Origin of the sequence: Frigoribacterium sp. VKM Ac-2530 (assembly GCF_015350835.1) — a bacterium.
Classification (GTDB): Bacteria; Actinomycetota; Actinomycetes; order Actinomycetales; family Microbacteriaceae; genus Frigoribacterium.
In genome coordinates, this window is sequence record NZ_JADKSE010000002.1 from 851026 (window position 1) to 964528 (window position 113503).

Consider the following 113503-nt stretch of genomic DNA (forward strand, 5'->3'; position numbering starts at 1 on the left):
GCTTGTCGTGCTTGCCGACCGCGTCGGAGAACGAGACGCCGGTCTCGACGTCGTCGCGCACCTCCTGCATGACCTTCTGCAGCGTCTTGTTGTCGACCTGGTCGGCGAGGATCGTCAGGGTGCGCAGCAGCGACAGGCCGGACGCGATCATGGTCGCCATCTGGCGCGACATGACCGCGATCTCCTTCATCTTGACGCCGCCGCCGCCGAGGCCGCCGATCGAGATCTCGCGCTGCAGGCCGGTGCCGTCGCTCGCGGCGGCGATCGAGATGGGCTGCACGCCCATGGTGCGCAGGCGGGTGACGACGGCGCCCTCGCTGGACGCGTCGACCTTGCCCTTGACGACCTTGCCGGCCGAGTCGCGGCCCTTGTAGGCGTAGGCGGTGCTGGTGGCCATCAGTTGCTCCCGATCGAGAAGGCGTCGCCGAAGTCGATGCCGGCGTCGAGGCCGACCGTCTCGGACTTGTTGATCACACGGGTGACGAGGCGGTCGAAGCCCTCGGCGTCGTGCACCTTCTCCATCGCCGCCTTGTGGGTGACGGCCCCGGTGTTGACGAGGTCGGCCAGCTTCTGGTCCATCGTGTGCATGCCGAGGTCGCGCCCCGCCTGCATCGACGACGAGATCTGGTACGTCTTGCCCTCGCGGACGAGGTTGCCGATGGCCGGGGTCATCATCATGATCTCGGTCGCGACGACACGGCCCTTGCCGCTCGCCTTCGGCAGCAGGGTCTGGCAGACGACGCCCTGCAGCGTCGACGCGAGCTGGGTGCGCACCTGGTCCTGCTGGTGCGGCGGGAACACGTCGATGACACGGTCGATCGTCTGCGCGGCGCTCTGCGTGTGCAGGGTCGCGAACACGAGGTGGCCGGTCTCGGCGGCGGTCAGCGCGACCGAGATGGTCTCGAGGTCGCGGAGCTCGCCGATGAGGATGACGTCGGGGTCCTGGCGCAGCACGTGCTTGAGCGCGTTCGCGAAGCTGTGCGTGTCGTGGCCGACCTCGCGCTGGTTGACGATCGCCTTCTTGTGCTGGTGCATGAACTCGATCGGGTCCTCGACCGTCACGATGTGGTCGGCGCGCGTGCGGTTGACCAGGTCGATCAGGGCGGCGAGGGTCGTCGACTTGCCCGAGCCGGTGGGGCCCGTCACGAGCACGAGACCGCGGGGCAGCTTCGCGAAGCGGCTGACGACCTCGGGCACGCCCAGGTCGGCGAGCTGCTTGATCTCGGTCGGGATGAGGCGGAAAGCCGCCCCCATCACGCCGCGCTGCTGGTAGAAGTTCACGCGGAAGCGCGACTCGTCCGACAGCGAGTAGGCGAAGTCGAGCTCGAGCCGCTCGTCGAACTGCTCCTTCATGGCCGGGGTCAGCAGGCTCGTCAGGGCGGTCGAGACCGTCGGGGCGTCCCAGGGCTCGCCTCCGGCGAAGGCGGGCTGCAGGCCGCCGTCGACGCGGAGGGTGGGGGCAGCGTCGACCGTGACGTGCAGGTCGGAGGCGCCCTGCAGCACCACCTCGCAGAGCGCCGAGATCAGCGCGGGGTGCGCGACGGTGCGGGCGTGCTCGTGCAGCTCGATGCCGGGTCGGGACTCGACCTGCTCGGCGGGGGGCACCTCCTCGGCGGCGTGCTGGGCGCTGGACGGCGCGAACGACGGCACGCGCAGCAGGCCGCCGTCGCCGAGCTGGGGCGAGGCCGGGGCAGGTGCGGGCGCGGGCGCCGCTGTGGCCGCGGAGTGCGACGCCGCGGGCAGGACGGGCGAGGTCGGGGCGGCCGACGAGACGTCGGGCGACGAGGGGGCCACGACGACCTCGGGAACCGAGGAGGCGCCGGCCGGGCCGTCGAGGTCGGCCTCGTCCGCGAGGTACGCCGGCATGAAGGCTGCGCGGCGGCCCGTGCCGGGCTCGGCGACGGCGGGGCTCGTCGGGGCGGCCGGGGTCTCGAAGTCGTCGAAGCGCGGGTCGCTCCACGGGGTGCGGGCGGCCATGCCGCCGCCCTCGAGGGCGCTCGCGAGCCGCGCGGCGCGACGACTGGTCGGCGCGGGGGTGGGGCTCCAGCCGAGCACCGCCTCCCCACCCGCGTCGTCCATCGTGTAGACGGGGCCGCGGTCGTCCTCGTCGATGTGCGGCGCCAGCGTGGTGGGCGCCTTCGGCAGCTCCCACGCGTTCGCGGGGGTCTGCGTGCTCAGGTCGTTGCCGGGCGTGCCCGGGGTCCAGCCGTCGGCCGGGTCGACCTGGTCGGGGATCTCGAAGACGTTGTCGCTCATGCGGGCGTTCCCTCGGGTGCGGTGCGGCGGGCGGTGCGGACGGGGGCGGTGCGGCGGGCGGTGCGGACGGGCACGGTGCGGGGCGCGCTCACGCCACGACCCGCAGGATCTCTTCGACGCTGGTCAGGCCGAGCTTCGCCTTGGCCCAGCCGTCGTGGCGGAGGCTGACCATGCCCTGCTCGGTGGCGACGCGGGCGATCTCGGCGCTCGACGCCCGGGCGACGGCGAGGCGCTCGATCTCCTCCGAGACGCTCATCACCTCGTGCAGGGCGATGCGGCCGCGGTAGCCGGTGTTCGAGCACTGCGCGCAGCCGACGGGCTGGTAGACGAGCGGCGCGGGCTCGTCGAGGCGCACCGGGAACCGCAGGTGCTCGAGCTGGCGGGGCGTGTACGAGGTCGGCGTCTTGCAGCGGTCGCAGAGACGGCGCGCGAGTCGCTGGGCGACGACGCAGTCGATCGCGCTGCCGACGAGGAACGGCTCGATGCCCATCTCGGTGAGGCGGGTGATCGCGCTCGGGGCGTCGTTCGTGTGCAGCGTGCTGAGCACGAGGTGGCCGGTCAGCGACGCCTCGATGGCGATCTGCGCGGTCTCGTGGTCGCGGATCTCGCCGAGCAGGACGACGTCGGGGTCGGACCGGAGGATGCTCCGCAGCGCGCCGGCGAACGTGAGGCCCGCCTTGGGGTTCACCTGCACCTGGTTGATGCCGTCCATCCGGTACTCGACCGGGTCCTCGACGGTGATGACGTTGATCTCGGGACGCGCGACCGCGTTGAGGGTCGTGTAGAGCGTCGTCGACTTGCCCGAGCCCGTGGGGCCGGTGACGAGGATCATGCCGTAGGGCTTCGAGTACGACGCGGCGTAGACGTCGAAGTTGCGCTCGAGCAGGTTCAGGTCGCGGAGGCTCATCGACGTGTTCGAGTTGTCGAGGATCCGCATGACGACCTTCTCGCCCCACACGGTCGGCAAGGTCGCGACGCGCAGGTCGATCTGGCGGCCGCCGTGGCGGACCGACATGCGGCCGTCCTGCGGGCGTCGACGCTCGGCGATGTCGATCTCGCTCATGATCTTGAGGCGCGAGATGACGCCGTTCTGGATGGCCTTGGGGGCCGGCTGCATCTCGTGCAGCACCCCGTCGATGCGGTAGCGGATGCGCACGTCGTGCTCGGCCGGCTCGATGTGGATGTCGGAGGCGTGGTCGGTGATGGCCTGGCTGACGAGCAGGTTGACGAAGCGCACGATGGGCACGTCGTCGTCGGGGCCGGAGGAGGCGATGTCGGCCTGGGCGGCCTCGACCGCGCTGGTCTCCTCCTCGAGCGTCGAGGTCAGGTCGTTGAGCTCGTCGTCGGCACGGAGGTAGCGGTCGAGCGCGGCCTGCAGGTCGGCGCGGTCGGCGAGCACCGGCTCGACGCCGATGCGCAGCGCGGCGCGCACGTCGTCGATGGCGAAGACGTCGCCCGGGTCGGCCATCGCGAGCAGGAGGAGGCCGTCGCGCACCGCGATCGGCAGCACGCTGTGCCGGCGACAGACGGCGGCGGGCACCATCGTCACGGCGGCGCGGTCGACGGGGTAGTCGACGAGCTCGACGAAGTCGACGCCGTTGGCCTGGGCCCGGGCGCGGGCGACCTGCGCAGGGGTCACGGTGCCGGACTCGAGCAGCTCCCTGATGGACGCCTCCTCGTCGGCGCCCCGGCGCCCCACGCGGTCGAGGTGCTCCATGGGCAGCAGCCCGTGCAGGATCAGGATCTCGGTCATCGAAGCCACGGGTGCATCTCCTCGGTACGCGCGCCCGGCATGTCGGGGTCCTGGCGGCAGGTCCTCGGGAGTCGTCCCGAGCAGTCGCCACGCTACGGCGGGGCCGCTTCCCCGACACGTCCCAGTGAGGGTGCCCCCCGTCTGCGTCACAGCCCTCCGCGCCCGAGCTCGCGGCCGACTCCACGGCGGCGGCCGGGGAGGCACGAGGAGGCGCGGCGACCGCCCAGAACGGGGGTCGCGGTCGCCCAGAACAGGGGGTGGCACGCCGCCGGACCCGACTGGTCTAGTGGACGACGGCGGTCCCGGGCCCGACGACACGTGTGGCCCGGTTTCACGGATGACGACCGCCGAACCCCCGAGGAGCCACGCACGATGCACGGTCACGAGATGACGTTCGAGCCTGCCCGGACCGCGCCAGCGGACCCGCAGGACCCCCAGACAGGCAACGCCCCCGGCCTCGAGACGACGGGCATCACCGTGCCGTCGTTCGGCTGGACCGGCGTGGCCATCGCCCTCCACCGCCTCCAGCAGCAGCCGGCCGCGTCGATCGTGGTCGTCCGCCAGGCCGACCACCTCCCCCTCGTCGTCGACGTGGAGACGAACGCCTACTGGTGGGACACCCCCCTGACCGCGTTCCCCGCCGAGCCCGTCGACATCGACGTGGTGGTCGAGGCCAAGGACCCCGCCGTCGAGGCGTCGCGCCCGCCCGGCACCGACCTCGACGCGCTGCTCTGGCTGATCGGCAACCACTCGTTCCTCGGCGAGCTCGCCTGGTGGCTGCAGCGCGACGACCGCTACAAGCTGGTCCGCTGGCCCAACTTCACGATGCTGGCGCACACCCCGGAGCAGATGCGGATGACCGCGATGCTCGGCTACACGTTCCTCCCGGTCGGCGAGCTGGCAAACGCCAGCGAGTCGGACCCCTCCGAGGCCCGGCGCCTCGTGAACGCGTTCAGCCTGATGCGCCTGCTGCGCGCGGAGTCGCCCGAGCCGGCCGCGGTCGCCGGAGCCGGCTCGAGCTCGAGCTCGGCCTCGGCCTCGGTCGACCCTGAGTACGTCAGGGTCGCCCCCCAGCCCCGCCGCGGCGGCCTGTTCAGCCGCCTGCGCGACCGGCTCGGCCTCTGATGGCCGAGCACGTCATCCTCTTCGGCGGCCCGATGGGCGCCGGCAAGACGACCGCGATCGAGACGCTCAGCGAGACCGAGGTCGTCCGCACCGAGGCCGCGAACACCGACCGCGCCACGGCCGACAAGGACACCACGACGGTCGCCCTCGACTACGGCGAGATCACGCTCGGCGAGACCGACAAGGTGCGCCTCTACGGCATCCCCGGCCAGCAGCGGTTCGACTTCATGTGGACGATCTTGAAGGAGCGCGCCAAGGGCATGGTGCTGCTCGTCAACAACGACGCCGCCGACCCGGTCGGCGAGATGCTGACGTTCCTCGACGAGTTCCGCGACCTCTACGACCGCGGCGGCGTCGTCGTCGCGGCGACGCGCTCCGACGTCTCGGCCACCCCGACGGTGGCCGACTACTCGGCGGCGCTGACCGAGCGCCGCCCCGACCTGGTCGTGCCGGTGTTCACGGTCGACCCCCGAGAGGAAGACCAGATGCGCACCGTCCTCATGACGCTCGTCGCCAACATCGAGATGCGCGAGATGTTCTCTGCACCCGCTGCCGCTGCCTCCGCCGCGCCCTCGCAGCCCGCCGTGGCGGTGGCCGAGTGAGCGTCGCGCCCCACCTCGACCCCGTCGTCGTCGACCTCGGCCGCCGGGCCCTGCTCGACATGGGCGAGGTGAGCCGCTCGCTCGTCTACGGCTCGTTCCTCACCGACGACGGCTTCGAGGTCGTCCACGTGCCCGACGGCAAGGTCGACGCGAACCGCTTCGCCAGCATGGCCAGCTCCATCCAGGCGCTCAGCGAGGCCGTCGCCCGGGAGGTGCGGATCGGCTCGAGCGAGTACGTCATCATCGCGTCCGAGAAGGGCCACGTGATCCAGCTGCGCGTCCCCGGGCACCCCGTCGTGCTCGGCGCGCTGTTCGACGACGACGAGACGCTCGGCAAGGCCCTCTCGGTCGCGCGCCGCTGCGCCCTGCAGCTGGCCGCCTCCTTGGCCGACCGCCCGGCCGTGCAGCCCGACGCGGCCGCCCACGAGCCGGACGCCGCCGTCGAGCACGCAGACGCGCACGCACGTGCCGACGCCCACGGCGTCCCGGCGCTCTGACCCTGGCCAGGCACGCAGCCCTGCCCCTCCGACCGCTCCGGCCGCACCTCCGCGGCCGGCTGCCGAGCGGTGCCCGCCCGACGCCGGCACCGCTGCCCGCACCACCCCTGACCCGACCAGGTCAGGGCCGGACAGCTCACACCCGAACTGCCCTGACCCGAACAGGAAGCACTGACACCATGGCGAACATCTCCGAGTCCCTCGAGACCCTCCTCACCGTCGACGGCGCGATGGCGGCCGCCGTCGTCGACAGCGCCTCCGGCATGCTGCTCGGCGGCGCCGGCACCGGCATCGACCTGGAGCTGGCCGCGGCCGGCAACACCGAGGTCGTCCGCGCGAAGCTCAAGACCGCCAAGTCGCTGGGCCTCGCCGACTCGATCGAGGACATCCTCATCACCCTCTCGAGCCAGATCCACATCATCCGGCCCCTCGCCAGCAACCGCGAGGTCTTCATCTACTTCGTGCTCGACCGCTCGAAGGCGAACCTCGCCCTCGCTCGCATGAAGTCCAAGGAGGTCGAGGGCCAGCTGGCCTTCTGACCCGCGCCGCGGCTCCCTGCGCCGCAGCACCCCGACGGGGCGTCGACCACTGAGGTCGGCGCCTCGTCGTCGTGCGCGGGTGCGGGCGGACGCGGGCGGCTCAGTCGAGGAGGCGCTGGTACAGCACGTGCTCGCGCCACTCCCCCGCGATGCGGAGGTAGCCCGCCGCCGTGCCGTACTGCTCGAAGCCCGAGGCGGCGAGCACGGCACGCGACCCCGCGTTGTGCGGCAGGGCGCTCGCCTCGAGGCGGTGCAGCCGGAGGACGGTCGCCGCGAGGTCGACGACGACCGCCAGCGCCGCCTTCGCCAGGCCATGCCCCGTCCGCTCCCGGTCGACCCAGTAGCCGACGGCCGCCTTCTGCAGGGGACCGCGGACGATCTGGTTGAGGGCGATCGTGCCGACGACGCGGTCGCCCTCCATCAGGTGGAACGGCTGCTGCTCCCCGGCGGCGGCCGACGCGATGCGCGCCGTGAGCATCGCCCGCTGGCCGGCGGGCTCGAAGAACGACGGCGCCCGCTCCGGGTCCCACGGCGCGAGGTGCTCGCGGTTGCGCCGGTGCGCCTCGGCGAGGGCCGCCGCGTCGTCGACCCGCGCCTCCCGCAGGAGGACGGTGTCGGTGAGGGCCTGCTCGAACTGCACCCTCTGACCCTAGGCCGCGCCCGTGTCGGGCGTCGCGGAGGGTGACGCGGAGGGTGACGCAGGCGTCGTGGGACGACGTGGGCGAGGGCCCACGCCTGCGGCGTCCCTTCTCGCCGACGCCGCCTCGGGGCGAGGGACGAGCAGCCGGGGAGGCGGCGGCCGAGGGCGCTAGGAGGCGAGCGACGCGTCGACGGGGACGACCGCCTCCTGCGCCTGGTCGCCCTGTGCCGGCCGGCTGATCTCGGCCCAGACGTCGTCGAGCGAGACGCCGACGACCTGGGCGATCGCGGCGATGGTCGGGAACGACGGGGTCGCGACCCGGCCGGACTCGATCTTGCGCAGCGTCTCGGGCGAGACGCCGGCGTCGAGGGCCGTGCGGAGCATCGACCGCTCGCCGCGTGCCTGCCGCAGCAGGGCCCCGAGGCGGCGGCCGCGAGCGACCTCGGCGGGGCTCAGCGGCAGACGGACCATGCGCAGAGCCTAGCCCGAGGAGGCGCTGGCCGGGATAGCATTACCGGGACAGTTGTCCCGCCGCTCGCCGGCAGACCCGAGGAGACGCCCCGTGATCGAGATCTTCAGCCCCGCAGAGCTGGGCCGTGCCCGCGACTCCGGAGCGCTGGTCGGGCACATCCTGCACACCGTGTCGCAGCGCGTCGCGGTCGGCACGAACCTGCTCGAGATCGACGAGTGGACGCGCGAGATGATCGTCGAGGCCGGCGCCGAGTCCTGCTACGTCGACTACGCGCCGTCGTTCGGCCGCGGGCCGTTCGGGCACTGGATCTGCACGGCCGTCAACGACGCGGTGCTGCACGGCCTCCCCCACGACTACGCCCTGCGCGACGGCGACCTGCTCACCCTCGACCTCGCCGTCGTGCTGAACGGCATCGCCGCCGACTCGGCGCTGAGCTTCGTCGTCGGCACCTCGCGCCCCGCGGGCAGCACCGAGCTGATCGAGACGACCGAGCGCGCCCTGGCCGCCGCGATCGCCGCCGCCGTGCCCGGAGCGAAGATGGGCGACGTCTCGTACGCCATCGGCTCGGTGCTGACCGGGGCCGGCTACCCCGTGAACGTCCAGTTCGGCGGCCACGGCATCGGCTCGACCATGCACCAGGACCCGCACGTCGCCAACATCGGCCGCCCCGGCCGCGGCTACAAGCTGCGCCCGGGCCTGCTGCTCGCCCTCGAGCCGTGGGTCATGGCCGACACCGATGAGCTCGTCACCGACGACGACGGCTGGACGCTCCGCAGCGCGACCGGCTGCCTCACGGCGCACAGCGAGCACACGGTCGCGATCACCGAGGACGGCGCGGAGATCCTGACCGTCCGCGGCTAGCTCGAGCGGCTCGTCACGATCGAGGTGACGCGTCGGGGAGGTGCGGCGGTCGCCGACACCCCCGACGCGTCATCTCGTTCGGCGGTCAGTACTCGCGGAGGTACGCGGCGCGGCGACCCGCGACCGTGAACCCGGCACGCTCGTAGAGCCCGACGGCGCCCGTGGGGCTCGTCGAGTCGACGTCGAGCACGCACAGTTCGAAGCCCTGGTCGGCCTGCCGGGCGAGGGCCGTCGCGAGCAGCGACTGCGCGAGGTGCCGGCCACGCCAGGCCCGCCGGACGCCTACGTAGTCGACGTGGGCGCTGCGGCCGCCGTGGGCCGGCCACTGCTCGGGCTCGACGGTGGTGAGCACGAAGGCGACCACCTCCTCCTCGCCGTCGTCGCCCGCAGCGACCGCCACGAACGAGAGGTCGGGACGGAACGTGGGCGCCCCGACGAGCATGCGCCACACCTCGGGCGAGCTCGCCTGGCTGCCCCAGTGGTCGACGAAGGCCTCGTTGCGCGCCAGTCGCGTCGCCTCCTCGCGGTGCGTCGAGTACTCCTCGAGCCGCACCGCGGGGTCGAGGGACACGGCCTCGACCGGGCGGGTCAAGTCGCGGCTGAGCGTGCTCCACCACCGGGCGGGGCCGAAGCCCTGGCGCTGCAGCAGGGCCGCGTGGCTCTCCGCCTCCTGCTCGACGCCCGCCGCCAGCACGGCCGGCAGGACGTCGTCCGCACCGGACAGGTGCTGCTCTCCGCGCAGCCGCTGCCATTCGACGAGGTCGCGCCCGAGGCCCTGCCCGCGCCGACGCGGGTCGACGCCGCCGTCGACGGACACGCGCACGACCGACTCGCGGACGGGCCAGAGGAAGCTCAGGCCCCAGGCCACCAGCTGGCCGTCCCCCTCGTCGGCCACGAGGGAGTCGCGCTCGAGGTCGATGCCGGGCATCTCGAGCAGCTGGCGCATCGACGACAGCGACGTCACGTGGAGCGGGTGGTCGAGCGACGCCACGCGCCCGTCGAGCGCGTGCAGCGCCTCGAGGTCGGCGACGGTCGCCGGGCGCCAGCGCAGGCCGTCACGGTCACGAGGGAGGCGCGCGTCCGGCCTCGGGACCCGGGCGCTGACGGGCAGGTCGACCGCCTCGAGCCGGACGCCCGCCGCGGCCTCGCCCCGAGCGACCGTGGACTCGGCGGTCTCGGCGGACGGGGACGGCTGTGCGAGGTGCTCGGTGCTCATCGCTCCATACTGCCCGGTCTCGGAGGCCGCCCGCGAGCCTGCAGGGCCGACCCGCGCCTCCTCGCGGTCGCCCGGGAACGACGACGGGCCCCGTCCCTCGCGTGGTGCGAGGGCCGGGGCCCGTCGTGGTGCCTGGTGGCTCGGCGGGTCGTCAGACCCGCGTCGCCGTCGAGACGATCCCGATCAGTTGTAGGTGCCGGGGGTGAAGTCGTCCGACGAGAACGAGTCGAAGTCCACGAAGCTGAGGTCAGCCTCGGTGAACGACGCGTCGTCCGTGAACACGCGGTTGGGGTACCGCTCGGCCTTCGCTTCTTCCGTCGCCTCGACCGAGACGTCGCGGTAGCGCGACAGACCGGTTCCGGCGGGGATCAGCTTGCCGATGATCACGTTCTCCTTCAGACCGACCAGGGGGTCGCTCTTGCCCTCCATCGCGGCCTGCGTGAGCACGCGGGTCGTCTCCTGGAAGGAGGCGGCCGACAGCCACGACTCGGTCGCGAGCGAGGCCTTGGTGATGCCCATGACCTCCTGGCGGGCGGACGCGGTCCGCTTGCCCTCGGTCAGCGCCGCACGGTTGATCTCGTTGTACTTCGACCGGTCGACGAGCTCACCGGGGAGCAGGTCGGTGTCGGCGTGGTCGACGACGGTGACCTTGCGGAGCATCTGACGGACGATGACCTCGATGTGCTTGTCGTGGATCGGCACGCCCTGCGAACGGTAGACGTCCTGGACGCCCCCGACGAGGTGCTGCTGCACCGCACGGACGCCCTTGACTCGCAGGACCTCCTTCGGGTCGACCGCACCGGCGATGATCTGCGCACCGAGCTCGACGTGCTGACCGTCCTCGACGAGGAGGGTCGAGCGCTTGAGCACGGGGTAGATGACCGGCTCGTCGCCGTTGTCGAGGTTGAGGATGACCCGTCGGGCCTTGTCCGTGTCCTCGATCGTGATGCGACCGGCACCGTCGGCGATCGGGGACGCACCCTTGGGGGTACGTGCCTCGAACAGCTCCGTCACGCGGGGCAGGCCCTGCGTGATGTCGTCGGCCGAGGCCGAACCGCCGGTGTGGAAGGTGCGCATCGTCAGCTGCGTGCCGGGCTCGCCGATCGACTGGGCCGCGATGATGCCGACGGCCTCGCCGATGTCGACCAGGTTGCCGGTCGCGAGCGAACGGCCGTAGCACTGCGCGCAGACGCCGACCGCGGCCTCGCAGGTGAGCACGGAACGGACCTTGATGGTCTCGACCCCTGCCGCCACGAGCTCGTCGATCAGCACGTCTCCGACGTCGGCGCCGGCCTCGGCCAGCACGGTGCCCTTCGCGTCGACGGCCGCGGCCGCCAGCGAACGGGCGAACACGGTGTTCTCGACGGTCGCGTCGCGCACCATGACGCCGTCGGCGTCGGGTGCGGCGATGGGCATCTCGAGACCGCGCGAGGTGCCGCAGTCGTCCTCACGGATGATGACGTCCTGCGAGACGTCGACGAGTCGACGGGTCAGGTACCCCGAGTCGGCCGTACGGAGGGCCGTGTCGGCCAGTCCCTTGCGGGCACCGTGCGTCGCGATGAAGTACTCGGCCACCGACAGGCCCTCGCGGTACGACGAGATGATCGGGCGGGGGATGATGTCGCCCTTCGGGTTGTTCACGAGGCCTCGCATGCCGGCGATGTTGCGCACCTGCAGCCAGTTACCACGAGCACCCGAGGTGACCATGCGGTTGATCGTGTTGTCGACCGGGAAGTTCGCCCGCATCTCGGCGGCGACCTCGTTCGTGGCCTCCGTCCAGATCTTGATCAGGTCCGCACGACGCTCGGCGTCGCTGATGAGGCCCTTGTCGAACTCCGACTGGACCGCTGCGGCCTGCTTCTCGTAGCCCGCCACGATCTCCGGCTTGCGCGGAGGCGTGAGGACGTCGGAGAGGGCGACCGTGACGCCGGAGCGCGAGGCCCAGTAGAAGCCCGCGTCCTTGATGTTGTCCAGGGCAGCCGCGACGGCGACCTTGGGGTAGCGCTCGGCGAGGTCGTTGACGATCGTCGAGAGCATGCCCTTGTCGGTCACCTGCTGCACGAACGGGTAGTCCGCCGGCAGGTTCTCGTTGAAGAGCGCGCGACCGAGGGTCGTGTCGAGCAGGATGTCCTGTCCGACCTCGTAGCCCTCGGGAGCCTCGCCCTCGGCGAAGTGCACGCCGTTCATGCGGATCTTGGCCATCGCGTTCAGGTCGAGCGTGCCCTGGTCCTTGGCGAGGATCGCCTCGGACACGGACGAGAACGCACGGCCCTCGCCGACCGCGCCCTCGGTGACCGTCGTCAGGTAGTGCAGGCCGATGATCATGTCCTGTGCGGGCAGGGTCACCGGTCGGCCGTCGGACGGCTTCAGGATGTTGTTCGACGCGAGCATCAGGATGCGCGCCTCGGCCTGGGCCTCGACGGACAGCGGCAGGTGCACGGCCATCTGGTCGCCGTCGAAGTCGGCGTTGAACGCCGCGCAGACGAGCGGGTGCAGCTGGATGGCCTTGCCCTCGACCAGCTGGGGCTCGAAGGCCTGGATGCCGAGACGGTGCAGCGTGGGCGCGCGGTTCAGCAGCACGGGGCGCTCGCGGATGATCTCCTCGAGGACGTCCCACACCTGCGGGCGCGAACGCTCGACCATGCGCTTGGCGCTCTTGATGTTCTGAGCGTGCGACAGGTCGATCAGTCGCTTGATCACGAACGGCTTGAACAGCTCGAGCGCCATCTGCTTGGGCAGACCGCACTGGTGCAGCTTGAGCGTCGGGCCGACGATGATGACCGAACGGCCGGAGTAGTCGACGCGCTTGCCGAGCAGGTTCTGGCGGAACCGACCCTGCTTTCCCTTGAGCATGTCGCTCAGGGACTTCAGGGCGCGGTTGCCGGTGCCCGTGACGGGACGGCCGCGGCGACCGTTGTCGAAGAGCGCGTCCACCGCCTCCTGCAGCATCCGCTTCTCGTTGTTGACGATGATCTCGGGGGCACCGAGGTCGAGCAGTCGACGGAGGCGGTTGTTGCGGTTGATGACGCGACGGTAGAGGTCGTTCAGGTCGGACGTCGCGAAGCGACCACCGTCGAGCTGCACCATCGGGCGCAGCTCGGGCGGGATCACCGGCACGACGTCGAGCACCATCGCGGCGGGCGAGTTGCCCGTGGCGAGGAAGGAGCTGACGACGCGCAGGCGCTTGATCGCACGGATCTTCTTCTGGCCCTTGCCCTCCGAGATCTGCAGGTGCAGGTTCTCGGCCTCGGTGGTCAGGTCGAAGCCCTCGAGGCGCTTCTTGATGGCCTCGGCGCCCATGTGGGCCTCGAAGTACATGCCGAAGCGGTCCTGGAGCTCGTGGAAGACGGCGTCCTCGGGCTTGAGGTCGCCCACCTTCAGCGTGCGGAAGTCCTCCCACACGCGCTCGAGGCGGTTGATGTCCTCGTCGAAGGCCTTGCGGGTCTGGCCCATCTCCTTCTCGGCGACGTCCTTCGCGCGGCGCTTCTGGTCGCTCTTCGCACCTTCTTCTTCAAGAGCGGCGAGGTCGACCTCGAGCTTCTGCAGACGGTCGGCGATGCGCGTGTCGCGCTGCGTCTCGAGCTGCTTGATCTCGAGGCGGAGCTCGTTCTCGAGACCGGGCATGTCGGCGTGACGGCCCTCGTCGTCGATCGAGATCACCATGTAGGCGGCGAAGTAGATGACCTTCTCGAGGTCCTTCGGCGCCATGTCGAGCAGGTAGCCGAGGCGCGACGGGACACCCTTGAAGTACCAGATGTGCGTGACGGGGGCGGCGAGCTCGATGTGGCCCATGCGCTCACGGCGCACCGACGACTTCGTGACCTCGACGCCGCAGCGCTCGCAGACGATGCCCTTGAAGCGGACGCGCTTGTACTTGCCGCACGCGCACTCCCAGTCACGCGACGGCCCGAAGATCTGCTCTCCGAAGAGGCCGTCCTTCTCGGGCTTCAGCGTGCGGTAGTTGATGGTCTCCGGCTTCTTGACCTCACCGTGCGACCAGGCACGGATGTTCTCGGCCGTGGCGAGGCCGATCCGCAGCTCATCGAAAGTTGTTGCTTCGATCAAAATTCAGTCCCTTGTCAGATGTATCGACGTGTCGTTGTGGGAAGGGGGCTTAGATCTCGTCGACGTTCGACGACTCGAAGCGGGAGGAGATGTTGATGCCGAGCTCTTCCGCAGCACGGAAGACCTCGTCGTCCGTGTCGCGCAGGCTGACCGTCTGGCCGTCGGCCGAGAGGACCTCGACGTTCAGGCACAGCGACTGCATCTCCTTGATGAGGACCTTGAAGCTCTCGGGGATGCCGGGCTCCTGGATGTTCTCGCCCTTGACGATCGCCTCGTAGACCTTGACGCGGCCGAGGATGTCGTCGGACTTGATCGTCAGGAGCTCCTGCAGCGCGTACGCGGCGCCGTAGGCCTCGAGGGCCCACACCTCCATCTCTCCGAAGCGCTGTCCGCCGAACTGGGCCTTGCCGCCCAGGGGCTGCTGCGTGATCATCGAGTAGGGGCCCGTCGAACGAGCGTGGATCTTGTCGTCGACGAGGTGGTGCAGCTTCAGGATGTACATGTAGCCGACCGAGATCGGGTTCGGGAAGGGCTCTCCCGAGCGACCGTCGAACAGCATCGTCTTGCCCGAGGAGCCGATCAGGCGGTCGCCGTCACGCGTGGGCAGCGTCGAGTCGAGGAGACCCTCGATCTCGCGCTCGGCGGCACCGTCGAACACCGGGGTGGCGACCTTCGTGCCGGGAGCCGCGCTGAGCGCCTCCGGCGGGAGGTTCTTGGCCCACTCCTGGATGCCCTCGACGTTCCAGCCCTGAGCCGCGATCCACCCGAGGTGGATCTCGAGCACCTGGCCGAAGTTCATCCGACCGGGGACGCCCAGCGGGTTCAGGATGATGTCGACCGGCGTGCCGTCCGCGAGGAACGGCATGTCCTCGACGGGGAGGATCGTCGAGATGACGCCCTTGTTGCCGTGGCGGCCGGCGAGCTTGTCGCCCGCGGTGATCTTGCGTCGCTGCGCGATGAACACCACGACGCGCTGGTTGACGCCCGAGCCGAGCTCGTCGTCGCCGTCCTGCGAGTCGAAGACCTTGACGCCGATGACGGTTCCCTGCTCGCCGTGGGGCACCTTCAGGGACGTGTCGCGGACCTCACGGCTCTTCTCGTTGAAGATGGCGCGCAGGAGGCGCTCCTCGGCCGACAGCTCGGTCTCGCCCTTGGGCGTGACCTTGCCGACGAGGATGTCGCCGGGACGGACCTCGGCACCGATGCGGATGATGCCGCGGTCGTCGAGGTCGGCCAGCAGGTCGGGGCTGACGTTGGGGAGGTCACGGGTGATCTCCTCCTTGCCGAGCTTCGTGTCGCGGGCGTCGACCTCGTACTCCTCGATGTGGATCGAGGAGAGCGTGTCGTCCTTCACGAGGTTCTGCGACAGGATCATCGCGTCCTCGTAGTTGTAGCCCTCCCACGGCATGAACGCGACGAGCAGGTTCTTGCCGAGCGCGAGCTCGCCGTTCTCGGTCGCAGGGCCGTCGGCGATGACCTCGCCGACCTCGATGCGCTGACCGGCGTCGACGATCACGCGGTGGTTGTAGCTGGCGCCCTGGTTCGAGCGGTCGAACTTGCGCAGGTAGTAGTCCTGCGTGCCGCCCTCGTCGAGCTGGACGGTGACGACGTCGGCCGAGACCTCGGTGACGACACCTGCGGCGTCGGCAGTGACGACGTCGCCGGCGTCGATGGCCGTGTAGCCCTCCATGCCGGTGCCGACCAGGGGGCTCTCGCTGCGGACCAGCGGGACGGCCTGACGCTGCATGTTGGCGCCCATGAGGGCGCGGTTCGCGTCGTCGTGCTCGAGGAACGGGATGAGCGAGGTCGCGACCGACACCATCTGGCGCGGCGAGACGTCCATGTAGTCGACCTCGTCCTTGGCGACGAGCTCCACCTCGCCGCCCTTCTTGCGGACCAGCACCTTGTCGTCGACGAAGTTGAAGTCGTCGTCGAGCGGGGCGTTGGCCTGGGCGACGACGAACTCGTCCTCTTCGGAGGCGGTGAGGTAGTCGATCGTGGTGCTGACGTTGCCGCCGTTGACACGACGGTAGGGCGTCTCGATGAAGCCGAACGAGTTGATGCGGGCGAACGACGCGAGCGAGCCGATCAGGCCGATGTTCGGGCCTTCCGGGGTCTCGATCGGGCACATGCGGCCGTAGTGCGACGGGTGGACGTCGCGGACCTCGACGCCGGCGCGCTCGCGGCTCAGACCACCGGGGCCGAGCGCGCTGAGGCGACGCTTGTGCGTCAGGCCCGACAGCGGGTTGTTCTGGTCCATGAACTGCGAGAGCTGCGACGTGCCGAAGAACTCCTTGATCGCGGCGACGACGGGGCGCACGTTGATCAGGGTCTGCGGGGTGATCGCCTCGATGTCCTGCGTGGTCATGCGCTCGCGGACGACGCGCTCCATGCGGGACAGGCCGGTGCGGACCTGGTTCTGGATCAGCTCGCCGACCGCGCGGATGCGACGGTTGCCGAAGTGGTCGATGTCGTCGACGTCGAGGCGCAGCTCGACGGACTCGCCGTCGCGGGTGCCGTCGATCGTCTTCTGCTCGGCGTGCAGCGAGACCAGGTACTTGATCGTCGCGACGATGTCGTCGACGGTCAGGACCGAGTCGCCGAGGGGCGCGTCGATGCCGAGCTTGCGGTTGATCTTGTAGCGACCCACCTTCGCCAGGTCGTAGCGCTTCGGGTTGAAGTAGAAGTTGTCGAGGAGCGCACGCGCGGCCTCGGCGGCGACCTGCTCGCCGGGACGGAGCTTGCGGTAGATGTCCTTGAGGGCCTCCTCCTTCGTGAGGATGGCGTCCTTCTCGAGGGTGGCCTCGATGGACGCGAAGCCCTGGAACTTCTCCGTGATCTCTTCGCTGGTCAGGCCGAGGGCCTTGAGGAAGACGGTGACGCTCTGCTTGCGCTTGCGGTCGATGCGGACGCCGACCTGGTCGCGCTTGTCGATCTCGAACTCGAGCCAGGCACCGCGGCTGGGGATGACGCGAGCCGAGTAGATGTCCTTGTCGGACGTCTTGTCGGAGGCGCGCTCGAAGTAGACGCCGGGGCTGCGGACCAGCTGCGACACGACGACGCGCTCGGTGCCGTTGATGATGAACGTGCCGCGCTCGGTCATGAGGGGGAAGTCGCCCATGAAGACCGTCTGGGTCTTGATCTCACCGGTGAGGTGGTTCATGAACTCGGCGTTGACGTAGAGAGGGGCGGCGTAGGTCTTGCCGCGCTCCTTGCACTCGTCGATGGAGTACTTCGGGTCCTCGAGCTCGGGAGCCGTGAAGCTGAGCTGCATCGTCTCGCCGAGGTCTTCGATCGGGGAGATCTCCTCGAAGATCTCCTCCAGGCCGGAGTGCAGCGCGAGGTCGGTGCGACCCTGCTCGGTCGCCTCGGCGAGGCGGGTCTTCCAGATGTCGTTGCCGACGAGCCAGTCGAAGCTCTCGGTCTGCAGCGCCAGGAGGTCGGGGACCGTGAGCGTGTCGGTGATCTTGGCGAACGAGAGGCGCGATGCGCCACGGCCGTTCTTGGGCGAGTTGGTGGATGCGGTGTTCGCAGCAGCCAAGGAAGTTACCTCCGTGGACCCCGTCGGGTCATCACTGTCGGACAGTATGAGTGGGTGGTGAACGGCCCTCCCGGGAACCGTCGGCCGCGCGGCAGGGTCGCTGGACCGTGCCGGAGGCCGAGACCGAGGACGCCCCCGCCGCGATATTCGGGGGACTGTCTCGGATGTGCGTCGTCGACCGAGATATGACGACGGGACGCACGAGGGAGCGCAAAGGTCAATACTATGCAGCCGGGACACGCCTGGCAAGCCCTGTCGTTGACCTCGGGGCTGACCTCGGGTATAACGCAGGCGATCCCGCGGAATTCCGCCCGCGCCTCCTCGGTGGGAGGATCGGGACATGGCCGCACCCCACGACGACCCGCCCGCCGAGGTCTCGATCGGAGCGGGCCTGGCCCGCGTCGACGAGGACCGGCACCGGCCCGGCTCGTTCACCCTCGTCGTCGACGGCACCCCGCAGTCGCACGTCGACCTCGACGACCCCACGCACCTCGCCTTCGAGTACGTCCGCCGCATCGGGCACGCGATCGACCTGCTGCCCGAGGGGCCCCTGACGGCCCTGCACCTCGGCGGCGGCGCGCTCACGCTGCCCCGGTACGTCGAGGCGACGAGGCCTGGCTCGCGCCAGCAGGTGATCGAGCTCGAGGCCGACCTGATCGCGCTGGTGCGCGAGCGGCTGCCGTTCCCGAGGGGCGCCTCCATCCGGCTCCGCTACGGGGACGCCCGCGAGGTGATGGAGAAGCTGCCGGCCGGGCTGCGCGGGTCGGTCGACCTGCTCGTCGTCGACGTGTTCGGCGGGTCGCGCATCCCCGCGCACGTGACGAGCCTCGAGTTCTACACCGCCGCCTCCTCGTTCCTGTCGCCGACCGGCATGCTGATCGTGAACTCGGCCGACGGGGCCGGGCTGGCCTTCGCCCGCGGGCAGGCGTCGACGTTGTCGACCGTGTTCGAGCACGTCGCCGCGGTCGCCGACCCGGCCACCCTCAAGGGCAGGAGGTTCGGCAACGTCGTGCTGATCGGCTCGCCCTCGCCGCTGCCCACCGACCGCATGCCGCGGCTCTACTCGTCGGACCCGCTGCCGGCCAAGGTCGTGCACGGGCGCGAGCTGCGCGACTTCGTGGCCGGGGCGCCGGTCGTCACGGACGCGACCGCGGTGCCGTCGCCGGAGCCGTCGCGGAGCGTGTTCGGGAGTCGCTGACGCCGGCTGCCGGCCGGCGGGGAGCTGCTGGCCTGCGGGGCTACTGGTCGGCGCGCGGGGCAGGGGCGCCGAGCGCGGCACGGAGGCGGGCCTCGGCGTCGGCCGCGGAGGTCGCGCCGGCGGCCTCGACGTTGGCCTCGGTCACGGCCTTGACGACCTCTTCGCGCTGGATCTTCACGCCGCGGGGGGCGTCGATGCCGATGCGCACGCCGTCGCCACGGGAGTCGAGCACGGTGATGACGATGTCGTCACCGATGAGGATCCGCTCCCCGACCTTGCGCGTCAACACCAGCATCCCCCCACCTTAAGGGTGGAGCACCACGACGCGGGCACCGAGTTGCCCCGGAACGCTGGTCGGGAGCGTTCCGAGCAGCAGTTCGGGGCAACTCGTCGCTTCGCGGGGCCGGGCGCGGGCGCGCGGGCGGGCGAGGGGGCGAGGGGGCCGGGGCGCGAGGGCTAGGCGCGCCAGCCGACGGGGACGCCGAGCAGGTGCACCGTGCCGGGCGTCGACGTGTCGTCCTCGCCGACGACGGCGACCGCCGCCACCGGCTGCACGGCCCGGACGGCCTCCACCCAGCGGGCGGTGTCGTCGTGCTTGCGGCCGACGTCGACGGCGACCCAGACCTGGTCGGCCGCGATCGCCTCGAGGGCGGCGGGCGCGGCGGCGTCCCACGCGAGGGCGGTGACGACGGCCGAGTCCTCGTGCACGCCGGTCGCGCGGGCGAGGATCGCGCCGCGACGGTCGGCGGCGTCGACCGAGCGCAGCCCGAACGACGTGGCCATCTGCGCGGCCACGCGGAACGCGTCGCCCGGACGCCCGACGACGACCACGAGGTCGCCGGCCCCGCGCAGCACGGCCGGTGCGGGGCGGTCGCCCGCGTCGCCCGGGGCGAGCGCCGAGGGGGCGGACGAGGAGGCGGCGGCCGCGGCGAGGAAGGCGGCGGCGGTCGTCAGGGGGCCGGCGGGCACCTCCTCGACGGCGTGCGCCTCGGCCGCCGGGGCCTCGGGGACGGCGATGCCGTTGAAGGTGAAGTCGTCCATGATCTCGGCGAACGCGTCCGTGCGGGTCGAGAGGTCGCCGGCGGCCGCGGCGACGGCGGGCGACGGGACGGAGGCGGCAGCGGCCGCGGCGCGGGCGGCGCGACGCGGGCTGGCCGCGGCGGGCGGCCGCGCGGCGGCGGCACCAGCGCCAGCGGCTGCGGCTGCGGCGGAGGACGCCGGGGAGGCAGGCACCGCGCGGACGACCCGCGGCGCGGTCGTCTCGCGCCCGGACAGCACGTCGTCGAACGGGTCGCGCGGGCCGCCGTCGCCCTGCGGATCGACCGTGCCGTACGCACCGGCCGCACCACGCTGGTCGACTGCACCGCGCTGGTCGACCGCGCCGCCCTGGTCGGCACCGCCGCGCGGGTCGAACCCGTCCGCGGCGTCGGCGTCGGCGAGCAGCGCCGCGATGCCGGCGCGCGAGGCCGGGGGCGTGATCGTGATGCGCGCCGTCGGCACGTCGGTGCGCGGGTCGGGCACCTCGACGGTGACCTCGTAGTGCTTGCGGGCGAAGACGCCCGCGACTCCCCCGACGGTCACCTTCTGCGCCGCGACGATCCGGGCACCCGGGCCGTGCACGGCGCGGACCTCGGCCCGTAGCGCCTCGAGCGACTCGCCGCTCATCATCCTCCGCGTGGGCACGTCAGATCGCCGTGATCGGGTCGGCGGCGCGGACGACGCCCACGGTCTCGATGGTCGAGCCGGCGGCCGTGGCCTCCTGGTACGACAGCACCGGCAGGCCGCCCTGCTGCGCCGAGACGAGGCGGTGGATGGCGGGGCGCAGGGCCGGCGCGCAGACGAGGACGGCGCTGAGGCCCTGGGCCTCGACGGTGGCGACCGACTCGCGCAGCGAGCCCAGCACCTGCTCGACGCGGTGGCCGTCGAGCAGGATCTGCGTGCCCTGGTCGGACGGCCGCAGCCCCTCGAGCATCGACTGCTCGAGGCCCGGGTCGATCATGATGACGCGCAGCACGCCCTGGTCGAGGTGGCGCGCGGTCAGGGCCGGCCCCAGGGAGGCGCGGGCCGCCTCCACCAGGCCCTCGGGGTCGGTCGAGACCTTGGCGCGGAGGGTCAGCCCCTCGCAGATGCGCCCGAGGTCGTTGATCGGGACGCGCTCGGCGAGCAGCCCCTGCAGCACGCGCTGCAGCTCGGCGAGCGAGAGCATGCCGGGCACGAGGTCGTCGATCGCGGAGGCGTTGACCTGCTTGAGGCCCTCGGTCAGCACCCGGACGTCCTCGCGGCTGAGCAGCCGGGCGGCGTTGTCGCCGATGATCGACGACAGGTGCGTGACCAGCACCGAGACGCGGTCGATCACGGTCGCCCCGGTCATCTCGGCGCTGTGCCGCATCTCGGCGGGCACCCACTTGCCGGCGAGGCCGAAGACGGGCTCGACCGTGGCCGTGCCCGGCAGGCCGTCGAGCTGGTCGCCGAGGGCGAGCACGGAGCGGGTCGGGGCGACGCCGCGCCCGGCCTCGACGCCCGCGATGCGGATCGAGTAGGTCGAGGGTGGCAGGTCGACGCTGTCCCGCGTGCGCACCGGCGGCACGACGATCCCCATGTCGACGGCGATCTTGCGGCGCAGCGCCTTGACGCGGCCGAGCAGGTCGTCCGACGACCCGCTGACCATGTCGACGAGGTCGGGTGCGAGCAGGATCTCGAGCGCGTGCACGCGCATCTGCTCGAGCAGGTCCTCGGTGGTGTCGGTGGGCGCAGGAGGCGCGGCGATCGCCTCGAGGGCCGCCTGCGCCTCCTCGGCCTTCGCCCTGGCCGCCAGCCGCTGCGCGATGACGAGCAGGCCGGCGCCGATCAGGAGGAACGGGATGATCGGCATGCCGGGGATGAACCCCATGCCGATCGCGGCGACGCCGGCGATCATGATCGCGATGCGCGACTGCGAGAGCTGCGCCGCCGCCTGCGACCCCATGTCGCTGTCGGCGCCCGAGCGGGTGACGATCATGCCGGTGCTGACCGCCATCAGCAGCGCGGGGATCTGCGTGACGAGGCCGTCGCCGATGGTGAGCAGGCCGTAGTGGTTGAGGGCCTCGCCGATCGCCATGCCGTTCTGGATCGCGCCGATCGCGACGCCGCCGACCAGGTTGATGACGATGATCAGGATGCCGGCGATCGCGTCGCCCTTGACGAACTTCGAGGCGCCGTCCATCGAGCCGTAGAAGTCGGCCTCGGCGCTGACGGCGGCGCGGCGCTCCTTGGCGACCTCGTCGGTGATCAGGCCGGCGTTGAGGTCGGCGTCGATCGCCATCTGCTTGCCGGGCATGGCGTCGAGGGTGAAGCGGGCGCCGACCTCGGCGACGCGCTCGGCGCCCTTCGTCACGACCACGAACTGGATGATGATCAGGATGCAGAAGATGACGGCGCCGATGATGATCGAGCCGCTCACCGCCACGTGGCCGAACGCCTCGATCACGTGGCCGGCGAAGCCCTCGCCCAGCACGAGGCGCGTCGAGGCGACGTTGAGCCCGAGGCGGAACAGCGTCGCGACGAGCAGCAGCGACGGGAACACCGAGAAGTCGAGCGGCTTCTTGACGAACAGGGTCGTGAGCAGGATGACGAGCGCCAGCAGGATGTTGAGGATGATCAGCACGTCGAGCAGCGGCGCCGGCACGGGCACGACGAGCAGCAGCACGATCGCGACGACGCCGACCGGCACGGCGAGCTTGGGGAGTGTCTTCTTCATCAGGCGGTTCCTCCGGTGGCGGCGGGGCGGGGCGAGAGCGAGGGGGCCGGCGAGGCGGCAGGGGCGGCGGGCGCAGGAGGCGCGGCGCGGGCGGCGCGGATCGCGCGCGGCACCGCGTCGGGGGCCAGCGACTCGGGGGCGAGCACGCTCGACACCTCGTCGGCCGTGGTGGGTCGGGGGTTCGCGTGGGCGCGTCCGACGGCGGCGGTCGCGCCGCGCGCCTTCAGCGCCATCACGAAGGTGAGGACGCGGGCGACCGGCGTGTAGAGGTCGACGGGGATCTCCTCGCCGAGGCCGCACGAGGCGTGCAGCGCCCGGGTCAGCGGCACGTCGGCGACCATCGGCACACCGTCGGCCTCGGCCTGCGCGCGGATCCTCGCGGCGACGGCGCCGGCGCCCTTGGCGACGACGCGGGGGGCGGCCTTGCCGGGCTCGTACTTGAGGGCGACGGCGTAGTCGGTCGGGTTGACCATCACGACGTCGGCGTCGACGATCGCGCCCATCATGCGGTTGCGGCTCATCGCGAGCTGGCGCGAGCGGCGCTGCGACTTGACCAGCGGGTCGCCGTCGCTGCTCTTGTGCTCGTCGCGCACCTCCTTCTTGGTCATGCGCGTCTTCTTGCGGTTGCGGCGCATGACGACGAAGACGTCGGCCGCCGCCAGGAGGAGGCCGGCCGCGATGGCGGCCTGGAGCAGGACCGTGGTGCCGGCCGACGCCTCCTCGATGATCGCGGAGACGCTGAGGCCGCCCCCGCTCATGAGGACGGGCAGGAGGCCCTGGACGGCCGTCCAGAGGACGAGTCCGACGACGGCGGTCTTGATCAGGGCCTTCGCGCCGTTCCAGAGCGCCTGGGTGCCGAAGGTGGTCTTGAGGCCGTTCAGCAGGTTGAACTGCTCGTAGTTGCCGGTCATGCGCTTGACGTGCACGCCGCCCTGCACGACCGCGGTCGCGAGCACGGCCACGCCGACGACCGCGAGCATCGGGCCGATCGTGCCGGCCATCGAGCCCACGCCGCCGCCGAGCAGCTGCAGCACGGTGGTGTCGTCGGGGTGGCGGATCACCTGGCCGATCGAGAAGAGCTGGTCGGTGCCGGCCTCGGCGCCGCGCTGGATGGTGCTGGGGATCATGACGGCGGCCGCGCCGACGCCGACCCACGCGCTGAGGTCCTGCGAGCGCGACAGCTGGCCCTTCGAGCGGACCTCCTTCATCCGCTTGTCGGTGGCCGCCTCGGAGCGCTCGCCCGCGTCGTCCGCCATCGCTACCTCACCCCCAGGACCATGTCGGCCGCGTCGCCGGTGAGGCTCTGCACGACTCCGGGCAGGGCGAGGAACACGCCGCCGGCGAGCATCACGGTCATCAGGATCTTGAGCGGGAAGCCCATCGCGTAGGCGTTGAGGGCCGGCGCGACGCGGCTGAGCAGGCCGAGCCCGACGTCGGCGAGGAACAGCACGACGCAGAGGGGGCCGGCGATCTGCAGCGTCGCGAGGAACATCTGCGAGACGCCGTTCGTCATCAGCTCGACGGGTCGCGAGAGGTCCATGCCGAGGCCGAGCGGGAACGCGTCGAACGAGCGGGTCAGCCCGCCGATCAGCACCTGGTAGCCGCCGCTGGCGAACATCAGCGCCAGCGCCGTCATCTGGAACAGGCGGGTGAACTGGGCGCCGTTGATCATCGACTGCGGGTCGAAGGCCTGCGCCAGGGTGAAGCCGCCGAACAGGTCGATCAGGCTTCCCGCCGACTGGATCGCGGCGAAGACGAGGAAGACGAGGAACCCCAGCACCGCGCCGACGACCAGCTCGAGCACGAGCGCCAGCACGAAGCCGCCCGTGTCGAGCGACTCGTAGCCGGGCGCCACGCGCGGCGCCACGGCGAGCGCGAGGCCGACGCCGAGCATCGCCTTCACCCGGCCGGGGAACGCCCGATAGGAGAAGGGAGGCGCGATGACGATGAAGGCGGTCATGCGCACGGCGGCGAGCATGGTCGCCTCGAGCCAGCTGAGGTCGATCGACACTGCGGCCTAGCCCCCGCTCAGGAGCTGGGGGATGCGGTCGAAGACCATGGTCGTGAACGAGACCATCTCGCTGATCATCCAGTGGCCGCAGACGATCAGGGCGATCCCGACCGCGACGGCCTTGGGCACGAACGCGAGGGTCACCTCCTGGATCTGCGTGATCGACTGCAGCAGCGAGATCACGAAGCCGACGACGAGCGAGGTGATCAGCACGGGCGCGGCGAGCTTGCCCGTGATGACGAGGGCCTGCAGGGACAGGTCGAGGACGGCGTTGGAGTCCATCAGGCACTCACCTGGTAGCTCTCGATGAGGCTCGTGATGATGAGCCCCCAGCCGTCGACGAGCACGAACAGCAGGATCTTGAACGGCAGCGAGATCATCACCGGCGGCAGCATCATCATGCCCATCGACATCAGCGCGGCGCTGACGACGAGGTCGATGACGAGGAACGGGATGAAGATGACGAACCCGATGATGAACGCGGCACGGAGCTCGCTGATCATGAACGACGGGATGAGCGTCAGCATCGGCACGTCGGCCTGGCTGGCGGGGTTCGGCTGGTCGGCGGAGCGGGTCATCAGCGCGAGGTCCTCCTCGCGGGTGTGCGCCAGCATGAACTCGCGGAGCGGCGCCGCGCCGGCGTCGATCGCGCCCTGGAAGTCGAGCTGGCCGTTCAGGTAGGGCTGCACGGCGTCGTCGTTGATGTGCCCGAGGATCGGCGCCATGATGAACAGGCTCAGGAACAGGGCGAGGCCCGCGAGCACCTGGTTCGGCGGGATCGACGGCAGCGCGAGCGCGTTCCGCGTCATCGCGAGCACGACGAAGATCTTCGTGAACGACGTCATCATCAGCAGCAGGGCCGGCGCGACGCTGAGCAGCGTGATGCCGAGCAGGGTGACGATGGCCTGGCTGGGGGCGCCGTCGGGGCCGTTGATGTCGATGTTCAGCCCGCCGGTGCCCGTGCCGTCGGTGACGGTCTGGTCGGACTCGGTGAAGTCGGGGGTCTCGCCGGTGCCGGTGCCGGTCGAGCCGTCGGTGCTGCCGGTTCCTCCCGTGCTGCCGGTGCCGGTGCCCGGCTGAGCCGGAGCGGTCGGGGACGTGGGGGCGACTGGCGCGGCGGAGGCCTGCTGGCCGATCAGCATGACGAGCCCGGACGCGACGACCAGGGCGAGAAGGGCGACGACGACCGCGCGGGCGAGGCGGGTGTCGGCGAAGCGGACGGGCGCGGCGCCCACGGCGGGGGCGCCGAGGCGGGCGTGCCGCAGCGGGGCGCCGCGGAGGCCGTCGCGGAGGGTCGGGCGGACGCGCTGCCGCAGCGCGGTGGCGAAGGCCGGCACGAACGCGGGAGCGAAGGAGGCGCGGGTCGCGCGGGACGCGGAGGCTGCGGGCGCGCGGTGCGCGGCGGTCCCGCGGTGCGCGGAGGTCGGGTTCGCCCGGTGCGCGGCGGACGCGCTCATCCGGCTCGACCGGCGCGGACGGCGGCGGCCGCCTGCCGCCAGGTGTCGGGGGCGAGGATCGAGCCCTCGAGCGGCTTCGCGGCGCGGCCGCGGGCGCGCTCGCGCGGGTCGCGCGCGTCGGCGCTGCCGGTGCTGCGCGAGCCGCGCGTCGCGGCGCGACGCTCGGCCCCGCGCGGCCGCAGCATCGCCGCGCCCGCGGGCACGGCGATCGAGTTGCCCGAGGACGCTGCCTCGGCCGCGTCGAGGCGACCGTTCGGGGCGACTCGGGCGGGGTGTGCGGCGAGGACGGAGTCGGCGGCGAGTACGGCGTCGAAGCTCGGGGTCGCGGGGGCCGGCGCGGGGGCGACCGACGCGAGGGGGACGATCGGGGTGACCCGGGCCTCCTGCGGGGCGTCGACGCCGGGCACGGCAGGCGCGACGAGCGACCGGGGCGCCTCGGACGGCTGCGCGGACGAGAGCGCGACGACGGAGGCGGGCGCGTCGGCCGCGGCCAGCACGGTGATCGACGACTCGGTCACGCCCAGCACGAGGCGCTCGCCCTCGACGTCGACCACGACGACGCTGGCCTTGGCGCCGATGCCCTGACGGGCGACGATCGAGACGGGAGCCGAGGCACGGCCCCCGCGGAGCCCGCCCTTCGCGAGGCGCTTCTGCAGCACCCACAGCAGGGCGAGCACGACGCCCAGCGAGAGGGCGACGCGCAGCGCGACGAAGAGCGTGTCCACGATCAGGCGACGCCGTCGGCGACGTCGAGGATGCGGGTGATGCGGATCGCGTAGTCCTGGTCGACGACGACGACCTCGCCGTGCGCGATCAGGCGGCCGTTGAGCAGCACGTCGGCGGGGGCGCCGGCCGAGCGGTCGAGCTCGACGACGGCGCCGGGCTCGAGGCCGAGCACGTCGCGGACCGACATGCGGGTGCGGCCGATCTCGACGGTGAGCGCCATCTCGACGTTGTTGATGCGGCCGAGGTTGCCGGCGCCGAGCGGCGCAGCGGGGACGGAGGAGGCGGGCGAGCTCGACGAGACGAGGCCGACGGTGCCGTCCTCACGGAGCCGCACGGCGAACCAGCCGACCGTCTCGCCCGCGGCGGTCAGGTCGAACACGACGGTGGAGTGGTCGGCGAACAACGCGTCGGCGGACTCGAGCCGGCTGTCGCCGAGCACGCCGGCGCCGAGGACGGAGGTCGCGGCCTCGAGGGCCGGACGGAGCACGTCGACGACCGAGACGAGGGGCGAGTCGGTGCCCGCGGCCGCGGCGACCTGGTCCATGTCGGCGAGCAGCAGCGCGGTGTCGGCCGAGAGCGAGCCGACGAACGAGGTGACGACGGCCGAGGAGGCGGTGCTGCGGCGAGCCTGGGCGGTCGCGGCGTCGACGGGCACGGCCCGCAGCGGCACGGGCGTCGGCAGCTGCGCGACGAGCGCCTCCGCCGCGGCGGTGTGCAGGGTGATGGTCGTGCCGGTCATGAGGTTCCTTCTTCGGTGCCGGTGAGGGAGGTGGAGACGACGATGCCCGCGAGGCGCGAGCCGGCGGAGCCGACGGCGGCGCGGCCGACGACCTGGCCGTCGACCGTGATCGCCAGCGGGCGCGACTGCGGGTGCGGCAGGGGCAGCACGTCGCCGACGGCGAGGTCGAGCACGACGCTCGGCAGCACGGCCGCGGGGGCGAGCCGGAGCGCCACGTCGACCGGCACCGAGGCGAGCTGGCCCCCCAGCAGGCGGCGCACCTCCGCCGGGTCGACCGCGGACTCGGACTCGCCGAGCTGGGGCAGCAGCACCTCGGCGGGGATCGCGACGGTGCCGGCCGCGCTGCGCTCGCCGACCCGGATGTCGAAGGAGGCGACGATCATCAGGTCGGACTTCTGCGCCGCCTGGGCGAACTGCGAGTTGTACTGGAAGCCGCCGACGACGATCTGGGCGACGAGCAGGTTGCCGAAGGAGTAGCGGAGGTCATCGAGGGCGTCCTCCATGAGGCGGCGCACGAGGGCCTGCTCGATCGGCGTGAAGGTGCGCTCGGGCACCTGCGCCGGGCGGGTGCCGCCGAGCATGTGGCTGACCCAGCTGAGGGCCGCGGAGGTGGGGAACTGGATGACGGCCTTGGGGGTCGTGCCCTCGATGCCGCACAGCACCATCGCGGTCGTCGCGGGCAGCGAGGCGGCGAACTCGTCGTAGGTGAGGACCTGCAGCTGCTCGCAGGTGACCTGCGACAGCACGCGGACCTTGGCGGTGAGCTGCGTGCCCCACTGCCGGGCGAACGTCTCGAAGGCGAGCTCGAGGGCCCGCGAGTGCTCACGGGGCAGCGTCGTCGGACGACGGAAGTCGTAGATCTCGACCTGCTTCGGCGGGCGCGGCGCAGCGACGGCCGGGGCCGGTGCGGGCGTGCCCGGGGGCAGGGTCTCGAGGAGCGTCACGACCGGCACTCTCGGCCCGCGCCTCCTCGTCGTTAGGCGCTCGTGGTCAGTGACCCCCGGACTGGGCCCCCTCGGCGTGGGCGTCCTCGGACTCCTTCTCCGACTTCTTCTCGGTCTTCTTCTCGGTCTTCTCGGTCTTCTTCTCCGTGGTCGTCGTGGTCGCGGCGGCGTCCTCGACGGCGGGCGGGCTCTCGGCCGCGGCGTTCCTGCCGGCGGTCACCGCGCCTCCTGCGCCCTCGGCCGCCGCCTGCAGCTGGGGCAGCAGCGCGCTCACGTCGTCGGACTGGTTCGACAGGACGACGATGTCGACCCTCCGGTTCGTGGCGAAGTCGGCCTCGGTGCCGCCGGTCGAGAGGGGGCGCGACGAGCCGAACCCGACGGCCTGGGCGTGCTCGACGGGGAGACCGCCCCGCTCGACCAGGTCGCGCAGCACCTGCGTGGCCCGGGCGGAGGACAGCTCCCAGTTGGTCGCGTAGGGGGCGGTCGAGCTGCGCTGGTCGGCGTGCCCCTCGATCGACACGTCGTGGCCGGCGCCGCGGAGGACGGGCGCGATCGCGTCCATCACACGACGGGCGGTGTCGCTGAGGTCGGCGCTGTTCGTGCCGAAGAACGTCTCCGAGCCGACCAGGCGCACCGTGAGGCCGCGCGCGTCGGTGGAGAACTGCACGTCGGCGGTGAGGCCGGAGCTGGCGAGGCCCGCGGCGATCGCCTCCTTGATGGCGGTCAGGTCGTCGAGCTCGGCCTGCGCCTGCGCGAGCTCCTCGGCGGTGCCGGCCGTGCCGCTCGCCGACGCCTTGCTCACGTCGGTCTCGTCGCCGGTGGAGTAGCCCTGGCCCTCCGCCGTCACGTCGTCGACCGCGACGACGGTGCCCGAGGCCGTGTCGACCTTGCCGACGTCGGTCTGGCCGAAGCCGGTCGCGAGCGAGTTGCGCAGGGCGATGTACTTGTCCTGGTCGACGCTCGACATCGCGAACAGCACGATGAACATGCACATCAGCACGGTGACCATGTCCATGTACGAGGCCAGCCAGCGCTCGTCGGGGTGCTCCTCCTCGGCGTGCCCCTTCTTCTTGCGGCCGCCGCGCGCGCCGCTCACGCTGCGAGGCCCTGGTCGTCGGCGCCGGCCTTCGCCTTGGCGGCCTTGCCGGCCTTGCCTGCGCCGGCCTCGAGCGAGTGCACCGGCACCATGGCCTTGAGGCGCTCGCCGAGGAGGCGCGGCTGGCTCCCGGCCTGGACGGCCAGCACGCCCTCGATCAGCAGCGTCATGCGCGCCTCGTCGAGGTCGGCCAGCTTCTTCAGGCGACCGGCGAACGGCAGCCAGAGGAAGTTCGCGCTGAGCAGGCCCCAGAGGGTCGCCACGAACGCCGCCGCGATCAGCGGGCCGAGCTCGTCGGGCGAGGCGAGGTTCTCGAGCACGTGGGTCAGGCTGACCACCGTGCCGATGATGCCGACGGTCGGGGCGTAGCCGCCCAGGCTGTTGAAGAACTTGCTCGCCGTGCGGTCGGCGGCGAGACGCGACTCCATCTCGTCCTCGAGCAGGATCCGCAGCTCCTCGCCGTCCGTGCCGTCGGCGATGTTCTGCAGGGCGCCCTTCATGAAGGGGTCCTCGACCTTCTCGGCCTCCGCCTCGAGCGAGAGCAGGCCCTCGCTGCGCGCCTTCTCGGCGAGCGCCACGATGTCGTCGATGACCGACTGCGGCGGGATCACCTTGCCCGTGAAGGCGTGCGGGATCTTCTTGAAGCTCAGCATCGCGTCCTTGATCGTCGTGCCGGCGATGCCGACCGCGATCGTGGCGCCGAAGACGAGCAGCATCGGCGCGGGCAGCAACAGGCCCTCGACGTGGACGCCCTCGAGCTTGATCATCCCGAACAGCGCGCCGAACGCGAGCAGGATGCCGATGATCGTCGCCGGATCCATCAGCGGGCTCCGGTCGGTGCGGGCGCGGTGGTGGTGCTGGTGGTCGCGCTGCTCGCGGGGGCCGCGCTGCTGCTCGCGGGGGCCGCGCTGCTGCTCGCGAGGGCCGCGCTGCTGCTCGCGGGGGCCGTGGCCGCGGGGGCCTGCGCGGCCGGGCGGAGGGCGGAGACGAGGCCGCCGCCTCCTTCGCCGCGGGAGCCGCGGACGATGCCGAGCTGCGGGCCGGTCGACGTGCGGCTGCCGAGCGACTGCGTCGCGGGGGCGGCGAGGTCGGGCGTGTCGTAGGCGAGCGAGACGATTCGGGCACGGTAGCGGGCGATCATCTCGATCACCACGGCCATCGGCTCGGTGACGATGTACTTCGCCCCGTCGACCATGATCAGCGTCGTGTCGGGCGTCTCGTGGATGCGCTCGATCAGGTCTGGGTTGACAGCGAATCTGCTGTCGTTGAGTCGCGTGACGACGATCATCGGCCCGTCCTAGGTCTGTGTCTCCCGCCACCGTCCGTGGGGCGGGCGAGCTGCTCGTCCTGAGCTGCTCAGGGGGGACTATCGGCAGGGGTCGGGTCGGCGTTAGGCGCGTGTCGGCGTGGGGTGTCGCCTCTTCGGCTGTCGGCGCGTCGTCGCCGCCCGGAGCGCTAGCCGACGCGAAAACGACAAGGCGACGCGGGGCCCCACGTCGCCTCGTCGCTTTCACGTCGGAACGCGAGTCATCCCGACGACGGATCGGATGAAGTGGCCGAGGCCCTGCGCCTCCTCGACGGCGAGGGCGAGGTGCGCAGGATCGACCTCGCCGCTCTCGAGCAGCAGGGTCCCGAGGCTGCCGCCGTGCAGACAAGTCGTTCTTGTATTCCTCTTCCATGTGTGGAATGTTGGTCGCGCCGCAGGGGCTACCGGAAGGAAGAACATGAAGAAGCTCACGACCATCGCAGTCACCACGGCCCTCGTGATCGGGCTCCTGCCGCTCTCGGCCGGGGCAGCCTCGGCGGCCACGATCCAGCCGCGCCTCGACACGGGCGCCCAGATCTGTGCGACCGCGGCCACAGCTCGGGGCAGGGCGGACTGCTTCGCCAAGATCGCCACGAACCGCAAGCCCACCGCCGCAGAGATCCGGTGCGTCAAGGGCGCTGGCATCTCGGTCGCGGGCGTCATCGCCGGCCAGCGTCTCGCCCGCGAACCAGCCCGAGCACTCATGTACCGGGTCGTCGTCGCGGGCGTGCTCGGCTGCGTCGGCGGACTCATCGCCTGACGTGCGGACGACAGCGAGCATCATCGTTCTCTGCATCTTCGTCGGGGCCGCCCTCGGCGCCCAGGTCGCCCTGGCGGGGCACCCGGTCGCCCGCGGAGCCGTGCTGTTCGTCGCCGCGGCCGTCGCCTCCCTCCTGATCGCCAAGGGCGTCCTCTTCGGCCCGGGGACGAGACGACGAGACGAGCCGTAGACGGGTCGTCTGACCCTCGGCGGAGGGTGTCGCTCACGGGGTGTCCGCCGCGGGTCGACGAGTGGTCAGTTCCTGTCGTTCATGGCGCGTTGACGGACCAGAGCTGACCACTCGAGCGGCCCGGGGCAGGTTCGAGGCGGGAGGGACGAGCGGGACGGGACGCAGGAGGCGGCGGGCGACACATGCGCGCAACACCGGGCTGGCAAGATGCTGCGGTGACCGACACCCCCGCGAACGACGGCACGCGCGACGCCACCCCTGTCGCCCGGCCCTCCTCCCCCACCTCCGCCTCCTCTGCCCCCGCCTCTGCCTCGCCCGCCGGCGCACCCACGGTCGGCTCGACGCCGACAAGCTCGACCGGCTCGACGCCGACCGGCTCGACGCCGACCGGCTCGACGCCCGTCTACTCGACGCCCGAGGCGACCGGGCCGGACGCCGCCCTGTCGCCCGACACGGCGACCCCGCTGGTCGACGACCCGGCCCTGACCGAGACCGCCGCGACCGCCGACGCCAACCGGCACAGCCTGGTCGAGAACGTGATGGGGGTCGTGACGGGAGTCTTCATCGCCTCCTTCGGGCTGTTCCTGCTCAAGGCGAGCGGGGCCGTCTCGGGCGGCACCGCCGGCATCGCGCTGCTGCTCGACTACGCCGGGCCGCTGTCGTTCGGGGCGCTGTTCATGCTGGTGAACGTGCCGTTCTTCGCGCTCGCGGTGTGGAAGAAGGGGATCGCGTTCACCCTGCGGACGGTGCTCACCGTCGCGATGGTGTCGGCGATGTCGTACCTCCACCCCGCCGTGTTCCACATCGAGACCGTGGACCCGGTCTACGGCACGCTCGGCGGCAACCTGCTCGTCGGGGTGGGCCTGCTGATCCTGTTCCGCCACGGGGCGAGTCTCGGCGGCATCAACATCCTCGCGCTCGTGCTGCAGGAGAAGCTCGGCTGGCGAGCGGGCTACGTGCAGATGGCGGTCGACGTCGTCATCATCCTGTTCTCGCTCACCGTCGTCTCGCCCTGGATCGTGCTGCTCTCGGCTGCGGGCGCCGTGGTGCTCAACCTCGTGCTCGCCCTCAACCACAAGCAGGGGCGGTACCTCGGTCGCACGTGACCACTTCGGGGGTGATCTGAGGGTGAACCGCTCTCAGGGTGGACACAGATTCGAGAAAGTCTCTACCTTGGGCGTCGGGCCGACGATCGTCGAGGCCACCCCGCTCTAGAGGAGTCACGACCATGACGTACGACCAGAACACCCCCGCCACCACGGCCCCCGGCACGGCTGGCCGCTACAACGTCCTCGCGATCGTCGGGTTCATCCTGGCGTTCGTCTTCGCCCTCGCCGGCCTCGTCGTCAGCATCATCGCGCTCTCGCAGATCAAGAAGACGGGCGAGCGCGGCCGCGGCCTGGCGCTGGCCGGCGTCATCCTCAGCATCGTCTTCATGGTGGTCGGCGTCATCGCGAGCATCTCGGTCTTCTCGGCTGGCATGGCGCAGGTCGGCACGACCTACTGATCCGAACCGGATCTCCTGCAGGAGGCGCGGTGCCCGTTCGACGGGCACCGCGCCTCCTTCGCGTCTGCGGGTGTCGTCAGGTCGAGGAGGCACCGGCGCGGGCGGAGGCGGAGGTGCGGGCGCGCGATCGCCGGCTCCACAGCGAGCTGGCCAGGACGAGGACGAGGGCCACGAGGAGAACCGCCGCCCCCGTCCCGACGCCGTCGGGCTCGAACAGCACCGCCGGCGCGCCGTTCTCGGTGCCGGGCCACGTCTGCAGGACGCCGGGCAGGTGCACGGCGGTGCCCGTCGTGAGGGTGACGGCCACGGCCCCGAGCAGGACCACCACCATGACGGCCGCCCCTGCCAGCGCGGCACCGACGACCGTGAAGAGACCCCGGAGGGCTGCGGCGACGCCGCGGACGCTGTTGCTGACGAAGGTCATGCGGGGGCTCCTGTCCTGCTCGTGGCGGGCCCTGCCGACGGGGGCGACGCGGGCGTTGCGTCGAGGCTACGGACGCCGCAGCAGGGCCACCTCCGTCACGCGGACGAGATCTACGGCGGCCACGCCGTCCAGAGCAGCACGATCGCGACGACCTGGAGCGCGAGGCCGGCGACGATCGTGACGACCACGCGCCTCCTCGTGGCCGACAGCTGCGGGTCGCCCAGCAGCGGCGCGAGCGGCATCAGCATGCGGAAGCTCGACTGCTGCGGCAGGAACACGGCGACCAGGTAGGCGACCCACCCGATCGTGTAGGTCTGCAGCTCGAGGCCGAGACGCTGCGAGCGGCGCACCAGCCCGAGCACGACGACCGCGAGCAGCAGCACCACGGCCACCACCCCGAGCCAGCCGGCCATCGCCTCGCCGAAGCGGAACCACGGCGTGAAGGGGACGAAGCCGTCCGATCCGATGTAGTCACGCCACCACGACGACTCCGTCGCGAAGTAGCCGTCGCGCTCGCCCGTGACCACGGCCACGACGACCGGCCACGCGAAGCCCGCGGCGGTGACGACCAGGCCGGCCGCCCAGATGCGGAGGTGCTCGGCGAGGGGCGTGCGGCCGTGGTCGTGGTCGAGGTCGAGGTCGAGGTCGAGGTCGTGCTCGTGCTCGTCACGGCGGGTGGCGCGGCGGTCACGGACGAGTCGCACCAGCCAGGTCAGCCCCAGCGCCGCCGAGAGGGCGAGGCTGCCGGGGTGCGCGACCGAGGCGAGCACGCCGAGGACCGTGAACCAGGCCCAGCGCCGCAGCGTCATCGCGAGCAGCGCCCCGAACATCAGCAGCAGGAAGAGCGACTCCGCGTACGGCACCTGCAGCACGAACGACATCGGCGCGACGCAGAAGAAGACCGCACCCCAGAAGGAGGCGCGGGCACCGAACCGCGTCAGCATCAGCCGGTGGAGCACCAGCGTCGCCCCGGCCCCCGCCAGCACCGCGACGACGATCGCCGCGATCAGCCAGTCGCCGCCGACCACCGGCCGCACGACCCGCACGAGCGCCGGGAAGAGCGGCATGAACGCCCACGCGTTCTTGACGACCTGGCCGTCGTCGTCCCGCGGCAGCTCGGCGGGGTAGCCCCGCTCGGAGATCTCGCGGTAGAAGACGGCGTCCCACGACGAGAGGTAGCCGGCGAAGCCCGGGCCGCCGTCGTGCTGCGCCCAGGTCGCCGTCGCCGTGAGGGCGTGCACGACGGCGAGGAACAGCGTCGTGACGAGACGCGAGGCGGCGTAGACGCCGAGCAGGACGAGTGTCGTCGCGAGGCCCGGGCGGGGCACGGCGAACCCTGCGCCGACGGCACGGCTGTCGGTGCCGGGCCTGTCGGTGCCGCCGGTTCGCGGGGCGGACGGCTCCGGCTGCGTGCCGCGCCGCGCCTCCGTCCCCGTCGTCATCGATCTTGTCTACCCGGCGGGCGCTGGGAGGGCAGGCCGCCGTACCCCGCGCGCGCGGCGGAGCGGGGTGGCGCGAGGCGTCCGGACCCTCGGAACCCGCGCACACCCTCGAGCGCGCCGAGGGGTGTGCGCGGGTTCGCGGGGTGCGGACGGGTCCGAGCGTAGGACGGGCGGGTGCGGGCCGGGGACGCAGGAGGCGCGGGCCGGTCTCGAGGACCGGGCCCGCGCCTCCTGCGCCGCTGCGGCTAGCGCTTCAGGTTCGTGAGCTCCTGGAGCACCTCGTCCGAGGTGGTGATGATGCGGGCGTTCGCCTGGAAGCCGCGCTGGGCGACGATGAGGTTCGTGAACTCCTGCGAGAGGTCGACGTTGCTCATCTCGAGCGTGCCGCTCGAGAGCGAGCCGACGCCGGGCGAGCCGGGGACGCCGAGCGCCGCGTTGCCCGAGTTCGCCGTGGCGCGGTAGCCCGACGAGCCGGACTTCTCGAGGCCGCCCGGGTTGGCGAAGGTCGCCAGCGCGATGCGGCCGACGGCGAGCGACTCGCCGTTGCTGAACTGCCCGACGAGGGTGCCGTCCTTCGAGAGGGTGAAGCCCTTGAGCGTGCCGGCCTCGCGACCGTTCTGGTCGGTGACGGCGACGGTGTTCAGCGCCGCGAAGCCGGTGATCTTCGACAGGTCGACGGCGATGCCGCCGACGGTCAGCGAACCGGCGCCGTTCTGCGCGCCGTCGGTGAAGGTGAGGGCGGTGCTGCCGGGAGCGCCGACGCCGTCGGTGCCGGTGACGTTCCAGCCGCCCGCGGTGCGCGTGAACGACAGCGTCAGCGTGCGCTCGGTGCCGAACGCGTCGTAGACCTTCGAGTCGCGCGTCAGGGTCTCGCCGACCGCGGTCTCGGACGGCAGGTTGCCGGCGACGTTCGCCCCGGTCGTGGCGGTGGCCGGCGCCGCGCCGTTCAGGGGCAGCATGATGTCGCCCACCGCGCCTCCGTCGTTGACGACGCCGTTCGTGGCCGAGTAGCCCTGCACGATCTTGCCGTCGGCCGAGACGAGACGGCCGTCGGCGTCGAAGTCGAAGGCTCCGGCACGCGTGTAGACGGTGTCGTTGCCGAGGCGCGTGACGAAGAAGCCGTCGCCCGAGATCATCAGGTCGGTCGCCTTGCCGGTCGCCTGGGCCGAGCCCTGCGCGAAGTTCGTCGAGATGCCCGCGACCTGCACGCCGAGGCCGACCTGCGCGGGGTTCGTGCCGCCGATGCCGGTCTGCGGGCCTCCGGCGCCCTGGGTCATCTGCGACAGGGTGTCCTGGAACTGCGTGGTCGACGACTTGAAGCCGGCCGTGTTGACGTTGGCGATGTTGTTGCCGGTGACGTCGAGCATGGTCTGGTGCGACCGGAGGCCGGAGATGCCGGAGTAGAGGGAGCGGAGCATGGGAGCTGCCTTTCGGACGGAGCTGAGGAGGCGCGTCCTGCGCGGAGAGACCGGTCGCGTCCTGCGTCCGGGGCGGTGCTGAGAAGTGCGGGGGTGCTGTGCGGCGAGCCGCTGCGCGGCCGGCCGCGCGGGAGGAGTCGCTAGGCCTTGGGCGTCGCGGTGATGCCGGAGATGAGATCCAACGCGACCTCCTTCCCGCCGACGGTGACCTTGGGCACGGACTCGGCGAACGAGACGCTCGTCGCGGTGCCGGTGACGGCCTTGCCGTCGGGGCCCGTGTAGCTGACCTCGCGGCCGACCAGGGCGGACGCCGAGGTGCGCATCTGCAGCGAGAAGCCCTCGTTCGCGGTCGTCGTCTGGTTGGTGATCTGCTCCATCATCGCGAGCTGCGTGGTCTGCGCCATCATCGCGTTGGTGTCCATCGGCGACGACGGGTCCTGGTTCTTCAGCTGCGTGACCAGCAGGTTCATGAACATCTCGCCGTCCATGGCGGTCTTCGTCGTGCGCGCCGAGGACGACTGCTGGGCCGCGGCCATGACGGTCGGGTCGACGGTTCCGGAGATCTGGTCGATCGAGGGCATCTGCTGTGTCTTCCTGTGGAGGGCGGAACGGGGGCGAGCTGTGGAGGGGGTCGTGCTGGCGGTGCAGGCGGTGCGGGGCGGCCGCTAGGCCAGCACGTCGATCGAGACGGTCGGCGACGAGGAGGCGCGGTGCAGCCCGCCCGCACCGACGGCGGCCGCGAGGGCGCCGGCCCGGAGGCGATCGGGGTCGGGGTCGTCGCGACGGGCACCGTCCCCGTGGTCGCGCGACCCGGCGGCCTGCGAGGCGTCGCGCTGTGCGGAACCGTCGCGCGCCTCCTGGGCCGACTGCTGCGCCGCCCGCTGGTCGAGCAGCCGCTGCTGGTCGGCGCGGTCGTCGGACGGCTGGTTCTGGCTCGAGAGGTCGACGCTCGCCTGGAGCCCCGCTCCCCCGAGGTCGCGGCGGAGGTCGGGCAGGATCGCCCGCACCGCCTCCCGCCCGGCGTCGGTCGGGGCGAACATCTCGACGTGCATGCCGTGCGCGCCGACGTGCGCCCGGACGGTGACCGGGCCGAGGGCCTCGGGGCTCACGGTGACGGTGACGACGTGCGTCCCGGCACCGGCGGCCGCGAGCGAGAAGAGCGGACGCGCGAGCTGCTGCCCGAGGGGCGCCGGGGCCGCAGGAGGCGCGGCGACGGCGGTCGCGCCCGCTGCGGCTGCCGGAGCGGCCGCGCCGGGCACCGTGACCATCGGCGGGGCGACGGGCACGGCGGAGGCGGAGGTCGTCGTCGTCGTCGCGACGCCCGCGTCGGCGACGAGGGCACGGTCGGCGGCGGTCGCCGAGGCGCCGGCGGCCGAGAGACCGGTGGCCGAGCCGGGGCCGGGGCCGGGGCCGGTCGTCGAGCCTGCACCGGCCGCGGAGGCGGCGCGCACGAAGGCGGACGGGACGGTGGTCGAGGGCGCCGCGGCCGTCGTGGCCGGGGCCGTCGGGACCTTCTCCCCTGCCGACGGCGACGCGGCCGCGACGGGGCCGGGTGTCGCGGGCGACGTGCCCGAGGCTGCCGCCTGCCGCCAGCCGCCGACCGCGGCGCCGGTGGAGCTCGTCACGGCGGTCATGGTCGCAGCAGAGGTCGAGGTCGAGCTCGGAGCCGCGGCCGCAGCGGCCCCGAGGCCCGCGGGCACGTCGCCGCCGTCCGCGGTCGGGGCGGGCACCGTCCCGGGGAGGCTCGGGCTCAGGGCGGTTCCGTCACGGGACGGATCAGTGACCGACACGGCCGGCGCGAGTGCCGCCTCCTGAGGGAGCTGTCCCGGCATCACGGTGCCCGTGGCCGAGTCGGCTGATCCGTCACGAGACGGATCAGGGGTCGAGACCGGCGCCGGGGACAGGGACGGGCCGACAGCAGGGCCGACAGCCTCGCCGACGGGCGGGGAGAGGGGCAAGGTCGCTGATCCGTCAGGTGACGGATCAGCCTCCGGAGAGACGGCCGCCGGAGACGGCGAGGAGCCGAGGGACGCGGCGACCAGGGCCGCCTGCAGGGAGGTCGCTCCCGGCGAGGACGCCCCTGCCTGAGGGAGATCGCCGACGGGATCCGCAGCCCCGTCCTCGACCGGCTGCCCGGCCGCGACCGGACCTGCCGCCGCAGACGGAGCCGCAGCGGCCGGGCCCGCAGCGGCCGCGGGCGCACGCCCGCCGGCTGCCGCGTGAGGCGCAGGGGTCGGAGCGGTCGACGACGGGCGACGCGGGCCCGGCGCGTGGGCCGGAGCCTGGTCGCGCGGCGCGGCCGACGACATCGCCTCGCCGAAGCCCGCGGCCGAACGCCCCGCCGCGGGACGTCCGGCCGACGAGCGCCCGCCCGGCGAGCGGTCGGGACCGGAAGAGGCGTCAGCCCGGTCGGCGGGACCGGGGACGACGGGGGGCAGGGTGCGCAGGACGCTCATCGGGCGGCCCCTCCGCTCATCATGCGCTGGAGCGCGGCGGTCATCAGGTCGGTCGAACCGGAGCCGCCCGCCGCACCGGCGCCGGTCACGCCGAGCGACGACGCGAGCGAGGCCAGCGAGGTCGCGGAGGCGCCCGCAGCGGCGGACGCGGCCGCGGTCCCCGTCGCGGGCACGATGCGGCGGATGGTCGACAGGTCGGAGTCCTTGTACCAGTTGTCGACGATCTGGACGTCCTTGCCGGGACGGGGCGCATGCAGCACCTTGCCGTCGCCGAGGTAGATCACGATGTGGCCCTCGCCCTTGGCGACGAGCAGGTCGCCGGGCTTCGCCTCGGCCAGAGACGGCACCTCGGCGCCCATCCGGGCCTGGTCGGGCACGACACGCGGCATCGAGACGCCGAGCTCCTTGAACACGGTCTGCACGAGGCCGGAGCAGTCCATGCCGCTCGCGCTCTCGCCGCCGAACACGTAGGGCACGCCGAGGTACTTCTTCGCGCCGCTGACGACGTCGGCGCCGGTCGCGCCGCTGCCGGTCGCGACGGAGCCCTTGACGGCCGCCACGGAGGGGGTCGACGCGAGGCCGCCGGCAGCACCTGCCGCGCCGGTCGCGCCGGCACCGCTCGTGCCGGCGAGCGCGTCGGCGAAGGCGCTGGCCGAGGCCGCAGAACTGCCGGACCCGGCGGACGCCGCGGCCGCCGTGCCGAGCACGGACGGCGTGCGTCCGTTCCGCAGCTGGTCGATCTGCGTCCTGATGTCGTCGATCCGGGACAGGACCTCGCTCACGGGGCTCACGGTGCGCCTCCTGGCGTCGGGGTCTGGGTCGGGGTCTGGGTCGGGGTGCCGGCGGGATCGGCAGCAGCAGCAGTCGAGGAGGCGGCGGCCTCGGCCTGGCGCACCCGCCACGACTGGCCGGCGATCTCGTCGAGGGCGGCCTGCTCGGTGCGGAGGTCCTCGGCGGCGGCCTCTACGGTGTGCGCGGCCTCGAGCTTCTCGAGGCCGATCGCGGCCCGACGCGCCGCCCCGAACGCCGTCTGCGCCTCGTCCGCCTCGGCCCGGCGGCGTGCCGCGACCGCGTCGAGCTCGGCGAGCATCGCCCGGCTCGACGCGCGGGAGGCGGCGATCGCGCTGAGCATGGCCGCGTCCGTCACCTGCGCGGGCCCGTCGTCGAGGGTGCGCTTGGCGGCGAGGCGGCGGTCGGCCGCGTCGCGCAGCCGGTCGTTCGCCTCGGCGAGGTGCCCGGCGGCCTGGTCCTGCTGCGCGTGGCGCAGCCGGAGGAGGCCGAGGAGGGAGAAGGCACGGGCCATCAGGCACCTCCGAGTCGAGCGGTCAGCTGGGCGAGTCCGGCCCACGAGGCGGCGGTGTCGGCGCGCTCGTCCATGCCCTGCTGCAGGAACGCGTCGATCGAGCCCTGGTGCTCGACCGCCGCGTCGACGAGCGGGTTCGTGCCCCGCTGGTAGGCGCCGACGTCGAGCAGGTCCTGCGCGGCGCGGCGCGCGGCCATCACCTTGCGGAGGCTCGTGGCGGCGGCGCGCTGCTCGGCGGTGGTCACCTTCGAGGCGACGCGCGAGACCGAGCCGAGCGCGTCGATCGACGGGAAGTGCCCGGTCACGGCCAGCTTGCGGTCGAGCACGACGTGCCCGTCGAGGATGCTGCGGGCCGCGTCGGCGACGGGCTCGTTGTGGTCGTCGCCGTCGACGAGCACCGTGTACAGGCCGGTGACGGAGCCGATCCGGTCGGTCCCGGCTCGCTCAAGCAGCTCGGCGAGCACGGAGAACGTCGACGGCGGGTAGCCCCGGGTGGCGGGCGGCTCGCCGACCGACAGCCCGATCTCGCGCTGGGCCATCGCGACGCGGGTCAGGGAGTCCATCATCAGGACGACGTCGGCGCCCTGGTCGCGGAACGACTCCGCGATGCGGGTCGCGACGAACGCGGCACGGAGGCGCATCAGCGCCGGCTCGTCGCTGGTCGACACCACGACGACGGAGCGGGCGAGGCCCTCGGGCCCGAGGTCGTCCTCGAGGAACTCGCGCACCTCCCTGCCTCGCTCACCGACGAGGGCGATGACGCTGACCTGCGCGTCGGTGCCGCGGGCGATCATCGACAGCAGCGACGACTTGCCGACTCCCGAGCCGGCGAACAGGCCGACGCGCTGCCCGCGCCCGACGGTCGTCAGCGTGTCGAGCACGCGGACGCCGAGCTGCAGGGGGGTGTCGATCCGGGCACGGTGCATCGCCGACGGGGTCTCGTGGTGCAGCGGGACGAGGTCGACGGCGCCGCCGTCGGGGGCACGGAGCGGGCCGCGCCCGTCGATCGGACGGCCGAGTCCGTCGAGCACGCGGCCGAAGAGGCCCGTGCCGGTGGGGACGAGGAGGGGGCGGCCGGTCGAGCGCGCCGGCGTGCCGGCCGTCACGCCGGTGAGGCGGCCGAGCGGCATGCAGCGGAGACCGTCGGGGGTGGTCGCGACGACCTCGGCGAGGGCGGAGGTCGTCGTGCTCGCGACGACGGGGGTCTGCGCGGCGGCCGAGCCGGTGCCGGTCGTGCTCGCGGCGACGGTCGAGGGCGCGCCGGGCACGGGGGCAGGCTCGCCGATCTCGAGCACGTCGCCGACCGCGGCGTCGAGCCCGCGCACCGTGATGCCGAGCCCGACGGCGCTGACGACGCTGCCGACGCGCTGCGGGCGCGCGGCGGCGCGGGCGGCGGCCAGCCGGGTCCGGACGGGTGCGGTGAGGGTCACGAGGCCCCCAGCAGAGCGGTGCGAGCCCGGGCGAGGGCGGTGACGAGCCGGGCGTCGACGAGGCCGGCGGGCAGGTCGACCTCGGCGTCTCCCCGGGCGAGGCGCGCGTCGGCGACGAGCGGCACCGAGGAGGCGGCGACCGCGTCCCCGAGGGCGGCCAGGTCGGCCGGGTGCAGGCGCACTCCGACGACCAGCGAGCGGTCGAGCCCGTCGAGGGCGCGGGCGACGGCGGCGCGGGCCGTGCGGCCCTCACGGGGGCCGGCGGGGTGCGGGGCGGCGGCGGGGTGCGGGGCGGGGGGCTCGGCAGTGGCGGGGTGCTCGCCGGTGCCGAGGTGCTCGTCGGCGGGGTGCTCGCCGGCGGGGCGGCTCTCGGCTCCGACGGCGGGCTCGGACGCCGCGACCTCGTAGCCGACCACGGCCGAGGCGAGGTCGAGGGCGGTCTGGACCAGCGCCTCCTCGGACTCGGCGAGCACCGGTGCGACCCGCTGCCGCAGGGCCTCGGCGGCCGCGTCGAGCGCGGCGAAGGAGGCGGCCAGCGAGCGCTCGAGGCGCGTCACGGAGTCGAGGTGCTCGGCGTCCATCGCGATCCGGCGCGCGGCGAGGTCGGCCTCGGCGGCGCGGAGGCCCGCCGCGTAGCCGGCGGCGTGGCCGCGGGCCTCGGCACGGGCCGCGCGCGCGGCGGCGTCGGGGTCGGCGTGGGGAGAGAGGTGCGACGTGCCGCGGGCGGCGGCGCCGTGTGCGCCGGCGCCGAGGCCGGCGACCGTGCCGAGGCCGGTGCCGCGCATCATGGCGTGACCGGGGTCGAGGGCGGGGACGGTCGTCGTCGAGCCGGACCGCGCCTCCGTGAGCGAGGGGTAGACGACGCGCGAGAACGACTCCGGGGCGGAGATCGTCTCCGAGGCGGAGATCGCGGGATCGAGCATCGACGGGCCGTTCAGAGGGGAGGGCGGTTCGGCCGATCCGTGGCCAGGGGTCGAGCGATCCGTGCTCAAGGGCGACTCTCGGCAGGTCGCGGGGGGCGCGTAAGGCGTTGCCCCGAACGGGGGCAGGGTGCCGCGAGGCGGCTTCTCGTCTGCATTCGGAAAGTACTTGCTTAAGCGGCAAGTACTTCCTAGGGTGGGAGAACATCGACGAGAGGACGAGACCATGACCGACCAGACCAGGCTCCCCACGCCGGACGAGGCCCGCCGGCTGTTGGCCGAGGCCGACTCGACCGGGCGCCACGCCACCGCTCGCGCAGGCTGGCCGGGCGTCGCCGTGCTGCTCTCGCTCGGCTCCGTGCTCTCGCTCGGCACGCTGGCCCTCGGGCTCACGACGGGCACGAACTACTTCGTGGCGATGATCGCGCTGCTGATCTGGATCGCGGTCGTGGTGGCGTTCCAGCTCGCGTTCCTCCGGTCGCACCGGATCGGCTTCGGCCGCCGCTGGGGCCTCTACCTCGGGGCGATCTTCGCGATCTACGTCGTGGCGATGGTCGTCGTCGGCTCGTCCCAGGGCGAGGACGTCGTCGGCACCTGCGTGATGGCCGCCGCGCTGATGGTCGTGTCCGTCGCGGCCGCCACGTACGAGGCTCGGCAGGCGGAGCGATGAGCGACAGCGGCGCGGGCCCGGGCTCGGGCTCGGGCAGGGGGAAGAGCTCGGGCGCGGGGTCGGGTTCGGGCTCGGGCTCGGGCTCGGGCTCGGGCTCGGGCTCGGGGAGCGTCGCCGGTGCGGGGACCGACGGCACGTCCCGCGGTCCGCACCCGCGCCTCCGGCTGTCGGAGACCCTGCACCAGCCGGTGCGGTTCTCGATGGTCGCGGCGCTCGCGGCGGCCGACCAGCTCGACTTCAAGGACCTGCGGGACGCCGTCCAGGTGACCGACTCCGCGCTGAGCAAGCAGATCAGCACGCTCGAGGCCGCGGGGTTCGTGACGGTGTCGAAGGGGTTCGTCGGCAAGCGGCCGCGCACCTCGCTCAAGCTGACGCCGGAGGGGCGCGCCGCCTGGACCGCGCACCTCGCAGTGCTGCGCGAGATCGCCGCCGGCTAGCGCCGCGGCCTCGCGTCGCACCTCGCCTACCGCCTGCCGCCTGCGGCCTGCCGCCTGGCGTCTGCACAGCGAGAGAGATCCTGCTCAGCTCGACCGCGCCTCCTGGGCTCGAGACCCCTGCGTGCCGGATCGCTCTCAAATTCGAGAGTGTTCTCGTCGCGGGCCGAGGAGGCGCGGGCTGAGCAGCGTGGGACGCCGCAGAACCCGACAGAACGCCCTGAGAATGCGCTGCAGCACCCGGACATCCCGGTGTTGCAGCCTCGCCGGTCGGCATTTCCCGACCCGAACCCAGGAGGCGCGGGCGGCGCAGCGCACGACACCGCAGAACCCGACAGAACGAGCCCGGCTCGCGCTCTCGCACCCGGATATCCCCGTATTGCAGCCTCGCCGGTCGGCATTTGCCGACGGGAGGACCGAGCAAGCAAGGGCAGCAGCGGCAGCAGGCGCTACTCGACGAGGGCGTCCTCGTCGGCGCGGTGGATCGTGATCGTGCCGAGCGCCTCGAGCTCGCGGATGGCGCGCACGACCTCGGCCCGCGCCTCCTCGACCTGCGACTTGCGGACGGGGCCCATCGACGTCAGCTCGTCGTCGAGCAGCTCGCGGTTGCGCTCCGAGACGTTGCCGCGGATGACCTCGGTGACGGCGGCGAGCGCCCCCTTCATCGCGGTCGCGAGCACGGCGGCGTCGATCCCGCGGAGCACCTGCTGGATGTCGCGCGACTCGAGCTTGACGATGTCCTCGAAGGTGAGCATCCGCGAGCGGACCTCCTCGGCGAGCTCGGGGTCGCGCTCGTCGAGGCCGTCGAGCAGCGCGCGCTCGGTGGCGCTGTCGCTGCGGTTGATGATCTCGACGAGGGGCTGGATGCCTCCCACGACCTCGACCTGCTCGCGCGGCGCGACGACGGCCCCGGCCCGCACCTTGAGCGTGGTCGCGACGATGCCGACGGCCTCGGGCGTCGCCGTGCCCATCGTGGCGATGGCCTGCGCGACGTCGGTGCGGGCGGCGACGTCGAGGCCGGCGAGCACGGCCGAGGCCTGCTGCGGCCGCAGGTGCGCGAGCACGAGGGCGATGGTCTGCGGCAGCTCGCCGTCGAGCAGGGTGATGACCTGGCCGGGGTCGGCCTCGTCGAGGAACTCGAAGCTCTTGCCCATCGCGTTCGAGGCGAGCCGCTCCATGACGCCGGCGGCGCGCTCCGAGCCGAACGACGCCTCGAGCAGGCCGACGGCGACGTCGTGCCCGCCGCGGCGCTGGTAGCGGCCCGAGCGGGTCAGGTCGTGGAACTCGGCCACGGCCGACTCGGCCACGGCAGGGTCGACGCGGCGCAGCTTGACGATCTCGGCCGTGATCTCCTCGGCCTCCTCCTCGCTGAACTGCTTCATGACGACGGCGGCGTGGGCCTGCTCCATCTGCATGAGGATGACCGCGACCTTCTGCGGCCCCGTCAGCGCCTGGCGCGCGGCAGGCGCACCGAACGGGGCGGGCACCCCGAACGCCTGCGTCGGGGTCAGGTCCGCAGCGGACGCGGTCGCGCTCACGACTGGACCCGCTCGTCCATCAGGCCGCGCAGCAGCTCGGCGGTCTTCTCGGGGTCGCGCTCGGCGAGGGCGTCGATCTCGGCACGGCGGCGCTCGGCCGACACGTACTCGGGCGAGGGCTCGGGCGCCGCGACGGGCAGGGCCACGGTGGCGGCCTCGTCGGCGAGCAGCTGACGGCGGGAGGCGGCGCCCGCGTCGTCGAGGTCGAGCCGCATGGTCGCGTCCCAGGTCTGGGCGGCGTTGCCGGCCGCGAGCTCGCCGAGGTCGACGTCCTCCCGGTCGTGCCGCTTGTTCTTCTTCGCGAAGACGATCAGGCCGACGATGAGCGCGATCACGATCAGCGCCACGATGCCGACGGTGCGGATCGTGCCCCACATCGCCTCGGAGGCGGCGGCCGCGTCGGCCGCGGCGAGCGCCGCCTTCGCGGCCTCGGCGCCCTCGGTGTCGAAGTCGACCAGGGCGACCTCGACGGCGTCGCCGCGCGCCGTGTCGATGCCCGCGGCGTTCCGCACGAGGTCGTTGATGCTCTGCATGTTGACGCCGGAGGCCGCGTTCGCGTCCAGGGCGACCGACACGGTCTGCCGGCTGACGCCTCCTGCGGGCACGCTCATCGTCTCGGTGACCTTGTCGACCGCGTTGTTCTTGGTGGCCGACTCGTTGACGTAGCCGTCGTCGCCGGTCGCGGTGCCGGCCGCGTCGGTGCCCGTGCCGGTGCCGTTCGGCACGGCGATGTTGTCGGGGCCGAGCACGCCGGTCGCGCCGGTGCCGCCCGCTCCCCCGGAGCCCGCGCCGTACTGCTCGGTGGTGCTCGACTCGTTGAGGGCGAGGGGGCCGCTGGTGGGCTGCGCGAACGACTCGGTGACCTTCGTGCCCGAGCTCTGGTCGAGGTCGGCGGCGACGATCACCGACGACTTGCCGGGGCCGACGACCTTGTCGAGCATCGTCTGCACGGCGGTCTGGACCTTCGACTCGTAGTCGCTGGCCTGGTCGCCGGCGCCGCCGACGGCCCCGGTGCCGACCTGCGAGAGCACGGCGCCGGTCGAGTCGGTGACGGCGACGTCGGTCGTCGCCATGCCCTCGACGGAGGCGCTGGTCAGGTTGACGATCGCCTGCACCTGCTTGCTGGTGAGCGTCACGCCGCCCTGCGTCTCGACGAAGACGGACGCGGTGGGGTCCTTCTGCTCGGCCACGAAGACGGACTCCTCGGGGATCGCGAGCTGCACCGTGGCGGTCTTCACGCCGTCCATCGCCGAGATGGTCTTGGCGAGCTCGCCCTCGATGGCGCGCTTGTAGGTGACGTCCTGCTGGAACTCGGACGAGGTGACGCCCATGGTGTCGAGCAGCGAGTAGCCGCCCTGGCCGCCGGTCGAGGGCAGGCCGGCCGCGGCGGCGGTGAGGCGCTCCTGGTAGACATGCTCCTCGGGCACGAGGATCGTGCCGCCGCCCGCGGTCAGCTCGTAGGGCACCCCGTCGGCCTTGAGCTGCTCGACGATGGCGCTCGCGTCGGCGGGCTCGATGCCGCTGAAGAGCGGAGACCAGCTCGGCTTCGTCAGCCAGCTGACGAGGGCGACCGTGCCGAGCACGAGCGCGGCGATCAGGATGACCGCGATGGTCTTCTGGGCGACGGAGAAGCCGCCCATCGTCGCCCGCATCCGGGCGAGGGAGTTCTGCACTGCGGTCGGCATCAGGCCTGCATCCTCATGATCTCGGTGAAGGCGTCGACGCCCTTGTTGCGGACGGCGGCGACGAGCTCGAGCGTCACCTGGGCACGGGTGGCCGCGATGGTCGCGTCGTGGATGTCGGTGAGGTCGCCGGTGACGGCCTTCACGGCGAGCGTCTTCGACTGGCTCTGCAGCTGCTGCAGGCCCTCGACCGCGCCGACCATGCTCGACCCGAAGGCAGCACCGGAGGCGCTGGCCGCGCCGGTCGTCCCGGTGACGGAGGAGGCGCCTCCTGCGTTCCCGACCGCGCCGCCCTGCAGCAGGCCGGACACGTCGGCGTAGCCCGACTGGGCGACCGCCCCGATCGCGGGGACCCCACCGACCGGCATCAGCCGCGGCCGATCTGGAGAGCGGCCTCGTAGGCGGTCTTGGCACGGTCGACCACGGCGGCGTTCGCCTGGTAGCCGCGCTGGGCCATGATCAGGTCGCCCATCTGGGCCCCCAGGTCGATGTCGGGCATGCGCACGTATCCCTCGGCGTCGGCGAGCGGGTGGTCGGGCAGGTAGGTGACTCGGCCGGCCTCGCTGCCGTAGCGGTCGGCCTTGACGAAGACGCCGCTGGTGCCGGCGCCCTCCTGGACCTCGACGTAGCGGGCCTGGAACGCGGTGTCGTCCATCGACTTGACCGTGTTGACGTTGGCGATGTTGTCGGAGACGGCGTCGAGCCACTTGCGGTGCACGGTCAGGCCGGTGCTCGCGATGCCGATCGCGTCGAAGGCGGTCATCCGTTCGTCCTGAACGCGGCGCGGACGCTGGTCAGCTCGCCGTTCATCGCCTGGGTGGCGAACTGGTACCGGAGCACGGTGTCGATGTTCGACAGGGTCTCGGTGTCGAGGTTGACGTTGTTGCCGTCGAGCCGCGTCGGCTCGAGCGAGCGCTGCGTCGTGGCCTGCACGTGGCCGGCCCCCTGCACGGCGCCGCCCTGGGCGACGGACCGGCCGAGCGCCTCCTCGAACTGCACGCGCTTGGCCTGGTAGCCCGGCGTGTTCACGTTGGAGATGTTGGCGGCGATGGTCTTCTGGCGCAGCGAGAGGCCGTCCAGCGCGCTCTGCAGCGCCGCCTGGGTCACGGATTCGATCGGCATGGTGCCCGTCCGGGGGTGTGGTGTGGTCTGGGGGCCGATCCGTGGCCGAGGGGTCGAGCGATCCGTGCTCAGGGCGCTCTATCGGCGCGGGCCGGGGGTGCGTAAGGCCGCTCGGGGCGCGTGCCCCCGGAGTGGGGGCGCGGTGCGTCCGGGCGTCGAGTTGCCCGAGATGGTCGGCTGGGCGTGGGGCAGGCGACCATCTCGGGCAACTCGACGGCACGGCCGGGCGCGGTGCGACACTGGGGGCGTGAGCGACGACGACGCGTGGCCCGACGGGCTGGACGACGCCCGACGCCTGTTCGGCACCGCCGACGGGGTCGAGCCGGCCACCGTCGACGGCGACGTGGACGACGCCGACCGGGTGCGTCACGTGCTGGGCCGCTCGCTCGGCGGCGTCGTGGGGCTCGTCGTGCTCGCGCTGGTCGCGGCGGTCGTCGTCGTGGTCGTGGTCGTGCCGCTCCTCCTGTGGCCGGTCGGCGCGTGGATCGCGTTCCTGCGGCCGCCGCCCCTCGAGCTGCCGTCGCTCTGGTGGTTCCGGTGACCGTCGCGCGGCCGTCCGTCGCCGGGCTCGCCCTCGCGACCTGAGCCCCTCCCCGGCCCGCAGGCCGCCGGCGGTGCACGCGTCCTGTCACCCGACGACGAGACTGGGCACATGACCAAGACGATCGGCATCTTCCTGTTCGACCAGTACGAGGAGCTCGACGCGATCGGCCCCTGGGAGGTGCTCTCGTACTGGACGAAGGGGCACCCCGCCGACGGCTGGGAGGTGATCACGTTCGGCGACGCCCCCGGGCCGGTCACCGCGGCGAAGGGCCTGCGCGTGCTGCCCGACACGACGATCGACGACCTGCCGCCGCTCGACGTGCTGATCTACCCGGGCGGCAAGGGCACCCGCGCCCACCTCGACGACGAGGAACGGCTCGAGTGGGTGCGGCAGCAGGCCGAGACCGTGCCGCTGATGACGAGCGTCTGCACGGGCGCCCTCGTCTACGCCGCCGCCGGCCTGCTCACCGGGCGGGCCGCGACGACGCACTGGGGGTCGACCGTGCTGCTCGGCAGCCTCGACCCGACGATCGACGTGCGCGAGGACGAGCGCTTCGTCGACGACGGCGACGTCATCACGTCCGCGGGCGTCAGCGCCGGGATCGACATGGCGCTGCACCTCGTCATGCGCCTCGGAGGCGCGGCGCGAGCCAAGCAGGTCCGTCGCGGCATCGAGTACGTCCCCCAGCCGCCCGTGTGACGCCCGCGCCCGCGGCCGCACACTCCGGAGGACATCGAGTTGCCCCGAACGGTCGTCTCGGGAGCGCAGAGGTGACCGTCCGGGGCAACTCGTCGCTGCGTGCGGCGGACGGGCGGGCGGGTGAGCACGAGGAGGCGGCGCTCGAGGGTCAGCGACGCTGGTAGCGGTGCTCGGGCCGGCCGGTCGCGCCGTAGCGCAGCTGCATCGCGAGCTGCCCGTCCGCGCTGAGCTGTGCGAGGTAGCGCTGCGCGGTCGCGCGGCTGACGCCGACCTGGTCGGCCACCTCCGAGGCCGAGACCTCGACGGAGGAGGCGACCACCGCCTCCAGCACGGCCTGCTCCGTCGCCGAGCGCGACCGTGAGGAGGCGCGCGCGTCTCCGGAGTGGAGGATGCGCTGGGCACGCTCCACCGCCTCCTGGTCGGTGCCGCCGTCGAGCACGTGCCGGAACCGCAGCCACGACCGCAGCCGGTCGACGAGCAGCTCGGCCGCGAACGGCTTGATCAGGTAGGCCAGGGCTCCGCGGCGCAGCGCCGTGCGGATCGTCTCGCCGTCGGACGCCGCGCTGAGCACGAACGCGTCGACGTCGAGCTCACGGAGGAGGTCGAGCCCGCGGCCGTCGGGCAGGTACAGGTCGAGCAGCACCAGGTCGACGCGCTCGCGGGCGACCACGCGGCGCGCCTCGGCGACGGTCCCGACCGCCGGCAGCGCGCGCAGCTCGGGCTGCGCGTCGACCTGGGCGCGGTGCACCTCGGCCACGAAGAAGTCGTCGTCGACCACGAGCACGGTCAGGGGCGCGGGTGCGGTTGCCGTGACGGGTGCGGGTGCGCTGACGTCGGTCACGGGGTGCTCCTCGGGGTCGGGACGGGCGCGGGCTCCCAGCCCGTGTCGGTGCCGGCCGTGTCGGTGCCGGCCGGGTCGGTGCCTGCCGGGTCGGTGCCGGCCAGACCGGTGCCGGTCGAGGCTGTGCCGCCCGGGTCGATCGCGCCGACGAGACGGGCGCAGAACACGGCGCCGTGCCCGTCGCCGCGCGGCGACGCGAGCCAGACGTCGCCGCCGGAGCGACGGGCGATCTCCCGCGACAGGGGGAGGCCGAAACCGAGGCCGTGCACCTGGTCCGGGTCGGCGACCGGAGCGGCGTCGGGGTCGGCTTCGGGGTCGACGTCGGGGTCGGCGCCCGCGGGCAGCTCGGCCGAGGGCCGCCGGGCGAACAGGCCTCGCTCGTCGTCGACCCCGCGGCCCGAGTCCATCACCGACAGGTGCAGGTCGCGTCCGTCGTCGAGCACCTCGACCTCCACCCACGCCGGCGAGGCGCCGCCCGCCACCGCGGCGCGGACCGCGTTGTCGACGAGGTTGCCGAGCACGGTCGTCACGTCGCCCGGCTCGACCACGGAGCCCGACACGAGCGTCTCGGGGCCGAGCTGCAGCAGCACTCCGCGCTCGGCCGCCTCCACCCCCTTCGCGCCGAGGAACGCCTGCAGGTGCGGCTCGGCCAGCCGGTCGGCGTGCTTCACGGGGTAGCGGAGCGGGCCGTGCTCGAGCACGTCGGCGAGGTACCGCTTCGCCTGGTCGACCCGGCCGATCTCGAGCAGCCCGCTGACCGCGTGCAGCCGGTTCGCGAACTCGTGCCGCTGGGCGCGGAGGGCGGTCGTCATCGCGCCCACCGCGTCGAGCCGGCGGGTCAGGGCCTCGACGGCGGTGCGGTCGCGCAGCACGGCGACGCGTCCGAGGTCGACGGCCTCGCGCCGCACCGGCCGCACGTCAACGAAGAGCACGTGCGGCCCGACGACCAGCGTCGTCGACTCGGGCCGGGCGGGGCCGCGGCCGAGCAGGGCGACGAGCGGCTCGGGCAGATCGAGCTCGCCGAGGAGGCGCCCCACGGCCCCGTCGCCGAGCCCGAGCAGCTGCGCCGCCTGCTCGTTGCACACGCTCACGCGCCCGTCGCGCGCGACCGCGAGCACTCCCTCTCCGACCCCGGCCAGCACGGCCTGCTGGTTCTGGACGAGCGACGCGAGGTCGTCGGGCTGCAGCCCCAGCGTGAGCCGGTCGAGGCGACGCCGGATCAGCACCGACGCGACGACGCCTAGCCCGAGGGCGAGCACGGCGACGGCCGCCACCGGGAGGCTGTCGCGGAGGAGGGTGTCGTAGACCCGCGCCGGGGCGTAGCCGACGCTGACCTCGCCGACGACCGCGGGACGGTCGGCGGCGGCGGCGGCGGCGGCGTCGGAACCGGCAGCAGGGTCGGAGCCGGCCGCGGCGTCGACCTCGTAGATCGGGACCTTCGCGCGGGCGGAGTCGCCGAGGGTGCCGCGCTCCCACGAGACGGTCTCCTCGCCGCGGAGGGCCGCGTCGGGGCTCGTGCTGACCATCTCGCCGATGCGGTCGGGGTCGGGGTGCGCGAGGCGGACCCCGCGGTCGTCGGTGACGACGACGAACAGCGCCCCGGTGCGCTGCTGCGCCGCGACGGCCGTGCGCTGCAGGTCGCCGCCGGCCAGCGCCTCCTCGTCGAGGGCGGTTCCGTCGACGCTCAGCCGCGCGACCTCGGCGCGGACGTCGACGTCGCTCGCGACGCTCTGCGCCACGGCGAGCGCCGTCGACTCGGCCTCGCGCTCGAGGCGCTGCACGGCGATGCCGACGAACACGGCGCTGGTGAGCAGGACGATCGCGGCCACGACGGCGAGCTGCAGCAGGAGCACCTGCGTCGCGAAGCGGGTGCGCCGGCGAGGCCGCGGCGCGGGTGCGGTCGCCGCGGGCGCGAGCGTCGCGGCGGGCGCCGCCCGTGAGCTGTCGTCGGTCACGTCCGCCAGCGTAGGCGGCGACGAAGGAGGTGCGTGAGCAGAACGCGCAGAACGCGGCCAACGTGCGGAACGGCCCCAACGCGCAGAAGCAGGACGCGCCTCCTCGTGCCCGGCTAGCGTGCCCGGACGCGCCACCGCGCCCGACGGACGAAGGAGTCCTGATGCTCGTACTGCTCGGCTATCTGATGGTCCTCACCTTCATGGTGCTGATCATGACCAAGCGGCTCTCGCCGATGCTCGCCCTGATCATGGTCCCGACGATCTTCGGCCTCTTCGCCGGCGCAGGGCTCGGCATCGGCGACATGGTGATCGAGGCGATCGGCGACCTGGCCCCCACGGCCGCGCTGCTCATGTTCGCGATCATGTACTTCGGCCTGATGATCGACGTCGGGCTGTTCGACCCGCTGGTGCGGCTGATCCTGCGGGTGACCGGCAACGACCCGGCGAAGGTCGTGCTCGGCACGGCGCTGCTCGCCGGCGCGGTCTCGCTCGACGGCGACGGCTCGACGACGTTCATCGTGACGACGGCGGCCATGCTGCCCATCTACCTCAAGCTCGGCATGAGCCCGGTGGTGCTGACCTGCGTCGCGGGCCTCGCGAACGGGACGCTGAACATCGTGCCGTGGGGCGGCCCCACCGTGCGCGCCGCCGCAGCCCTCGGCGTGCAGCCGAGCGAGATCTTCGTGCCGCTCGTGCCGTCGCTGGTCGCGGGCCTCGTGCTCGTGTTCGTGTTCTCGTGGCTGCTGGGGCTGAGCGAGCGTCGACGCCTCGGCACGCTCGAGCTCGGCGGGTCGAAGCTGGCCGCCGCGGCGTCGGCGATGTCTCCGCTCTCGCAGGAGCTCGCGAGCGCCTCGCGCGGCGGCGGCCCCGGCGTGCCCGGCGTCGGCGTCTCGATGTTCACCAGCCCGACCGTCGCCCTCGGCGTGCGCGGCGGGCGGGCCGACGGCTCGCGGGCGGACGGGCCGGGCGAGCGCGCGGTCGACAACCCCGGCGGCGGCGCCGGCTCAGGCGCGGGATCGGGCTCGGACGGCAGCGCGAACGGCTCCCTCGGCGGCGGCGTCACGATGGCCGACACGATGCTCGACCCCGACCGCCCCACGCTGCGGCCCCGGATGATCTGGTTCAACCTCGTCCTCACCGTCGCCGTGATGGTGCTGCTCGTCGCCGACCTGTTCCCGCTCGCCTACGTCTTCATGGTCGGGACGGCGGTCGCGCTGCTCGTGAACTTCCCCCGCGTCAAGGAGCAGTCGGCCGAGATCGTCGCCCACGCCCCGAGCATCGTCGGCGTCGTGTCGATGGTCTTCGCGGCCGGCGTGCTGATCGGCGTGCTCAACGGCACCGGCATGGTCGACGCGATGGCCCAGTGGCTGGTCGACGTGATCCCCACATCGATGGGGCCGTACCTGGCCGTCATCACGGGGGTGCTGAGCCTGCCGCTCACGTTCTTCATGAGCAACGACGCCTTCTACTTCGGCATCCTGCCGGTGCTCGCGCAGAGCGGCGCCGCGTTCGGCATCGACCCGGTCGAGATGGCCCGCGCGTCGGTCGTCGGACAGCCCGTGCACCTGCAGAGCCCGCTCGTCCCCGCGATCCTGCTGCTCGTCAGCCTCGCGAACGTCAACCTCGGCGACCACCACAAGAAGGTGCTCTGGCGCGCGGCGATCGTGTCGCTGGTGATGCTCGCCGTGGCGATCGTCGTCGGCGTCATCCCCTGGGGCTGAGGAGGCGCCTCCTCGGCTGGTTCTCGCCCGACCGGACGCCGAGTGGTCAGAATTCGTCCCGCCTTCGGTCACGAGGGACATTTCCTGACCACTCGACAGAGTCAGGCGGCTCAGTCAGTCCACAGCAGCGCAGGTACCTCTATTGCACGAATGCAATAGAGGCATATGCAACCCGATATTGGGGTGCTGCGTCAGCCGGGCGGGGTCAGCCGGTGGCGTCGAGGTAGACGGGGCGCTCGGGCTCGTGCGACGACTCGACGCTGCGGACGGCCCCGAGGTGCGCGAGCACGGCCTTGCGCGCGGCGTCGAGCCGGGCGAGGGCCCCGCGCTGCACGCCGGCGACGGCGACGGCCCGGTCGGCGAGCTCCGCGGGCAGCGGGCCGAGGCCGGCCGGCGGCGTCCAGGTGCCGATCGCACCGAGACCGACACCGGCACCGGACACGCCGGCACCGTCGGCGGTGAGCTGCGGGTCGCGCCCCGCGACTGCCTCGAGCTCGTCGAGGGCGGCGAGCCAGGCGGCGTGGGTGCGGTCGGTCCTAGGCGACACCGAGCTCGCCCCCGAGAGAGGTCGAGGAGGCGTTGGTCGCCCCGTAGCCGGAGGTCGCGGCCCCGAAGGCGGCGACGCCCACGGGCAGCGGCGAGCCCGCGCCGGGCTGCGACGCGGTCGGCGAGGCCGGTGCCGCAGAGGGGAAGGCCGACGCCGCGAACGCCGGCGCGGCCGCGGCCGGTGCAGCGGCCGGAGCAGCGGCACCAGCACCGGTCGACGCGGGCGCACCGGCACCGCCGGCCACCCCGCCGCCGAGCGACGTCGCCGCCTCGTGCCACGCCTGGCGGAGCGGCTCGAGCAGCCCGGTGACCTCGCGGGTCAGGGCCACGTCGCGGTGCACGTTCGCGTTGACCAGCGCCGTCGAGGTGTAGCTGTACAGGGCGAGGAGCCCCTCGCCGCCGTCCCACACGTCGACGCGCAGCGACGAGGTGAGCTCGGCGATGATCGCCTGGGCGTGCAGCAGCTGCTCGGACGCGGTCGCCCACTCCTGGCCGACCTGGGCCTTCTCAGCGCGCGCCAGGTCGAGCAGCAGGCGGTCGTAGAGCATCGTGACGAGCTGCACGGGCGTCGCCGAGAGCACGGCCTGTTCGGCGTACTCCGACCGCTGGCGCTGCACGACGGCGGTGGGCTGGGAGGCGGCGGCGAACGCCGCGAAGGAGGTGGCGTCCATCAGCTGCTCTTGCTCAGGCTCGAGATCTGGCTGCTCAGCCAGCTCTGCTGCGCGGTGAGCGAGCTGAGCGCGACCTCGAGGGCGGTGTAGGTCTTCTGGAGCTGGGTCCGACGCGACGACAGCCGGTCGTCCCAGTTCGCGATCTGGGCGGTGAGGTCCTTCACGACCGACTGCTGGCCGGTGATGATCTTCGTCAGCGTGCCGTCGCGCTTGTCGGACGAGCTCGTCGCGGCGGCCTCGACGCGGCCGGCGATCTCCGAGAGGGTCGCCTGCACCTTCACGGGGTCGGCCGCGAGCGCCGCGGAGAACTTCGCCTCGTCGAACTCGAACACCCCGGTCTTCGTGATCGAGATGCCGATGCTCGAGGGCGAGACGCCGCCGATCGGCGCCGACATCGCGGTGGTCAGCTTCTGCACGACGTCGCGGGTCGTCGAGCTGCCGGTGAAGGTGCCCGACGTGACCGTCACGGCTCCGGAGGCGCTGGTCGAGGTCGACGTCGCGCTCTTCGACGCGATGAGCGAGAGGATCCCGTTCAGCCCCGACACGAGGTCGGAGGCGACCTTCGACGAGGCGGTGCCGTCGCGGGCGACGGTGAGCGTGACGGGGTCGGTGCTCGGCGCCGTGACGGTGACCGAGACGCCGGGCAGCAGGTCGGCGAACGTGTTCGTCGCTCTCGTCACGACCTGCTCGGCGGCGGTGCCGGCCCAGAGGGTGACGGAGGCGTCCCGCGCCTGCTTGACGACGGCGGCGCCGGGGGCGGCGAGCAGGTCGGGGGCGGTGCCGGCGGCGACCTCGTCGGCCGTGCCCTGGTGCACCGTGAAGCCGCCCGCGGCACCGGTCGTCGCCGAGGTGAGCTGGAGGCGGTACGTGACGGCGCCGTCGGCGTCCTTGCCGGACGCGACCTTGACGGCCTTGACGCCCGCCTCCGACGAGTTGACGGCGCGCACGAGGTCGTCGAGCGACGAGGAGGCGCTGGTCACCTCCACCGCCTTGCCGGCGGCCGACGTGAAGGTCAGCGTCGCGGGCGACGTGGGCCAGGCGGTCATCACGGCGGTGACGCCGCTCTTCGCCTGCGCCGTGGAGCCGACCGTGAAGTCGATCGAGCCGGGCAGCGCGGTCGCGGTCGTCGTGGCGGTGACGTCCTTCGAGCTGCTGCTGGCGGTGAAGGCGGCGAGCGAGTCGGCTTTCGCGGTCTTGCCGGCGAGCGTCGCCAGCTCGGCGACCTTCGAGTTGAGGCCCTGGAGCGCGGTGACCAGCGCCTGGTTCGCGGTCGCCTTGTTCTTCAGGATCGTCTGGGGCACCGCCTCCGCCGCCATCAGGCCGTTGATCAGCGTGGTGGTGTCGAGCCCGGAGACGAGGCCGTCGATGCCGAACGAGGCCATCGGGTGCTCCTTCGGGGACGGGGGCGGGCGAGCTGAGGAGGTGCGGAGGAGACCGCGGGATGCAGGAGTCGTGGGGTGGTGCGGTGCTGCGGGCGAGGTCGTCGTCGACGCTCGGGATGACGCTGGGGATGCTGCTCGGGATGACCGAGGGCCGGGACGCAGAGGATCAGCTGCTGCGTCCCGACCACCGGTCGTGAACCGTTCGCTCCCGGAGGAGCCGAGCTCAGGTGGTGTCAGGCCCCCGCTGGGATCGGGGACCGTTCATCCGCCGGTCGGTGACGACTAGCGGAGGAGCGACAGCACGCCCTGGGTGCTCTGGTTCGCCTGTGCGAGCATCGCCTGGCCGGCCTGGCTGAGGACGTTGGATCGCGTGTACTTGACCATCTCCTCCGCCATGTCGACGTCGCGGATGCGCGAGTTCGCCGCCGTCAGGTTCTCCTTCGCGACGTTGGTCGACGCGATGGAGTGCTCGAAGCGGTTCTGCACGGCACCGAGCTCGGAGCGGACCGACGAGACGGCCTTGATCTCAGCGTCGATCTTCTCGATGGCGTCGAGAGCACCAGCTGAGGTCGCGAAGTTCAGGCCCGTGGCCTTCTCTCCGGTGGTGGCGTCGAAGGTCGCGATCTTGTCGGCGATGCCAGCGATGTCAGCCTTGCTCAGGTCGACCGTGATCTGGTCGGAGGAAGCCGTGGAGCCGGCGCCCACCTGGAACGTCAGCTTGCCGGTGCCGGTGGTTCCGCCATCGGTGCTCGTCTTGCCGTCGAGCAGCTTGATGCCGTTGAAGTTCGTCGACTCCGAGATGCGCGAGAGCTCCTTGGTCAGAGCGTTGACCTCGGTCTGGATCGCGCCACGAGCGTCGGCGTTGTTCGAGTCGTTGCCGGCCTGGACGGCGAGGTCGCGGACGCGCTGGAGGATCGAGTGCACCTCGGTGAGGCCACCCTCAGCGGTCTGGACGACGGAGATGCCGTCCTGGGCGTTGCGCGCGGCCACCGTCAGTCCGCCGACCTGCGAGCGCAGGCCCTCGGAGATCGAGAGGCCGGCCGCGTCGTCAGCGGCACGGTTGATGCGGAGGCCCGACGAGAGCTTCTCCAGGCTCTTCGACAGGTCGTTCTGCGTGGCGTTCAGGTTGCGGTAGGTGTTGTTCGCCGCGAGGTTGGTGTTGATCTGCATGCCCATGGTGTTTCCTCTTCCGTGACTGGGTGGTGTTCGTCAGCCCGTCCGTGGGCTGACACCGGCTACTCTCGGCCGGTCGCCGGTGCTCGTTAGCCGAGCGCCGAAGTTTTTCTGGGGGGCCGTCGCGCGGGGCGACGGCGGGCCGTCAGACGGCGGCGCTGAAGCCCTCGACGGCCGGCTCGCGCACGGCGCGGGCGATGCCCACGGCGGCGTTCGTGGCGACCTTCGATAGGTAGGCGCTGCGGCGCGCGTGCGCCGTCTTCGAGACGGGCACGAACTCGGCGGTGTCATCGTCCGCGTAGTGGGCCGCGAGGGCGTCCCTGAGCAGGCGGACCGCCTCCGTGCGCTGCTGCGAGACCGCGCTGTGGGTGATGCCGAGCTCGGCGGCGACCTCGGTGACCGTGCGGTCGCCGAAGTAGACGGCCTCGACGATCAGGCGCATGCGCTCGGGGAGGGCGTCGACGGCGGCGCGCACGTACCGGCTGCGCTCGCTGGCGAGGAGGTGGTCGCCGGGCATCGGCACATCGGCCGCGAGGTGGTCGGCGACCGTGTCGTCGAGGGTGGAGACGGTGCGGGCCGCGTCGGCGAGGGCGCTCGACGCGGTCTGCCGGTCGACGCCGAGGGCGCCGGCGATCTCGTCGACCGAGGGGGCGCGTCCCAGGGAGGCGGTCAGCGCCTCCTGCGTGGACAGCGTCTCCTTGATGCGCTTGCGGGTGCCGCGGCTGGCCCAGTCGCCGGAGCGCATGTCGTCGGCGAAGGCGCCGACGATGCGGGTGCGGGCGTAGGCGCCGAACGGGATGCCGAGGGTGGGGTCGAACGCGTCCGCGGCCTGGACGAGGGCGACGGCGCCGACGCTCGCGAGGTCGTCACGCGACAGGTGGGTGGCGCGGGCGCACACCTCGCTGACGAGGTAGCCCACCAGCGGCAGGTTCTCGACCACCATGGCGTTGCGTTCGGTGCGGTTCATCCGGTGCTCCCAGCAGGACGGGGGCCTGCGCGGGGCAGGCCGGTTCAGGTTCCGGGCGCGCCGATGAGCCCTCTGATCAGGGCTGGTTCGTCGGCGCGCTCAGCAGTGCGTTCGCGGGCAAGCGAGGCGGTCTGGCGTGGCGTGTGGTGCAGGGCTCGGACTCCGTGGACGTCGGGCCAGGGACTTCGGGTCTCCCGGCCCGGCGGATCTCCTCCGCCGTGCAAGAGCAAACCTATCGACGGGCCGAGGGCCGTATAAGGGGTGCGCTGTCCCCAGTGAGGGGGCGCGCACGGCGCGCCTTCGGGGGGTGCCGGGCGTGGGTGGCCCCCGGGCTGGGGCGGCGGCGGCGTAGCGGGCGAGGTGCGTCAGCCGATAAGGGAGGGGCGCAGGCGAGGCGGAGGCGCGTCAGGCGATGAGGGGGACGGCCCGTGGGCCGGGCCTGCGGCTCAGTCGCTCGCCGACGCCGCGGCCGGTGTCGTCGCCGGAGGCGCCGACGGTGCCGCCGCCAGCACCTCGGGCGCCGGGCTCGGATCCTCAGAGCTCGCGTCCGACCGCACGGCCACGATGCCCGCGACGATGAGCACGCCCCCGACGAGCTGCCACGGGGTCAGCGCCTCGTCGAGCAGCACCCACGCCCAGGCCGCGGCGGCGGCGACCTCGAGCAGGCCGACGAACGACGCGAGGCGCGATCCGAGCATCGAGCTCGCGGTGATGCTCGTCGCGTAGGCGACGGCGGTGGCGACGACCCCGATCACCAGCATCGGCACCCACCAGGCGACGACCCCGCCGAGCACCACCACGTCGTCGGCCGACGCTGTGAAGGGCACGAGCCCCGTGAGGCCGAGCAGCCCGAGCAGCGCCGACCCGACGAGCAGGCCCGAGGCGGCCAGCGCCACGGGCGGCAGGTCGCCGGACGGCTGCGCGGCGATGACGAAGTACCCGGCGCAGCAGATCATCGCGAGCACGCCGAAGAGCAGGCCGAGGGGGTCGAGCGCTCCCCCGCCGCTCGGCGACACGACGAGCACGAGCCCGGCCGCGGCGATCGCGGAGCCGATCAGCACGACCCCCGCCGGTCGACGCCGCGACGCGACCCACGCGACGGCGACGAGCAGCAGCGGGGCCATGTACTCGAGCAGGATCGCCGTGCCGACCGGGATGTGCTGGATGGCGGCGAAGTAGAAGACCTGCGTGCCGGCGACCCCGACGACGGCCATGCCGAGCACGCGTCGTCGCGCCCGCCAGATCGGTCGGAGGTCGAGGCGCAGCGCCGCGAGCGCGACGGGGGCGAGCAGCGCGCCCCCGACGAGGGCGCGCAGGGCGACGGCGGCGACGGGGCTCCAGCCGGAGGCGAGCAGCGGCTTGACGAAGGGGCCCGACACCCCGAAGGAGGCGGCGGCCACGACCGCGACGATCAGTCCGGTCGTGAGGTGGCGGCGGTCCACGGCTGCTCGTTTCGTCGGGGGCGACCTGTCGTCAGGGGCGACCGTCGCATCAGGGCCACTGTTTCATCAGGGGCACTGAGTCATCAGGGGCTAAAGGGTGATGAGTCCTGACAGTAGACTGGTCGCGAGTAAGGAGTCAATGTGCTTTTCGCCCCTGACACGGAAGACGTGCTGGAGTTCGACGCGACGATCCTCAACACGGCCGCGCGAGCGACCCGCAGCGGCGTCGACCAGCTCGCCACGACCGACCAGCTGGCCGAGCTGATGACGCGCTTCGGCTTCTCGGGCCGGTTCGACGGCGACGAGGCCGAGCTCGAGGCCGTGCGGCAGGCCCGCACGCGCCTCCGTCGGCTCTGGACCCTCGACCGCGACGCGATGGTCGAGGCCGTGAACGAGCTGCTCGCGCGGCTGCAGGCGGTGCCGCGGCTCGTGCGGCACGGCGACCTCGACTGGCACGTGCACGCCACCCCGCAGGAGGCGCCCCTCGCGGACCGCATCCTCGTCGAGGCCGCCATGGCCCTCGTCGACGTCGTCCGCACCGACGAGACCGGGCGCCTCCGCGAGTGCGCGGCGGACGACTGCGACGGCGTGCTCGTCGACCTCTCGCGGAACGCCTCCAAGCGCTTCTGCAGCGTGCGCTGCAGCAACCGCGTGAACGCGGTCGCGTTCCGCGAGCGGCGCGCCGCCGACCCGCTCGCGTAGCGCGCCGCGAGCTACGCCCGCGGAACCCGCGCACACCCCCCGGCGCGCAGCGGGGCACAGCTAGCGCAGCGGCTGGCAGCTCGGGCACCACCAGGTGCGGCGCCGGCCGGGGTCGTCCGCGACCTCGGCGCGCACGAGCACGGTCGTGCCGCAGCGCAGGCACGGGCGCCCGGCGCGCCCGGCGACCCAGTGCCGCTCGCCGCGGCGGGTGTTCCCCGTGGTCGTCTGGAACATGCCGGGCACGCGCACCGACGCCTGCAGCCCCCGCGCCGCGACCCGCACGAGCGCCGCCACGTCGACCGACCCCACCGGGGTGAACGGCAAGACCCCGCGCAGGAAGCAGACCTCGTTCGCCCACAGGTTGCCGAGCCCGGCCAGCACCCGCTGGTCGAGCAGCACGGCCGCCACCGTGCGGCCCGGGTCGGTCGCCTCGACCCGTCGCCGGGCCTCCGCCGGGTCCCAGTCGTCGCGCAGCGGGTCGGGCCCGAGGTGGCCCACCACGGAGCGCTCGTCGCGGGTGTCGAGCAGCTCGACCACGGGCAGGTCGAGGCCCCACGCGGCGGAGCCGGCCTCGGTCTGCATCCGGACCCGCGCCTCCTTCGCGACGGCCGTCGGCAGATGCCGACCGGGCCCCGTGATCGTCCACGAGCCCTGCATGCGCAGGTGCGTGTGCAGCGTGCGCCCGTTCTCGAAGCGCGTGAGGAGATGCTTGCCGTGGGTGTCGTGGTCGACGACGACCCAGCCCGCCAGGGGCGTGCCCGCGGCGGCGCCCGACCGCAGCTCGCCGCTCGCCAGGCGCTGCCCGTCGAGGGACGCACGGAGGCGCGCGGCCAGTCGGAAGACGCTGTCACCCTCGGGCATGCGGGCAGGCTAGCCGCCGCCTCCGACACGGGCGCTCCGGCACCCTCCCGCGATGCGTCACACCCCTGAACGAGCGCCGCACCCTCGAATTCGGGGGTGCGGCGCTCGTTCAGGGGTGCGAGGCCGCCTCAGGGCCGCGGCTACTCCGCGAGCAGGTCCGCGCGCGACCACGAGTCGACGACGCTCCCCCGCCCGCCGGCGCGGAACGCGAGCACCGCGGCGCCGATGCGCCCGCCGTGCGTGCCGAGCTCGGACAGCCGCACCTCGGGCGCGGCCCGCCAGGCCAGCCCGGCCGCGAGCTCGGCGCGCAGCGGGTCGACGAGGGCGGCGCCCGCGCGGGACACTCCCCCGGCGAGCACGATCACCGCCGGGTCGACGAGCAGCGTGAGCGACGTCAGGCCGAGCGCGAGGGCCCGGACGCCGTCCGCCCAGACCCGGTCGGCGACCGCGTCGGCGCCGGTCCCGACGCCCTCGACGCCCCCGACCCGCGCGACGACGGCCGCCGTGTCGAGCCCGGGCAGTCCGCCGAGGGCCGCGTAGCGCCGGGCGACGCCGGCCCCCGACAGGTAGACCTCGAGGCAGCCGTGCTGACCGCAGGTGCAGGCCTCGCCGCCGGGCACCGCCGGCACGTGGCCGAGCTCGCCCGCCGCCGTCAGGGCCCCGCGGACGGCGTGCCCGCCGCTCGTGATCGACGCGGCCACGCCGGTGCCGACAGCGACGAGCACCGAGTCGGCGACCCCCGCCGAGGCGCCGAACAGGCTCTCGGCCAGGCCGCTCGTCCGGACGTCGTGGTCGATCTCGACGGGCACCCCGAGCTCGGCGGAGAGGATCGGCCCGAGCGGCACGTCCGTCCAGCCGAGCGTGGACGCGAAGAGGACGACGCCGCGCTCGGCGTCGACCATGCCCGGCGTCACGACGCCCACCCCGACGACGTCGTGTCCCGAGGTCCGCGCGGCCGCCCGCAGCTCGTGCAGCAGGCCGATGACGAGGTCGATCGACTCGGCACCCGTCGCTCCCGCCGCGACCGAGAGGGAGAGGACGGTGCGCCCCGAGTCGTCGACCACCGCCCCCTTGAAGGAGGTGCCGCCGATGTCGACCGCGACGACCGCGGACCGGGACGGGGCCGGGTCGGGCAGCGCGCCTCCTGCGTGCTCGACGCCGGCGACGCTGACGGCGCCCGCAGCGCCCGAAGGACTCACGGCACCCGCGACGTCCGCGGCGTCCGGAACGTCCGCGGCGTCCGGGACGTCGGCGACGCCCGGGTCGCCCGCCCCGCGCCCGACGGCCGCGAGGAACTCCGCGACGACGGCAGGGTCGGTCCGCAGCGTCCCGTCCCCGCGGGGCGACGGCGACATCGCCCGCAGGTGCACCGAGGAGGCGCCGGTCGCGGCGAGCAGGGAGCCCACGCCCGCGGCCCGGACCCCGCCGCCGACGAGCACCTCGGGGGCGTCGGGGCTCGCGGCCGACCGCCGCACGAGCTCGGCCAGCACGTCCGCGCCCTCGGCCGCGGTGCCCGGGCCGCCCGCCGTCAGGACGCGGCGCACGCCGAGCGACCGCAGCAGGTCGTACGCGGCGAGCAGGTCGGGCGTCGCGTCGATCGCCTTGTGGAACGTGACGGGCAGCGGCCCGGCCGCGGCGAGCAGCCGGCGCATCGCCGGCACGTCGACCTCGGAGGCGGCGGTCAGGGCCCCGAGGACGACGCCGACCTCGGTCCCGCCCTCCCGACCCGTGGGGTGCTCGGCCGACAGCGAGGCCGCGAGCGCCGCGATCGCCTCGAGGTCGGCGCACATGACGTCGAGCTCGCCGTCGTCGTACGTGAAGTCGCCGCCGCGCGGACGGACGATCACCTGCACCCCGACGTGCCGCACGGCCCGGAGCACCGAGCGGACCAGCCCGGCGCTCGGGGTCGTCCCGCCCTCGAGCAGGTCGGCGCAGAGCTCGATCCGGTCGGCGCCGGACCGGTCGGCCACCAGCGCGCCGTCGAGGTCGTCGACGCAGAGCTCGACGACGACGTCCGTCACGAGGCGTCGACCCCGGCGCCGCGCGCCCCGGCGCCGGCCTCGGTGCCGCGCACCCCGGCGACCCACGCCGCGACGTCCGCCCCGACCCGGATCTCGCCGACGGGCACCCCGCCGCCGAGCACCGGCAGCGCGGTCAGCGACCCGGCCCCGGAGACGTCCACGCCGAGCGCCCCGAGCACCTCGAGCGCGACCAGCGTCGTCGCCCGCGGGCTGCCGTCGACCACCTTCATCGACACGGCCTCGCCGGTCGACGTCGCCATCCCGATCACGCCCTCGGCGCCGCCCTTGGCGAGCAGGCCGGGCACGCGGGTCATCGCGTCGCTGTTGGCGTGGGCGTTCCCGCCTACGTAGAACGGGTGCGCGCGCATCGCGTCGGCGACGCGGCGGGCGTTCGACCCCGCCGACGCCGTGACGAGCGCCCGGAACGACCGCGCCAGCCCCTCGACGGTCGTGCTGAAGAGGGGTGCGCCGCAGCCGTCGACGGCCGTGGCCTCCACGGTCGTGCCGGCCACCGCCTCCAGCGTGCGACGGACGAGCTGCTGCAGCGGGTGCTCAGGGTCCAGGTAGGAGGCGGTGTCCCAGCCCGCGGACACGCACGCCAGCAGCATGGCCGCGTGCTTGCCCGAGCAGTTCATGCGGACGCGCGACCGGGTCTCGCCGTCGCGGATCAGCCGCTCGCGCGTCGCCTCGTCCTCGGGCCAGTCGACCGGGCAGCCGAGCGCCGACTCGTCGAGCCCCGCGCGGGCGAGGATGCGGCGGACGACCTCGACGTGGGCGTCCTCGCCGGTGTGGCTGCCGGCCGCGATGGCGAGCTCCTCGCCGTCGAGGTCGGCCCCGGCCTCGAGGCAGGCGAGCGCCTGCACGGGCTTGGTCGTCGAGCGCGGCAGCACCTGCGTCGCCCCGCTGCCGAGGTCGGCAGCGACGCTGCCCTCGGCGTCGAGCGCGACGAGCCAGCCGAGGTGCCGGCTCTCGACGACGCCCGAGCGGACGACGACGGCGAGCTCGGCGAGCGACGCGGCCGGGGCGGCCGGTGCCGCAGAGCTGGTCGGGGCGGCAGGGGCGGCCGGCGTCGGCAGACCGTCGGCACGGGAGGGGAGGGTGGGGGCCACGGTGTGCTCCTTGGTGACGGGGAGGGGAGGGAGGGTCAGTCGAGCGCGGGCGCCGAGGCCGGCGCCGGCACGGGAGCCGCCGCGCGCCGGGGGCTGCGCCGCGACGGCCGTGCCCGCAGGCGGGCGGCGAGCGTCGACAGCGCCCCGTTGAAGACGAGGTAGACGAGCGTCACGACGAGGAACGTCTGGATCAGGAGGTGGTTGAACGACGACAGCACCTGGCCGCGGTAGAGCAGCTCGGTGAACGCGACGATGTAGCCGAGCGAGGTGTCCTTGACCAGGCTGACCAGCTGGGTCACCAGCGACGGCGTCACGAAGCGGAGCGCCTGCGGCAGCACCACGAGCCGGGTCGTCTGCGCCGACGACAGGCCGAGGCTGAGCCCGGCCTCGCGCTGGCCGCGCGACAGCCCGAGGATCCCGGCGCGGACGATCTCGGCGAACGCGGCCGAGTTCGCCACGGTCAACGGCACGACGAGCTTCCAGATCAGCGGCAGGTCGAGGCCGAGCTGCGGCAGCCCGAACAGCATCAGGTAGATGAGCAGCAGCACCGGCACGGTGCGGGCGACCTCGATGTAGGCGGTCGACAGCCAACGCACCGGCCGACGCGGGCTCAGCCGCCCGAGTGCGAGCAGGAGGCCCAGCGCGCCGCCGAGCACCGCGACGAGGGCGGCGGCCTGGATCGTGCCCCAGAGCCCCACGAGCAGGTACTGCCAGATCGGCCACGAGAGGAACGGCGTCCAGCGGTCGGCGTCGAGCTGCCCGCGCGAGCCGAACTGGACGAGCCCGGCCGCGACGAGCCCCGCGAGGGCGAGCACGACGACGACCGACCAGAGCCGGATGGCGCGTCGCGTCCGCGGGCCGGGCTCGTCGTAGAGCGAGACCGTGGGCGCCTTCCGGACGGAGGCGGCGGCAGCGGCGGAGGCGGCGGCGCCGCTCGCAGGACGGGAGGAGGGGGTGGTCGGCGTGGTCATCGGACGATCGCCGCCTTTCGTTCGAGGCGTCCGGCGCCGAGGCCGATGACGAGGGCGAGGGCCATGTAGACGAGGCCCGCGGCGGTGAAGATCAGGATCGGCTGCGCCTGGACGAGGTTGAGCTTGTTCACGGCGCTGGTCAGCTCGACGACGCCGACGGCCGCGGCGAGCGCCGTGTTCATCGTGAGCGCGATCATCACGTTTCCGATCGGCTGCACGGCCGCCCGCAGCGACTGCGGCAGCACGACGAGCCGGAGCGTCTGGCCGAGGGTCAGCCCGAGGGCCCTGCTCGCCTCGATCTGGCCGTTGCCGACCGTGTTCACGCCGCTGCGCACCGCCTCCGCGACGTAGGCGGCCTCGTAGAGGGCGAGCACGAGCACCGTGGTCGGCGCGAGCGGCATGATCAGCCCGGCGTCGGGCAGGGCGAACACGGCGAGGATCAGCAGCGCCAGCAGCGGCACGTTCACGAAGAACTGCGTGTACGCCCAGGCGGCGCCGCGCAGTACGGGCACCGGGCTGATCCGGGCGGCGGCGACGAGCGTGCCGAGCACGAGGGCCCCGGCGCCGGCGACGAGCGCCATCACGATCGTCGTGCCGAGGGCCGTCAGGAGCGGCCCTGCACTGTCGACGAAGAGGTCCATGGGGTCTTTCGGGCCGAGGGCGGGTGGGGCGGAGAGCGGGGAGGTGCGACGAACGGGCGGAGCGCAGGAGGTGCGGCTGCAGCGAGGCGGCCGGGTGCCGGCCGGCCGTCGGGTCGCCCCCACGGCCGGCCGGCGCACCGGCACCGGTCAGCCGGCTAGGAGCCGGGGACCGAGCCGATCTCGGGGGCGTCGGGGGTGTCCGACTCGACGGCCGCGCCGAGGGTCGCGTCCCAGACCTTCGCCCAGGTGCCGTCGTCCTCGATCTTCACGAGCCAGTCGTTGATGAACGCCTTGAAGTCGGCGTCGTCCTTGGCGAGGCCGATGCCGTAGGCCTCGGTCGTGAAGGGCTGGCCGACGACCTTGATCGAGTCGTCCGACGCGGCGTTCGAGGCGAGCAGCGTGAAGTCCTGCACGTAGGCGTCGCCGCGGCCCTGCTTGAGGGCCTGCATCGCCTGCGGGTCGGTCGCGAACGACACGAGCGTGGCGGTCGGCTGCTCCTCGGGCACGGCGGTGACGGCGGGCGTGTTGGCGCCGACGATGACCTTCTTGCCGCCGAGGTCCTCGATGCCCTTGATCTCGTCGTTGTCGGCCTTCACCGCGACGGCGAGGCCGGACTCCAGGTAGGGGCCCGCGAACGAGATCTGCTCGGCCCGCTCCTCCGTGATCGTGTACGTGTTGAAGACGACGTCGACGGTGCCGTTCTGCAGCAGGGCCTCGCGGGTCTCGGAGGCGGGCGGCACGATCTCGACGTTCGGCTCGCCCAGGATGTAGATGGCGAGCAGCTTGGCGAGGTCGGCGTCGAAGCCCTGCACGTCGTCGGGGTTCGACGGGTCCTGCTGCGAGAGCAGCGGCGCGTCGAGGGCCTCGCCCACGATCAGCTTCCCGCGCTCCTTGATCTTGGCCATCGTCGAGTCGGGCAGGATGTCGGCCGCGTCGGCGACGACCGCGTCCGCGTAGACCTCGTCGAGGGCCGAGGCCGCCGAGGAGGCGCTGGGGTCGGCACCGGGGACGGCCGAGCTGTCGCTCGAGCAGGCCGCGAGGCCGAGCATGGCGACGACGGCGACGGCTGCCGGGACGACCCGACGCAGGCGGAGGGGGGAGGGGGAGGTGCGCAAGGTGGTGCCTCTCTTCGATGGGGCTGCTGTGGGAGGTGGTGCTGCGGGAGGTGGGGAGGGGGAGGAGGTCAGTGGGTGAGGATCTTCGACAGGAACGCCTTCGCCCGGTCGGACTCGGGGTGGTCGAAGAAGGTGGCCGGGTCGGCCTGCTCGACGATGCGGCCGTCGTCCATGAAGACGACGCGGTCGGCGGCGCGACGGGCGAAGCCCATCTCGTGGGTGACGACGATCATCGTCATCCCCTCGGCGGCGAGGGAGACCATCACGTCGAGCACCTCGTTCACCATCTCGGGGTCGAGCGCCGACGTCGGCTCGTCGAAGAGCATCACCTTGGGCCGCATCGCGAGGGCACGGGCGATGGCGGCCCGCTGCTGCTGGCCGCCCGAGAGCTGGGCGGGGAACGCGTCGGCCTTGTCGGCGATGCCGACCCGGGCCAGCAGCTCGAGCCCGTGGGCCTGGGCGTCCTTCTTCGGCTCCCCCCGCACGGTGATCGGCGCGAGGGTCACGTTGTCGAGGATCGTGCGGTGCGCGAAGAGGTTGAACGACTGGAACACCATGCCGACGTCCGAGCGGAGGGCGGCGAGCGCCTTGCCCTCCTCGGGCAGCCGGACGCCGTCGACGAGGATCTCGCCGCTCGTGGTCGTCTCGAGCCGGTTGAGGCAGCGGCAGAGCGTGGACTTGCCCGAGCCGGAGGGGCCCACGACCACGACGACCTCGCGCGGGGCGACGCTGAGCGTGACGTCCTTGAGGACGTGGTGCTCGCCGAAGTGCTTCTGGACGTCGCGCATCGTGATCATGTCGTTCGCGCTGGTGCCTGAGGCGGTGCTGTCCACGCTGGTGCCGCTTTCTCGAGAGGTGCGGCAAGGGGGCCGCGTCGCCGTCCGGTGAGGTCGTCGTCCGTGTGGGACGGGAACCTACTGTGCGATTGTTACACGTAGATTTCGATCAACTTCGTGCAATACTGGAGCAACGCGACCAGCCTGACCAGGTCCGCGACCGATCATCGCGAGGGGCCCATGACGACGACCGAGTCCTTCCGTGCCCCTTCCCGCCACACGCCCCAGGCCGTCGAGGTGCTGCGTCCGCTGAGGACGGGCGCTGCGAGGTCGCGCGCGGACCTCGCCCGGGTGACGGGACTGTCGCCCTCGACCGTCGCCTCCCGCGTGGAGGACCTGATCCGTCTCGGCCACGTCGTCGAGACGGGCGAGGGCGCGTCGCGGGGCGGCCGCCGACCTCGACGGCTGCAGATCCGGGGCGACGCCGGCCTCGTCGGCTGCGTCGACCTCGGCGTCGACCGCGCCTCCTTCGGCCTGGTCGACTTCTCCGGCGCGCTGCTGGCCGAGCGCCACGTGGCCCTGGACGTGGCCGAGGGGCCGACCGCGGTGCTGTCGGCGTCGCTGGCGCACCTCCTCGACATGCTGGGCGAGCTCGGCGAGACGGGCCACGGCCGGCTCAGCGGCCTATCGGTGGGCGTGCCCGGCCCCGTCTCGTCGACGACGGCGCGCATCGTCTCGCCCTCGCGCATGCCCGGCTGGAACGGCGTCTCGGTCGCCGAGGTCGTGCAGCGCGAGATCGACCTGCCCGTCGTGGTCAACAACGATGCGAACCTCATGGCGGCCGGCGAGCTCGTGGCCGAGGGCGACGAGGCCGTGCCCGCCGACCAGGTCTTCGTCAAGGTCGGCTCGGGCATCGGCTGCGGCATCGTCTCGCGCGGCGAGCTCTACACGGGCAGCAACGGCTGGGCGGGCGACATCAGCCACGTCACGGTGCCCGGCGCGACCGCCGTCCCGTGCTCGTGCGGCCGCACCGGCTGCCTCGACGCGCTCGCCTCGGGCAACGCGCTCGTGCGCGAGATGCAGCTGGCCGGCCATGACGTCTCGACCGTCGAGGCGATGATCGACCTGGCCCGCGACGCGCACCCCCTCGCCACCGGCCTGCTGCGCGGAGCCGGGGTGATGACGGGCGGCGTGCTCGCCACCATCGTCAACTTCTTCAACCCCGACCGGCTCGTGCTCGGCGGGGTGCTCGCCGACAGCGACGTCTTCGTCGCCGGAGTCCGCTCCACCCTCTGGGCCGACTGCCTGCCGATGGCGACCGACCAGCTGACCGTCGAGGTGACGCGGCACCAGGGCTCGGGCGGGCTGCGCGGGGCGGGGCGGGTGTTCCTCGACCAGGTGTTCTCGGTGCGCGGCCTGGCCTGAGCGCTGCCGCCGCGCCCAGCCCGCGCCGCGCCGCGCCGCGCACGCCCGCACGCCCGCACCCCTCGAACCCGCGCACACCCCTGCCCGCGCGCGAGGGTGCGCGCGGGTTCGGCGGGTGCGGACGAGTCTCGGCGGCCGATCGGCCGGGACGGAGCGGCCGGGCGGCAGCCGATCGGCCGGGGCACACCCTCCTCCGGGGTGACGACGATGCGCGCTCGCGGGACGAGACTCGGCTCGTGAGCGAGCACGCGACCACCTCCCCCTCGACGAGCACGAGCACGAGCGCCAGCACGAGCACCAGCGCCGGCACCACCGGCACCGCAGCCGTCGGCACCGGCGCCGCCGCGCGCCTCCGTCGGTGGCACCCGCTGGCCCTGCTCGCCCTGCCGGCGGGCGCCTCCTGGGTCGTGGTCCGCGGCCTCTCCGACGGCCACGCGCACTGGGCGGGCAGCGTGGTCGGCGTCGCGCTCACGGTCGCGGGCGTCGCCTGGGCCGAGCAGCGCCTCGGCGTCCGCCGTGCCGCCGCCGTCGCCGTGCTCGGCTCCGTGCTGGCCGTCGTGCCCGCCGTGTTCCTGCTGCGGCTCGGCGAGGCCGTCGGCGAGCAGTTCTCGGAGTTCGCGGAGACCGACCGCGTCTGGTCGCCGACGGTCACGCTCGTCGTGGTCGTCGCCGCCGCCAGCCGGGGACTGGCGCCCGCACGCCGCCAGGGGGTGCGTGCGGCGCTCGTCGCCGTCGTCCTCGCCGCGCTGCTCTTCGGGGGGCACGGCGGCGACCTCGCCAGGGCGGCGGCGCTCCTGGCGGGCCTCGCCCTCGGGCGCCGGCTCGTCCCGCTCTCGACCCGCTCGGCCTGGCACGACGAGACCGCCCGCAGCGCCAGGACCATCGCCGCCACGACGCTCGGCACGGTCGCCCTCGGCTGGGCGATCGCCGCCGTCGGCCTGGACGCGGTCGGCGTCCTCTCCCCGATCGCCGACCTGCTCGACCCTGCGGCGACGATCGCGGCCATCGGCGTGCTGGTCCTCGCCGTGGCCCTGCTGCTGCGGGGCCGGCGCCTCGGCCTCGTCCTCGCCGTCGCGTCGCTCGTGCTCATGACCGGCCTGCTCGCCTGGTACTTCACGGTCATCCCCCTCGCCGACGACTGGTTCACCTGGACCGGCGTGCCCTCCGGCGAGCTCGAGTGGCAGGTCGCCCTGCTGCTCGTCTGGCTGGTCCCCGCGGCGAGCATCGTCGTGCTGCTCACCCGTCGTCAGGCGTTCGGCCGCCGCGCGACCGGGAGCGGCGCCTCCGACGACCGCCAGCGCGTGCTCGAGCAGCTCGCCCGCTCGGACGCCGGTTCGCTCGGCTACATGGGCACCTGGGCAGGCAACAGCCACTGGTTCGCAGCCGACGAGGAGGCGTCCGACGAGGAGGCGACGGTCCGGTCGGGCGCGCACCGCACCTCCTGCGACGGCTCGGTCGCCTACCGAGCCGCCCACGGCGTCGCGCTCACGGTCTCGGACCCCGTCAGCAGTGCCGAGGAGGCGGCCGAGACGATCCGCCGCTTCGCCCGCTGGTGCTCGACCCGGGCCCTCGTGCCCGCGTTCTACAGCGTCCACGAGCGCCATCTCGGCACCTTCGCCGAGCTGGGCTGGAACGTGACGCCGGTCGCCGAGGAGGCGGTGCTCGACCTGGCCGGGTTCACCACCGCCGGCAAGAAGCGCCAGGACCTGCGGACTGCCGTCAACCGCGCCTCGCGCGACGGCGTCGAGGCCGTCTGGGGCACGTGGGCCTCCCTGCCGGGCCGGCTCCGCGCGCAGGTCGAGTCGCTGAGCGACGACTGGGTCGACGCCAAGGCCTTGCCCGAGATGGGCTTCACGTTGGGAGGGCTGGCCGAGCTCGACGACCCCGACGTCCGCGTGCTGCTCGCCGTCGACGGGACCGGCCGTCTGCACGGGGTGACGAGCTGGCTGCCCGTCCGGCGCGGGGGCGCCCTCGTCGGCCGGACCCTGGACGTCATGCGGCGAGGGGCCGACCCGATGCCCGGCGTCGTCGAGTTCCTCATCACGACCGCGGCCCAGACGTTCCGGACGGAGGGGCTCGAGACGCTGAGCCTGTCGGGCACGCCGCTCGCTCCGGCGCGTCCGGACCTGCCGTCGACCCTCGTCAGCCGCGGCGTCGCGCGCGTGATGGCCCTCACCGGCCGGGTCCTCGAGCCGTCCTACGGCTTCAGCTCGCTCGCACGGTTCAAGGCCAAGTTCGACCCGCGACACGAGACCCTCTGGCTGGCCTGCCCGAGCGCGGCAGACCTGGCCCCTATCAGCCGCGCGCTGGCGGCCGCCTACGTGCCCGGGCTGCAGGCTCGCCAGGTCGTCGCCGCGCTGGCCGCCGCCCGCGGCAGGAAGGAGACGGGCCGATGACCGACCTGCTCGCGAACGTGCCCCTGACCTCCTCCTGGCTGCTCGCCGGCATCTGGGCAGTCGCCGCCGTGCTGCTCGTGCTCGTGGCGCGGCCGCCGCGACGCGGGACGACGCCCCCGGGGGCCGGCGCCGCGCGCGGAGCGGACGAGAGCGAGGCCCAGACCGGAGCTGGGGCCGGGGCTGCAGCGCGGCGGGCCGGCCGCCGCCGCTGGTGGCGGCGCATCGTCGCTGCGGCGCTGGTCGGCGCGGCCGCCGGGGCCCTGGCGACGTGGCTCGCCGGGGTGGTGCTCGACGTGGCCGGAGTGCCGCCGACGCCGGTCGACGCGGCCTGGATCACCGCCTCCTTCGCCGCCGTCGCCGTGGCCGTCGTCGCCCTCTGGCGCACCTCGGCCCTGCGCAGGGTGACGGCCGTGCTGGGCGTGGTCGTGTTCCTGCTCGCGGGGGCGCTCGCCGTGAACCGCGACGCGGGGGCGTACCCGACCCTCGCGGCGGCCCTGGGCGTGGACACCGCTCCGGCGCTCGGGGCGGTGCCGGGTGCAGAGGCGTCCGCGTCGTCGAGCACGGCGTTCGACCCGACCCTCTGGTCGACCTGGAAGGCCCCCGCCGACATGCCGTCGAAGGGGCGGTGGGGCAGGGTGCACATCCCCGGAACGCAGTCGGGGTTCCCGGCCAGGGACGCGATCGTCTACCTGCCGCCCGCCGCCCTCGTCGCCGACGCCCCCGCGCTCCCGGTCGTCGTGATGATGTCTGGCCAGCCGGCCAACCCGGAGGCGGTCGTGACGGCGGGCCACCTCGTCTCGACCCTGGACGCCTTCGCGGCCGCGAACCACGGCCTCGCGCCCATCGCCGTCGTGCCCGACCAGCTCAGCGCCGACGACCACAACCCGATGTGCGTCGACGGAGCCCTCGGGAACAGCGCGACGTACGTCACCTCCGACGTCGTGCAGTACGTGTCCTCTCACTTCCACGTGGCCTCCGGCCCCCGGGCCTGGACGGTCGGCGGCTTCTCGCAGGGCGGCACCTGCTCGATCCAGTTCGGGGCGGCGCGGCCCGACCTGTTCGGCTCGATCGTCGACGTGTCGGGCGAGCTCGGGCCGTCGGTCGGCTCGCCCGAGGAGACGATCGACGCGGGCTTCGCGGGCGACCGTGCGGCCTACGACGCCGCCCAGCCGCAGGCGATCATGACCGCGCACGGGCACTACGCCGACACCGCCGCCTTCTTCGCGGTGGGGGCCGACGACCCGACCTTCGCGGCGTTCGAGCAGGCGAACTCCGCCGCGGCCGCCGCGGCGGGCATGACCGTGACCCGGTACACGTCGCCGGGCACCGGGCACGACTGGACGACGGCGACCAACGGGTTCGCCGTCGGCATCGGCGACCTCTACCCGCGCATGGGCCTGGCCGCGACGGCCCAGGTGCCGCAGCTCGGCTGACGGCACCGGCGCCGGGTCTAGCCTCGTGTCGTCCGGGCAGCTGCAGCGCCCGCACCCCCGCACCCGTACCGACACCGACACCGACACCGAGAGGCGGTCCCGACCGTGACCGACAGCCCCGTCTCCGTGGTCGTCGTCGACGACGAGGGACTCGTCCGGTCGGGGATCGCCCTGGTGCTCGACGCCTCCCCCGACATCGCGGTCGCGGCGGCCGTGGCGAGCCCCGAGGCCGTCGAGGCGGTGCGCGAGCACGCGCCCGACGTCGTCCTGCTCGACGTGCGCATGCCGCCGCCCGACGGCCTGGCCGTCCTCGCCTCCTTGACCGGCCTGCCCGTCCCCCCGGTCGTCGCCATGCTCACGACCTTCGACACCGACGACCTGGTACTGGAGGCGCTGCACCGGGGCGCGTCGGGGTTCCTGCTCAAGGACACCGACCCCGAGCAGCTCGCCCGCCACGTGCTGACGCTCGCCTCGGGCGGCGTCGTCCTCGCGCCCGGCCTGCGGCACCGCCGGTTGTTCCGCGACGCGGGCGACGACTCGCAGACCGCGAGGGTCGCGGGGCTCTCCGCCCGCGAGACGGCCGTGCTGCGCTCCCTGGCGCGCGGCTCGTCGAACGCCGAGATCGGCGTCGAGTGCGGTCTCCCCCTCGGCACCGTCAAGGAGGCGGTCAGCTCGATCGTCGCCGCGCTCGGGGTGCACTCGCGGGTGGAGGCCGCGATCGTGGCCGACCGGGCAGGGCTGGTGGACCGCAGGTGAGCGAGAGCGAGAGCGAGGTCGAGGGCGCGGGCGCGGGCGCGGGCCTGGGCGCGGGCGTCGCCGGCGGGGCAGCCGATCCGACCGCCCGCGCCGCCCGCCCCTGGCTGTCGGCGCTCGTCGACGTCGCCGTCGCCCTGGGCGCCGCGGCCGGCTCGTCCGTCGTGCTCGTCGACTCCGACCCGGGCAGCGTCGCGCTCGGCGCCGTGGCCTGCGCGGGCCTGCTCGTGCGGCGTCGGCTGCCCTGGGTCAGCCTGCTGCTGGCGCTCCCCGCCTTCGCGTGGGCCGATGCGTTCGTGCCCGTGATGGTCGCCCTCTTCACGCTCGGGACGATGCCGTCGCAGCGACGCGCGACCGTCGTCGCCGTGGTGGTGTCGGCGCTCGTGCACCTGGTGTCGGTCGACACCTGGGAGTTCCCGGACTTCGTCACCGAGGACGTCGTCGACGCCGCCCTGTACACGGCGGTCCCGGCGTTGCTCGGCGCGTTCCTGCACGCGCGCCGGTCGCTGGCCGACCAGCTCGGCGCCCTCCGCGCCTCCTCCGCCCGAGAGCGCGAGCGCGACGCGCACGACGCCCTCGAGCGCGAGCGCGCCGTCCTCGCCCGGGAGATGCACGACGTGGTCTCGCACCAGGTGAGCCTGATCGCGGTGCAGGCCGGCGCGCTGCAGATGGTCGCCCGCGACGACGAGACCCGCGGGGCCGCCCGCACGATCCGCCGGCTCAGCGTCGCCACCCTCGACGAGCTGCGGTCGATGGTGGAGGTGCTGCGCGCCTCCGGGGGAGACGACCGGGACGCGTCCCCGCAGCCCGCGGTCGTCGACGTCCCCCGGCTGGTCGCCGAGAGCGGCATCGACGCGACCCTCGACCTCGACCTGCCCGACGACCTGTCGAGCGCCCAGCAGCGGGCCCTCTACCGGACCGTGCAGGAGGGGCTGACGAACGCCCGCAAGCACGCGACCGGTGCCCGGGTCGCGATCAGCGCCCGCGTCGAGGCCGGCACCGTCCTGCTCCACATCGACGCGGGCCCGGCGACCGAGCCGCTGCCCGACCTGCCCAGCGCGCGCCTGGGCATGACCGGCCTCGGCGAGCGCGCCGAGCTGCTCGGCGGGACCGTCTCGGGCGTCACCCGCGACGACGGCTCGCACCGTCTCACGCTGCAGTTCCCGCTCTGACCCCGGCGCCGGACGCTCCCGCCGGACGCCCCCGCGGACGGCCGCACCCTCGGGAACCGCGCGCACCCGCGCTCGCGCACGAGGGTCTGCGCGGGGATCGCGGGTGCGCGCGAGCCCGACCGGTACTCGGCGACACCGTGTGGCATCGTGCAGGAGCCTCCGCGCGCGGGTTCCTGCATCGTGCACGAGTCAGGACGATCGGTCCCCCCGCCGCGCGACTCAGGACAGATGTTCCTGAACGGGGAGGGGCGGCGGACGGCCGTCGCCTAACGCCGGACGGCGGGACGCCGATAGTCCCCCGTGCAGAGGACATCACCGCTCCGCTGCACCACCCGACGACCCCCTGACCGAGGAGGCCCCATGGGCGCGAACGAGCTGTCCGCGCTGCTCTGGCGTGAGCGAGAGCTGCTGGAGCTGCTGACCTTCAAGCTGGAGGAGGAGCAGCTGCTGCTCACCGCCGGCCGCACCCGCTGGATCGAGCACGCGACCCGCGAGGTCGAGCAGGTGCTCGAGCGCCTCCGCGAGGCCGGGCTGGCCCGCGCCGTCGAGGTCTCGTCGGTCGCCCAGGAGTGGGGCACGGACGAGGAGGCGCCCCTCCGCGAGATCATCGCCGCGGCTCCCGCAGGCCCCTGGGGCGAGATCTTCACGGCTCACCTGAGGTCGATGACCGACCTCACCGCCCGCATCGCGCAGCTGCGCGACGAGAACGAGCGGTTCCTCCGCGCCGCCGCCCGGGCGACGCAGGAGACCATGGCCACGGCGGCCGACGCGGCCGCCGGCAGCATCTACGACGCCAGCGGCTCGGTCGGGGGCGCCTCGGCGTCGCGCGCCGGTCGTGCCGGCGCGGGCGCCGCCTCCGGCAGCCCGGTCTCCGGCGGCCAGCTCTTCGACGGGCGGCTGTGATGGTCAGCACCTTCGGCAGCCTGCACACCGCCTACACCGGCCTCGTCGCCGCCCGCACCGGCATCGACGTGACCGGCCAGAACATCGCCAACGTCAACACCGAGGGCTACACGCGCCAGCGCGTCGGCCAGAGCTCGGTCGAGGCCCCGGCCCGGATGGGCCGCTTCAGCGCGGGCGTCGTGCCCGGGCAGGGCGTCGCGGTCGACGCGATCGCCCGCCTCGGCAACGCCGTCGTCGACGGCCAGGTGCGCAGCGCCGCGGCCGCCGCCGGCTACCAGTCGGTGCGCGCGGACGCGCTGTCCTCCCTCGAGCAGGGCCTCGGCGAGCCGCGCAGCACGGGCATCACCGCCCAGCTCGGCGCCTTCTGGAACTCGTGGAGCGACGTCGGCAGCCACCCCGACCTGACCGGGCCCGCCTCGGTGCTGCTCGGCCAGGCCAAGACGCTCGCGGCGAGCATCGCCTCCGGCCACCAGGCCGTCGACGACCAGTGGAGCGCCACCCGCGGCACCGCCCAGACCCTCGGCGTCCAGCTCAACGACGCCGCCCGCCAGGTCGCCGACCTCAACGGCCGCATCCGCTCGGCCGTGCAGGACGGCACCAGCGCCAACGAGCTGATCGACGCCCGCGCCCGCCTCACCGAGCAGATCGCCTCGATCGCCGGCGGCACCGTCCGCGACGCCGGCGACGGCACCGTCGACGTCCTGATCGGCGGCAACGCCCTCGTCAGCGGCACCACCGCCCGCAGCGTCGTGGTCAAGGGCGAGTTCGCGATGAGCGCCTCGACCGGCGTGACCGTCGAGTGGGCGCACCGCCCCGGCGACGCCGTGGCCATGGACGGCGGCAGCCTCGCCGGCGCCGTCTCGCTGCTCGGCCCCGCGGCCGGCGGACAGGGCGGCGCCCTCGCCGAGGCCGCCGCGTCGTACGACGCCCTCGCCACGCAGCTCGCGACGCAGGTCAACGCCGTGCACGCCGGCGGCGTCCGCGCCGACGGCCAGCCCGCCGGGCAGTTCTTCGCCCTGGCGCCCGGCGTCTCGGCGGCACGCGGCCTCACGGTCGTGCCGACCGGCGCCTCCTCGATCGCGTCCGGCGGCGGCGCGGGAGCCCTCGACGGCTCCGTCGCCCAGCGCATCGCCCAGATCGGCGTCGGGTCGGGCTCGCCCGACCGCGCCTGGTCGTCGATCGTCGCCGGCATCGGGGCCTCCGCCAAGAGCGAGATGGCGCAGTCGTCGCTCGCCGACCTCGCCGCCTCGTCGGCGAAGAACCGGCAGCTCTCGGGCTCGGGCGTGAGCCTCGACGAGGAGAACGTCTCGCTGCTCAGCTACCAGCACGCCTACCAGGGCGCCGCACGCGTGATGACGGCCATCGACGAGATGCTCGACACGCTGATCAACGGCATGGGCCGGGTCGGGAGGTAGGGACGATGCTGACACGCGTGACGAACCAGATGACGGCGCTGCAGTCGCAGCAGCACCTGCAGGCGGGCTCCGTGCGCCTCGCGCAGGCGCAGGAGCGGGCGACCAGCCTCGACAAGCTCAGCCGCCCCTCCGACGACCCCACCGCGACGGCCGAGGCCCTGCGCGTGAAGAGCCTGCAGTCGGCCCACGCCCAGCACACCCGCAACGTCGCCGACGGCGACGGGTGGCTGAGCACGACCGACTCCGCCCTGATCGCCGCCGACTCGCTGATGGCCAAGGTGCGAGAGCTGACGCTGCAGGGCGCCAACGGCTCGCTGTCCCCGAACGCGAAGGAGGCGGTGGCCGTCGAGCTGGAGGGCCTCAAGGCCGACCTGCTGGGCGTCGCCAACACGAGCATCAACGGCCGCAGCGTCTTCGCCGGCACCTCGGACGCCGGGGTCGCCTTCCGCGCCGACTACAGCTGGACCGGCACCGCCGGCTCCAGCGTCACCCGCCGCATCGGTCCGGAGACGACCGTCGCGGTCGACTCGGACGGCTCCGCCGCGTTCGGCACGGGCGCCTCCTCCGTCTTCGCCCTGATCGACGACATCGCGACCAGCCTCCGCACCGGAGGCGACGTCGCGTCCCACCTGACCACCGTCGACGCCCGTGTGTCCGGCCTGCGCAGCGTGCAGTCCGACATGGGCGCGCGACACGCCCAGCTGCTGAGAGCCGAGGACACCCTGATGGACACGAAGGTCACGCTGGAGGCACAGCGCGCCGGGCTCGAGGACCTCGACCTCGGCCAGGCCGTGCTCGACCTGCAGCTGCAGAACAACTCGTACCAGGCCGCCCTGCAGGTCACCGCGAAGGTGCTCCAGGTCTCGCTGATGGACTTCCTCCGATGAGCGCCGTGACCGCCCCCGTGGCGTTCGTCGCGCCTCCCTTCGGGCTCGAGCCGCTGGTCGACTTCGTCCTCGACGAGGTCGAGGGCGCGACCGGGCTGTTCGCGCTGCGGGCGACGGACACGTCGTCCGAGGTGCGGCTCTACGTGCTCGACGCCGCCGTGCATCTGCCCGACTACTCGCCGGTGCTGACCGACGAGCAGACCACCGGGCTCGACCTGCACGACGCCGCGGAGGCGCTGCTGCTCGTCGTCGCGACCCCCGCGGCCAGCGGCATGACGGTGAACCTGCTCGCGCCGGTCGTCGTGAACACGCGCACCGGCCGGGCCGCGCAGCTCATCCTCGAGGGCCAGGACTGGCCGCTCCGCGCGGAGCTCGCCGCCCGCGCCTGAGCCGTCGCCGTCTCCGTCGCCGTCGCCGGCTGCCGCCGCCAACCGCCGGCCGCACACGACGCACCCCGGAGTGGACGAGACACCCCGTCGTTCCGGGGTGCATCGTCCACTCCGGGGTGTCTGCCGGTCAGACGTCGACGCGGCGCTCGGTGAACATCGCAACGACGTCCTGCAGCACGGTGCCGGTCGGCACGGGGAACAGCTGCACGAGGTCGGGGCGGTCGACGACCGGCTGACGTCGGAACGCGCCGGCGTCGCCCGCGGTCACGACCCGGAAGCCGTTGCCCGTCGTGGCGGACCAGCCCGAGATCTGCGTCCAGGCCGGCCGGTCCCAGAGGCGGCGCATCGCCCAGTCGTCGACCGGCGACGGCTCGGACCGCGGCCCGGGGCGGTCGATCCGGTCGTCGAGCACGTCGGCCGGCAGGATGAGCGGCTCGTCCTCGGCGACGGCCCAGGCAGGTGACAGCCCGGTCCAGGCGAGGAGGCGCCCCACGGCACGGTCGAGCGGCAGCAGTTCCAGGCGCACCGGCCCGTCCTGCGCCGGCCCGGCCGCGGTCGCGACCTCGAGCAGCTCGGCCACGGACGCCCTCGCCTGCACGACCCCGGTCTCGCGATCGGCCCAGTAGCCCCAGGTGCTCGTGCGTCCCGCGTGACGGGCCTCGACGCCGAAGGTGGCGACGGGGGCGCCGATGCACCGGGCGACCGTGGCCCCGTCGGCGGTCAGGGCGCCGAGGGCGGTGGTGAGCCCCGCCGCCCTGAGCTCACGCCCGGCCTCGGACGTCCGCTTGGCCTTGGCCACGAGGCCGCGGTCGCGGATCGACCAGAGGTGCTGCAACGCCTCGTCGCTGACCGACCACCCCGACGTCGGTCGTGGCTGGTGCAGCGGCACCCGCTCGAGCGACTCGAGATCCTGGCCGACCTTCGCGGAGGCGGCGACGTCGAGCTGGGGCATCACGGGGCGCCTCCCGGCGAGAAGTCGAGCCCGCGGACGAGCTCGGAGAAGTGCGGGTGGACGAGCAGCATCTCGTCGATCGAGCAGCTCGCGGTCACGTGCACGTGCGTCGCGCCCGTGGCGAACACCCACTGCTGCACGCACACCCACGCGGAGTCGGAGTCGTAGCCGTACGTGACCAGGCGGCCCGGCACGGCGCTGTCGTGGAGCGGCTCGACGGCCAGGACCTGGGCGTCGCGCTGCAGGCCGAGCGCGGCCGCGACCACGTCCGCCGACGCGGCGGGCACGGGCTCGTCGGAGGGGCGGCGGGTGATCACGACGTTCGGTCGGAAGCTGTCGTCGGGACGTTCCGGCCACGCCAGGACGACCGCCTCGGGCGCGTCGTCGACCACGACCCAGCCGTCGGGCACGGGCACGAGCACGTCGGGCGTGGCGACCACGCGCGACTCGCTCACGAGAGGCCCCGGCTCGCGCGGTACCAGCGAGGCAGCAGGAACCGCGGGACGCCGAACATGAGCAGGCCGACGAAGAGAGCGCCGCCCAGCACGGCGACGGCCAAGCAGGCGAGCGCCAGGGGGACGACGGAGTCGGCAGTCACGCCGAAGAGGACGGCAGCGACGACCGCGACCCCCAGGTACCACCACGCGAGCACCGAGCCGGGGGACAGCCGCCGGGTCCAGGAGCGCCACACGCCGAGCTGTGCCGAGAGGCCGAGCACGACGAACGCTATCCCCACCAGGGTCGCGATGATCATCCGAAGAGGTCCTTCCACACGCCGTGCACGGCTTCTTCCGCCGCGCTCCCTTCGTACCACCCTGAGAGCACGTCCCCGATCGAGTCGCCGGCCAGGCCGCCCCCGATGCCGCCCAGGATGCCGCCGGCGACACCGCCGATCAGCGTCCCGACCCCGGGGAAGAAGAACGTGCCGATGGTCGCGCCGACGGCCGCGCCGGCCCAGGCCCCGCCCGCGCTGGCGGCCACCGTCGTCCCGCCCTCGATCACGGTCGACGTGACGGCGCTCTCGACCCGCTCGGAGGTCGTCCACTCGGGGTGGTCGCGCTGATCGGCCGTCCACTCCTCGTGCCAGGTGGACCCCAGGGTCAGCACGATGCCCAGGGCACCGAGGGCCTTGCCCCCGATGCGGGCGACCTCGGGGAGCGCCCCCCTCGACACGGACGGGTCGAGCACGCCCAGGTTGTGCGGCCGCACCCCAGGGCCGACCTCGAACGGCGCGGGGGCAGGCGGGACGGTCGACAGGAGCGACGAGCCCGGCACCCGCCAGAACGGCCTCCCGTTCTCGAAGCCGTCCGGCAGGGGAACGGTGAGCTGGACGGGCACGGCCTCGGCGGGGACGACGTAGATGCGACGCCAGCGAGCCAGCGCCTCCTCGCTGAGGTTCGTGGCGACACCGAAGGCGGTGCCCGAGGGGCCGTTGCCGGCCGTGAGCTCCAGGAACCGCGCGACGACCGTGTCGGAGTACTTGTCGAGCACGTTCAGCGCGTCGGCGCAGTCCTGGTCGGCGGCGTCGGCGTCGACGTTGAACCGGCGCACGCGCTCGGCGAGGTCGTCCGTGGCGGCCTCGGCGGCGCGGACGTCGGCGTCGTGCCCGGCCGGGTCGTCGGGGTCCTCGACGGGGGCGGGCGTCGCCGCGTGCGCCGCGACGTCCTCGACGAGGGCCGCCCTGCGGGTGGCGAGCCGCTGCAGGTCGCCCGCGTAGGCGTCGAGCGCCGCGGCGGCCGTGCCGGCGTTCTGCTCGATCATCGCCGCGATCGTCGCGGGCTCCTGCATCGCCTGCAGGACCGTCTCGCGCTCGGGGGTCTCGTAGACGTCGCCTCCGCCGAGGCCTGCCCACGAGCGGCTCGCGGCGTCGACGGCCGACACGACGTCCGAGCCGAAGGTCGTGAGCGACGTCGCGGCCGCCTGCAGGGTGCCGGGGTCGGGCAGCTCGCGCAGCTCCTCGAAGGCGGTCATCGCGGCTCGACCGCCCCGTCGCTGCGGGTGCCCATCTCGGCGTCGCCCGCCTCGTACGCCGCGATCGCCGCCTCCGTCGCCTCGACCGCCGCGGACAGGCGCTGCGCGACCGCGGCCAGGTCGAGCTCGAACGGGTCCGTGAGGATGCGCTCGAGCGACGACGTCGTGGACGGTGCCTTGCCGGACGTCGCCGTCGACGCCGACTGCAGCGCCCCCACGAGGCCGACCTCGAGCTGCCCGAACCCCTCTGCCTCCGTCCGTGCCCCGGCCACGGCGGCACGCGCCGTCGCAGGGTCGATCCGCCAACCGTCTATGGGCATGTCCCGCTCCCCCGTGAGTCCTGCACCTGAACGACGGCCCAGTGTACCGAACTGTCTCCGCGACGCCACCGCCGCCCGCACGTTCGTCACGGTCGGGTGACGGACTCGTCACGGTCGTGCAACGATGCGCCGCACGCGTCGCCCGGCCCGCTCCTCCTCGTGTCTGATTGAGGCACGAGGAGGCGCACCACATGACACGAGACCGGCCCCGACCCCGGCCCGCCCGGCGCACGCGCGCCGTGGTCGCCGCCGCCGCCGTGACGACCTCCCTCGCCCTGCTGGTGGCGGGCTGCACCGGGGGCGACGGGGCCTCCACGGGCACGTCGTCCCGCTCGGCGAGCGACGCCGCCGCACCCGTGGAGACGACGCCGGGCCCCGGTCCGGTCGCGCCGACGACGGACACCGCGGCGGTCAGCGTCGCCGACGGGGCCGAGCCGACCGACGTGGTCACCGGCCTCGAGGCCCCCTGGTCGGTCGTGCGGCTCGACACCGGGTCGTCCCTGATCAGCCTCCGCGACAGCGGCCGCGTCGTCGAGCTGACCGGCGACGGGACGCTCCGCGACGTCGCGACCCTCGACGGGGTCGTGCACGAGGGCGAGTCGGGCCTGCTCGGCCTCGCCGTGCTCGCGGGGTCGCCCTCGTACCTCTACGCCTACCTGACGACCGCCGACGACAACCGCATCGTGCGGGCGCCGATCACGGGCGAGCCCGGCGCTTACGGGCTCGGTCCCGTCGAGGACGTCTTCACCGGGATCCCCGCCGCCCGCAACCACGACGGCGGCCGTCTCGCCTTCGGGCCCGACGGCATGCTCTGGGCGACCACCGGCGACGCCTCCGACGACACCGCCTCGCAGGACGAGACGTCGCTGGGCGGCAAGGTGCTGAGGATGTCGCCGACCGGAGCCGTGCCGAGCGACAACCCGATGCCCGGGTCGCCCGTCTGGAGCCTCGGCCACCGCAACCCGCAGGGCATCGCGTGGGACGCGTGGGGCGGCGGCTGGGCCGCCGAGTTCGGCCAGGACACCTGGGACGAGCTGAACTCCCTCGCCCCGGGCGCCAACTACGGCTGGCCCGAGGTCGAGGGGCGGAGCTCAGCGGGGACGTCCGGATCGTCCGGCTCGGTGTCGGGCGCGGCCGGCGAGTTCCTCGACCCCGTGCTGCAGTGGCGCACCGACCAGGCGAGCCCGAGCGGTCTGACGGCGGTCGGCTCGACCCTGTTCATGGCGGGGCTCGGCGGCGAGGTGCTCTTCGAGATCCAGGTGCCCGAGGCCGGCGAGGCGACCTCGACCGAGCGGTTCTCCGGCGGCGACTCGCTCGGGCGCATCCGCGACGTGCTGCCGGGGCCCGACGGCACTCTCTGGCTGCTGACGAACAACACCGACGGCCGCGGCGACGCCCGCCAGGGCGACGACCGCATCGTCAGCGTGCCGCTTCAGCCGGTCGGCTGAGCGGCGCGGGCATCCTGCTCGGCCGCGCCGCACCTCCTGCGGACTGGTCGGTCAGTCGCAGCCGCGTCCGAGGCCGCAGCCGCAAAGTGAGACAGATCCTGCTCGCCCGCGTCGTGCCGCCCGGCTCCCCCGGACTCCGCCTAGCGGATCTCTCTCAAATTTGAGAGGAGCAGCCCCGAATCCGAGAGGACCCGTGCCGAGCGCGCGCCGGACGGCCCGAACGACCACCCTGCGGTTACCCTCGTACTCGATGAGCCAGCACGACTCGAACCCCGGATCCGCGACCGGCAGCACCCGCCCCCGCAGCGTGCCGCCGGGCTCCGACGTGCCCTCGGGCCGCACCTCCCGTCCGGTCCCCGGCGTCGAGCCGATCAGCCTCCGCGTCGCCGTCGACGTGCGCACCGCCGAGGCCCGTCTCGCGGCCCTCGGCCAGAGCCGCAGCACCTCCGCCCTGGGCGAGCGCGCCGACCTGCTGCGCACCCTGGGGCGCCTCGACGAGGCCCTGGCCATCGCCGAGGAGGCGTTCCGCCTCGCCCACTTCACCGGCGACCGAGCCGACTCCACGGCGGCCCGCATCCGTCGTGCGCACGTCCTGCGCGAGCAGGGCAAGCTCGAGCGCGCGCTCGGCGACCTGCACACCAGCCGCATCACCGCCTCCACCGAGGAATGGCGCGTGCTCGAGGCGACCGCCGCCGAGCTCGAGGGCTACACGCTCTTCGACCTGGGCCGCTACGACGAGAGCGACGAGGTCCTCACCGCCGCGCTGACGGCCTACGAGCAGGCCGGCGCCGCCCGCGACCGGCTCGACGCGCTCCGCACCGTGATCGAGGGGCTGATGCGCGCCGCGCACGAGGGTCCCGCGCACGCCCGCGAGACCGGGTCGATCACGCCGATAGGCCGGGCCGCGACGGGGGCCCACGCGGCCGTCGCCTCCCCGCCGGAGGAGGGCGACACGAACCCCTCGGGCCTGCCCCGCGTCGGGGACGGGTCGTCCGCGACCGCGGCCGCCGGGCACGGCGACCAGGGCGAAGGAGGCGCGCGACAGTCCCCGGAGACCACGGACGTCCCGGCTCCCGCCGCCTCGACCGCGCCCGCCCCGGCTGCTCCCGCGGCGTCCGAGTCCGACGCGGCTGACGCGCCGGCCGCGCAGGCCCCGGCGCCGATCGAGCCTGCCCTCGCCGCCGCGATGCGGATCGATCCCGGTGACGCGCCCGCCGCCTCCTCGGCGCCCGTCGCCCCGTCGGAGCCCGTGCTCGACAAGCCGTCGACCCGTGCCGACACCAGCCTCTGGGGCAAGATCTCGAGCCTCGCGGCGAACGCCGCCGGGCACCGCGACCGCGAGGGCGAGCGTGCCGTCGTCGTCGACGCACCCGCGGTCGACGACGACGGCGAGCCCCGGCGCGGCGCCACCGGCGTCACCGGGGTCGTCGACGGGCTGCCGCGCGACGACGAGCCGACCACCTGGCCGTTCCCGTCGCGCTGACCTGCGCGTCGATGCTGCACCGCACCTCCTCGTGACGCCCCGGACCGTGCCGCGATCGTCAGCGCGGCCTGTCTCGGCGCGGTCCGTCTCGGCGCGGACCTCCGCGGAAGCGACGAAACGACGCGGGACATCGCGTCGCCTCGTCGTCATCGCGTTCCTCCGCAGCGGCGCCACGTCCGCGCCTGCCACGGGGAGGCGCTGACCGTGGCCGACCTCGACCGCGTGCGGCGCTGGGCCGACGCCCTGATCGCCCTGCACCTCGACCCAGCCGTGTGGAGCTTCGGCTTCGACGCGGCCAAGACGCGTGCCGGGCTCTGCGACTACGGCAAGAAGCGGATCACCGTCTCCCGGCACCTCGCGGGCAGGTACGAGGACGACGAGATCCACCAGGTGCTGCTGCACGAGGTCGCGCACGCCGTCGCCGGGTCGCGAGCGGGCCACGGTCCGCGCTGGAAGAGCGTCGCCACCGAGCTCGGCTACGTCGGCGGCCGGCTGCACGACGGGGCGATCGCCTCCGAGCTGGCCCCGTGGGTCGGCGTCTGCGCCGCGGGGCACGAGCACTTCCGCTACCGGGAGCCGAAGCGGCCCCTCGCCTGCGGTCGCTGCTCGCGCCGGTACGACCCCGCGCACCTCATCACCTGGACCAAGCGCGCGGTCTGAGGCTCTGAGCCGCGGGGGCCCTCCCTCGCACCCGGCACCCAGCGCTCAGCGCTCGGCGCTCGGCGCTCGGCGCTCGGGTAGATCCCTCTCAAGTTCGAGGGGGATCTGACCGTCGGCGACCTAGGAGACAGCCCCGTGGGACGTCATCTGCCAGATCTCTCTCGCTTTGCTGCCGCTGCCGCTGCCCCTGCCCCGTCGGGGCCGCAAATGCCGACCGCAGAGGTGCGACACGCCCGGGATACGTCCCGACACGTGGCGTGTCGCGCTCACCCGGTCGGCATTTGCCGACCAGACAGCTCAGGAGGCGCGGGCCCAGCCGCGTAACCGGCTACGGTGGTCAGATGACGACTGGGCAGTGGCTCCGCTCCGACACCGGCACGCTCTGGTTCTTCGACTCCGGGGCGCTCGCGCTCGACTTCGCGTACCTCGGCGGGTTCCGAGCGGGCTCGCGCCTCGGCCCTGAGTCGGGTCTCGCGCAGCCGACCGACGGCTCGTCGCCCTGGGACGGCCTCCTGCTGCCCGCCGACCTCGACGACTGGCTCGCCGAGCGGTTCCCCGGCATCGGCGGCGGAGCCTCCGACCGCGAGCTCGCGGACGCCCGCGGCCTGCGCGACGCGACGGCGCGGCTGGCCGTCGCCGCGGTCGACGGAGCCTCGCCCGACCCCGGCGACGTCGACATGCTCAACCTGTTCGCCGCGACGCCCGACGTGCCGCCCGCACTCGCCGGCGGACGCCGTCAAGCGGGTGCGGGGCGGCTGCGGCTGGGTCAGGCGCTGGCCTCGGTCGCCCGCGACGGGGTGCGGCTCTTCGACGAGGTGGGGTTCGGCGGCGGGGACGAGTCGCGCCTCCGGCGCTGTGCGAACCCGCTGTGCGGTCTCGTCTACCGTGACGAGTCGCGGGCCCGCAGCCGCCGCTGGTGCTCGATGCAGCGCTGCGGCAACCGCGCGAAGGTCCGTGCGCATCGGGCGCGTTCGGCTGGACGGTGACGCGCAGCGTCACGCCGAACGCACCGGGTGAGCCTGCGAACCCGGATCGGCTCAGCGGTGACCCGCAGCGTCACGCCGAACGCACCGGGTGAGCCCGCAGCCCGCCTGCACACGGCACCCCCGAACGAGCACCGCACCCTCGAAATCGGGGGTGCGGTGCTCGTCCGGGGGTGCGAGGCGACAGGTGCGCCTACTCGACGACCTGCACGTCCTTCCAGAACGCGACGTAGCCGGTGTAGTCCTTGCCGACACGGTCGAACGACGCGGGGATGGGCGTGGGGTAGCTCCACGCGCGGTCCTGCAGCAGCGTCTCGCCGTCCTTCACGCTGAAGTACTGGGTGTCGCCCTTCCACGGGCAGTGGTACTGCGTGGGGCTCTTCTCGAAGAGCTCGTCGTTCACGCTCGCGGGCGGGAAGTACCAGTTGCCCTCGATCGAGATCAGCTCGTCCTTCGGTGCCTCGGCGACCACGGTGCCGTCGCTCAGAACTGCCTTCATCGTCCACTCCTCTGGTCGGGGGCTCGGTCGGCCCTCGTGCTGACCAGAACGCTACGCCGGCTCGCTCTGTTCCCCGTGCGAGCCGTCCCCGCGCGAGCCGTCCCCGTGCGGGCCGCCCCCGTGCGGGCCGCCCCCGTGCGGAGCACCGCCGCCGGCGCGGGCGCTGCCGGGCCGGTCAGGCGCCTCCGCCACGAGAGGGGCGCGGTGCACCGTCGCGACCGCGGCCGGTGTGCGGGCCGCGACCAGCGCCTCCTCGCGTCCGGTCGCCGCGAGCTCGGCAGCGGACGAGGAGGCGGTCAGCAGGTGGGACTGCGCCCCCCGCAGCGAGACGGCGGCGGCACACGCGACGGCGGCCTCGGGCGACGAGAAGTCGATGCCGGAGGCGGCGAGCGCGTCGACGACGGCCCCCGCGGCGAGGACGTCCTCGACGGCGGACCGGAACCCGTCGTCGTCGAGCGCTCCCGCGGCTACCACGGCCACGACCGCGCGGTCGCCCCGCTCGGCCTGGCGGTCGAGCACTAGGCGGGCGACGTCGGCCGAGGAGGCGGCGGTCGCGTGCAGCACGAGCGCCCCGGCGTCCGAGACGGCGGCGACCGCGGCGAGGACGTCGGCCGTCGAGAGCAGACCGTGCCCGTCGAGGACGTCGACCACGACCACCACGTGCGCCCCGGACGCGATGCGGGCAGCCCCGGCCACGCCCTGGTCGAGGCGGACCTGGTACTTCTGCTGGTGCGGGGCGGACTGCTGAGGTGCGGGCTGCTGCTGCGGTGCGGGCTGCTGCTGCGCGGCCGTGTGCTGCGGTGTCGTCTGCGGGATCGTCACCTCCTCAGGGTAGGTCGCGCCGCCTCCTCGGCTCGGCGGGTTGCGCTGCGTTACGCCGCACCTCCGCACCGCGGCGCCTCCGCACCTCGCGCCTCGGGTTTCGGGTCTCGGCCTCGGCCTCAGGCCTCGGGCCTCGGGCCTCGGGCCTTTCACGATTCAGGAGATCGCGACCCGCGCCTCCTGAACCGTGCACGACCCAGGACAGCGAGTCCCCCCGGTGCGCGACTCAGGAGCGAAGTTCCTGAATGAGGTGAGGAGAGGAGAGAGGAGAGCCGAGCAGGCCCGCCGCGCCCGCCGCCCAGCCCACGGGAGCAGACTCGTCCGCATGCACGTGCAGCTCAAGATCCGACTCGCCTGTCCCGTCGACGCCGCGGCCGACGCCCTGCGCGACCCCGCCGTCATGGTCGCCGTGACGAAGCCGCTGGTGCGCTACCGCTCGCTCGCGCCCGAGGGCTTCCCCGACCGCTGGACCGAGGAGGCGCACCCCGTGACCGCGCACATCCTGGGCCTGCTGCCCCTCGGCGACACGCACGTCGACCTCGACTGGCACGACCGTGACGGCGCCTGGATCCAGCGCGACACCGGGAAGGGCACCGCCGGCCAGTTCTCGCGGATGCGCATCGACCACCGCATGGCCGTGTCGCCGCTCGGCCAGGACGAGACCCTGCTGCGCGACCGCCTGGTGTTCCACGCCGGGCCGATCGGCGTCGCGCTCTGGCCCGGACTTTGGCTCGTCTGGCAGTGGCGCGCGCTCCGGATGCGCGCCCTCGCGCCGGGCTGGCGCGCACCCGAGGCCCACCCGCGGCACGCGGGCTGAGCGCGTCCGGACCGACGCGGGGCGACGTGCGGTCAGGACGAGGAGGCGCCTTCCCGGTCCCCGAGGAGGCGTCCCGACTACCGTCGCCCGCGTGACCGACCCGACCCCCACCTCCTCGTCCCCCACCGCCGCAGGCGACGCCGGCGCTGCCGCGCCGCTCGTGCCCGACACCGACTCGGGCCTCGCGCTGGCCGCGTGGCGCCGGACGATCCACGGGCTGTACCGGCAGGTGCGCGAGGCGACCGACCTCGAGGCGGCGCACGACCTGTGGCGGCGCACCCGCGACGAGCTCTTCACGACGAACCCGGTCACGCCGCTGCTGCCCGAGGACAGGCCGCACTTCACGGGCCTGCCGACGAAGCCGTACGACGCCGCCTGGCGCTTCGAGGTGCCCATCCTGCCCGCGGAGCCGCACCGCATGGTCGTCGAGACGGGCACCGACGGCGACGTGCCCTTCGACCGGGTCGGCCGCGTCGAGGTGCCGGGCGTCGGCTCGCTCGACGTCTGGCGGCTGCGCTCGTACGGGGGCGGCCTGTTCGTGCCGGTCGGGGACGCGCTCGGCGGCAAGCCGGGCGGCACCTACGGAGGCGGTCGGTACCTGATCGACTCCGTCAAGGGCGCGGACCTCGGGCCCGGCTCGGAGCCGGGCACGATCGTGCTCGACTTCAACTTCGCCTACAACCCGAGCTGCGCCTACGACCCCGCGTGGGCCTGCCCGCTCGCGCAGCCCGGCAACCGCGTCGCCGTCGAGATCCCCGTCGGCGAGCGGTACTCCGGGGCGCACTGATCGAGCTGAGGCGGGCCAGACGCGCAGACCGACCTGTCGGCTAGCGTGGCCGCATGACCGCGACGACGCCTCCTGAGCAGCCATCTGCCGCCGCCCCCTCGTCCCCGGAGGCCGTGACGGAGGCGCTCCTCGCGCTCGGCCGTGACGACGCCCACCCCTTCACCGTCGCGGTCGAGAGCGGCCGCGTCGTCGCGACCTGGGTCTACCGCGACGCCCAGGGCGCCCTCGGCCACAGCCGCATGGACTACAAGCTCCGCATCACCCTCCTGCCAGAGACGCACGAGTACAAGCGGTCGGAGATCAAGACGGAGCGGAGCGGCGGCACCGTGAGCGGCACCTGGTCGTTCAACTCGGCGAAGGTGGTCGGCCCGGTCAAGCAGACCCTCGAGGTGCACGGCTGGCAGCGACGCCGGTCCGCCCTCGGCAAGGCGATCAGCGGCCTCTTCTCCTAGGGCGACCCGCCTGCCCGGCCCGTGCCTCCTGCCTGCCGGCCCACGCCTCCTCGCGTGCCCGGCCCGCACCTCCTCGCGTTCTGCGACGAGTGCCGCTACGCTGGGATCACTTGCGAGTCGGCCTGACCGGCTCCCTGCGTCGTAGCACGCCCCTCCTCGCCTCTCGCCCTGGCACACACCCAGGCACCCAGCAGGCGCGCGAAGCTCACTCTGCGGCGAAACGATCGTGCACACCTGCACCGTCGCCACACCTCGAGCCCGGCTACGACAGCCGCTCACCGGCTCTGCACCGCCGTTCTCCGGAACGCCCACGACCACCGTGTCCAGGCGACCAGGACGCGTGGCCCGCAGCCTCGGCCCGGCTCGACACCTGCCCCTGAAAGGCACGCATGTCACTCACCACCGACTCCCCCGTCGTCCCGGCCGCCGACGCGACCGACGCGCCCGCCGTCTCGTTCGCCTCCCTCGGGGTCCCCGCCCCGATCGTCTCCGCCCTCGCGAAGGACGGCAAGGAGAACGCGTTCCCGATCCAGGTGGACACGCTCCCCGACACCCTCGGTGGACGCGACGTCCTCGGCCGCGGCAAGACCGGCTCGGGCAAGACCCTCGCCTTCTCGATCCCGATGGCCGCTCGCCTCGGCGGCAAGCTCGCCGGCGGCAAGCGCCGCCCGGGCCGTCCGCTCGGCCTCGTGCTCGCCCCGACCCGCGAGCTCGCCACGCAGATCGACGCCGTCCTCGCGCCGATGGCGGCCGCGTACGGCATGAACACCACCACGATCTTCGGCGGCGTCTCGCAGAACCGCCAGGTCCAGGCCCTCAAGTCGGGCGTCGACATCGTCATCGCCTGCCCCGGCCGCCTCGAGGACCTGATGAAGCAGGGCTTCATCAAGCTCGACGCCGTCGAGATCACCGTGCTCGACGAGGCCGACCACATGGCCGACCTGGGCTTCCTGCCCGGCGTCACCCGCATCATGAAGGCCACCCCGAACGACGGCCAGCGCCTGCTCTTCAGCGCGACCCTCGACAACGGCGTGGACAAGCTGGTCAAGCAGTTCCTCCACAACGAGGTGCTGCACTCGGTCGACGAGGCGAACTCGCCCGTCGCCGCGATGACCCACCACGTCTTCGAGACGCCCGACCTCGACAGCAAGAACGCCCTCGTGCAGAAGCTCGCCTCGGGCAAGGGCCGCCGCATCCTCTTCATGCGCACCAAGCACCACGCCAAGAAGCTCGCCAAGAAGCTGACCGAGGCCGGCATCCCCTCGGTCGACCTGCACGGCAACCTGTCGCAGCCGCAGCGTGACCGCAACCTCGCCGCGTTCCAGGACGGCTCGGCCCGCGTGCTCGTCGCCACCGACGTCGCCGCCCGCGGCGTGCACGTCGACGACATCGAGCTCGTGATCCACGTCGACCCGCCCACCGAGCACAAGGCGTACCTGCACCGCTCGGGCCGCACCGCCCGCGCCGGAGCCGAGGGCGACGTCGTCACCCTCGTCATCCCCAGCCAGAAGCGCGACGTCGCCCAGCTGATGAAGAAGGCCGACATCAAGCCGACCACCACGGCCGTCACGACCTCCTCCCCCGAGGTCGCGGCGCTCGTCGGCGAGGTCGCCGCGTACGTGAAGCCCCTGCCGAAGTCGGCCGTCCAGCAGCAGCAGGGCGGCAACGGCGGAGGCGGTCGCTCGCAGGGCGCCAACGCCCAGCGCAAGCGCGCCGCCCGCCAGGACAGCACCGGCGCCCCGATCGCTCGTGCCGACCGCTCGGGTCGTCCCGCCGCGGGCGGCGGGCGTGCAGGAGGCGCGGGTCGCGACGGCGGGCCCGCCCGCTCGGGCGGTCGTGACGGAGCGGCCCGTGGCGGACGTGACGGCGGTCGCTCGCGCGACGCTGCTCCCCGCGGCGGCGCCTCGACGTTCTACTCGACCGAGTCGGGCCGCGGCGCAGTGTCGCCGGTGCGCGACGGCGGCGACTCCGAGGCTCGCGGCACCCGCCAGCCCGGACGCCGCGCCCAGAGCGACGGCGGCCAGAGCCGCACGAACGCCGTGCGCAACGACCAGGCCGACTTCGCGGCATCGCAGGGCGAGCGTTCGACGGGCGGTCGCTCCGGCGGCGGCTCGCGTCGCGCCTCCTCGGACGGCGGTCGCCCCGGCGGCCTCAAGGTCGGCGGACTCGTCGGCGGCAAGCCCCGCAGCGGCGGCGGCCAGCGCGGCGGCCGCTAGGCCCCACGGCACCACCTGCACCCACGCCCCCGGGCGGCGCCCCCGCGCCGCCCGGGGGCGTCGTGCTGCGCCCGCCCCCGCGCGCCCGCCTCACACCCCCGACGACGCATCACACCCCTGAATCCGGGGGTGTGATGCACGGTCGGGGGTGCGTGGAGATTCGGCACCTCCCTCGTGGCAGGGTCAGCGCACGCCGGCGCGGACGAGGGCACGCACGAGCGGCTCAGCCCTGAGCGCGTCCGACCAGGTCCAGCGGACGACCGTGCGCACCTCCGGCAGAGCACGCAGCGCGTCCTCCCGGTTCTTCTCGTCGACGACGACCTGTTCCGGGCTTCGCCCCCCGCGCATGTCCCGGTCGCGGTACTTGACCTCCCCGTCGAACTCGCCGACGACGCCGAACTCGGGCCACCAGAAGTCGACCACTCCGATCGTCGGCCCGTGCTCCGGGAAACGCTGCTGCAGCACGGGTGCGGCCAGCCCCGCCGTGTGCACCGCCACCCTGCTGATCGACTCGCCCGGCGACTCCGACCGGCCGTCGGCGAAGGCGACGGCGGCCGCGGCCCGTCGGCTGCCCGGGACTCGGGGGATCGCGGCCAGAACTGCCTCGAGCTCCGCCCGGTCGAACGCACCGACGTGCAGACCGTGGTCCAGAGGGACGACACCAGCACGCAGCTCGCCCACGCGCGCCACGTCCACGGCCGCTCTCGCGGCGGGCACGACGCGGAGACCCGCGACGACCTCGACGACGAGCGGCGAAGCCGCGGCCGCGTGCTGATGGACGAGCGAACTCACCTTCGCTGTCGTCCTCCGGGGCGCGAGGACGTGGACCCGCGACGGCCGGTCCCCGAGCACCGGGAAGCCGTGCACCGCGAGGGCGGAGCCGTGCGAGAGGACGGCGGACGGGCCGAGGCGTGAGACCACCGCACGGGCCAGAGCCATGTGCCGATGTCGGCTGCACGCGCCGCTCCACGTGGCCTCACGGACGAACACCCCCGCGGCGAGGCGGACGAGCATGCCGCGTCGGACGTCCCGGCCGAGGGACGTGGCGTCACCGCCGTCCAGGACGACATCGGACCTGTGGATGAGCTCGAGTGATGTGTCGCACACGGACCGAGGATGACCTACGCGTCCTCGGTGACGCCACCCGTGCCTCCTGGCCTGTGGACAACTCAGCGCCGCAGCCTGCACCGGGCACCCCCGAACGTGCAACACACCCTCGAATTCGGGGTGTGTTGCACGTTCGGGGGTGCGGCGGCGCAGCGCGCCAGCGCCGCGCAGCGCGGCAAGCCGCGCTAGTGCAGCGCGCCGACCGAGGCGAGCGCGCTCCGCAGCAGCGCTCCGCGCCCGCCCTCCATCTCGCCGGCGACGTCGTCCGACGCGGCCTGGTGCGGCGTCAGCCAGGTGAGCTCGAGCGCGTCCTGGCGGGGGTCGCAGGTGCCGGTGACGGGCACGACGTACGCGAGCGACACGGCGTGCTGCCGGGCGTCCGTGTAGACCGACGACCCCGGCAGCGGGAAGTACTCGGCGACCTGGAACGGCACCGGCGACGGCGGCAGCTGCGGGAACGCCATCGGCCCGAGGTCCTTCTCGAGGTGGCGGAACAGCGCCGTCCGCAGGCTCTCGCCGTACATGACGCGCCCCGAGACGAGCATCCGCGAGATCGACCCCTCCTCGGAGGCGCGCAGCAGCACCCCGACCTCGGTCACGACGCCCATGCCGTCGGTCCGCACCGGCACCGCCTCGACGTAGAGGATCGGCATGCGCTGCCGGATCGTGTACAGCTCCTCCTCGGACAGCCAGCCCGGGTTGGGGTCGCCGGGCGTGGGGTCGGGGGTCTGGACGGAGCTCATGGCCCCTGTCTACTAGGCCTTCGTCACGGTCGGGTGACGAAACGCTCTCCGAGCCCCGAGGAGGCGCGCGTCCCGTCAGCCCGTCTGGCAGGGTCGAGGCATGGTCACGATCGATCCCGCCCTCGTCCGCTGGTCCGTCGAGGAGCCCGACCGGGCCGGGCGGCCGCTCGTCGTGCTGCTGCACGGCGTCGGCTCGCACGAGGGCGACCTGATCGGTCTCGCCCCGTACCTGCCGCAGAACGTGGTGCTCGCGTCGCTGCGCGCCCCGCTGCCGCACGGCGACGGCTTCTCCTGGTACCCGCTCAGCACGCCGGGCGCACCGTCCGCCGGCGCTGTGGACGACGCGGCGGAGGCCGTGCTCGCCTGGCTGGACTCGCTCGGCGACGCGCACCCCTCGGTCAGCCTGCTCGGCTTCTCGCAGGGCGGGTCGCTGTCCCTGCAGCTGCTGCGCCACGCTCCTCGCCGCTTCGAGTTCGCCGCGGTGCTGGCGGGCTTCGTCGTGCCGACCGCCTCCGACGCCGACCCCGACACCGCGGCCGCCTCCGCCGCTCGTGACGAGGCCCTCGCCGCGGTCCGGCCGCCCGTCTTCTACGGTCGGGGCGACGTCGACTCGATCATCCCGGTCGACGCGGTCGAGCGCACCTCCGCCTGGCTCGAGGAGCACGCCGACGCCGAGCAGACCGTGTACCCGGGCCTCGCCCACGGCGTCTCGCAGGAGGAGCTCGCCGACCTCGTCGCGTTCATGTCGCGGGTCACGGCTCCCGCGGTGCTCGACGGCGCGGACGAGGCGCCCGTAGCCTGAGGCGCAGCCCGGCCCCGGAGGCCGAGCCCGGTCTGCCGAGCATGACCGCCGAGGAGGCGCGCCCCGCCCCGGCAGACCGCCCGCCCACTCGAGGAGGCACCATGACCACGATCGCCGTCACCGGCTCCGTCGTCCACCGGCACCGCGCCGAGCGGGGGGTCGTGCACCTGTCGCTCGTCGCCGAGGGCACCGACCGTGAGGCCGTCGTCGCCGAGGCCGAGTCGCTGCACGCGCAGGCCTCCGAGCAGGCCACGGGGCACCGGCGACAGGGCGCCGCGACCTGGTGGAGCGCGCAGGACGTGACCGTGGGCCCCGTGGCCCCGCCGGTCCGCTGGGACGCGGACGGCACCTCCTCGGCTCCCGACCCCGACCTGCCGACCCGCTTCCGGGCGCGCTCGGTCGTCGTCGTGCGGTTCAGCGACTTCGCGGCGCTCTCGGCCTGGGTGTCCGAGCTGGCCCGGGTCGACGGCGTCTCGGTCGACGCGCTCGAGTGTTCGCTCGGCCACGACTCGCGGGCGGAGGCCGAGCGGGCGGCCCGCGTCGCGGCCGTGGCCGACGCGGTGACGCGAGCGGGCGACTACGCCGAGGCGCTCGGCCTGTCGCAGCCCGTGCTCGTCGCCGTGTTCGAGCCCGGACTGCGCCCCGGGGCGGCGGGCGGCGCCGCGACGTTCGGCCTCGCCCGTGCCTCGATGTCGCCCGCAGGAGGCGCCGGCGGCTTCGACCTCGCCCCCGCCGACATCGAGGTGCACGCCGAGATCAGCGCCGACTTCACGGCGTAGGGCCGGGCCCCCTCCTCACCTCCCCCGCTGCGCGCCGCACTGTGCGCCTCCACATTCAGGAAGTCGGGTCCTGATCCGCGCAGCGCGGGGTCGGATGTTCCTGGACCGTGCACGGATCAGGACGCTCAGGTGCCGAGTTCCTGGATCACGGACGAGGGGAGGGCCGTGTCCGTTCCGGGGATCGGCCCCGCTACAGCTTCTTGCTCCACGCGCCCTCGTGCTCGAACGGCACGAAGCCCACGGCCTCGTTGACGTCGAGCATCGGCCGGTTCTCCTCCGCGTTGAAGGTGAACACCGCCGGGTGCCCGGGACGCTCGGCGAGCAGCAGGTCGGTCGTGGCGACCTTGAGCAGCCAGCCGAGCCGGTGACCTCGGTGCTCGCGCAGCACGAGGGTGTCCTGCTGGAACGCCGGTCGCGCGCGGTCGGCCGGCGCCTCGACCTGGCTGAACCCGACGAGCCGGCCGGAGTCGACGTGCTCGACCACCGCCGTGAACCGCGTGCGCGGACCGGAGAGCGAGCGCTCCTCCTCGTCGCGCCAGCGCTCGGCGGTCCAGACGTCCTCCGGCTCGTCGAGGCCACCGGCGGGAGCGTCCGTGCTCATGCGCGTCTCGAGCGCGGCGAGGTCGTCGACCCAGCGCTCGGGCGAGCGGCCGACCCACGTGTGCAGGCGGTAGGCGTCGCCCGCGGCCGACCGGGCGCGATCCCGGACGGTGCCGAGCGCCTCCTCGTCCGGGGGCAGCGGCAGCCGGCTGCAGCGCATCACCTGGCCGAGTGCCCAGCCCCGCTGAAGCAAGAACTGCACCTCGTCGTTCTCGCGCGGCACGGACCCGGCGCCGGTGGGGGGAAGGAGGCGCGGCTCGCCCTCGCCCCGGGAGCGCACGTAGGCGATCACCTGCGTCCGCCCCTCGGCGCGGGCGAGCTGCTCGAGGTGCTCGGCCAGCAGCGTGCCGTGGCCGCGGCGACGGGCCTCGGGAAGCACCGACACGTCGAGCCACGCGGTCGTCGCCGCGTCGCCCTCACGTCGCGTCTCGTACCAGCCGACCGCGACGAGACGGCCCTGCTCGCGCACGCCGAAGAGCCGGTGGTCGCTGTGCACCTCGTCGAGCAGGTGGGGGAGCTGCTCGTCGGGCTCCCACGAGAGCTCGTCGGAGCCGATCGCGGCGCGGCGGACGGCGTTCTCGAGGTCGACGGCGGCGACGTAGTCGGCGGCAGCATCGTCGGCCGCATCGGGCGACAGGGACGCGGGGAAGGGGATCTGCTCGACGACGACGGCGTGCGTCGGCGTCTCGGGGACGGGCTCGTGGCCAGGCTCGGGGCCGGGCTCGGCGGTGGAGGTCATCGTGGTCTCTCGGGCCGCGGGGGCGTGCGGCGGGGACGCGCCGCCCGGTCCGGGCAGCCGACCAGACTAGCCGGTCCGGAGACGAGCGCACCAGCCCCTGCCCCACGGGCGTAGACCGGGACGATGACCGACGACGACCTGCTCTCCCGCCACGACCTCGACCGCTTCGTCGACGCCCAGGAGGCGGACGGCACCTACGACCACGCGCTGCGGGAGCTGCGCGCCGGTCGCAAGCGCGGCCACTGGATGTGGTTCGTGTTCCCGCAGGCGGCCGGGCTGGGCACCAGCGCGACCTCGCGGCACTTCGCCCTCGAGACGGTCGGTGCCGCCCGGGCGTTCCTCGCGCACCCGGTGCTCGGCCCGCGCCTCCTCGACTGCGTCGACGCCCTGCTCGAGCTGCCCGCCGGCACGGGCGAGGGCACGCGTGACGGCGCTGACGGGCCCTCCGCCGTCGACGTGCTCGGCGAGGTCGACGCGATGAAGCTGCACTCGTCGCTGACGCTCTTCGCCCAGGCGGACCCGTCCGAGCAGCGCTTCGCCCGCGCGCTCGGACGGTTCTTCGACGGGACGCTCGACCCGGCGACGCTCGAGCGGCTCTGAGCCGCCGCATCCGTCCCGAACTCGCTGCAGTCCGCCTGGGCACGGCTGCTGGCCGCTGGCCGCTGGCTGCTGGCTGCTGGCTGCTGGCTGCTGGCCGCTGGCTGCAAATGCCGACCATCTGGCCTCGAAACCGCATCCAGCGACCGGAAAAGCCACTATTGCGGGCTCTCCGGTCGGCATTTGCTGCACTGACAGACGGCGGCGGTCGCGGTCGGTGTCCGCAGGCGGCGCGGCCCGCGTCCGCTGTTCCGGGGTCGACGCCTGCGGCAGGCGCGGCCCGCGGCGGCGGGAAGCGGCAAATGCCGACCACCTGGCCTCGAAACCGCATCCGGCGACCGGAAAAGCCACTAATGCGGGCTCTTCGGTCGGCATTTGGAGCTTCCGGCGGCAGCGGCGGACAGGAGGCGCGGGGCGCCCTGCCCAGGCCGCGCCGCACCTCCGTCGGTACGCTCGATCGATGAGCATCGTCATCGCCGGCTGCGGCGACCTGGGCACCGAGACCGGCCTGCGGTTCGCCGCCGAGGGGCATCGCGTCGTGGGCCTGCGGCGACGCCCGGAGGTGCTGCCCGAGCAGCTCGAGGGCCGCGCCGTCGACCTGCGCATCGAGGTGCCCGTGATCGACGACGACGCGACGGTCGTCGTGGTCGCCCTCTCCGCGGGCAGCCGCGACCCGGACGAGTACCGGGCCACGTACGTCGACGGGCTGGCGCACGTGCTCGACGGGATCGAGCGCTCGGCGGCCGACCCGCGCCTCCTCGTCGTCTCGTCGACCGCGGTGTACGACGTCGAGGACGGCGGCCTGGTCACCGAGGAGACCCCCGCGACCGGCGGCACGCCCACGGCCGCGGTCCTGGTCGAGGCGGAGGCTCTGCTGCGCGCCCGTGCACCGCACGCGACCCTCGTGCGGCTCTCGGGCATCTACGGGCCGGGGCGCGAACGCCTGATCGAGCAGGTGCGCGGCGGGTCGGCGACCCTGGCCGAGACGCCCGGCACGTCGCCGCACACCAACCGGATCCACCGGGACGACGCCGCCGCCGCGCTCGTCCACCTGGCCGGGCTCGCGATGGTGGGGCCGGTCTACCTCGGCACCGACGACGAGCCTGCTCGGCTCGACGACGTCCTGGCGTTCCTCGCCGCGGAGCTGGGCGTGCCTGCTCCTCGGCCCGCGCCTCCTGCGGGGCGGCAGGCGGGCGGCGACAAGCGCCTGTCGAACGCGCTGCTGCGCGGGACGGGCTTCACGTTCGCCTACCCGACGTTCCGCGAGGGGTACCGGGCCGTGCTCGCGGGCGAGGGCACGCGCTGGGCTTAGTCGCACCATGAGGCCCGGGCCCGGGCTCGAATTTGAGAGTGATCTGGCCGCTGCGGCTCGAAGGCGGTGGGCAACACGCTCGCGGAGGACATATCTGTCTCGCATCGCGACGAGTCGGCCCTGGTCGCAGCCCAGCCAGAGCCCCTGCCCTGGGCGCGGGCTCGGCCCTGGGCGTGGGCACGGATCACATTCGAAGTTGAGCGTGATCCGCGCGCTGCGACTCGAAGGAGGCGGCAGAACGGACGCGCAGGACAGGATCTGTCTCGGATCGCGACGACACGCTGCCCCGGGGACGACGAACGGCCCGCCCCGCAACAGCGGGACGGGCCGTCGACGACCGCAGGAGGCGCGGGTCAGTGGATCGGCGTGCCGCCGGTCACGGCGATGGTCTCGCCGCTGATGTAGCTGGACTCCTGGCTCGCGAGGAACACGAACGACGGGGCGAGCTCGACGGGCTGACCGGGACGGCCGTAGGCGGCCTCCGACCCGAACGTCTCGATCTTCTCGTTCGGCACGAACGCGGGCTGCAGCGGGGTCCAGACGGGGCCGGGGGCGACGCCGTTGACGCGGATGCCGCGCTCGGCGAGCTGCTGGGCCATGGCACGGGTCCAGTTGGCGATTCCGGCCTTGGAGACGGCGTACTCGGCGAGCGAGGGCGACGGCTGGAAGCCCTGGATCGACGAGCACGTGAGGATCGACGCACCCGGCTTCAGGTGCGGCGACGCCGCCTTCGTCAGCCAGAACAGCGGGTAGATGTTGGCCTTCAGGACGTGGTCGAGCGTCTTCGTCTCGAAGTCGTCGATGCTGTCGACCGTCGGCATGACCCCGGCGATGATCGCGAGGATGTCGAGCCCGCCGAGCTCCGCGACCGTCTTCTCGACGACCTCGGCGTTGGTCTGCTCGTCCTGGAGGTCGCCCGGCAGCAGCACCGCGGTGCGTCCGGCGTCCCGGACGAGCTGGGCGACCTCCTCGGCCTGGGCCTGCTCCTCGGGGAGGTAGCTGAGCGCGACGTCGGCACCCTCACGGGCGTAGGCGATGGCGGTCGCACGGCCGATGCCGCTGTCGGCACCGGTGACGAGCGCCTTGCGACCGGCCAGACGGCCGCTGCCGACGTAGCTGGTCTCGCCGTGGTCGGGCTCGGGCACCATGGCGTGGACGTCGCCGGGCGCACTCTGCTGCTGCGGCTCGAAGGGAGGCTGCGGGTACTGCTCGATGGGGTTCTGGGGCGTGTACATGTTGTCGGCCATGACCCCGGTTTACGCCCGGGCGGCTGCCCGGCTGGTCAGGTCGCTGTACCCCGGCGCGAGCACGGCCGGGCCCGACCGAGCCCGACGGCGGCCCGACGGCGGCCCGGTGCGAGCGCGACGGCGGCCCGGCCGGCACACGAGAGGCCCGAGATCGACGTCGGCGTGCGCGCCGGGGTCGATCTCGGGCCTCTCACGAGGTCACCAGCGGGGGTGGACCGCGGCGCGGAAGTACTCGTCGTAGATGCGGACGACCTCGGAGTCGAGGCCCTCCTCGAGCTCGACGTCGCCGGCCGCCGCGTTGGCCTTCGCCTGCTCGACGTTGCGCGCCCCGGGGATGACGGTGCTCACGCCCGGCTGGTCGACGATCCAGGCGAGCGCCGCCTGGGGCACGGTGACGCCGTCGGGCACAGCCGCCGCGAACTCCTGCGCGGCGCGGACGCCCTGCTCGAAGTCGACGCCGCTGAAGGTCTCGCCCTGGTCGAAGGCCTCGCCGTGGCGGTTGAAGGTGCGGTGGTCGTTCTCGGCGAACGTCGTCTCGCTGGTGTACTTGCCCGAGAGCAGCCCGCTGGCGAGCGGCACGCGGGCGATGATGCCGACCCCGGCCCGCTGAGCCGCCGGGAGCACCTCGTCGAGGGGCTTGAGCCGGAACGCGTTGAGGATGATCTGGACGGTCGCGACGCCGGGGCGGGCGATCGCGGTCAGCGCCTGCTGCGCCTCCTCGACGGACACCCCGTAGGAGGCGATGGCCCCGTTCTGCACGAGCTCGTCGAGCGCGTCGTAGACGGCGTCGTCGTCGTACACGGCCGACGGCGGGCAGTGCAGCTGGACCAGGTCGAGGGTGTCGACGCCGAGGTTGCGACGCGAGCGGTCGGTCCAGGCGATGAAGTTCTCGCGCACGTAGTTGGAGGGCACCTGGTCGAGGCGGCGGCCCATCTTGGTGGCGACGGTCAGCGGGACGTCGGGGTTCGCCGCACGGAACGTGCTGATGACCTTCTCACTGCGGCCGTCGCCGTAGACGTCGGCGGTGTCGAAGAAGGTGACGCCCGACTCGACGGAGGCGCCCAGCACCTCGAGCGCGTCGCTCTCGCTGACGTCGCCCCAGTCGGCGCCGAGCTGCCAGGTGCCGAGGCCGATGACGGATACTTCGCGGCCGGTGCGGCCCAGGGTGCGACTGTGCATGCTCCGACCCTAGGCGCTGCCGCCGACAGCGGGGCCGACGGCGTGCCCGGTCGCCGCCCCGGGCTCCTCCCCCGCCAGGGGGTTGGCGCTCGGCCCGCGAGACCGCCATCCTGGGGCCTCACCCCTATCGTCGAGAGGCCCTCATGTCGAGCGAGCTCGTCCCCGTCCCGCCCCGCCGGCCCACGCCTCCCCGTGCGCTGGTCCAGTACGGCGACATCACCCTGACCGAGCACGAGCTCGTGACCCCGTCGGGCACGCGTCCGCTCGCGGGCACGCAGCTCTTCGTCCAGGACATGTCGCGGACTGATCGCTACACGCCGGGCTGGGCGATCGCCCTCGGCGTCGTGCTGCTCGTGCTGTTCTTCTGGACGATCATCGGCCTGGGGGCCATCGCGTTCTTCTTCGTCAAGGCGGACCGCCGCTCGGGCTTCGTCCAGTTCACCGCGACGAACGGCGCGTTCACCCACCAGAGCTTCGAGCCCGCGCTGCCCGACGGCCAGGCCCAGCTGTTCGAGGCCCAGTCGCGCCTCAACTACGGCCGCGGACTCATCGCCCGGGCCGCCTGAGGCGGGAGCCGCGCCGCGAGCTGGGCCGGTCCGGGCTGCGCCGGTCCGGGCTGGGCCGGTCCACGCTGCGCCGGGCCACGCTGCGCCGGGCCACGCTGCGGACGAAGGCGTACGCGATCGCGACGAGCACGAAGGCGGCGAGCAACAGCAGGCCGCCCACGCCGGGGCTGCCCTTGGCGAGCGTCACGACGCCGACGACGGCGAGCACGGCCGAGAGGTAGCCGAGCACCCGGGCCGCGACGATCTGCGCGCAGCGGCCGAGGCGGCCGGCACGGCTGCTCACCCGAGTCGGCGCGCGGCGTCGGCGGCCGCTTCGAGCGCCTCGGCCAGCTCGCGCTCGGCTCGCTCGCGCGCCCCGTCGGGCATGGCGATCCGCCCGCTCAGGGTGAGGTTGACCGCGATCACCTCGACGACCATGCCGAGCGTCGACCCCAGGATCTGCTCGAGCACCGGGACCGCGTGGTCCCAGCCCTCGGTCGGCGAGCCGACGTCGTACGAGCCGCCCCGGCTGGTCGCGATCAGCAGCGGACGGCCGAGCATGGGCTGCTGGTCGTCGCCGTCGAACGGCGCGGTGACCCCGGGCAGGTGCACGTTGTCGAGCCAGGCCTTGAGCGTCGACGGCACCGTGTAGTTGTAGAGCGGGGCGCCGACGACGACCACGTCGGCGGCCGTCAGCTCGGCGATCAGCTCGGCCTGGAGCGCCTCGGCGGCGGGGTCGGGGGCGGCGCCGGGGAGCCGCAGCCGCGCGGGCCAGTGCAGGGCAGGGTCGCTGAGGTGCGGCAGCTGGTCGACGTGCAGGTCGCGGCGAGTGACCGTGTGGTCGTCGCCGAGCGACCGCCAGGCGTCGGCGAAGGAGGCGGTGATCGCGCGCGACCGGCTGGTCGCCGTGTCGGCGGACGAGTCGAGGTGCAGCAGGTTCGGCATGCGCCAACCGTAGCGGCGGCCCCCGACGTCCGGGGCGCGGGGCCCGGGCAGCCGTCGCCGCGCCCCGCTCCCGGCACAGTGTCGGTGGTCCGGAGCAGGATGGTGCTCACGATGACCGACATCCTCGAGCGCTTCTCCCCCGCGACCCGCGAGTGGTTCCGTGGCGCGTTCGCCGCGCCCACGCTCGCTCAGCTGGGGGCGTGGCAGGCGATCAGCGAGGGCGACGACGCCCTCGTCATCGCCCCGACGGGCTCGGGCAAGACCCTCGCGTCGTTCCTCTGGTCGATCGACACGCTCGCGAGCGGGCCGCCGCCCGAGGTGAGAGAACACCGCACGCGGGTCCTCTACATCTCGCCGCTCAAGGCGCTCGGCGTCGACGTCGAGCGCAACCTGCGCTCGCCCCTCGTCGGCATCACCCAGACGGCCCGCCGGCTCGGCATCGACGCACCCGAGCTCACCGTCGGGGTGCGGTCGGGCGACACGTCGTCCGGCGACCGCCGCCTCCTGCAGCGCACCCCGCCCGACATCCTCATCACGACGCCCGAGTCGCTCTACCTGATGCTCACGTCGGCGGCGCGCGAGAACCTCAAGGGCGTGCACACGGTCATCGTCGACGAGGTGCACGCGGTCGCCGCCACGAAGCGCGGCGCCCACCTCGCCCTCTCGCTCGAGCGGCTCGACGCGCTGCTCGAGAAGCCCGCGCAGCGCATCGGGCTGTCGGCGACGGTGCGCCCGCCGACCGAGGTGGCCCGGTTCCTCTCCGGCCGCAAGCCCGTCACGATCGTGAACCCGCGCTCGGAGAAGACGTTCGACCTGCGCGTCGTCGTGCCCGTCGACGACATGACCGAGCTGGGCACGGCCGCGCCGCTCGAGGGCTCCGCCGCGGGCAGTGCCCCCCAGGGCTCGATCTGGCCCCACGTCGAGGAGGGCATCGTCGACCTGATCCTCGACCACCGCTCGACGATCGTCTTCTCGAACTCGCGGCGGCTGGCCGAGCGGCTCACCGCTCGCCTCAACGACATCTACCTCGAGCGCACGGGCGCCGACGTCGAGACCCGGGCCGCCGCGCTGCAGGCCGCCGACGAGGCTCGGGGCGAGCTGGTGCCCGCCGGCGCCGTCCCCGAGGGCGCGGCCGGCGCCTCCGGCAGCTCCGACGCCTCGGACTCGTCCACCGTGGTCGACCCCTTCGCGCCGTCCGCGCCGGCGAGCCCGCCGCGCAACCCGATGGTGGGAGGCGGCGCCCCCGCCCAGCTGATCGGCGGCAGCGGGCAGACCCAGGGCAGCGAGCCGCTGCTCGCGCGCGCGCACCACGGCTCCGTCTCGAAAGACCAACGAGCGATCATCGAGGACGACCTGAAGAGCGGACGCCTCCGCTGCGTCGTCGCGACCAGCTCGCTCGAGCTCGGCATCGACATGGGCGCGGTCGACCTCGTCGTCCAGGTCGAGTCGCCGCCGTCGGTCGCCAGCGGGCTGCAGCGCGTCGGGCGGGCCGGGCACCAGGTCGGCGAGATCAGCCGCGGCGTCGTGTTCCCGAAGCACCGGGCCGACCTGATCCACTCGGCCGTCGCCGCCGAGCGGATGGTGGCGGGCCTGATCGAAGAGCTGCGCGTGCCGACGAACCCGCTCGACGTGCTCGCCCAGCAGACCGTCGCGGCCGTCGCCCTCGACGAGATCGACGCCGACGAGTGGTTCGAGACCGTGCGCCGCAGCGCGCCGTTCGCGACCCTGCCGCGCTCGGCCTACGACGCGACGCTCGACCTGCTGAGCGGCAAGTACCCCTCCGACGAGTTCGCCGAGCTGCGGCCCCGCATCGTCTGGGACCGCGTGCACGGCACGCTCACCGGTCGTCCCGGCGCCCAGCGGCTGGCGGTCACGAGCGGCGGCACCATCCCCGACCGGGGCCTGTTCGGCGTCTTCATGGTCGGCGAGAAGGCCGCCCGAGTCGGCGAGCTCGACGAGGAGATGGTCTACGAGTCCCGGGTCGGCGACGTCTTCGCCCTCGGCGCGACGAGCTGGCGCATCGAGGACATCACGCACGACCGCGTGCTCGTCTCCCCTGCCTACGGGCAGCCGGGTCGCGTCCCGTTCTGGAAGGGCGACGGGATCGGCCGTCCCGCCGAGCTGGGCCGCGCGATCGGGGGCTACATCCGCGAGCTCGCCAGCTCGTCGACCGACGACGCCACTCAGCGGGTCACGCAGGGCGGGCTCGACGAGCGCGCGGCCCGCAACCTGTTGGCCTTCGTCACCGAGCAGCGCGAGGCGACCGGGCACGTGCCGTCCGACACGACCCTCGTCGTCGAGCGGTTCCGTGACGAGCTCGGCGACTGGCGGCTCGTCCTGCACTCTCCCTACGGCATGCAGGTGCACGCGCCGTGGGCGCTCGCGATCTCGGCCCGGATCCGCGACCAGCTCGGCGTCGACGGCGGCGCGATGGCGGCCGACGACGGGATCGTCGTGCGCATCCCCGACACCGACGCCGAGCCTCCCGGGTCCGAGCTCTTCCGGTTCGAGGGCGACGACCTCGACGCGATCGTGACGGAGGAGGTGGGCGGCTCCGCCCTCTTCTCCTCCCGCTTCCGCGAGTGCGCGGCCCGCGCGTTGTTGCTGCCCCGGTACAACCCCGGCCGTCGCTCGCCGCTCTGGCAGCAGCGCCAGCGGGCCTCGCAGCTGCTCGACGTGGCGCGCAAGTACCCGCAGTTCCCGATCGTGCTCGAGGCCGTGCGCGAGGTCCTGCAAGACGTCTACGACCTGCCCGCGCTGATGAGCCTCACCCGCGAGCTCGAGACCCGCGCCGTGCGCGTCGTCGAGGTCGAGACCGAGGTGCCCTCGCCGTTGGCCCGGTCGCTGCTGTTCGGCTACGTCGCCGCGTTCATGTACGAGGGCGACTCCCCGCTGGCCGAGCGCCGTGCGGCCGCCCTCTCGCTCGACTCGACGCTGCTCCAAGAACTGCTCGGCCGAGCAGAGCTCCGCGAGCTGCTCGACGCCGACGTCATCGACCAGCACGAGCTCGAGCTGCAGCGCCTCGCTCCCGACCGCCGCGCCCGCGACATCGAGGGCGTCGTCGACCTGCTGCGCCTGCTCGGGCCGCTGACCACCTCCGAGATCGTCGACCGGAGCTGGCTGGCGACGACCGCCGGCAGCGCGGCGACCATCACTGTCAACGGCGAGGCCGAGGCCGAGAGCGACGCGGGCGACGATACGGACGCCCCGGCAGGCGACGCCGTGGCAGGCGACGCAGTGGCAGGCGACACCGTGGCAGCCGAGTCCGCAGAGGCGGCGGAGGGGCGCACCAAGCTCGAGGCGGCGCTCACCGACCTCGTCCGCTCGAACCGCGTGCTGCGCTTCACCCACGGCGGCACGGAGCGCTGGGCCGGCATCGAGGACGCGTCGCGACTGCGCGACGCCCTCGGCGTCGCCCTGCCGATCGGCGTCCCCACGGCGTTCGTCGAGCCGGTCGACGACCCGCTCGGCGACCTCGTCGGTCGCTTCGCGCGCACCCACGCCCCGTTCACGCCGCAGATGGTCGCCGACCGGCTCGGGCTCGGCACGGCCGTCGTCCTCGACACGCTGCGCAAGCTCGGCGTGCAGCGGCGCGTCGTCGAGGGCGAGTTCCGACCGCAGCAGCAGGGCAGCGAGTGGTGCGACTCCGAGGTGCTCAAGCGGCTCCGCAGCAGGTCGCTCGCGGCGCTGCGGCACGAGGTCGAGCCGGTCGCGCCCGACACCCTCGGCCGGTTCCTCCCGGCCTGGCAGCACGTCGCCACCGGCACCAAGGGGTCGGGACTGCGCGGGCTCGACGGCGTGGTGCAGGTCGTCGACCAGCTCAGCGGGGTCGCGTTGCCTGCCTCCGCGTGGGAGACGCTGATCCTGCCCTCACGAGTCACCGACTACGGCCCCGGCATGCTCGACGAGCTGACGGCGACCGGCGAGGTCATCTGGTCGGGCTCGGGCAGCCTGGCCGGGAACGACGGCTGGGTCAGCCTGCACCTCGCCGACGGCGCACAGGTGACGCTGCCCGAGCCGCTCGGCACCGACACCGACGAGCTGCAGCGCGAGGTGCTCGGCGCGCTGGCCGGCGGCGGGGCGTACTTCTTCCGGCAGCTCTCCGACGCCGTGGGCAGCACCGACGACGCGGCGCTCGTCACCGCCATCTGGGACCTCGTCTGGGCCGGCCAGATCACCAACGACACGTTCGCGCCGCTGCGCACCCAGGTGAGCGGCAAGGCGTCCCGTCCCCGTACGCCGACCCGGTCGCGGTCGTCGTACCGCAGCCGAGGTCGAGTGACGATGCCGCGCCAGGCCGGGCCGCCGACGGTCGGCGGCCGCTGGTCGCTGCTGCCCCTGGCCGAGCCCGACGCCACCGTGCGCGCTGCGGCGCAGGCCGAGATCCTGCTCGAGCGCCACGGGGTCGTGACGCGCGGCGCCGTCATGAACGAGGGCGTCCGGGGCGGCTTCTCGACGGTCTACAAGGTGCTGAGCGGCTTCGAGGAGACGGGGCGGGCCCGCCGTGGCTACTTCGTCGAGGGCCTGGGCGCCGCCCAGTTCGCGACCGGGCCGACGGTCGACCGGCTGCGGTCGTTCGTCCGCGACGAGACCGACCGTCGCGACGACGACGCCCTCGCGTCGGCCGGGCGAGGCCGCGAGATCCCGGTCGTGACCCTGGCCGCGACCGACCCCGCGAACCCCTACGGAGCCGCCCTGCCCTGGCCCGGGCAGCCCGCCGCGGCCGAGGGCGCCGCCGGTGACGGCGCCGTGGCTGCGGCAGCGGGGCTGACCCGTCCCGACGGAGCAGGGGGCGTCGCGGACCGGCCGACCACCGGCAACGGCACCGGCACGGGCACGGGCGCGGCCGTCGCCGCCGCCGCCGGTACGTCGAAGAAGACCGGGCACCGCCCCGGCCGCAAGGCCGGCTCGCTCGTCGTGCTCGTCGACGGGCGCCTCACCGTCTACGTCGAGCGCGGCGGCAAGACCCTCCTCACGTTCGGCGAGCCCGACGACCGCGAGCTGGCGCTGGCGGCGGGCTCGCTCGCGTCGGTCGTGCGCACGAGGCTGGGCAAGCTCGCGGTCGAGCGCGTCGACGGCGAGTTCGTCCTCGGCACCCGTCTCGGCGACGCCCTGCGCGACGCCGGCTTCGCCCCGACCCCGAGCGGGATCCGGCTGCGGTCGTAGGCCGCGCCCGGCCGTCGCCGTGCCGGGGCCGACCACCCCAGTCGTCCCCCGGCGGCGGCGGCACACCGCACCAGCACCCGAACACCACGCCCGCACCTGCACCGCCACACACACCCACCGCACCGCACCGCACCGCACCGCACCGACCAGGAGGAGCCCCCACCGTGCCCGAGGGAGACACCGTCTACCGCTCCGCCAAGAACCTCGACGCCGTGCTGCACGGCCAGGTGCTGACGGCGACCGACTTCCGCGTCCCGGCGTTCGCCACGGTCGACCTCAGCGGCGAGGTGGTCGACGACGTGATCGCCCGCGGCAAGCACCTCCTGCACCACATCGGCGACCACACGCTGCACACGCACCTCAAGATGGAGGGCTCGTGGCACGTCTACAAGCACGGCACGAAGTGGCGGCGGCCCGCGTACCAGGCCCGGGTCGTGCTCGAGACGGAGGAGTGGGTCACCGTCGGCTTCGACCTCGGCATCGTCGAGCTCGTCGCCCGCGACCCGGAGGACTCGGTCACGGCGTACCTCGGCCCCGACCTGCTCGGCCCCGACTGGGACGCCGCGCTGGCCCTGAGCAACCTCGAGGCCGACCCCGCGCGCGAGGTCGGGCTCGCCCTGCTCGACCAGCGCGTGCTCGCCGGCCTCGGCAACGTCTACCGGGCCGAGGTCTGCTTCCTGCGCGGGGTGCTCCCGACCCGTCCGGTCGGCGAGGTCGAGAACCGCCCGAAGATGATCGACCTCGCGCACCGGCTGATCGTCGCGAACAAGGACAGGATCGAGCGCACCACCACCGGCAACCTCCGCGGGACCACCGACTGGGTCTACGGGCGGGCAGGCAAGCCGTGCCTCCGCTGCGGCACGAAGATCGTCCGGGGCGAGCTCGGCGAGTCGGAGCTCGAGCTGCGCGACACCTACTGGTGCCCCCGCTGCCAGAGCTGACCCGCCTCCCTCCTCATTCAGGAACTTCTGTCCTGCATCGCGCGACGGGGGGACTCGCAGTCCTGAGCCGTGCACCGTTCAGGAGGACCCGGGCCGCTGGTCCTGAGTCGTGCACGCACGCGGCAGCGGCGGCGACGACGGCGACGGCGTTCGTGACGAACCGTGACGCACCTGGGAACGACCCCGAGGAGGTGCCCCTACAGTCGCACGCACCCGGCCCGCACCCGACGCGCGGCCTCACCGAGGAGCACGCCATGACGACCGACATCGCCACGCAGGTCAGCACGTTCAACGAGGGCTTCTCCGCCCAGATCGGCCCCGAGCTCAGCGCCGTCTTCGACGCCGAGCAGCGCAGCCTCCGCGAGGCGGGCGTCCCCGACGACGCGATCGCCGTCGGCGACCAGGTCGTCGACGCCACCCTGCTCAGCCCGGCGGGCGACGAGGTCTCCCTCGCCGAGACGATCGGCGAGTCGGCGGCGGTGCTCGTCTTCTACCGCGGCGCCTGGTGCCCGTACTGCAACCTGACCCTCAAGACGTACCAGGAGGAGCTGCTCCCGACCCTGCGCGAGCGCGGCGTCGCCCTGGTCGCCATCAGCCCCCAGACCCCCGAGGGCAGCGACCTCGCCACGACGAACGGCTCGCTCGAGTTCCCGGTGCTGTCCGACCCGGGCAATGTCCTCAGCCGCGCGCTCGGCATCGTGACCGAGCCCACCGCCGACGCGCGCGCGGCCCACACCCAGCTCGGCTTCGACGTCGCCGACAGCAACGCCGACGCGACGGGCGACATCCCGTTCCCGACCGTGCTCGTGGTCGACGGCGACGGCCGGGTCGTGTTCGCGGACGTCCACGTCGACTACACGACCCGCACCGAGGTCGCCGAGATCGTCGCCGCCCTCGACCAGCTGAGCTGACCCGGGAGCGCCCGCGCGGGTTCCCCGGGCGCGAGCCGACGCGGGAGGGACGAGACGACGCGGGACCCCGCGTCGTCTCGTCCCTTTGGTGTCGCTACGCGCACGCGCACGCACGCACGCACAAGCGCCCGCGACCGGCGGCGGCGGCCTGCGTCCCGCGGCCGCCACGGCACCGCGATGAACCGCATTCCGAACCATGAACCGCGAAAAAACGCGGTTCATGGTTCGGAACGCGGTTCGACGGCGAGACACCCGGCCGCCCGCAGGCGCAGCCGGCCCGCAGGCGCAGCCGCAGCGCACGCGCCCTACGGGCGGGACGCCTCCTGCAGCTCGGCCGCCTGCTCGCGGCCGACGCGCGAGTGCCGCCGCCCGTACGCGAAGTACACGACCACGCCGATCACGAGCCACACGGCGAACCGCGCCCAGGTCAGCGTCGTGAGGTTGAGCATCAGCCAGATGCAGAGCACCGCCGAGAGGATCGGCAGGAACGGCACGAGCGGCACGCGGAACGCGCGCGGCAGGTCCGAGCGGGTGCGGCGCAGCACGATCACGCCGATGCTCACCAGGACGAACGCCGACAGGGTGCCGATGTTGATCATCTCCTCGAGCACGCCGACGTCGGTGAGCCCGGCGATCAGCGCGACGACGACGCCCGCGAGCACCTGCACGCGCACGGGCGTGCCGCGCTTCGCGGAGGTCTTCGAGAGGCCGCGGGGCAGCAGCCCGTCGCGGCTCATCGAGAAGACGATGCGGGCGAGGCCGAGCAGCAGCACCATGATCACGGTGGTGAGGCCGACGAGCGCCCCGACGGCGATGACCTTGGCGGCCCAGTCGACGCCGACGAGCTCGAACGCGGTGGCGAGGTTCGGCGTCTCGCTCGAGGCGAGGTCGCGGTACGACACCATGCCGGTCAGCACGACGGCGACGAGCACGTAGAGCAGGGTCACGATGCCGAGGCCGAGGAAGATGCCGCGGGGCATGGTCTTCTGCGGGTCCTTGACCTCCTCGGCGCTGGTGGCGACGATGTCGAACCCGATGAAGGCGAAGAAGACCAGGGAGGCGCCGGCCAGCAGGCCGAAGACGCCGTACTGTGCCGGGGCGGCCCCGCTGAGGAACGAGAACAGCGACTGCGTCCAGGCGTCGGTGGCGCCCTCTCCGGTGCGCGGCTGCGACTCCGGGATGAACGGCGTGTAGTTCGACGCCTTGACGAAGAAGAAGCCGACGACGATCACGAACAGCACGATGCCGACCTTGATCACCGTGAAGACGCTGCCGACGCGCGAGCTCAGCTGGGTGCCGAGCACGAGCAGCACGGTGAAGACGGCGACGATGAGGAACGGCCCCCAGCTCAGCTGGACCGGGCCGAGCGCGATCGTGTCGGGCAGCGGCACGCCGAACTGCTCGAACACGGTGCTGAGGTAGATGCCCCAGTACTTCGCGAGGACGGCCGCGCCGGTGAGGGTCTCGAGGATGAGGTCCCACCCGATGATCCACGCGAGGAACTCGCCCATCGTCGCGTAGGTGAAGGTGTACGCGCTGCCGGCCACGGGGATGGTCGAGGCGAACTCGGCATAGCACATGATGGCGAGGCCGCAGGTGACGGCCGCGAGGATGAACGAGATGATGACGCCGGGCCCGGCGAAGTTCGCGGCGGCGTTCGCGCCGACCGAGAAGATGCCCGCGCCGACGGCGACGGCGATGCCCATCAGCGTGAGGTCGGTGACGCCCAGCGAGCGCTTCAGCCTGCTCTCGCCCTCGAGCGAGTCCTGGATCGACGACTCGACGGACTTCGTGCGCATCAGGCCGCGGCGGGCGCTCGGGGGCGGGGTGGTCGCCATGGGTGGCTCCTCGGTGGGCGGACGCGGCCCCCGGCCGGGGGCGACGCGCCAGCATACTGCGGGCTGTGCACGCGCGCGAGGCGGCGTCGAGGAGGCGGTCGTCGGCTCGACCACGACCGCCGCGCGACCTGGCGGTCGGTCGCCGAGGGGCAGCGGAGGAGGCGCGGGCCGGCCCGGACGCCCCGGTCCCGACCTAGCATGGAGCCGTGCGGGACGACGACGATCAGCCCTGGCGCCCGGCGGCTCCCGCCCGGGCGTCGGCCGTGTGGGAGGGGGCCCCGGCGCGGAGCGACGGCGGGCCCCGCGCCGCTGACGTCGACGACGCGGGCGACCTCGCCCCCGCGGCGCCGGACCCGGCCGTGTCGACAGCCGGCCCCCTCCGCCCTCCCGGGCGCGCCTCCTCGGCCCTGACCGGCGTCGCGCGTGCCGCGGCCGCTCGCTCGCGACGGCTGACCCCGACGCGGCGGGTGGCGGGCCTGATCGGCGCGACCGCCCTCGTCGCCGCCCTGGTGGCGGTCGGGGGCGTCGCGGCGGGGCCCGAGTACGCCCCCGTGGCCAGGGCCTCCTTCGAGGTCGACGACCTGCGCACGGCCCCGACGACGACGGCGTGGAGCACCGACCTGCGATCGGTCCTCGCGCCCGGCGCGGAGGCGGACTGCGTCGGCTTCGACGGCAGCACCCGGCTCGGCGACGACGACGTGCTCGTCACGACGTCGGCGCAGGGGTACGTGCCCGACTCCGGCTGCGAGGACGCTCCAGGCCGGCTGGCCCGGCTCGACGCCCGCACGGGCGAGGTGCTCTGGGTCGCCGACGTGGCCGAGGCGGTCGGCATCGACGCGATCGGGCTCCAGGTGAGCGTCGACCCGGCGACCGGGGACGCCCTGGTCGCGGTGCAGTCGATCGTCGGCTCCGGACTCGCCCGTCTCGACACGGAGACCGGAGAGGTGCAGGAGGTGCTGCGCGGGCCACCCGACGACGGCGCGACGGGCCAGGTGGACGAGTCCGACGGATCGGACGAGTCAGACGGATCGGACGTTTCGGACGGGTCGGCTGCGGGCGGCCTCGCCGACGGGAGCGACCCCGGCTACGACCCCGAGGGCTCCAGCCCGTCCACCGGCAGCAGCACCGGCAGCGTCCTCCAGGTGGAGGGCCTCAGCACGACGGCCGTCGTCGTCTCCGAGCAGCCCGGCGACCGCTTCTCTGACGAGGGGGCCGTCGTCGCTCAGGGCGGCCGATCGCTCTACCGCCTCTACCGGGCGGACGACCTGTCGGCGCCGACCTGGACGGGGAACGCGGGCGCCGGGCTCAGCGTGCGGCTCGTCGGCGACCTCCTCGTGATCGACGTGGGCGACGAGCCGCTCGTCGTCGACGCCCGCACCGGCGCGGTCGATCCGCTGCCGGGCGGCCTGCGCAACGTCGAGTCGTGGGCCGCGTCGCTCGACGGGGTCGTGCTCAGCGGGCGCGCCGGGGGCGAGCCGACGATGGTGTCGCTCGACTCCGACGGCGCGCTCCGCTGGTCGGCTCGCCTCCCGTCGACGAGCTACCCGTCCGTGACGGACTCGTGCATCTCGGTCACCGTCCCGGGCGGCGAGGTCACCTGCCTCGACCCGCGCACCGGCGACGAGCTCTGGAGCCGCACCCTCCGGGCCCCCGGCG

Annotated in this window: 107 protein-coding genes (2 of these 107 running past the window's edge); 42 read left to right on the forward strand and 65 right to left on the reverse strand. The window is 73.6% G+C overall.

Going from position 1 to position 113503, the window contains the following annotated elements:
• The 3 genes from ITJ48_RS12960 to ITJ48_RS12970 all read right to left on the reverse strand — a co-directional run.
• Positions 1–397, reverse strand: the start of a protein-coding gene (locus tag ITJ48_RS12960) for a type II secretion system F family protein (RefSeq protein WP_194613961.1). It extends 836 nt beyond the left edge of the window; 397 of the gene's 1233 nt are visible here — the first part of the coding sequence; its start codon is at positions 395–397; the stop codon falls past the left edge of the window.
• On the reverse strand, positions 397–2256 hold the full coding sequence (locus ITJ48_RS16555) for a type IV pilus twitching motility protein PilT (protein WP_305038546.1): 1860 nt from the start codon (positions 2254–2256) through the stop codon (positions 397–399). The genes ITJ48_RS12960 and ITJ48_RS16555 overlap by 1 nt, the downstream gene beginning before the upstream one ends.
• Positions 2257–2344: 88 nt before the next feature.
• Complete coding sequence (locus ITJ48_RS12970) at positions 2345–4018, reverse strand: GspE/PulE family protein (protein WP_370544916.1); 1674 nt, start codon at positions 4016–4018, stop codon at positions 2345–2347.
• Positions 4019–4396: 378 nt separating this feature from the next.
• Here ITJ48_RS12970 and ITJ48_RS12975 point away from each other — a divergent pair, with 378 nt between their 5' ends.
• The 4 genes from ITJ48_RS12975 to ITJ48_RS12990 all read left to right on the forward strand — a co-directional run bounded on the left by ITJ48_RS12975 (position 4397) and on the right by ITJ48_RS12990 (position 6772).
• Complete coding sequence (locus tag ITJ48_RS12975; RefSeq protein ID WP_194613962.1) at positions 4397–5134, forward strand: hypothetical protein; 738 nt, start codon at positions 4397–4399, stop codon at positions 5132–5134.
• Positions 5134–5736 carry an ATP/GTP-binding protein gene (locus ITJ48_RS12980; RefSeq protein WP_194613963.1) on the forward strand — a complete coding sequence of 201 codons (603 nt, stop codon included), beginning with the start codon at positions 5134–5136 and terminating at the stop codon, positions 5734–5736. The genes ITJ48_RS12975 and ITJ48_RS12980 overlap by 1 nt, the downstream gene beginning before the upstream one ends.
• Positions 5733–6233, forward strand: a complete 501-nt coding sequence (locus ITJ48_RS12985) for a roadblock/LC7 domain-containing protein (RefSeq protein WP_194613964.1) — start codon at positions 5733–5735, stop codon at positions 6231–6233. Before ITJ48_RS12980 ends, ITJ48_RS12985 begins: the two co-directional genes overlap by 4 nt.
• A gap of 179 nt (positions 6234–6412) precedes the next feature.
• Positions 6413–6772 carry a hypothetical protein gene (locus ITJ48_RS12990; RefSeq protein WP_194613965.1) on the forward strand — a complete coding sequence of 120 codons (360 nt, stop codon included), beginning with the start codon at positions 6413–6415 and terminating at the stop codon, positions 6770–6772.
• 100 nt (positions 6773–6872) lie between these two features.
• Here ITJ48_RS12990 and ITJ48_RS12995 read toward each other — a convergent pair whose 3' ends face one another.
• Both ITJ48_RS12995 and ITJ48_RS13000 read right to left on the reverse strand, forming a co-directional pair.
• A complete protein-coding gene (locus ITJ48_RS12995; RefSeq protein ID WP_194613966.1) occupies positions 6873–7412 on the reverse strand; it encodes a GNAT family N-acetyltransferase in 540 nt (179 codons plus the stop codon).
• A 168-nt stretch (positions 7413–7580) separates the two neighbouring features.
• Positions 7581–7883: a helix-turn-helix transcriptional regulator gene (locus tag ITJ48_RS13000; RefSeq protein WP_194613967.1), complete on the reverse strand. Its 303-nt coding sequence runs from the start codon at positions 7881–7883 to the stop codon at positions 7581–7583.
• Between the two features lie 91 nt (positions 7884–7974).
• Between ITJ48_RS13000 and map the strand changes: the two genes are divergently transcribed.
• A complete protein-coding gene (map, locus tag ITJ48_RS13005) occupies positions 7975–8745 on the forward strand; it encodes a type I methionyl aminopeptidase (RefSeq protein WP_192040711.1) in 771 nt (256 codons plus the stop codon).
• A gap of 85 nt (positions 8746–8830) precedes the next feature.
• On the opposite strand, the gene ITJ48_RS13010 is transcribed toward map, so the two are convergent.
• The 3 genes from ITJ48_RS13010 to rpoB form a co-directional block, all read right to left on the reverse strand.
• Entirely contained in the window at positions 8831–9961 is a 1131-nt protein-coding gene (locus ITJ48_RS13010) for a GNAT family N-acetyltransferase (RefSeq protein ID WP_194613968.1), read from the reverse strand.
• Between the two features lie 183 nt (positions 9962–10144).
• A complete protein-coding gene (locus tag ITJ48_RS13015) occupies positions 10145–14026 on the reverse strand; it encodes a DNA-directed RNA polymerase subunit beta' (RefSeq protein ID WP_133738215.1) in 3882 nt (1293 codons plus the stop codon).
• 49 nt (positions 14027–14075) lie between these two features.
• On the reverse strand, positions 14076–17567 hold the full coding sequence (gene rpoB, locus ITJ48_RS13020; protein WP_123547660.1) for a DNA-directed RNA polymerase subunit beta: 3492 nt from the start codon (positions 17565–17567) through the stop codon (positions 14076–14078).
• 340 nt (positions 17568–17907) lie between these two features.
• Here rpoB and ITJ48_RS13025 point away from each other — a divergent pair, with 340 nt between their 5' ends.
• The gene (locus ITJ48_RS13025; protein WP_133738214.1) at positions 17908–18765 is read left to right on the forward strand and encodes a spermidine synthase; all 858 of its coding nucleotides are present in this window, start codon (positions 17908–17910) and stop codon (positions 18763–18765) included.
• A 40-nt stretch (positions 18766–18805) separates the two neighbouring features.
• Here the strand turns inward: ITJ48_RS13025 and csrA are convergent, their stop codons facing one another.
• From csrA to ITJ48_RS16730, 13 genes are all read right to left on the reverse strand, one after another.
• On the reverse strand, positions 18806–19060 hold the full coding sequence (csrA, locus tag ITJ48_RS13030) for a carbon storage regulator CsrA (protein ID WP_123547658.1): 255 nt from the start codon (positions 19058–19060) through the stop codon (positions 18806–18808).
• Positions 19061–19221: 161 nt separating this feature from the next.
• Positions 19222–20448 (reverse strand): hypothetical protein, encoded by a 1227-nt coding sequence (locus ITJ48_RS13035; RefSeq protein ID WP_194613969.1) that lies wholly within the window; start codon positions 20446–20448, stop codon positions 19222–19224.
• Between the two features lies 1 nt (position 20449).
• Positions 20450–22501, reverse strand: coding sequence for a flagellar biosynthesis protein FlhA (locus ITJ48_RS13040; RefSeq protein WP_194613970.1), 2052 nt, complete (start codon positions 22499–22501; stop codon positions 20450–20452).
• Positions 22501–23757 (reverse strand): flagellar biosynthesis protein FlhB, encoded by a 1257-nt coding sequence (locus ITJ48_RS13045; RefSeq protein WP_194613971.1) that lies wholly within the window; start codon positions 23755–23757, stop codon positions 22501–22503. Before ITJ48_RS13045 ends, ITJ48_RS13040 begins: the two co-directional genes overlap by 1 nt.
• 2 nt (positions 23758–23759) lie before the next feature.
• Positions 23760–24479 carry a flagellar biosynthetic protein FliR gene (locus tag ITJ48_RS13050; protein WP_192041387.1) on the reverse strand — a complete coding sequence of 240 codons (720 nt, stop codon included), beginning with the start codon at positions 24477–24479 and terminating at the stop codon, positions 23760–23762.
• 39 nt (positions 24480–24518) lie between these two features.
• A complete protein-coding gene (gene fliQ / locus ITJ48_RS13055) occupies positions 24519–24794 on the reverse strand; it encodes a flagellar biosynthesis protein FliQ (protein ID WP_194613972.1) in 276 nt (91 codons plus the stop codon).
• Positions 24794–25654 carry a flagellar type III secretion system pore protein FliP gene (gene fliP, locus ITJ48_RS13060; RefSeq protein ID WP_228507259.1) on the reverse strand — a complete coding sequence of 287 codons (861 nt, stop codon included), beginning with the start codon at positions 25652–25654 and terminating at the stop codon, positions 24794–24796. The genes fliQ and fliP overlap by 1 nt, the downstream gene beginning before the upstream one ends.
• Positions 25655–25965: 311 nt before the next feature.
• On the reverse strand, positions 25966–26694 hold the full coding sequence (locus ITJ48_RS13065) for a flagellar biosynthetic protein FliO (RefSeq protein WP_194613973.1): 729 nt from the start codon (positions 26692–26694) through the stop codon (positions 25966–25968).
• A 2-nt stretch (positions 26695–26696) separates the two neighbouring features.
• Entirely contained in the window at positions 26697–27434 is a 738-nt protein-coding gene (gene fliN, locus ITJ48_RS13070) for a flagellar motor switch protein FliN (protein ID WP_194613974.1), read from the reverse strand.
• On the reverse strand, positions 27431–28378 hold the full coding sequence (locus ITJ48_RS13075) for a flagellar motor switch protein FliM (protein ID WP_370544917.1): 948 nt from the start codon (positions 28376–28378) through the stop codon (positions 27431–27433). Before ITJ48_RS13075 ends, fliN begins: the two co-directional genes overlap by 4 nt.
• A 46-nt stretch (positions 28379–28424) precedes the next feature.
• Positions 28425–29474 (reverse strand): flagellar motor protein MotB, encoded by a 1050-nt coding sequence (locus tag ITJ48_RS13080; protein ID WP_370544918.1) that lies wholly within the window; start codon positions 29472–29474, stop codon positions 28425–28427.
• The gene (locus ITJ48_RS13085; protein ID WP_194613975.1) at positions 29471–30295 is read right to left on the reverse strand and encodes a motility protein A; all 825 of its coding nucleotides are present in this window, start codon (positions 30293–30295) and stop codon (positions 29471–29473) included. The genes ITJ48_RS13080 and ITJ48_RS13085 overlap by 4 nt, the downstream gene beginning before the upstream one ends.
• Positions 30295–30762 (reverse strand): flagellar FlbD family protein, encoded by a 468-nt coding sequence (locus ITJ48_RS16730; RefSeq protein WP_194613976.1) that lies wholly within the window; start codon positions 30760–30762, stop codon positions 30295–30297. Before ITJ48_RS16730 ends, ITJ48_RS13085 begins: the two co-directional genes overlap by 1 nt.
• Positions 30763–31198: 436 nt before the next feature.
• Between ITJ48_RS16730 and ITJ48_RS13095 the strand changes: the two genes are divergently transcribed.
• From ITJ48_RS13095 to ITJ48_RS13110, 4 genes are all read left to right on the forward strand, one after another.
• Positions 31199–31540 (forward strand): hypothetical protein, encoded by a 342-nt coding sequence (locus ITJ48_RS13095; protein ID WP_194613977.1) that lies wholly within the window; start codon positions 31199–31201, stop codon positions 31538–31540.
• A gap of 1 nt (position 31541) precedes the next feature.
• Positions 31542–31730, forward strand: a complete 189-nt coding sequence (locus tag ITJ48_RS13100; protein ID WP_194613978.1) for a hypothetical protein — start codon at positions 31542–31544, stop codon at positions 31728–31730.
• A 215-nt stretch (positions 31731–31945) separates the two neighbouring features.
• Positions 31946–32836: a YitT family protein gene (locus ITJ48_RS13105; protein WP_370544919.1), complete on the forward strand. Its 891-nt coding sequence runs from the start codon at positions 31946–31948 to the stop codon at positions 32834–32836.
• Positions 32837–32958: 122 nt separating this feature from the next.
• Positions 32959–33237, forward strand: coding sequence for a DUF4190 domain-containing protein (locus ITJ48_RS13110; protein WP_194613979.1), 279 nt, complete (start codon positions 32959–32961; stop codon positions 33235–33237).
• Between the two features lie 76 nt (positions 33238–33313).
• Here the strand turns inward: ITJ48_RS13110 and ITJ48_RS13115 are convergent, their stop codons facing one another.
• The 9 genes from ITJ48_RS13115 to ITJ48_RS13155 all read right to left on the reverse strand — a co-directional run bounded on the left by ITJ48_RS13115 (position 33314) and on the right by ITJ48_RS13155 (position 42633).
• Positions 33314–33661: a hypothetical protein gene (locus tag ITJ48_RS13115; protein WP_194613980.1), complete on the reverse strand. Its 348-nt coding sequence runs from the start codon at positions 33659–33661 to the stop codon at positions 33314–33316.
• A 110-nt stretch (positions 33662–33771) separates the two neighbouring features.
• Complete coding sequence (locus ITJ48_RS13120) at positions 33772–35103, reverse strand: mannosyltransferase family protein (RefSeq protein WP_194613981.1); 1332 nt, start codon at positions 35101–35103, stop codon at positions 33772–33774.
• Positions 35104–35348: 245 nt separating this feature from the next.
• Complete coding sequence (locus tag ITJ48_RS13125) at positions 35349–36521, reverse strand: flagellar hook protein FlgE (protein WP_194613982.1); 1173 nt, start codon at positions 36519–36521, stop codon at positions 35349–35351.
• 140 nt (positions 36522–36661) lie between these two features.
• The gene (locus ITJ48_RS13130; protein WP_123547645.1) at positions 36662–37102 is read right to left on the reverse strand and encodes a flagellar hook assembly protein FlgD; all 441 of its coding nucleotides are present in this window, start codon (positions 37100–37102) and stop codon (positions 36662–36664) included.
• A gap of 84 nt (positions 37103–37186) precedes the next feature.
• The gene (locus ITJ48_RS16735; protein WP_194613983.1) at positions 37187–38251 is read right to left on the reverse strand and encodes a flagellar hook-length control protein FliK; all 1065 of its coding nucleotides are present in this window, start codon (positions 38249–38251) and stop codon (positions 37187–37189) included.
• A 722-nt stretch (positions 38252–38973) separates the two neighbouring features.
• The gene (locus ITJ48_RS13140; protein WP_370544920.1) at positions 38974–39768 is read right to left on the reverse strand and encodes a C40 family peptidase; all 795 of its coding nucleotides are present in this window, start codon (positions 39766–39768) and stop codon (positions 38974–38976) included.
• The gene (locus tag ITJ48_RS13145) at positions 39765–40280 is read right to left on the reverse strand and encodes a hypothetical protein (RefSeq protein WP_194613985.1); all 516 of its coding nucleotides are present in this window, start codon (positions 40278–40280) and stop codon (positions 39765–39767) included. The genes ITJ48_RS13140 and ITJ48_RS13145 overlap by 4 nt, the downstream gene beginning before the upstream one ends.
• Entirely contained in the window at positions 40280–41710 is a 1431-nt protein-coding gene (locus tag ITJ48_RS13150; protein WP_370544921.1) for a FliI/YscN family ATPase, read from the reverse strand. Before ITJ48_RS13150 ends, ITJ48_RS13145 begins: the two co-directional genes overlap by 1 nt.
• Positions 41707–42633: a hypothetical protein gene (locus ITJ48_RS13155; protein ID WP_194613986.1), complete on the reverse strand. Its 927-nt coding sequence runs from the start codon at positions 42631–42633 to the stop codon at positions 41707–41709. Before ITJ48_RS13155 ends, ITJ48_RS13150 begins: the two co-directional genes overlap by 4 nt.
• 223 nt (positions 42634–42856) lie before the next feature.
• Here ITJ48_RS13155 and ITJ48_RS13160 point away from each other — a divergent pair, with 223 nt between their 5' ends.
• A complete protein-coding gene (locus ITJ48_RS13160; protein WP_194613987.1) occupies positions 42857–43300 on the forward strand; it encodes a hypothetical protein in 444 nt (147 codons plus the stop codon).
• Complete coding sequence (locus ITJ48_RS16740; protein ID WP_194613988.1) at positions 43297–43737, forward strand: transcriptional regulator; 441 nt, start codon at positions 43297–43299, stop codon at positions 43735–43737. Before ITJ48_RS13160 ends, ITJ48_RS16740 begins: the two co-directional genes overlap by 4 nt.
• A 446-nt stretch (positions 43738–44183) precedes the next feature.
• On the opposite strand, the gene fliG is transcribed toward ITJ48_RS16740, so the two are convergent.
• Genes fliG through flgB form a run of 5 tightly spaced genes read right to left on the reverse strand, consistent with a single transcriptional unit; the run spans position 44184 to position 48076 of the window.
• Entirely contained in the window at positions 44184–45221 is a 1038-nt protein-coding gene (fliG, locus tag ITJ48_RS13170) for a flagellar motor switch protein FliG (RefSeq protein ID WP_370544968.1), read from the reverse strand.
• 47 nt (positions 45222–45268) lie between these two features.
• Complete coding sequence (gene fliF, locus ITJ48_RS13175; RefSeq protein ID WP_194613990.1) at positions 45269–46957, reverse strand: flagellar basal-body MS-ring/collar protein FliF; 1689 nt, start codon at positions 46955–46957, stop codon at positions 45269–45271.
• On the reverse strand, positions 46957–47322 hold the full coding sequence (gene fliE / locus ITJ48_RS13180; protein ID WP_194613991.1) for a flagellar hook-basal body complex protein FliE: 366 nt from the start codon (positions 47320–47322) through the stop codon (positions 46957–46959). Before fliE ends, fliF begins: the two co-directional genes overlap by 1 nt.
• Positions 47322–47717, reverse strand: a complete 396-nt coding sequence (locus ITJ48_RS13185; protein WP_043596823.1) for a flagellar basal body rod protein FlgC — start codon at positions 47715–47717, stop codon at positions 47322–47324. Before ITJ48_RS13185 ends, fliE begins: the two co-directional genes overlap by 1 nt.
• Positions 47714–48076, reverse strand: coding sequence for a flagellar basal body rod protein FlgB (gene flgB / locus ITJ48_RS13190; protein WP_194613992.1), 363 nt, complete (start codon positions 48074–48076; stop codon positions 47714–47716). Before flgB ends, ITJ48_RS13185 begins: the two co-directional genes overlap by 4 nt.
• A gap of 247 nt (positions 48077–48323) precedes the next feature.
• Between flgB and ITJ48_RS13195 the strand changes: the two genes are divergently transcribed.
• Positions 48324–48617, forward strand: a complete 294-nt coding sequence (locus ITJ48_RS13195; protein ID WP_194613993.1) for a hypothetical protein — start codon at positions 48324–48326, stop codon at positions 48615–48617.
• A 111-nt stretch (positions 48618–48728) separates the two neighbouring features.
• Positions 48729–49319 carry a DJ-1/PfpI family protein gene (locus ITJ48_RS13200; RefSeq protein WP_194613994.1) on the forward strand — a complete coding sequence of 197 codons (591 nt, stop codon included), beginning with the start codon at positions 48729–48731 and terminating at the stop codon, positions 49317–49319.
• Between the two features lie 148 nt (positions 49320–49467).
• On the opposite strand, the gene ITJ48_RS13205 is transcribed toward ITJ48_RS13200, so the two are convergent.
• On the reverse strand, positions 49468–50160 hold the full coding sequence (locus ITJ48_RS13205; protein WP_370544922.1) for a response regulator: 693 nt from the start codon (positions 50158–50160) through the stop codon (positions 49468–49470).
• Positions 50157–52115: a sensor histidine kinase gene (locus ITJ48_RS13210; RefSeq protein ID WP_194613995.1), complete on the reverse strand. Its 1959-nt coding sequence runs from the start codon at positions 52113–52115 to the stop codon at positions 50157–50159. Before ITJ48_RS13210 ends, ITJ48_RS13205 begins: the two co-directional genes overlap by 4 nt.
• A gap of 161 nt (positions 52116–52276) precedes the next feature.
• Here ITJ48_RS13210 and ITJ48_RS13215 point away from each other — a divergent pair, with 161 nt between their 5' ends.
• A complete protein-coding gene (locus ITJ48_RS13215; protein ID WP_194613996.1) occupies positions 52277–53836 on the forward strand; it encodes a CitMHS family transporter in 1560 nt (519 codons plus the stop codon).
• Positions 53837–54041: 205 nt separating this feature from the next.
• On the opposite strand, the gene ITJ48_RS13220 is transcribed toward ITJ48_RS13215, so the two are convergent.
• The 6 genes from ITJ48_RS13220 to ITJ48_RS13245 form a co-directional block, all read right to left on the reverse strand.
• Positions 54042–54383, reverse strand: coding sequence for a hypothetical protein (locus ITJ48_RS13220; protein ID WP_194613997.1), 342 nt, complete (start codon positions 54381–54383; stop codon positions 54042–54044).
• The gene (gene fliS, locus ITJ48_RS13225; RefSeq protein WP_194613998.1) at positions 54373–55053 is read right to left on the reverse strand and encodes a flagellar export chaperone FliS; all 681 of its coding nucleotides are present in this window, start codon (positions 55051–55053) and stop codon (positions 54373–54375) included. The genes ITJ48_RS13220 and fliS overlap by 11 nt, the downstream gene beginning before the upstream one ends.
• On the reverse strand, positions 55053–56435 hold the full coding sequence (gene fliD, locus ITJ48_RS13230) for a flagellar filament capping protein FliD (protein WP_194613999.1): 1383 nt from the start codon (positions 56433–56435) through the stop codon (positions 55053–55055). The genes fliS and fliD overlap by 1 nt, the downstream gene beginning before the upstream one ends.
• 282 nt (positions 56436–56717) lie before the next feature.
• Positions 56718–57611, reverse strand: coding sequence for a flagellin (locus ITJ48_RS13235; protein WP_228506901.1), 894 nt, complete (start codon positions 57609–57611; stop codon positions 56718–56720).
• A gap of 142 nt (positions 57612–57753) precedes the next feature.
• On the reverse strand, positions 57754–58575 hold the full coding sequence (locus ITJ48_RS13240) for a sigma-70 family RNA polymerase sigma factor (RefSeq protein ID WP_194614000.1): 822 nt from the start codon (positions 58573–58575) through the stop codon (positions 57754–57756).
• Between the two features lie 446 nt (positions 58576–59021).
• On the reverse strand, positions 59022–60017 hold the full coding sequence (locus tag ITJ48_RS13245; RefSeq protein ID WP_194614001.1) for a DMT family transporter: 996 nt from the start codon (positions 60015–60017) through the stop codon (positions 59022–59024).
• A 141-nt stretch (positions 60018–60158) separates the two neighbouring features.
• Here ITJ48_RS13245 and ITJ48_RS13250 point away from each other — a divergent pair, with 141 nt between their 5' ends.
• Positions 60159–60719: a CGNR zinc finger domain-containing protein gene (locus ITJ48_RS13250; RefSeq protein ID WP_194614002.1), complete on the forward strand. Its 561-nt coding sequence runs from the start codon at positions 60159–60161 to the stop codon at positions 60717–60719.
• A 60-nt stretch (positions 60720–60779) separates the two neighbouring features.
• Here the strand turns inward: ITJ48_RS13250 and ITJ48_RS13255 are convergent, their stop codons facing one another.
• The 7 genes from ITJ48_RS13255 to ITJ48_RS13285 form a co-directional block, all read right to left on the reverse strand.
• Positions 60780–61580, reverse strand: a complete 801-nt coding sequence (locus ITJ48_RS13255; RefSeq protein ID WP_194614003.1) for an Fpg/Nei family DNA glycosylase — start codon at positions 61578–61580, stop codon at positions 60780–60782.
• 140 nt (positions 61581–61720) lie between these two features.
• A complete protein-coding gene (locus tag ITJ48_RS16745; protein WP_194614004.1) occupies positions 61721–63601 on the reverse strand; it encodes a copper homeostasis protein CutC in 1881 nt (626 codons plus the stop codon).
• On the reverse strand, positions 63598–64710 hold the full coding sequence (locus ITJ48_RS13265; protein ID WP_194614005.1) for an asparaginase: 1113 nt from the start codon (positions 64708–64710) through the stop codon (positions 63598–63600). Before ITJ48_RS13265 ends, ITJ48_RS16745 begins: the two co-directional genes overlap by 4 nt.
• 35 nt (positions 64711–64745) lie before the next feature.
• Positions 64746–65681, reverse strand: a complete 936-nt coding sequence (locus tag ITJ48_RS13270; protein WP_194614006.1) for an amino acid ABC transporter permease — start codon at positions 65679–65681, stop codon at positions 64746–64748.
• On the reverse strand, positions 65678–66322 hold the full coding sequence (locus tag ITJ48_RS13275; RefSeq protein ID WP_194614007.1) for an amino acid ABC transporter permease: 645 nt from the start codon (positions 66320–66322) through the stop codon (positions 65678–65680). Before ITJ48_RS13275 ends, ITJ48_RS13270 begins: the two co-directional genes overlap by 4 nt.
• Before the next feature lie 155 nt (positions 66323–66477).
• Complete coding sequence (locus ITJ48_RS13280) at positions 66478–67437, reverse strand: glutamate ABC transporter substrate-binding protein (RefSeq protein WP_228506903.1); 960 nt, start codon at positions 67435–67437, stop codon at positions 66478–66480.
• 68 nt (positions 67438–67505) lie between these two features.
• Positions 67506–68234, reverse strand: a complete 729-nt coding sequence (locus ITJ48_RS13285) for an amino acid ABC transporter ATP-binding protein (RefSeq protein WP_133738700.1) — start codon at positions 68232–68234, stop codon at positions 67506–67508.
• Between the two features lie 219 nt (positions 68235–68453).
• Between ITJ48_RS13285 and ITJ48_RS13290 the strand changes: the two genes are divergently transcribed.
• The 9 genes from ITJ48_RS13290 (at position 68454) to fliW (ending at position 78986) form a co-directional block, all read left to right on the forward strand.
• Positions 68454–69638 carry an ROK family transcriptional regulator gene (locus ITJ48_RS13290; RefSeq protein ID WP_194614008.1) on the forward strand — a complete coding sequence of 395 codons (1185 nt, stop codon included), beginning with the start codon at positions 68454–68456 and terminating at the stop codon, positions 69636–69638.
• Between the two features lie 236 nt (positions 69639–69874).
• A complete protein-coding gene (locus ITJ48_RS16750) occupies positions 69875–72034 on the forward strand; it encodes a bifunctional lysylphosphatidylglycerol flippase/synthetase MprF (protein ID WP_370544923.1) in 2160 nt (719 codons plus the stop codon).
• Positions 72031–73467 carry an esterase family protein gene (locus ITJ48_RS13300; protein ID WP_194614009.1) on the forward strand — a complete coding sequence of 479 codons (1437 nt, stop codon included), beginning with the start codon at positions 72031–72033 and terminating at the stop codon, positions 73465–73467. The genes ITJ48_RS16750 and ITJ48_RS13300 overlap by 4 nt, the downstream gene beginning before the upstream one ends.
• Positions 73468–73572: 105 nt before the next feature.
• The gene (locus tag ITJ48_RS16755; protein ID WP_194614010.1) at positions 73573–74223 is read left to right on the forward strand and encodes a response regulator transcription factor; all 651 of its coding nucleotides are present in this window, start codon (positions 73573–73575) and stop codon (positions 74221–74223) included.
• Entirely contained in the window at positions 74220–75392 is a 1173-nt protein-coding gene (locus ITJ48_RS13310; RefSeq protein WP_370544924.1) for a sensor histidine kinase, read from the forward strand. The genes ITJ48_RS16755 and ITJ48_RS13310 overlap by 4 nt, the downstream gene beginning before the upstream one ends.
• 360 nt (positions 75393–75752) lie before the next feature.
• Positions 75753–76295, forward strand: coding sequence for a flagellar protein FlgN (locus ITJ48_RS13315; protein ID WP_194614011.1), 543 nt, complete (start codon positions 75753–75755; stop codon positions 76293–76295).
• Positions 76295–77710 (forward strand): flagellar hook-associated protein FlgK, encoded by a 1416-nt coding sequence (flgK, locus tag ITJ48_RS13320; protein WP_194614012.1) that lies wholly within the window; start codon positions 76295–76297, stop codon positions 77708–77710. Before ITJ48_RS13315 ends, flgK begins: the two co-directional genes overlap by 1 nt.
• 17 nt (positions 77711–77727) lie before the next feature.
• Positions 77728–78597 carry a flagellin gene (locus tag ITJ48_RS13325; RefSeq protein WP_370544925.1) on the forward strand — a complete coding sequence of 290 codons (870 nt, stop codon included), beginning with the start codon at positions 77728–77730 and terminating at the stop codon, positions 78595–78597.
• Complete coding sequence (fliW, locus tag ITJ48_RS13330; protein ID WP_194614013.1) at positions 78594–78986, forward strand: flagellar assembly protein FliW; 393 nt, start codon at positions 78594–78596, stop codon at positions 78984–78986. Before ITJ48_RS13325 ends, fliW begins: the two co-directional genes overlap by 4 nt.
• Before the next feature lie 127 nt (positions 78987–79113).
• Here fliW and ITJ48_RS13335 read toward each other — a convergent pair whose 3' ends face one another.
• Genes ITJ48_RS13335 through ITJ48_RS13355 form a run of 5 tightly spaced genes read right to left on the reverse strand, consistent with a single transcriptional unit; the run spans position 79114 to position 82229 of the window.
• Positions 79114–79938: a hypothetical protein gene (locus ITJ48_RS13335; protein ID WP_194614014.1), complete on the reverse strand. Its 825-nt coding sequence runs from the start codon at positions 79936–79938 to the stop codon at positions 79114–79116.
• Positions 79938–80393: a hypothetical protein gene (locus ITJ48_RS13340; protein ID WP_194614015.1), complete on the reverse strand. Its 456-nt coding sequence runs from the start codon at positions 80391–80393 to the stop codon at positions 79938–79940. Before ITJ48_RS13340 ends, ITJ48_RS13335 begins: the two co-directional genes overlap by 1 nt.
• The gene (locus tag ITJ48_RS13345; protein ID WP_194614016.1) at positions 80390–80692 is read right to left on the reverse strand and encodes a hypothetical protein; all 303 of its coding nucleotides are present in this window, start codon (positions 80690–80692) and stop codon (positions 80390–80392) included. The genes ITJ48_RS13340 and ITJ48_RS13345 overlap by 4 nt, the downstream gene beginning before the upstream one ends.
• Complete coding sequence (locus ITJ48_RS13350; RefSeq protein WP_194614017.1) at positions 80689–81909, reverse strand: hypothetical protein; 1221 nt, start codon at positions 81907–81909, stop codon at positions 80689–80691. The genes ITJ48_RS13345 and ITJ48_RS13350 overlap by 4 nt, the downstream gene beginning before the upstream one ends.
• Complete coding sequence (locus ITJ48_RS13355) at positions 81906–82229, reverse strand: DUF6507 family protein (RefSeq protein ID WP_194614018.1); 324 nt, start codon at positions 82227–82229, stop codon at positions 81906–81908. The genes ITJ48_RS13350 and ITJ48_RS13355 overlap by 4 nt, the downstream gene beginning before the upstream one ends.
• Positions 82230–82420: 191 nt before the next feature.
• Between ITJ48_RS13355 and ITJ48_RS13360 the strand changes: the two genes are divergently transcribed.
• The 4 genes from ITJ48_RS13360 to ITJ48_RS13375 all read left to right on the forward strand — a co-directional run bounded on the left by ITJ48_RS13360 (position 82421) and on the right by ITJ48_RS13375 (position 86806).
• Positions 82421–83677 carry a sorbosone dehydrogenase family protein gene (locus ITJ48_RS13360; protein ID WP_194614019.1) on the forward strand — a complete coding sequence of 419 codons (1257 nt, stop codon included), beginning with the start codon at positions 82421–82423 and terminating at the stop codon, positions 83675–83677.
• A 250-nt stretch (positions 83678–83927) separates the two neighbouring features.
• A complete protein-coding gene (locus tag ITJ48_RS13365) occupies positions 83928–85160 on the forward strand; it encodes a tetratricopeptide repeat protein (RefSeq protein ID WP_194614020.1) in 1233 nt (410 codons plus the stop codon).
• 204 nt (positions 85161–85364) lie between these two features.
• Entirely contained in the window at positions 85365–85820 is a 456-nt protein-coding gene (locus ITJ48_RS13370; RefSeq protein WP_123547615.1) for a SprT-like domain-containing protein, read from the forward strand.
• Positions 85821–86161: 341 nt separating this feature from the next.
• Entirely contained in the window at positions 86162–86806 is a 645-nt protein-coding gene (locus ITJ48_RS13375) for a CGNR zinc finger domain-containing protein (protein ID WP_194614021.1), read from the forward strand.
• 190 nt (positions 86807–86996) lie between these two features.
• Here the strand turns inward: ITJ48_RS13375 and ITJ48_RS13380 are convergent, their stop codons facing one another.
• Both ITJ48_RS13380 and ITJ48_RS13385 read right to left on the reverse strand, forming a co-directional pair.
• Positions 86997–87302, reverse strand: coding sequence for a DUF427 domain-containing protein (locus ITJ48_RS13380; protein WP_123547613.1), 306 nt, complete (start codon positions 87300–87302; stop codon positions 86997–86999).
• A gap of 51 nt (positions 87303–87353) precedes the next feature.
• The gene (locus ITJ48_RS13385; RefSeq protein ID WP_194614022.1) at positions 87354–88124 is read right to left on the reverse strand and encodes a hypothetical protein; all 771 of its coding nucleotides are present in this window, start codon (positions 88122–88124) and stop codon (positions 87354–87356) included.
• Between the two features lie 325 nt (positions 88125–88449).
• Between ITJ48_RS13385 and ITJ48_RS13390 the strand changes: the two genes are divergently transcribed.
• From ITJ48_RS13390 to ITJ48_RS13405, 4 genes are all read left to right on the forward strand, one after another.
• Complete coding sequence (locus tag ITJ48_RS13390; protein ID WP_194614023.1) at positions 88450–88941, forward strand: hypothetical protein; 492 nt, start codon at positions 88450–88452, stop codon at positions 88939–88941.
• Between the two features lie 160 nt (positions 88942–89101).
• On the forward strand, positions 89102–89728 hold the full coding sequence (locus ITJ48_RS13395) for a DUF1684 domain-containing protein (protein WP_194614487.1): 627 nt from the start codon (positions 89102–89104) through the stop codon (positions 89726–89728).
• Between the two features lie 53 nt (positions 89729–89781).
• A complete protein-coding gene (locus ITJ48_RS13400; protein WP_194614024.1) occupies positions 89782–90180 on the forward strand; it encodes a hypothetical protein in 399 nt (132 codons plus the stop codon).
• A 389-nt stretch (positions 90181–90569) separates the two neighbouring features.
• The gene (locus ITJ48_RS13405; RefSeq protein WP_194614025.1) at positions 90570–92396 is read left to right on the forward strand and encodes a DEAD/DEAH box helicase; all 1827 of its coding nucleotides are present in this window, start codon (positions 90570–90572) and stop codon (positions 92394–92396) included.
• 183 nt (positions 92397–92579) lie between these two features.
• On the opposite strand, the gene ITJ48_RS13410 is transcribed toward ITJ48_RS13405, so the two are convergent.
• Both ITJ48_RS13410 and ITJ48_RS13415 read right to left on the reverse strand, forming a co-directional pair.
• Entirely contained in the window at positions 92580–93503 is a 924-nt protein-coding gene (locus tag ITJ48_RS13410; RefSeq protein ID WP_194614026.1) for a hypothetical protein, read from the reverse strand.
• Positions 93504–93688: 185 nt separating this feature from the next.
• Complete coding sequence (locus tag ITJ48_RS13415; RefSeq protein WP_146902586.1) at positions 93689–94246, reverse strand: NUDIX hydrolase family protein; 558 nt, start codon at positions 94244–94246, stop codon at positions 93689–93691.
• A 100-nt stretch (positions 94247–94346) separates the two neighbouring features.
• Here ITJ48_RS13415 and ITJ48_RS13420 point away from each other — a divergent pair, with 100 nt between their 5' ends.
• Positions 94347–95048, forward strand: coding sequence for an alpha/beta hydrolase (locus tag ITJ48_RS13420; RefSeq protein WP_194614027.1), 702 nt, complete (start codon positions 94347–94349; stop codon positions 95046–95048).
• Between the two features lie 101 nt (positions 95049–95149).
• On the forward strand, positions 95150–95827 hold the full coding sequence (locus ITJ48_RS13425) for an SIMPL domain-containing protein (protein WP_194614028.1): 678 nt from the start codon (positions 95150–95152) through the stop codon (positions 95825–95827).
• Positions 95828–96017: 190 nt separating this feature from the next.
• Here the strand turns inward: ITJ48_RS13425 and ITJ48_RS13430 are convergent, their stop codons facing one another.
• The gene (locus ITJ48_RS13430) at positions 96018–97166 is read right to left on the reverse strand and encodes a GNAT family N-acetyltransferase (protein ID WP_194614029.1); all 1149 of its coding nucleotides are present in this window, start codon (positions 97164–97166) and stop codon (positions 96018–96020) included.
• 123 nt (positions 97167–97289) lie between these two features.
• On the opposite strand from ITJ48_RS13430, the gene ITJ48_RS13435 reads away from it, so the two are divergent.
• Complete coding sequence (locus tag ITJ48_RS13435; protein WP_194614030.1) at positions 97290–97766, forward strand: DUF1810 domain-containing protein; 477 nt, start codon at positions 97290–97292, stop codon at positions 97764–97766.
• A 457-nt stretch (positions 97767–98223) separates the two neighbouring features.
• Positions 98224–99075, forward strand: a complete 852-nt coding sequence (locus ITJ48_RS13440) for an SDR family NAD(P)-dependent oxidoreductase (RefSeq protein ID WP_194614031.1) — start codon at positions 98224–98226, stop codon at positions 99073–99075.
• 353 nt (positions 99076–99428) lie between these two features.
• Here the strand turns inward: ITJ48_RS13440 and ITJ48_RS13445 are convergent, their stop codons facing one another.
• Together ITJ48_RS13445 and ITJ48_RS13450 are read right to left on the reverse strand one after the other, a co-directional pair.
• On the reverse strand, positions 99429–100322 hold the full coding sequence (locus tag ITJ48_RS13445; protein WP_194614032.1) for an SDR family oxidoreductase: 894 nt from the start codon (positions 100320–100322) through the stop codon (positions 99429–99431).
• A gap of 198 nt (positions 100323–100520) precedes the next feature.
• Positions 100521–101501: an aldo/keto reductase gene (locus ITJ48_RS13450; RefSeq protein ID WP_194614033.1), complete on the reverse strand. Its 981-nt coding sequence runs from the start codon at positions 101499–101501 to the stop codon at positions 100521–100523.
• A 143-nt stretch (positions 101502–101644) separates the two neighbouring features.
• On the opposite strand from ITJ48_RS13450, the gene ITJ48_RS13455 reads away from it, so the two are divergent.
• Entirely contained in the window at positions 101645–102067 is a 423-nt protein-coding gene (locus ITJ48_RS13455) for a hypothetical protein (protein WP_194614034.1), read from the forward strand.
• Here the strand turns inward: ITJ48_RS13455 and ITJ48_RS13460 are convergent.
• Positions 102048–102350, reverse strand: a complete 303-nt coding sequence (locus tag ITJ48_RS13460) for a hypothetical protein (RefSeq protein WP_194614035.1) — start codon at positions 102348–102350, stop codon at positions 102048–102050. The genes ITJ48_RS13455 and ITJ48_RS13460 overlap by 20 nt on opposite strands.
• The gene (locus tag ITJ48_RS13465; protein WP_194614036.1) at positions 102347–102991 is read right to left on the reverse strand and encodes an FMN-dependent NADH-azoreductase; all 645 of its coding nucleotides are present in this window, start codon (positions 102989–102991) and stop codon (positions 102347–102349) included. Before ITJ48_RS13465 ends, ITJ48_RS13460 begins: the two co-directional genes overlap by 4 nt.
• 111 nt (positions 102992–103102) lie before the next feature.
• Between ITJ48_RS13465 and ITJ48_RS13470 the strand changes: the two genes are divergently transcribed.
• The 3 genes from ITJ48_RS13470 (at position 103103) to ITJ48_RS13480 (ending at position 110009) form a co-directional block, all read left to right on the forward strand.
• A complete protein-coding gene (locus ITJ48_RS13470) occupies positions 103103–108157 on the forward strand; it encodes a DEAD/DEAH box helicase (protein ID WP_194614037.1) in 5055 nt (1684 codons plus the stop codon).
• A 164-nt stretch (positions 108158–108321) separates the two neighbouring features.
• Positions 108322–109098: an Fpg/Nei family DNA glycosylase gene (locus tag ITJ48_RS13475; RefSeq protein ID WP_194614038.1), complete on the forward strand. Its 777-nt coding sequence runs from the start codon at positions 108322–108324 to the stop codon at positions 109096–109098.
• Between the two features lie 254 nt (positions 109099–109352).
• Entirely contained in the window at positions 109353–110009 is a 657-nt protein-coding gene (locus ITJ48_RS13480) for a peroxiredoxin-like family protein (protein WP_194614039.1), read from the forward strand.
• 305 nt (positions 110010–110314) lie between these two features.
• On the opposite strand, the gene ITJ48_RS13485 is transcribed toward ITJ48_RS13480, so the two are convergent.
• Positions 110315–111847: an APC family permease gene (locus ITJ48_RS13485; RefSeq protein WP_194614040.1), complete on the reverse strand. Its 1533-nt coding sequence runs from the start codon at positions 111845–111847 to the stop codon at positions 110315–110317.
• A gap of 206 nt (positions 111848–112053) precedes the next feature.
• Here ITJ48_RS13485 and ITJ48_RS16760 point away from each other — a divergent pair, with 206 nt between their 5' ends.
• A protein-coding gene (locus tag ITJ48_RS16760) for a PQQ-binding-like beta-propeller repeat protein (RefSeq protein ID WP_194614041.1) crosses the window boundary here: on the forward strand, positions 112054–113503 show its 5' portion. 446 nt of this gene lie beyond the right edge of the window; the window shows 1450 of its 1896 coding nt (coding positions 1–1450); the start codon lies at positions 112054–112056; its stop codon lies beyond the right edge, outside the window.

Bases quoted from the DNA above. Each gene is read 5' to 3' on its own strand.
- ITJ48_RS16555 (WP_305038546.1), bottom strand. From the start codon at position 2,256: ATGAGCGACAACGTCTTCGAGATCCCCGACCAGGTCGACCCGGCCGAC.
- ITJ48_RS12975 (WP_194613962.1), top strand. From the start codon at position 4,397: ATGACGTTCGAGCCTGCCCGGACCGCGCCAGCGGACCCGCAGGACCCC.
- ITJ48_RS12980 (WP_194613963.1), top strand. From the start codon at position 5,134: ATGGCCGAGCACGTCATCCTCTTCGGCGGCCCGATGGGCGCCGGCAAG.
- ITJ48_RS12990 (WP_194613965.1), top strand. From the start codon at position 6,413: ATGGCGAACATCTCCGAGTCCCTCGAGACCCTCCTCACCGTCGACGGC.
- ITJ48_RS13000 (WP_194613967.1), bottom strand. From the start codon at position 7,883: ATGGTCCGTCTGCCGCTGAGCCCCGCCGAGGTCGCTCGCGGCCGCCGC.
- ITJ48_RS13010 (WP_194613968.1), bottom strand. From the start codon at position 9,961: ATGAGCACCGAGCACCTCGCACAGCCGTCCCCGTCCGCCGAGACCGCC.
- ITJ48_RS13025 (WP_133738214.1), top strand. From the start codon at position 17,908: ATGGCCGCACCCCACGACGACCCGCCCGCCGAGGTCTCGATCGGAGCG.
- csrA (WP_123547658.1), bottom strand. From the start codon at position 19,060: ATGCTGGTGTTGACGCGCAAGGTCGGGGAGCGGATCCTCATCGGTGAC.
- ITJ48_RS13040 (WP_194613970.1), bottom strand. From the start codon at position 22,501: ATGAAGAAGACACTCCCCAAGCTCGCCGTGCCGGTCGGCGTCGTCGCG.
- ITJ48_RS13045 (WP_194613971.1), bottom strand. From the start codon at position 23,757: ATGGCGGACGACGCGGGCGAGCGCTCCGAGGCGGCCACCGACAAGCGG.
- ITJ48_RS13050 (WP_192041387.1), bottom strand. From the start codon at position 24,479: ATGCTCGCCGCCGTGCGCATGACCGCCTTCATCGTCATCGCGCCTCCC.
- fliQ (WP_194613972.1), bottom strand. From the start codon at position 24,794: ATGGACTCCAACGCCGTCCTCGACCTGTCCCTGCAGGCCCTCGTCATC.
- fliP (WP_228507259.1), bottom strand. From the start codon at position 25,654: ATGCTGATCGGCCAGCAGGCCTCCGCCGCGCCAGTCGCCCCCACGTCC.
- fliN (WP_194613974.1), bottom strand. From the start codon at position 27,434: ATGACCGGCACGACCATCACCCTGCACACCGCCGCGGCGGAGGCGCTC.
- ITJ48_RS13085 (WP_194613975.1), bottom strand. From the start codon at position 30,295: ATGGATCCGGCGACGATCATCGGCATCCTGCTCGCGTTCGGCGCGCTG.
- ITJ48_RS16730 (WP_194613976.1), bottom strand. From the start codon at position 30,762: ATGATCGTCGTCACGCGACTCAACGACAGCAGATTCGCTGTCAACCCA.
- ITJ48_RS13095 (WP_194613977.1), top strand. From the start codon at position 31,199: ATGAAGAAGCTCACGACCATCGCAGTCACCACGGCCCTCGTGATCGGG.
- ITJ48_RS13110 (WP_194613979.1), top strand. From the start codon at position 32,959: ATGACGTACGACCAGAACACCCCCGCCACCACGGCCCCCGGCACGGCT.
- ITJ48_RS13115 (WP_194613980.1), bottom strand. From the start codon at position 33,661: ATGACCTTCGTCAGCAACAGCGTCCGCGGCGTCGCCGCAGCCCTCCGG.
- ITJ48_RS13120 (WP_194613981.1), bottom strand. From the start codon at position 35,103: ATGACGACGGGGACGGAGGCGCGGCGCGGCACGCAGCCGGAGCCGTCC.
- ITJ48_RS13125 (WP_194613982.1), bottom strand. From the start codon at position 36,521: ATGCTCCGCTCCCTCTACTCCGGCATCTCCGGCCTCCGGTCGCACCAG.
- ITJ48_RS13130 (WP_123547645.1), bottom strand. From the start codon at position 37,102: ATGCCCTCGATCGACCAGATCTCCGGAACCGTCGACCCGACCGTCATG.
- ITJ48_RS13145 (WP_194613985.1), bottom strand. From the start codon at position 40,280: ATGGCCCGTGCCTTCTCCCTCCTCGGCCTCCTCCGGCTGCGCCACGCG.
- ITJ48_RS13155 (WP_194613986.1), bottom strand. From the start codon at position 42,633: ATGCTCGATCCCGCGATCTCCGCCTCGGAGACGATCTCCGCCCCGGAG.
- ITJ48_RS13160 (WP_194613987.1), top strand. From the start codon at position 42,857: ATGACCGACCAGACCAGGCTCCCCACGCCGGACGAGGCCCGCCGGCTG.
- ITJ48_RS16740 (WP_194613988.1), top strand. From the start codon at position 43,297: ATGAGCGACAGCGGCGCGGGCCCGGGCTCGGGCTCGGGCAGGGGGAAG.
- fliF (WP_194613990.1), bottom strand. From the start codon at position 46,957: ATGCCGACCGCAGTGCAGAACTCCCTCGCCCGGATGCGGGCGACGATG.
- fliE (WP_194613991.1), bottom strand. From the start codon at position 47,322: ATGCCGGTCGGTGGGGTCCCCGCGATCGGGGCGGTCGCCCAGTCGGGC.
- ITJ48_RS13185 (WP_043596823.1), bottom strand. From the start codon at position 47,717: ATGACCGCCTTCGACGCGATCGGCATCGCGAGCACCGGCCTGACCGTG.
- flgB (WP_194613992.1), bottom strand. From the start codon at position 48,076: ATGCCGATCGAATCCGTGACCCAGGCGGCGCTGCAGAGCGCGCTGGAC.
- ITJ48_RS13200 (WP_194613994.1), top strand. From the start codon at position 48,729: ATGACCAAGACGATCGGCATCTTCCTGTTCGACCAGTACGAGGAGCTC.
- ITJ48_RS13215 (WP_194613996.1), top strand. From the start codon at position 52,277: ATGCTCGTACTGCTCGGCTATCTGATGGTCCTCACCTTCATGGTGCTG.
- fliS (WP_194613998.1), bottom strand. From the start codon at position 55,053: ATGGACGCCACCTCCTTCGCGGCGTTCGCCGCCGCCTCCCAGCCCACC.
- fliD (WP_194613999.1), bottom strand. From the start codon at position 56,435: ATGGCCTCGTTCGGCATCGACGGCCTCGTCTCCGGGCTCGACACCACC.
- ITJ48_RS13235 (WP_228506901.1), bottom strand. From the start codon at position 57,611: ATGGGCATGCAGATCAACACCAACCTCGCGGCGAACAACACCTACCGC.
- ITJ48_RS13240 (WP_194614000.1), bottom strand. From the start codon at position 58,575: ATGAACCGCACCGAACGCAACGCCATGGTGGTCGAGAACCTGCCGCTG.
- ITJ48_RS13255 (WP_194614003.1), bottom strand. From the start codon at position 61,580: ATGCCCGAGGGTGACAGCGTCTTCCGACTGGCCGCGCGCCTCCGTGCG.
- ITJ48_RS13270 (WP_194614006.1), bottom strand. From the start codon at position 65,681: ATGACCACGCCGACCACCCCCTCCTCCCGTCCTGCGAGCGGCGCCGCC.
- ITJ48_RS13275 (WP_194614007.1), bottom strand. From the start codon at position 66,322: ATGGACCTCTTCGTCGACAGTGCAGGGCCGCTCCTGACGGCCCTCGGC.
- ITJ48_RS13285 (WP_133738700.1), bottom strand. From the start codon at position 68,234: ATGATCACGATGCGCGACGTCCAGAAGCACTTCGGCGAGCACCACGTC.
- ITJ48_RS13290 (WP_194614008.1), top strand. From the start codon at position 68,454: ATGACGACGACCGAGTCCTTCCGTGCCCCTTCCCGCCACACGCCCCAG.
- ITJ48_RS13300 (WP_194614009.1), top strand. From the start codon at position 72,031: ATGACCGACCTGCTCGCGAACGTGCCCCTGACCTCCTCCTGGCTGCTC.
- ITJ48_RS13315 (WP_194614011.1), top strand. From the start codon at position 75,753: ATGGGCGCGAACGAGCTGTCCGCGCTGCTCTGGCGTGAGCGAGAGCTG.
- flgK (WP_194614012.1), top strand. From the start codon at position 76,295: ATGGTCAGCACCTTCGGCAGCCTGCACACCGCCTACACCGGCCTCGTC.
- fliW (WP_194614013.1), top strand. From the start codon at position 78,594: ATGAGCGCCGTGACCGCCCCCGTGGCGTTCGTCGCGCCTCCCTTCGGG.
- ITJ48_RS13335 (WP_194614014.1), bottom strand. From the start codon at position 79,938: ATGCCCCAGCTCGACGTCGCCGCCTCCGCGAAGGTCGGCCAGGATCTC.
- ITJ48_RS13345 (WP_194614016.1), bottom strand. From the start codon at position 80,692: ATGATCATCGCGACCCTGGTGGGGATAGCGTTCGTCGTGCTCGGCCTC.
- ITJ48_RS13350 (WP_194614017.1), bottom strand. From the start codon at position 81,909: ATGACCGCCTTCGAGGAGCTGCGCGAGCTGCCCGACCCCGGCACCCTG.
- ITJ48_RS13355 (WP_194614018.1), bottom strand. From the start codon at position 82,229: ATGCCCATAGACGGTTGGCGGATCGACCCTGCGACGGCGCGTGCCGCC.
- ITJ48_RS13360 (WP_194614019.1), top strand. From the start codon at position 82,421: ATGACACGAGACCGGCCCCGACCCCGGCCCGCCCGGCGCACGCGCGCC.
- ITJ48_RS13365 (WP_194614020.1), top strand. From the start codon at position 83,928: ATGAGCCAGCACGACTCGAACCCCGGATCCGCGACCGGCAGCACCCGC.
- ITJ48_RS13375 (WP_194614021.1), top strand. From the start codon at position 86,162: ATGACGACTGGGCAGTGGCTCCGCTCCGACACCGGCACGCTCTGGTTC.
- ITJ48_RS13380 (WP_123547613.1), bottom strand. From the start codon at position 87,302: ATGAAGGCAGTTCTGAGCGACGGCACCGTGGTCGCCGAGGCACCGAAG.
- ITJ48_RS13390 (WP_194614023.1), top strand. From the start codon at position 88,450: ATGCACGTGCAGCTCAAGATCCGACTCGCCTGTCCCGTCGACGCCGCG.
- ITJ48_RS13400 (WP_194614024.1), top strand. From the start codon at position 89,782: ATGACCGCGACGACGCCTCCTGAGCAGCCATCTGCCGCCGCCCCCTCG.
- ITJ48_RS13405 (WP_194614025.1), top strand. From the start codon at position 90,570: ATGTCACTCACCACCGACTCCCCCGTCGTCCCGGCCGCCGACGCGACC.
- ITJ48_RS13415 (WP_146902586.1), bottom strand. From the start codon at position 94,246: ATGAGCTCCGTCCAGACCCCCGACCCCACGCCCGGCGACCCCAACCCG.
- ITJ48_RS13420 (WP_194614027.1), top strand. From the start codon at position 94,347: ATGGTCACGATCGATCCCGCCCTCGTCCGCTGGTCCGTCGAGGAGCCC.
- ITJ48_RS13425 (WP_194614028.1), top strand. From the start codon at position 95,150: ATGACCACGATCGCCGTCACCGGCTCCGTCGTCCACCGGCACCGCGCC.
- ITJ48_RS13430 (WP_194614029.1), bottom strand. From the start codon at position 97,166: ATGACCTCCACCGCCGAGCCCGGCCCCGAGCCTGGCCACGAGCCCGTC.
- ITJ48_RS13435 (WP_194614030.1), top strand. From the start codon at position 97,290: ATGACCGACGACGACCTGCTCTCCCGCCACGACCTCGACCGCTTCGTC.
- ITJ48_RS13440 (WP_194614031.1), top strand. From the start codon at position 98,224: ATGAGCATCGTCATCGCCGGCTGCGGCGACCTGGGCACCGAGACCGGC.
- ITJ48_RS13445 (WP_194614032.1), bottom strand. From the start codon at position 100,322: ATGGCCGACAACATGTACACGCCCCAGAACCCCATCGAGCAGTACCCG.
- ITJ48_RS13450 (WP_194614033.1), bottom strand. From the start codon at position 101,501: ATGCACAGTCGCACCCTGGGCCGCACCGGCCGCGAAGTATCCGTCATC.
- ITJ48_RS13455 (WP_194614034.1), top strand. From the start codon at position 101,645: ATGTCGAGCGAGCTCGTCCCCGTCCCGCCCCGCCGGCCCACGCCTCCC.
- ITJ48_RS13465 (WP_194614036.1), bottom strand. From the start codon at position 102,991: ATGCCGAACCTGCTGCACCTCGACTCGTCCGCCGACACGGCGACCAGC.
- ITJ48_RS13470 (WP_194614037.1), top strand. From the start codon at position 103,103: ATGACCGACATCCTCGAGCGCTTCTCCCCCGCGACCCGCGAGTGGTTC.
- ITJ48_RS13480 (WP_194614039.1), top strand. From the start codon at position 109,353: ATGACGACCGACATCGCCACGCAGGTCAGCACGTTCAACGAGGGCTTC.
- ITJ48_RS13485 (WP_194614040.1), bottom strand. From the start codon at position 111,847: ATGGCGACCACCCCGCCCCCGAGCGCCCGCCGCGGCCTGATGCGCACG.